The following is a 115,343-nucleotide window of genomic DNA, read 5'->3' as shown; positions in this document are numbered from 1 at the left end:
TTCCGAAGGCTTTGGCATAGCAGGATCACCTTTTATCCATTCGTTGATATTGTAATAATACCACTGTTTCGTCCAAAGCATTCCTGCATAGGCTTGTCTTTGGATTTTTAATAGTTCTGGATTTTCTACACCTTGCTGTACTTCTTCATAAAACTGATTCCCTTCACGAATACGTTTATCCATCGTATCCTCAAAACCACCAAATGGCTCAAGAATAGAATGGTCAACCAAACGTAATCTCACCGTATAACTATCACCAGCTTTTACAGTTTTAGTATAGCGTGCTGCAGCTTTGGTACCAATATTATTAGGGTTTACTGCCGTTTTTATATCATTGACGATATAGTCATTGATTCCATCTTTACAATATGGTGAAGCATTTCCTACTTTATAGAGCCTTTCAAAATTAGTTTCGTTTTCACAGAAGAGTAATTCCTGAGCATTTTCGCAGTACAATTTATAATGACCAATATTTTTATTGTCAATATCAATGGCTTTCTTCGCCACCCCAGTCATCATCGGTTTATACTTGTAGTTTTCGTAACCCCAACTCCAAGTATTTCTAAACCAAACTGTTGGTAAAATTGTAAGTGGTGCTGCTTTTTTACTTCTGTTGTGAGCCGTTATTTTGATGAGAATATCTTGTTCATCTGCTTTAGAATACTCTATAAAAATATCGAAGTACTCATTGTTATCAAAAACTCCTGTATCAAGTATTTCATATTCAGGCTCTAAACGAGAACGCTTTCTACTTTCTGAAACCAATTGATCATAAGGATATGAATTAATTGGATATTTATAGAGCATTTTCATGTAGGAGTGCGTCGGAGTAGAATCAAGGTAATAATATAATTCCTTTACATCTTCACCATGATTTGATTCACTACCTGTTAGCCCAAAAAGACGTTCTTTTAAAATATGGTCGTTATGATTCCAAAAAGCCAAGCCAAAACAAATATGAGATTTGTTGTCTGAAATACCAGCAATACCTTCTTCGCCCCAACGATAAGCAATAGAGCGAGCCATGTCATGTGTCACTGAATTCCAAGCATCCTGATTGGCTGAGTAATCTTCTCTAACTGTACCCCATTGCCGCTCAGAGAGATAAGGTCCCCACTTTTTCCATCCCTTATTATCTTTGCGAGTATTCAATCGCAACTTCTCCGCACTTATACTTTTACTCATACCTTTTTATATAAATGGTTATCAATAAATTTCTAAAATTTACACTGCTTTTATTTATAATTTTTATTTTTATAATACTAGTATTTGCAAACAAATGCAATCTTAATTTAATCTTGTGCACTTATGTGCAATAATATTGTCAAATTAAAAAAAAACACCCAAACCTTTATCATAGTAGCCTATCTAAATAGATTAAAATGCAAGTTTTAGCGTAATTATACTTAAAAATAGGGAATCAATCATCATCAAATAATTAAATTACTGAATATTCATACCAAAATTAGCATACTGTAATATCAAAAAACAGGCAAAAAAGTTACTATTTCAAATACTAAAAGTATTAACAATAGATTGCATTATTTACTCACCATTTTTCCGCATGATAGTACAGGACGGTTTAAGATACGGAGAATTCTAGTTTTGCTAAACATTAATTATTATATTTTTTATAAAAAAATGGCAACCAAGACATTCAAATACGTAAGCTATCTTTGGGACGAAGCCAAAGCTGCCGAACTAGCAGGCGACGAAGTAGCTTTATTCATTTATCGCTCAAACCTCTTAGGAGCGGATCTCCGTTTAACAAATTATGGCGGTGGAAACACTTCTGTTAAAATCGTAGATAAAGACCCATTAACGGGAAATCAAACTGATGTAATGTGGATTAAAGGTTCTGGTGGTGACATCGGTACTTTGAAAAAATCTGGTTGTGCAGCTTTGTATGTTGACAGACTTCGTGCTTTAGAAAATGTATATCGTGGAATTGAATTTGAAGATGAAATGGTTGAGTTATTCAACCACTGTATCTTCGATTTGGCTTCTAAAGCTCCTTCTATTGATACTCCTCTTCATGGATTTTTACCTTTCGCTCATATCGACCACTTGCACCCTGACGCAGCGATTGCCATCGCAGCGGCAAAAGACGGCAAGCAAATCACAGAAGAATTATTCAACGGTGAAATCGGTTGGGTAGGCTGGCAACGTCCGGGCTTCGACTTGGGTCTTCAATTACGTGAATGTTTAGAAGAAGCGGCTGCTCGTGGTATCAAATTAAAAGGTATCATGTTGGGTTCTCATGGTTTGTTTACTTGGGGCGATACTTCTTTCGATTCTTATATGAATACTTTAGAAGTAATCGAAAAATGTGCTGAATACTTAGAAGCAAATTATGGTAAAAAAGCTCCAGTTTTCGGCGGACAAAAAATTGAAAGTCTTCCAGAAGCTGACCGTAATAAACAAGCGGCTTCTATTGCTCCAATCTTGCGTGGTTTCTGTTCTTCATATCGTAATATGATTGGACATTTCACTGACGATGCTCGTGTGTTAGAATTTACCAATTCAAACGATTTAGCAAAATTAGCCCCACTTGGTACTTCTTGTCCAGATCACTTCTTGCGTACAAAAATCTCTCCTTTGGTTCTTGAATTAGCACCAAACGAAGATTTGACAGACGTTGCAGCTATCAAAGCAACATTAGCACCTGCTTTTGAAGCTTATCGTGCCATGTACACCGAGTACTACAATACTTGCAAAAGAGACAATTCGCCAGCCATGCGTGACCCTAACCCAGTGGTAATTCTTTACCCAGGTGTAGGTATGTTTACTTTCTCGAAAGATAAAACGACCGCACGTTTGGCATCTGAATATTATATCAATGCCGTAAATGTAATGAAAGGTGCAGAAGCAGTTTCAGAATATACTTCATTGCCACGTCAGGAAGCATTTGATATTGAATATTGGTTGTTGGAAGAAGCAAAATTGCAACGTATGCCAAAGCCAAAAGCACTTTCTGGTAGAATCGCTTTAATCACTGGTTCGGCTGGTGGAATTGGTAAGGCAATCGCTAAGAAATTTGCAGAAGAAGGTGCTTGCGTAGTAATCAACGACATCAACCAAGAACGTTTGGACGGAGCAAAAGCTGAATTTATCGGTAAATTCGGAAAAGATGCTGTTTCTTCTACTTTATTGAATGTGACAGACGCTGCTTCAATTGCTTTAGCTTTTGATGACGCTGCTTTAGCTTTCGGTGGTGTTGACATTGTAGTAAACAACGCTGGTATCAGTATTTCAAAATCTATCGCAGAACATTCTATCGAAGAATGGGATAGATTATATGATATTTTAGTAAAAGGTCAATTCTTGGTTTCACAAGTAGGAGTGGCGATGATGCGTAAACAAAATTTAGGTGGCGACATCGTAAATATTGTTTCTAAAAATGCCGTAGTGGCTGGCCCGAACAATCCAGGATATGGTTCTGCAAAAGCGGCTCAAGCACATTTAACTCGTTTGATGGCGGCTGAATTAGGCGGCGACAAAATCAGAGTAAACACTGTAAATCCAGATGCAGTAATTTCAGATTCAAATATCTGGGCAGGCGGATGGGCTGAAGGTCGTGCGAAAGCTTACGGAATCACGGTGGCTGAATTACCAGCTTATTATGCAAAACGTACTTTATTGAACGAAATCATTCTTCCAGACGATATTGCTAATGCTTGCTTTGCTTTTGTAGGTGGTTTATTGAATAAATCAACTGGAAATGCCTTGAACGTAGATGGCGGTGTAGCAATGGGCTTTTATCGTTAATTCAAATTATGAGTTAGTAATTTAAATATGAGTTATTAATTATGCGGATGAAAAAGGAAACTTGAAACATTTCATAATTAATAATTCATACTTCATCTTTTTCCTTTCTCTCCAATGCAACTCGAAAAATATAAAATCCAATCACATAACGAAGATGTACTTGCGGGGCATCAACGTAAATTAGCATACACACTTTCGGAAGTAGAAAATGCTGAAAGTATCATTCAAAAATTAGTTGATTTCCAAATCGCAATTCCTTCTTGGGCTTTAGGTACAGGCGGAACTCGTTTCGGTCGTTTTTCGGGCGGCGGAGAGCCAAGAAGTTTGGAAGAAAAAATTGAAGACGTAGGTTTACTTCATTCATTAAACCAAGCAAGTGGTGCTATTTCATTACATATTCCTTGGGACATTCCTCAGAATGCTCAGGCTATCAAAGTATTGGCGGCACAGCATGGTTTGAAATTCGATGCAGTAAACTCAAATACTTTCCAAGACCAACCCAACCAAACACATTCTTATAAATTTGGTTCACTTCAAAATGTAAATAAAGCCATTCGTAAACAAGCGATTGACCATAATATTGAAGTAATCAAACAAGGAATTGAATTAGGTTCTGAATCTTTAACGGTTTGGTTATCTGATGGTTCTTGTTTTCCGGGTCAATTAAATTTCCGTAAAGCTTACCAAAATACTTTGGAAAGTTTGGAGGAAATCTACGCAGCTTTGCCTGATAACTGGAAATTGTTCTTAGAATATAAATGTGCTGAACCTAATTTTTATTCAACTACAGTTGGTGATTGGGGACAGTCGTATTCTTACGTAAAAAAATTAGGTGACAAAGCCTTTACTTTGGTTGATTTAGGTCACCATTTGCCGAATGCTAACATCGAGCAAATCGTTTCATTATTATTAATGGAAGGTAAATTGGGTGGTTTCCACTTCAACGATTCTAAATATGGCGATGACGATTTAACGGCTGGTGCTTTAAAACCATATCAATTATTCTTAATCTTCAACGAATTGGTAGAAGGTATGGATGCCAGAGGAATGAATCACGCCACAGATTTAGGTTGGATGATTGATGCTTCGCACAACGTAAAAGACCCATTAGAAGATTTATTACAATCGGTTGAAGCCATCATGACGGCTTACGCTCAGGCATTGTTTGTGGATAAAAAAGCTTTAGAAATTGCTCAAGAAGAAAACGACGTAGTACGTTGTCAGGAAATTTTGCAAAATGCTTTCCGTACAGATGTTCGTGCTTTAGTTGCCGAAGCTCGCCTTCGTGCAGGTGGTGCATTAAATCCGATTGCCTTGTACCGCAACTTGAAAGTTAGAGAAAATTTGATTCAAGAAAGAGGCTTAAAAGCCGTTTCTACTGGGCTTTAATATTGTATGGCAAACCAAACTTCTGTTATTGCTATTTTTGATATTGGCAAAACCAATAAAAAACTGTTTCTCTTTGACGAACAGTATAAAATTGTTTTAGAAAAATCGACCCAATTCGACGAAACCCAAGACGAAGACGGTGATAACTGTGAAGATTTAGACCTCCTCAACACCTGGGTAACCAAGACTTTTGAGGAGGTACTAAGCCTTCCTGAATTTGCTGTAAAAGCATTAAATTTTTCAACTTATGGAGCAAGCTTTGTACATCTTAATACTGATGGCGAAGCCATTGCACCTTTGTATAATTATTTAAAAACGTATCCAGAAAATCTAAAAAAGCAGTTTTACGATACTTATGATGGCGAACAGAAATTCTCACAAATTTCGGCTTCCCCAGTATTAGGGAATTTGAATTCTGGAATGGTTTTGTATCGTTTGAAATACGAAAAACCTGAATTGTATGCTAAAATCAAATATTCACTTCACTTGCCACAGTATTTGAACTTCTTGTTTACAGGAAATTTTTATTCAGATATTACAAGTATTGGTTGTCATACAAATCTTTGGGATTTTACCAAAAATACTTACCACCGATGGGTGAAAGAAGAAGGAGTGGACGAAAAATTAGCTCCGATTTTTCCATCTAATCAAGTACAAACTAAAAATATTGCCGAGTGTCAATTACAAGTAGGCGTAGGCTTACACGATAGTTCGGCTGCTTTGATTCCTTACTTGGCAAGTTTTACAGAACCTTTTATTTTACTTTCAACAGGTACTTGGTGCATAAGTTTGAATCCTTTCAATCACATTCCACTAAGTGCCGAAGAATTGCAGTACGATTGTCTGTCGTACATGCACTACGAAGGTAAGCCCGTAAAAGCGTCAAGATTGTTTGCTGGCTATGAACATGAACAACAAACCAAGCGTTTGGCATCGTATTTCAATGTGGTAAATGATTATTACAAAACAGTAAAATGCGACGACGAACTTTTACACAGATTAAGAGAAAGTCAATTGCATGGCGACGACGACCATCTGCGAGAAGCCAAACGTCCGCCATTGCAAGAATCGCTTTTTGGAAGTAGAGATTTAACGGTTTTCAACAATTACGAAGAAGCCTATCATCAATTAATTATCGACATCGTTTCGCAACAATTAATTGCCACTGAATTGGTTTTGAATAATTCACCAGTTAAAAAACTATTTGTGGATGGAGGTTTTGGGAAGAATGAAATTTTTATGAAGCTGTTAGCCGCCGCTTTCCCTACTTTAGAAGTATATGCCGCTTCTGTGGCACAAGCCACTTCTTTGGGTGCAGCTTTGGCAATACATAAACATTGGAACAGTCAAGCTTTGGCAGAAAACTTAATAGAATTAAAAAGATACCAACTTTGAATCAGTTTTGAGAATAGTATAAAACAAGAAAGCGGACACCAAAGAATTGTTCGCTTTTTTGTTTAAAAAAGGTATAAAAAAAGTGATTAAACGTATTTGGGGCGTTTAATCACTCAATTCTGTTAAAAGCACAATTCAACCACGAATTGATTATTATATCGCAAATTTAGTATAAATACTCACGTTTCAATAAGCGTTTATACTTATTTTAGGAAAATATTTTTGAATGATGATTTTACCCTGAAATTGTAATAACACACAAGTACTTGTAAATTGCACTCGCTTTGAATTCATAACAGAAGCTAAATGATTATCAATTAATATGAGTGTTTTAAAAAAACTAGCAAGCGAAACAGCATCGTATGGCATAAGTACCATTTTGGGCAGATCACTAAATTTTCTTTTAGTAATTGTTCATACAGCAGCCTTTTTACCCAAAGAGCTTAATGTAAATGTAAAGCTTTATGCCTATGTTGCTATTGCCAATATAATCTATACTTATGGCATGGAAACGGCTTTTTTCCGTTTTGCTGCTGACGATAAAGCCAAGTATTACAACATCATTCAATCTGCCATTATTGTTAGTAGCTGTATTTTTTCTGGGATACTCATTGTTTTTTCAACACCAATTATTACCGCTTTAGGTTTTCCAGGTAAAGAAATTTTCTTGATTTGGATTTCACTTATCGTTGCGATTGATGCCATTACTGCCATTCCTTTTGCAAGACTTAGATTAGAAAAACAAACCAAAAAGTTTGTGAAAGCCAAAATCTTCAATATTCTGGTCAACGTATTTCTAAATGTCGTTTTCTTGTTAGGTTTCAAAAAAATAGCCGAAGGAGATTATTTGCTTTTCTTGCAACCTTTAGCACAAAAACTATATTTACCAAGTGTTGGGGCTGGTTATATTTTCTTAGCAAACCTACTTGCTAATGCTTGCTTCTTTTATTTTTTAAGAGCAGAATTCAAAGACTTCAAATTTCAATTTGATAAAGCAGTTTTTAAAAATTTATTGATTTACGCTTATCCAATTATGGTAATGGGTTTGGCAAGCACATTCAATTTAATGTTTGATAGAATTTTATTAGAAAGATTACTCCCCGAAGGTTTTTACCCTAATCGTACTTCTCAAGAAGCACTTGGTATTTATGGGAATGTCTATAAACTTTCCATTTTTATGGCTTTGGCTACTCAGGCTTTTCGTTATGCCGCCGAACCATTTTTCTTAGCAAAAGCTGAAGATAAAAATTCGCCAGAAACTTTAGCAGATGTTACAAAATGGTTTTTAATTACTTGTGTATTTATTTGGCTTGGAGTATGCTTGAATCTTGATATTCTGAAAGTTCTTTTTCTTAGAAAACCAATTTATTGGGAAGGAATGAAAGTAGTACCGATTTTACTTTTGGCAAATCTTTTCTTGGGTATTTATTACAATATTTCTGTTTGGTTCAAACTGAACAAAAAAACTTATTTTGGCACTAGAATTACTTTTGCTGGCTTAGGAATTACGATTCTTTTTAACTTTATTCTCATTCCAAAAATGGGATACATGGGTTGTGCCGTAGCCTTTTTGATTTCTTGTTTTTCAATGACCGCCCTTTGTTATTACTTCGGCCAGAAGTATTATCCTGTGCCATATAAAATTTTCTCAGGCTTTGGTTATATCATTTCTGCGGGCGTATTAATATATTGTACCATGCAAATTCACATAGAAAATCTATGGATTTCTGTGCCATATCATTTCATATTATTGGGTTTATACACAGCAGGTGTTATTTTGGTTGAGCGAAAGACAATTATTCCACTGAAAGTCAGAGATAAATATGCTTTTTTAAGATAAAAACATGAACTTTTCACGTAAATTACAGAACTTTGTGATTAGTAATATTGAAGTCATCCATAATTAATAAAGGTTTTCAATAATGTACTGCTTTTTCTTTAGATTTTTTAGTATCTAAATTGTTTCAGACAAAATCACAAACAGACGGCATGATAACTGACAATCAAATTCGGAATCAATTTGAGGCCTTAGAAGTAAAGCTAAGGAATGTTGTCTTGAGATATAAAGAACTAAAAAGCAAGCTAGAACTAGCGTACAAAGAAAATGAATTGCTAAAAAATAACTTAGCAGAAGCGTTAAAAGAGAACCAAGAATTAAATAAAAAATTAAACCAAAGGATAAAAAACTTTAAAAAATCAGATAAAATCACTAAGATTGCAGTAAACAATCTAAATAGTACAGGCAATAATGCCGAATTGAAAGAAAAACTTGACCAATATATCTTAGAAATAGACAAGTGTATTAGTCAACTTAGTAAATAACAAAGTTTCAAAAATCAATTGTTTCTTAGTTCATAGTCTCATTAACTAAACAACTTAAAACTTTTAATTTAAAACTTGAATATAATGGCCGATAAAGTCCCTTGTAATATAGTCGTTGCTCACGAACCTTTCAGCCTATCAGTAGGCAAGGAAGAAGAGGAATTCGTTCGCAAGGCTGCTAAGTTGATTAATGAAAAAATGGATTCTTATCGAGAAACTAAAAAGGTAGATTCTCATCAACGTCTGTTAGCAATTGTTGCTTTAGATTTTGTAATGAGTAACCTTAAATTTGGTGCCAAACATAGTGATCTTCAAAAATCAGTGATGGGGAAGGTTTCTGAATTGGACAAATTATTAAGTTCTGTTACAGAATGAATTAATATATTTCTTTATTATTTGTTTAAACGTTTTGTACAAAATTGAGCGAATAAAATCATCTTTGATAAAAACAATACAAGTAACTGAATTCCGTAAATTAAACCTTATACATTCTAAAGACATGATTTTGACTGGATTCGTTTCCACAAACAACGCCATACAAATTTCTAGTTTACTTGTTTGATTTATTTTTTGAAATAACATTCTCAATTTTAAATAAGATAATTCTAACGTTTATTTTTCTTTTCATATTCAAGGCATCTGTCTGTTTTAGTTCCTTTTTTTCACTCAAATAGTTGGTCGGATTGCATCACAAAATGCACGAAAACTATTAACTAAAACGATATAAATAATGCTAACTCCCATCATTGCCGCAGTTGCTTCGCTGATAGCGGGAATATTTGTCGGTAAACTTGCTTTTGCAAAGAATACCCAAAGAATTGAAGAAGAAGCAACTTCCAAAGCTGCAGATATTGTCAAAAATGCTGAATTACAAGCAGAAAACATCAAGAAAGATAGAATCTTAGAAGCCAAAGAGAAGTTTCTAAAACTTCGTTCAGAATTTGAAGATGATTCAAATAAGAAAAAACAGATTTTAGTCCAAAACGAGCAAAAGCTAAAGGAGCGTGAGCGTACCATTCAGATTTCTATGGAACAAACCAAGAAATTGGAATCTGACTTAAATTCACAAAAACAATCGTTGACTTCCAAAGAAGAAAACCTTAGAAAGAAGACAGAAGAGGCTGATAAAAAACGTATCCAAGCAGAAGAAATGTTGGCTTCGCAAGTAACGCAATTAGAAAAAATTGCAAGCTTAACAGCCGAAGAAGCTCGTAAACAATTGATTGACGCTTTACGTGCTGAAGCTGAAACGAAGGCTTCATCTATCATTAAAAATACGATTGAAGAAGCCAAATTAACGGCAACGAAAGAAGCTAAAAAAGTAGTCATTGAAACTATTCAAAGAACGGCTGCTGAAAATGCAATTGAAAACTGTGTATCTGTTTTCAACATTGAATCAGACGATGTGAAAGGTAAAATCATTGGTCGTGAAGGTAGAAATATCCGTGCTTTAGAAGCCGCAACAGGTGTAGAATTTATTGTTGATGATACGCCAGAAGCGATTATCATTTCTGGTTTCGACCCAGTTCGTCGTGAAATTGCTCGTTTGTCATTACACCGTTTAGTACAAGATGGACGTATTCACCCAGCTCGTATTGAAGAAGTAGTAGCAAAAACGAAGAAGAATATTGATGAAGAAATCATCGAAATTGGTGAACGTACCGTGATTGATTTAGGTATTCACGGTTTGCATCCAGAATTAATTAAAATGGTTGGAAGAATGCGTTTCCGTTCATCTTATGGACAAAACCTTTTACAACACTCACGTGAAGTAGCGAAGCTTTGTGCTACTATGGCGGCTGAATTAGGTTTGAATGCAAAGTTGGCTAAACGTGCTGGTTTATTACACGATATTGGTAAAGTTTGGCATGAAGAAGCTGAATTACCTCACGCTATTTTGGGAATGCAATTGGCTGAAAAGTACAAAGAAAATGTAGAAGTTTGTAATGCTATTGGTGCTCACCATGATGAAATTGAAATGACTTCTATGATTTCTCCAATCATTCAAGTTTGTGATGCTATCTCAGGTTCTCGTCCAGGTGCAAGACGTGAAATGATGGAATCTTACATGCGTCGTTTGAAAGAATTAGAAGAATTGGCTGTAAGTTTCAGTGGTGTTCAGAAATGCTATGCCATCCAAGCAGGTAGAGAATTAAGAGTATTGGTAGATGCTGAAAACGTTACTGACGAAAAAGCGAGTATGTTATCTTACGATATTTCTCAAAAAATAGAAAAAGAAATGCAGTATCCAGGGCAAATCAAAGTAACGGTAATTCGTGAAATGAGAGCTGTGAATTATGCAAAGTAATTTATCAATTTAATCAAAAGAGGGATTCAAAATTAGTTTTTGAATCCCTCTTTTGATTAAAACTGTTTTGGTATCTATTATTTTATCTACATTTTCACTATTTCATTGAAACGATGATAAGCTCCGCTTATTATTCCATAGAGAATTGGTCGAGGAATATTTGGGTTAATGGCAATATTAACCGTGTTGGCAACCAAATAGCCAATGCCAACAAGTAAAGTAAATTCTAAGGCTGTTTCAAAAGATTGTACGTTTAGGGCTTCAATCAAAATGGCACTTGCCAAGGTAATCACCAATTAATAAAGAGCTAGCCCGACGATAAAAACACTTTTGCTGGGTAATGTCTCGTTTTCACGCCCTAATGAAATTTTGTAGGGTTTATTGAAAAAAAGGTAAACCATAAAGCTCCCAATAAAAAATACACGATAAATGCGAGTAAAATACAAGTTCCAAATTACAGATTCCGTTCATACAAATCGAAGCATTCATTATTCTTAACAAAGCCCAGCAAAAAAATCTTGGTAGTTTACTCCTCGTCCTATATATTTAAAGAAATTAATTACAGAGATAAATCTTATTTTCCACTACAATAAACAATGCCTCAACAAAGTGCCCTCATTATTTTTATTAAAAATCCTGTATTAGGAAAAGTAAAAACTAGAATTGCTCAAGATTTAGGAGATGAAAAAGCGTTGAAAATTTATGAAATGCTTACTGAAATCACTCGTTCAATTACTGATCAGTTAACTGGCAAAAAGGTATTATTCTATTCAGATTTTATAGACTACAATGACGCTTGGGATAATACTTTGTACGACAAGCAATTGCAAATTGGCAATGATTTAGGGGAAAGAATGCTCAATGCTTTTATTTATACTTTAGGCAAAGACAATATAAAAAAGGCAAGTATCATTGGAAGCGATTGCCCCGACTTGAGCTTATGGCATCTTACCAAATCATTTTATGCACTTGATACACATGAAGTAGTAATTGGTCCAGCAAACGATGGCGGTTATTATTTACTAGGTATGCGAAAACCGTATCCGACAATTTTTCAAAACAAAACTTGGAGTAGCGTTAGCGTTTTAAGAGATACTTGTGATGAACTTCTGGCTTCTAAGATTTCCTATTATTTACTTCCCTATTTGACTGATACTGATACCATTCATGATTTTAGCCCAGCGTTTGAGCAATTACTTATTCAGAAAGGGATTCTGACAAAAAATGAATTGAATCAATAAATTACCATTTCAAATTTTCGATAATGTCACTGGCAATCATTGCCATTTGTCCACGAGTTTCAGCGGCTAAATCTCCTGCTTCTCCATGTTTAAATACACCTAAAATAGCGGCTTCTTTGGCAGAATAACCTTGAGCCAGCAAAGCCACAATTATGCCAGTTAATACATCTCCACTCCCACCCGTAGCCATTCCTGCATTACCTGTTGCGTTAAAGTAAATGTCGCCTTCTGGCGTAGCAATGGCAGACTGATAGCCTTTCAATACTACAAATACTTGATATTTTTGAGCAAAATTTTGAAGTAATCCTAACTTTTCATAATCATCTTTCCATATTTTTCCCAATAGTTTTTGAAACTCTTTTGGATGAGGAGTAAGAATCGTATTTCTGGGTAATTTATTCAATAATTTCTTTCCTTCTTCAGTTGCCAAAAGATTCAAAGCATCCGCATCAATCACCAGTTTTTTATCTTGAGCCGACAAAATTACACTTTCCAACATTTTAAAAACATCTGGATTTGTACTAATACCAGGTCCAATTCCAATAGATTGATAAATACTCAAATCATTTTCCGTAAAGTTGATTGAGATAAAGTCAAAATCATCGTCACTTGTCCAAGTCATCGCTTCAGGAACGGCAATTTGCATGATTTCAAATGCAATATTCGGAACGTGACAAGTAAGTTTCCCAACGCCTGAACGCAAACAAGCTTTGGCAGATAAAATGGCTGCACCCATCATTCCTTTTGAACCAGCAAGCAATAAAGTATGCCCAAAAGTACCTTTATGAGAAAACTTCGGGCGAGCTATTGGCTGAATATCTTGGGTATAGAAATAATAGGAAGGTAACTCTGAAATCATCTCTTGATTCAACCCAATGTCTAATACTTCCCAATCGCCAACATATTCATAGTTTTGAGGAAGCATAAAAGCTAATTTCGGCAACTGAAAAGTGATGGTAAAATTTGGTTTAAAGATAATATCTTCTTTCGTATTGGGTTCATCCATAAACAAACCAGAAGCAATATCTACAGATATTTTTTCCACTTTCAATCTGTTCAATTGAATAATCAAAGCTTTTAATAATCCATCGATTGCTCGATTTATTCCAGCACCAAGCATTGCATCTATGATAATATCATTTGATGAAATTTGCTGAAAAGCCTTAAAATCCACTTCGCTTTTAATAAAACTGACTTTTTTGAAATCTTGTAGCCGTTGAAGATTAATGGCAAAATCAGTACTTGTTTTTTCAGCGTATTGAACAACAAAAATATTAACGAAAAAGCCTTTTTGAAGCAATAAACGAGCAATTGCTAAACCATCTCCTCCATTATTTCCCAAACCACAAAAGATATTAATCGTTAATTTTGAACTGAGAAAGTACTTTTGAACAAACCAATTGACAAAAGCTGTAGAAGCTCTTTCCATTAAATCAGCAGAAGATATTCCTTCTTTTGGAATCGTAAAAGCATCCAATGCCTTTATCTGATTTGCTTTCAAAATTTTCAGCGTTTTCATCGGCTTTGGTTATTATTATTAATCATACTTTCCGTAACCTCATTCAATACTCTGATTTTTTCCTGAAAATCACCTTTAATTGATTTTCTTATTTCTCGTAAATTTTCTAATAAATTCTGAATATCGTCTGGAATAATATCATCCAAAAACTCTCGCATCCTTTTAGCCATCGTAGGCGATTTCCCATTGGTCGAAATCCCAATTTTCAAATCTCCTTTTTGTACGATTGACCCTAAATAAAAATCACAAAGAGCAGGAGTATCGGCAACATTGCAAAGTATATGTAACTCTGCGGTCATACGTTTAATACTTGCGTGCAAATCTGGATTATCGGTCGCTAAAATCACTAAATCTCTTTCGTTCAAATCACTATTTTCGAAATTCCTTTCTTGTAAAATTACTTGAGAAAAATCTTTGGCATACTCTCTTAATTCAGGTCTTATAAAAGACCCCACAACTGTTACTTTAGCATCTGGACTATTGTTGAGCATTGCCGATAGTTTTTCTAAACCAACATTTCCACCGCCAACAAGTAAAACATTTAGTTCTTCTAACTTAAGAAAAACAGGAAATAATCGGTTTTTTATGGATGTATTTTGCATCGTCTTTTGATTAATTGAGATTGACTAATAAAACAAGGCTGACTATTTTGAAAAGCGAAGATACAAACAAAAAACCTTGCTCGGAATCCGAGCAAGGTTTCAGTAATCAAGCATTTATATAAAAATCGTTATGAAAGACTTTTCTCTTCTAAGTTAAGCAACGAAGCTCTTAATTTATCCACTTATCAACCAAGTCAAAACAACAAATAACTATTCCGATGAGTAAATCAATATTTATTAAAAGCTTGTCATGCCAATGATAATTGGCTAATATCCATTGAAAACATCGAAAAAATCAATGTTTTATTATAAAAAATATAAAATTATTAATAATATAACAAAGGTAGGTGTTTTGATAAATTAAAGTAACTAAATCTTATTTTTTATTTGGAAAAACTAGTAGCATAACGAATAAAAGGCTCTTTTATGATTGTTTTCATTCTTTAATAAAAGAGAATGTCGTTAACTATCAGGCTAGTTAACCTCCGATAAACAAGATTTAAAAATATTTATACGAAATTAAAAATCTCAAAATTGAAAAGTTTAATGATTTTTTCATGGTTTTAAGCAAGTACTGTCTTATTTTTACTTCATACTTTACAGTGCATAGCATTTATTTAGAATATATTAGGTAAATTGCCATGTACAAAACCACTAACAATCTTTAAAATTTCTGAAATCTCAACCTAAAAATTTTACCAACAAAATATTTTAATTATGAACAACCTTACTCAAAGAACACTCTTAGTCATTTTGTTTGTGATAGCGTCTTTAGGTGTTGTCTGGGCAAATGGTTCAACTTCAGAGGGGAACACAAGCACCACAAACACTTCAGGAAAATCTGCAATCCCTGCAAGACCAGTCGTTGAATACGTTGGTGTGGAAAGGTGTGGCTATCAATCTATAGGTGATCCTGTTAGTGTAGCTATTGTACGAGCTACAGGATGTGGTTCTAGCCAAACACATTGGTATGATTCCAACAACAACGATTTAGGCTTAGATTCACCTGGACGTGATTTAAAGTTTTTAGAAATTACTGCTAACATTACGGTTTATGCTAAATGTTACGACGGACTTGGTTTTGGAGACCCTTCTAATAGCGTGAATGTTCAATATCAAGCAGCTCCATCAACCATTCCGACTATTACACTTGATAAAAGCATTGCATGTGATGGAGATAAGATTACGCTAAAATCGAGTGTAACTAATCCTAATTACGAATACAGATGGCAACGTGCAGCAGGTTATGAACCATCTTCGCCAAACATAATTGACCATAGTACCGAAGGTTTTGGAACTCCTACACTAAAAACTACTGTGTCAGGTTATTACTACCTTTCTGTCGTTTCTCCTGATTGTCCTCAAGCTCCTGCTTACGCAAGTGGAGTGGTTTTTGCTGAGTTTTTTTCTCTGCCAAAACCTGTAATTACTGCGACAGCAACTACTTTCTGTGAAGATAAAGGTGTAACGTTGAAAACTGATAGTATTCAATTTATCAAGAATTATCAATGGTATTTGAATGGCGTTAGACAAGCAGATATGGGAACCATCAGTCAGATTGAAAAATTCAAAAAAACTGGTTCAGTTCAAGTTGTTTCTGTTGAAGCTAGAATTGGCTGTTTATCTCCAATTTCTGATCCAGTTGCTTTACAAGCTATTACTGTACCAACTAAACCTGTCATTACAGCAAGTGCTTTAGATTTTTGTGTGGATAAAGGTATATCCCTAAAAGCTGACAGCGTTCAAGTGACGAAAAGTTATGATTGGTATTTAAATGGAGTTAAACAAGCTAGTTTAGGTACGATTAGTCATATTGATAAATTCTATCAAAGTGGTTCTGTGCAAGTAATTGCTATTGAGGGTATTTTAAGTTGTCCTTCACCAATTTCTGATGCAGTTTCACTTAAAGCTGTCCCAGTTCCAGCAAAACCTGTGATCACAGCAAGTGCTTTAGACTTCTGTGAAGACAAAGGTATTTCTCTCAAAACTGATAGCTCATCAATCATCAAAAATTATCAATGGTTTTTGAATGGTGTTAAAAATGATAACTTAGGCTCAATTAGTCATATCGACAAATTCTATCAAACTGGTTTAGTTCAAGTAATTGCTGTAGAAGGTGTTCTAAACTGCCTCTCTCCTATTTCTGAAGCTGTTTCACTTAAAGCAGTTACAGTACCAACTAAGCCTGTAATCTCAGCAAGTGCTTTAGAATTCTGTGAAGATAAAGCGATTTCTTTAAACGCTTCAAGTAGTGCTATTGCTACCTCATTCCAATGGTATATCAATGGTACAAAACAAGATTCTTTAGGTACCACAAATACAGTAAAGTCATTCAATAAAACTGCATCAATCCAAATTATTGGTGTTGAAAGCGTTTTAGGCTGTTTATCTCCTATTTCTGATGCTGTTAATCTAACTGCTCTTGCATTACCTGCCAAACCAGTTATTACTTCTTCAAGAGCGAATTCAACAATTTGTGCAGATGACATTGTGATGCTTACTTCAACTTCTGGTTTTAGTTATACTTGGAATACAGGAGCTACCACTAGAAGCATTGATAATATCAAAACTTCTGGCAAGTATGCTTTAAAAGTTACTGATGAAAAAGGTTGTATCTCAAAAGCATCTGATACTACAACTGTAATCGTTAATCCACTCCCTGCCAAACCAGCAATTACAGCAAGTGGTGTATTAGCGTTTTGTGATGGGGGTACAGTTACTTTGACATCAACACCAAATGTTAAATATGTTTGGAGTAATAATGAAACTACTCAAGCTATCACGATTAAGACTTCACAGGATTTAACAGTAGCAGTAATTGATGCGAATAATTGTAAGTCTTCATCTTCAGATTTAGTGAAAGTGACCGTTTATGCTTTACCAGCAAAACCAACAGTTACTTCAAGTAGTAGTCTTTCGTTTTGTGCAGATAAAAGCGTAATCATTACTTCTTCAGATTTACCAAATGGTGAAGTAACTAAATACCTTTGGAGTAGTAACGATATTACTAAATCAATCACAGTAAAAACAACGGGGACATTCTCAGTAAAAGTAATTGACCCTCGTGGATGTGTATCTCCATCTTCTGATTTAGTTTCAACTGTTGCTTTACCTGTACCTGATGCACCAACTATCGCAGCTGATGGACTTACTACTTTCTGTTCAAGAGACAATGCTGATTACAGTAAAATCAATTCTGTAAATCTATTAGCTACCAGTACTTTCGAAGTAACTTGGAGTACAGGTTTAGTAGGAAAAACACTTAATCTAACTTCTATCAATAGCCAAGGTACTTTCGTTGATATTTCAAGAGAATATACAGCAACTGCTAAAAACACTACAACAGGTTGCATTTCAGCGAAATCAGCACCAATTAACATCATTGTTAGAAATAACCCTGATGCTTCGGCAGCAAGTATTGAAAAAGATGGTACATATACATTAAAAGCCGTTAATTTCCCTAGCGGAAATGAATATGAATGGAAATATGGTTCAGAAGTATTAGCATTCAAAGAAGGGGTAATTAAAGCAAATAGATATGGTGATTACAGTGCTAGAGTTAAAACGGTATTTGTTATTGCTTCAGCACCGGGTGGTCAATTAGGTTGCTTCTCAAATTTCTCTAAAGCATTTGCATTTAGCGAAGAAGCAATTTTCAAAGGTTTATCTATCTATCCAAACCCAAGCAATGGTCTATTAACTATCGAAACTTTAGCAGACTACGATAATCCTCAGATTTTGATTTACGACCTTCTTGGAAGACAAATCTACGCTAGTACTTTACCAACTATCAAAGGAAAAGTAATCATTGATTTAAGAAATAATAATGAAGGTGAATACATGCTTCGCTTTAAAGCTGGAGATTTTGATTTAACTAAACGTATTATCGTAAATAGATAATCATAAAAAATAAAGAAAAGCCTTCTCAAATTATTTGGGAAGGCTTTTTTTATGCTACTTTTTGTACATTAGTATTTCATTCATAAATCATTTCTTCAATGACAAGCCTAAAATACATTACTTACTTATTCGTCTTATTATTGCATCAAAATAGTTATGCTCAATGGCTAAAACAAACCGTTGCTACTGATGCTAGTTTTAGAGCAGTACATGCCATTTCTGAAAAAACAGTTTGGATTGGAGGTTCAAAAGGAACATTCATTAAAACAACTGATAGCGGAAAAACTTGGCAAGTAAAACAAGTACCTGAAGCAGAAAAATTAGATTTTAGAGACGTTCATGCCTTCGATGAAAAAACAGCTATTTTGATGAGTGCAGGAGAAGCTGAACAAGGTCAAGCCAAAATCTACAGAACCGAAGACGGTGGCAATACTTGGAAAATAGTTTATCAAACTTCTGAAAAAGGTATATTTTTCGACGGAATAGATTTCTGGGATAAACAAAATGGTATTGCTTTCAGCGACCCAATTAATGGACATTTTTATATTATTAAAACAAAAGACGGCGGAAAAACTTGGTCGAAAGTAAATCCCGATAATATTCCTGCTACACAAGAAAATGAAGCTGCTTTTGCAGCCAGTGGCACAAGTTTGATTGTTTCAGGTAAAAATGATGCCTATATCTGTACTGGCGGTGCTTCAAATGCACGAATATTCAAAAGTACCAACCAAGGTGAAAATTGGGAAGTAATCAGTACCTCAATGGCAGCTGGAAAAACCAATGGTCTATTTGGTTTAAGATTTTGGGACGAACTTCATGGCATTGCCGTGGGTGGCGATTATTTAGAAGTCAATAAAGCCATTCCGAATGTTTTATTAACAAATGATGCCGGTAAAACTTGGACTGATGCTCCACAGACAAATCCAGCTGGATTAAAAGAGGGAGTAGCAATTTACAAGAAAAAAATCCTGATAGCAGTTGGCCCATCTGGAAGTAGTTATTCTAAAGATTTTGGGAAATCGTGGCAAGTTATAGACTCCACTCCTTTTCATGCCATTAGTATTTTTGGGAACGGTATTTGGGCAGTTGGTGGCAAAGGAAATATTGCTAAATTAGACACTACATTTTTCGGAAAAGAATGATAAAATTTTCAGGGTATAGACTAAAATTTATACCCTTAAAAAAGTCAACACTTCAATAAAATGTAAAATATCAACACCTTACAATAAAAACTCATAATTCAAAATTCATAACTTCTATTACTTTTTCCCTTTCCAAGAAATCATCAATACTCCACACAAAACCACAAAAGTTCCTACCAATTGCCAAGCTGAAATTTGTTCTCCCAAAAAAACATTCGCCATAATAATGGTAGCGACTGGGCCAATACTTCCAATAATAGAAGCATTACCCGAACCAATTCTTCTAATCCCTTCCGAAATCATAAAAGAAGGAATTACCGTAGAAAAAACTGCCATTGAAAGACTCAACCAATATGCTCCAACTTCGTAGGAAAGTAATCCTTTCCCTACTGAAAATAAATAATGAATAATTACCATGCCAGTAGAAATCAGCATTGAGTAACAAGTAAAACGTAAAGCTCCAACTTTTTGAATCATTTCGCCACTTCCTACCAAAAAAAGTGCGTAAGTAAAGGCACTCAAAAAAATCAAGAAACAACCAATTAATAAATCTTTCTGTAAGCCCAATTTTAAATCTGGAATAAAAGCTAAAGCCACTCCCAAATAGGTAATTACCAAAGCAACATATTGAATTTTATGAATTGTCTTTTTTAAGAAAATCGCTGAAACCACTACCACAATAGTTGGATAAATAAAAAGTATCAACCTTTCTACACTGGCAGTGATATAATTTAAGCCCCAGAAATCAAAAAGCGAAGCTAAATAATAACCGACCAAACCAATAGCAAACATCCAGAACCATTGTCGAGTAGTTAGCTTTACTTGTTCCTCTTTTTTATTTTGAAAAAATAAAATTATCAGGTAAAAAGGTGCTGAAAACAGCATCCTTAAAGCTAACAATGAAACGGTATCCACATGGTAATGTATATAATTATACTTTACCAAAACGGCTTTTCCAGCAAATAAAACTGCTCCAGTCAACACTAAAATCACTCCAACAAAATACTTCGATTTACTTATCTCTTTCATGGTTTATTAAAATTGAGGTAAAAAACAAAAGACCTTCCACATTGCTGAGAAAGGTCTTTTTAATAATATATTTTATCAAATAGCTACTTATCTCATGCCTTGTGGGCTGATTGCGAGAAGTAACCAATATGCTGAAATCATATTCATTTGATAATTATTTTTTTCTAAAGAAAATCTGAATTGGTACGCCTGTGAAGTCAAAATGATCACGCATCTGATTTTCTAAATAACGTTCATAAGACTCACGAATATACTGCGGTAAGTTACAGAACATTACAAAAGATGGTGCTTTTGTTGGTAATTGAGTCATGTATTTGATTTTGATATACTTTCCTTTCCAAGCTGGAGGAGGATAGTTTTCAATCACTTTTAACATTACATCATTCAATTTAGAAGTAGGAATTTTACGAGTTTTGTTTTCATAAACTTCTAATACTTTCTCTACCGCTTGGAAAATACGCTGTTTATCCTTTACCGAAGTAAAAATAATTGGCATATAATTAATTGGTGCCATTCTCTGACGAATAGCATCTTCAATGCGTTTGGCTGTCATTGAATCTTTTTCTACCAAATCCCATTTATTAATCATCAGTATAATACCTTTTTTTGCTTTATCTGCCATTGATACTATGTTCATATCTTGTGCTTGCAAACCAGTTTGTACGTCGATTGTGGTGGCATCAATGATGATTACAGCAACATCACATTCCTCCATTGCTTTAATTGAACGTAATATCGAATAATATTCAATGTTATCATCAATTCTAGCTTTTCTACGAATTCCTGCGGTATCGGTAATGATAAAATCTTTTCCAAATAAAGTATAGTGATTATCAATCGCATCACGAGTCGTTCCTGCAATATCAGTAACAATACTTCTTTCTTTTCCTAAAAGTGCATTTAAGAAAGATGATTTACCAACGTTTGGTTTTCCTAAAATAGCAATTTTTGGAATACCAGCGTTAGGATTTTCAATACCTTCTTCTGGAAAATGACTAACAACTGCATCTAATAAATCTCCAGTTCCCGAACCACTTTCAGCAGCAATTGGGAAAGGTTCGCCCATGCCTAATTCGTAAAATTCAACCGCTTCCATACCTTTTTCATAAGTATCAGCTTTGTTGGCTACGATATAAACAGGTTTTTTCGAGCGACGAAGTACTTTAGCAAAATCTTTATCTAAATCAGTTACTCCTGTAGAACAATCCACGACAAACAAACAAACGGCAGCTTCTTCAATGGCCATTTCTACTTGTTCACGAATCGCTCCTTCAAAAGTATCATCTGAACCATGTACATATCCACCCGTATCAATAACGGTAAAATATTTACCAATCCATTCACCATAACCATAGTGACGGTCACGAGTAACGCCTGAAACGTTATCCATAATTGCCTTTTTCTGTTCGATAAGGCGATTAAAAAGCGTAGATTTACCCACGTTTGGGCGACCTACAATTGCAACAATGTTTGACATTTTTTGATTTTTGAGCTGTTCCCTGCGTACCTTTTTTGATGAGTTTCCTGAAAATCAGTTGCTCAATCTTTGGCATAACAAGCACCTCAACGTTAAAGATTATAATATACTGTTAAAAATTAGGGGTAGAAAAGCTGTCTGCTATAAGCATTGAGATTTCAGCTTTTAGTTATTATGTATTAATTTTCAAATTAGCACACTTTCAAATTTTCAAATTCATTAGTCTTGACTATAACCAAATGATTTTACTTTTTGTGCTTTTGAACGCCAATCTGGTTCAACTTTGATAAATTGTTCTAAGAATACTTTTTTTCCAAAGAATTTCTCCATTGCTTCACGGGCTTGCGTACCTACTTTTTTAATAGATTCTCCTTTATGACCAATCAAAATAGCTCTTTGCGTTACTCTTTCCACATAAATTTCTGCGGCAATTCTGATAAGATTATCCTCTTCTTTGAAAGAAGTAATCACTACTTCACAAGAGTAAGGAATTTCTTTTTTATAATTCAAGAAGATTTTTTCTCTTAAAATCTCTGATGCAAAAAAGCGTTCAGGTTTGTCGGTCAATTCTTCTTTATCAAAATACGGTGGATGAATTGGTAATTGATTGACAATGGAATCAAAAATTTGCCCAATGTTTTCTTCTTTCAAAGCAGAAATTGGAATAATGGCTTGTGTTGGGAAACGTTCACGCCAATGAGCAATTTTTTCTTGTACTTGTTCTTCTGTAGCCAAGTCAATTTTATTAATCAATAACAAAACTGGCACGTGGTCGATTCTTGCTAATTTATTGATAACATCGTCTTCGTCGTACTTTTCAAAAATATCGGTTACAAACAAAATAACATCGGCATCTTCCAAAGAACTATGCACGAAAGTCATCATTGATTTATGTAACTCGTATTTTGGAAGAATAATTCCGGGCGTATCAGAGTAAACCAATTGAAAATCAGTTCCGTTATGCGTTCCGTTCAAAATTCCCATGATACGGTGACGGGTAGTCTGAGCTTTTGAAGTAATAATTGAAAGGCGTTCGCCCACCAAAACGTTCATCAAAGTAGATTTCCCAACGTTTGGTTTTCCGACAATACTGACAAAGCCTGCTTTATGATTAAGTTGTTCCATGCTATTAGAAGTCGATATCTGCTCTTCGTTATTGATTTACCGAATCAGAATTCAATAAATGCCATGCTTCACGATAATCAGCAGATTTAGGTTTTCTTTGTCTCTTCTCTGATTCAACTAAATGAATTTCAGAGCTATAACTAATAAATACTCCGACAGGAATAATATAAAAAATTTGTATTTCTTCGAGATAAATAATGGCAAAATCAAAATCTGATTCACTATATTTTTCCCTCAACATTTCTCTTCTGTTCGTCTTAGTTCTTCGAGTATCAACAACAAAGTTTTGTCGTTTTGTATCAAACCAAGCACTTTTTACTTGAATTTTGATAAAGCTGCCTTCGATTTCAAAAACTAAATCATAAGGGAGTCTATCTCCAATCGGCTTCAAAATATTCCAACCTTTTTTTAAAGCTTGAAGGATAACTGCCTGTTCAGCAATATCCCCTTTGAGTTTTGTGTCAGTGTTTAACATTTCTCTCATCTAAAATAAAAACAAAAAAGCCAATTACTTGAATATCAAATAATTGGCTTTACTCTGTGTAGCAGGAACAGGACTCGAACCTGTGACCTTTGGGTTATGCTTACCACTATAGCTTTCGCTACCCTACTGGTTTGTGGTCTGGACTGTCTCTTTACCTTCGACCTAAGTCGTTAAGGTATCTGCCATTCAGTCTCTACACCTTCCTTATTTCTAAGGCTTGGCTCGGGATTGCCATACTTAAAGGGTTCCCCGAATTTGACAAACTTTCACGTAAAAATTTCTTTCTACGCAGCCCTCATGCAAATTGATTGTACAAACTTTGATAAAGTAATTTTCAAAATTCTCAATTAACAATAACTTGAGCCCAACGAGCTACCTACTGCTCCATCCTGCGGTGTTGTTTCCATTTGATTGGACTGCAAAGGTACGACAGTTTTTTTTCAATGCAAGCGTTTACTGAAATAAAAATGAAAAATATTATAAATAAATTCCCAAAAAATACTTAACTAACTCACAATCAAACCGTTAACCAATAAAAATATTTTCAAATAAATTTACATTAATGTCCTTCAAGACCAGTCATTAAATCTTTTGCCTTCTTCACATTCAAATTTACCTTATCAGATTCTACCAAACCATCACGTAATCTTACAATTCTGTGGGCATACTGGGCAATATCATCTTCGTGTGTTACCATTACGATGGTGTTTCCTTTAGAATAAAGCTGGTCGAACAAATCCATAATTTCATAAGATGTCTTAGAATCTAAGTTACCAGTAGGTTCATCGGCTAAAAGTATCGAAGGGTCATTCACTAATGCTCTGGCAATTGCCACACGCTGACGCTGACCACCTGAAAGTTCATTGGGTTTATGTCCTGCACGGTTTTCTAAACCTACTCCTTTTAAAGCTAACATTGCTTTCTCTATTCGGTCGGCTTTGTTGTAACCTGCATAAATCAATGGTAAGGCTACGTTTTCTAAAGAAGATTGACGGGGCAATAAGTTGAAGGTTTGGAATACAAATCCGATTTCTTTGTTACGAACCGTTGCCAATTCATTTTCAGACATTTCACTTACATCTTGATTGTTCAGAATGTATTTCCCTGTAGATGGAGTATCCAAACAGCCAATGATGTTCATTAATGTTGATTTCCCAGAACCCGATGGCCCCATAAAAGCGACATATTCACCTTTGCTGACTGATATACTTACATCTTTTAAGGCTTGAATTACTTCTTCACCCATTACGTAACGTCTGGAGATGTGGCTGGTTTCGATGATTTTCATACTATTTTTTTTATCGGTTAAGAGCGTATCCGTTCTTTTTTTATATTGCTGGTTGAATTTCTGTTTGTAATAATATCGTTGAGTCTATTTCAATATTTGTGTTTAGTTCTTTCAAGCTTTGGACAAATCCAAATTTATCTTTGGGGCTTAGGCTTGTAGGATATTTACTTATAGAGGTCTCTATTATCAAATATTGTTTTCGCTCAAATATCTTTGTGATGTTATTAATTTCAAGTTTTTTAAGTGGGAAAAAATCACCAAATTTGATGATAACACGATTGTCACTAATAAGATAAGTGTCATATAATGAAATAGTATAGAACAAAAATTGAAGTATAAAAAAATATTTCGTTGGTTTATTCAAAAGAACATCAACAAATGCGTCAATAAAATCTATTTTATGGGCATACATTGAAAAAAAGCTAAATCCCAAAACTATAAGTGAAAGTACGCTTATACCTCCAATGATACTTTTCTTGATATTTGATTGAAACTTCTTCATGTAGATTCATTTGAATATTACATAAAACAAACTTAATAATTTACTGAAAACCAGCACTTGCCTTTTCGATAGAAGCTAATTTAGCTTGATAGGTTGGTAGAAAACGCTGATAGTCGGTTGGGGATAATTTTTGAAGTATCTTCAATCCATCTGTAGCATAATCTTTCATTCCAACTTTTAAAGCTTGAAGGATGTATAATTGATATAACACTGGAGAATCTTTTCGCCAAGCAACAGCATTTAAAATAGCTTCATAAGCTTTATTTTCTTGCTTTTGTTGGTTGAGTATTTCAATGGCTTTCGTCAGTACTTGTTCATTAACAGGATGTTGTTTCAAACCATCTGTAGCAATATTTTTGATGCTTGAAATATCTACTTTTTCGGTTGCTTCTTTCTTTAATAAAGTATTCAATAACAATTGATAATACTTCCCTTTTTTATCGGTAGAATCGCCGAGCGACCAAGCTTGTAGCGTTTGAAAAGTTATTATTTTATCTCCTTTGTAATATTCTTGTACAATATCTGCAAAAAGTAAATCTTCAATATCAGCTTGATTTTCATCTAGCTCCGACAATCTTCTCAATGGCAAATTTTCGCCTTTTGCTTTCTGATAAAGTGCTTGGTTATACACTCTTGCAAAATCAGCGATGTTACTGAGTACAGAATCTTTGGGTAAATCTAATTCTGTGATTTCTTCCGAAGCAATTACTTTTTTGTTTTTCAATACATTTTTCAAAGCAAGTACGTTGGCTTGATAAGAACTGTGTTCAATATTCTCTGGCTTTTCTAACAATTCCTGAATAGTTTGCTCCTTTCCATTCATTGCCCAAAATGCTAACAAATTACTAGCGGGCACTTCTGACTTTCGGGCATTTTTCACTGCCATTTCATAATACAAAACGGTTGAATCTACCACATTCGATTTGTTGAATAAGTAAGCCAAATTATTTTGCAATTCTCCACTTGTCGGGAATTTCGCTAATCCTTCTTTCAAGGTAAACATGGCATCAAAAAAATGTTCTCCATCATAAAACGAACGGCTCAGTCCTTCATAAGCAAAGACTGATGGATTTTTCGCCAAGGCTTTTTTGAAGTACAATGCTGCTCGTTCATTGTCGTTTTGCCATAATGCCAAAGAAGCCAAAGCATAATTACTTTTATGGTTGCGATATTCGTAAGCCAAAGCCATTTGGTACTCCGATTCCGCCACTCTATATTGTTTATCAAAAGCGTAATAATCGCCCAAAGCATTATAAAATGCGGCATTTGCTTGCTGAAAAGTAAAGAAGTTTTTCAACACTAATAAAGCGGCAATGATAATAATTGATAATACTCTGGCTGTCCAAATCGGCAGGTTTATGGGTTTAAAAACTACTTTGTGTACTTCAAATCCTTGCTTGAAAAGTGGCAAGAAATTCACCAAAACATAAATTAAAAACACTAATCCCATCGCCAAATGCGTGTAAGTAATTGCATCTTCTAATACTTCTATCATAGGGTCGTTGCCAGTGGCAAAGGCTTGCCCGCAAGTGGCAACAGTAATGATGGCTAAACCTAAATAGATAAACGAACCAGCATCTTCAAAATCGATGATTTGCCTATTGCCTTCCAATCGCTTTTTGAAACCCCAAATGCCTAAAAATGTAGAAGTAATTAATAAGACAAACGGGCTAATGTAAATCATTTCCCAATCTATTACTTTGTTGTTATGCAAAAAAACGAGTAAGACATTGGCTAAGTAAATCAAAGAAATCAATAAGAAATTCTTCAATGCTTGTGGACTTTTTGAAGAAGTTGTCAGCACTAAAAAACCTTGAACGATTTCATAAGCAATCATAAAAATGAAAGCGACACTCAATATCATCGCACCCGCTGTTCTGTAACTCGCTAATAACAAAAAAGGCGAATTCACTTTTGTACTGTAAAGAATCGCCAAAATGAGTAAAATACTTATCAAAAAGAAAGATACAAACCTTTTGAAAATATTAATATCAGGACGAAAAGCGTGGAAGAAATAACTGAGACCTGCATAGAGTACAATCAATGCCATCGTGAAATATCTGTTACTGGCATTATACAATAATTCAAAGTTGAAAGTGACCAAGAGTAAAATGACAAGCCCCATCGATAACAAATACCAGAAACGAGCCAGCGAAGAAAGTGCCGTTAAGATTAAAACAAAGGCAAAGACAAAGAGTGATAGAAAAATATAATTCCCGATAAGGTTTATTTCCATCGGTGAAGCCAAGAATTGTTCTGTTACTGTGAAAGTTTTACTTGGAAAAGAAAGCGTTTCCTGCCCAACATCAAAGTAATCCAACACAAAAGGGACTTCGCCTAATTCAGCTAAAATATTCCAATGCACCACATTTTCTAATCCTTTGAAATAAAAAAATGTAAATGCAAACACAGTAAACAACAAAATACTGATTGAGAAAAAATATAGCAGACGAGAAGCTTTTTGCCAGTTTTTCCAGAATTGTATTGAATTCATATTGATATGATAAATTAAGCCTTTGGGAGCGTAAAATAATGGTTATTAAAAAAGCAATTAGTATAAAGTACAAGCCTTTTGGAAAGATTGATAAAGCATTTAGCTTTTGTACAACAGACAAAATTCGCAATTATTATACTTGATTGGAAATCTATCAACTTATTTCTTAGCGAACAAAGTATAGATAGCCCAAGCTATCGCTTTCCCGAAACCAACTCTTTATTAATATTATGAAAAGAGGAATCTCAAGCTTCCTACAAAAAGGATAAAATTTTACCCTTTTTACATCAACTTTCCTACTAAAAGAGGGAAATTTGTCTCTTTTAGTAGAGAATTTGCTATTTCAAATACCAACATTTCTATATTTTTGCGGAAAATTGCGGTTTTGAGAGGAAGTCATTTTATCACTAATTGTATCATTGATAAATTTGACAATATTGTCTATCGTCTTCTACAAAGCATAGGAGTATTTATAAAAGTATCTTGAATCTTGTATAAAATATTTGATTCAATTTAAAGCCCTAAAAGCAATAGGATACTAAAATTTTATCGTGTTGAGGCAAAAAAATATTTTCTAATTTTGATTTTTGGGAAATTGCCCCAAAATCTCAAAAATCTAAGTATTTTTTTGGTTCTCTCTTAAAGCAATCCAACAAAACGATACTTTTTAAGCAAAAAATATGGTAAAAATCCAAAAACAGAATTGTTAATCTGAATTTTACCAAGTAGTTTTGCAGTCTGAAATACTACGTTAAGTACATAAAAAACGTAATCACTTGACAATCAGATAACAAAATCACAATACAAATGGCAAATGCAGTCAATACAGGGAAAGTTACGCAAGTAATCGGACCAGTTGTGGACGTGAGCTTCGAGGGCGCTAACTCTCATCTCCCCACAATTTTGAATGCCTTGGAGGTTACAAAAGCCAACGGCACCAAAGTTATTCTCGAAGTACAACAACATTTAGGTGAAGACCGTGTTCGTACCATTGCAATGGAAGGAACAGAAGGACTTCAAAGAGGTCAGGAAGTAAGAGACTTAGGACAACCTATGTCGATGCCTACTGGTGATAGTATCAAAGGACGTCTTTTCAACGTAGTTGGTGAGGCAATTGATGGTATTCCTCAACCTAAGTCTAACAAATCAATGCCAATCCACCGTCTTGCTCCAAAGTATGACGAATTGGCAACTTCAACTGAGGTGCTTTTTACAGGTATCAAAGTAATTGACTTGCTTGCTCCTTATGTAAAAGGTGGTAAAATTGGTTTATTTGGTGGTGCTGGTGTAGGTAAGACTGTATTAATTATGGAACTTATCAACAACATTGCTAAAGCTTACGAAGGTCTTTCTGTATTTGCTGGTGTTGGTGAGCGTACTCGTGAGGGTAACGACTTATTGCGTGAAATGATTGAATCAAACGTAATTCGTTACGGTGAAGATTTCAAACACGCAATGGAAAACGGAGAATGGGATTTATCTAAAGTAGATGAAGAAGCTCTTTTAGGTTCACAAGCTACTTTGGTGTTCGGTCAAATGAACGAGCCTCCAGGAGCACGTGCTAGAGTAGCCCTTTCTGGTTTAACAGTTGCTGAATATTTCCGTGATGCAGAAGGAGAAGACCAAGGTCGTGATATCCTTTTCTTCATTGACAATATCTTCCGTTTTACACAAGCAGGTTCTGAGGTATCGGCCCTTTTAGGTCGTATGCCTTCAGCGGTAGGTTACCAACCAACGCTTGCTACTGAAATGGGTGCGATGCAAGAACGTATTACTTCAACAAAAAGAGGTTCAATTACTTCAGTTCAAGCGGTTTATGTACCTGCCGATGACTTAACTGACCCTGCTCCTGCTACTACGTTTACTCACTTAGATGCGACAACGGTATTATCACGTAAAATTGCTGAATTAGGTATCTACCCAGCGGTGGATCCATTAGATTCTTCATCACGTATTTTATCTCCAAGCATTTTAGGTGATGTTCACTATAACACTGCTCAAAGAGTTAAAGAGATTCTTCAACGTTATAAAGAATTACAAGATATTATCGCCATCCTTGGTTTGGACGAATTATCTGAAGACGATAAATTGGTAGTATCTCGTGCTAGACGTGTACAACGTTTCTTGTCACAACCTTTCTTTGTGGCTGAACAATTTACAGGTTTAAAAGGAGTATTGGTTGATATTAACGATACTATCAAAGGATTCAACGCAATCATTGATGGAGAATACGATCACCTTCCTGAAGCAGCTTTCAACTTAGTAGGTAGCATCGAAGATGCAATTGCAAAAGGAGAAAGATTAGTAGCTGAAGCATCGAAATAAAGTTTAGGAGTAAATGAGTTTATGAGTAAAACCTTACTCATAAACTTTTAACTCATACACTCATAAACTGAAAAAAAATGAATTTACAAATCATTACTCCCGATAAAAAAGTGTTCTCTGGCGAAGTAGAAGTAGTTACTTTACCGGGTACAGATGGTTCTTTCCAAATTTTGAAAGACCACGCTCCTATCGTTTCGACTTTAGGAAAAGGAACATTAGCGGCTGACAAACAATTATTCACTATCGACGGTGGTGTTGTTGAAGTATTGAACAACAAAATCTTGGTATTGGCAGAAGCAGTATTGTAATTCGTAATTGATAGTTAACCTCCAATTACAAAAAATATTAAAAGCACAGGCTCTTTGGGGTTTGTGCTTTTTTTGTTCATGTCGAAATATTAAATCCGTGGCTGGTCTCCCGACCAGTCCACATTATCGGTGGACTGGTCGGGAGACCAGCCACGGGAAAGTAGCAGCTCTATAAATAAAATTCCTATCCTTTTTCAACTTTCAGAATATTGGATTTGTCCAAAAATCATTTATTCCCTATCTTTGTACCAGAAATGAAACAAATGATGATACAAGCAGTTTTTACGAGTAACTTTTGGGAAATGTCCAAAGATTTACCTTCAAAAAAAGGCTGTGTTATCGTTTCTAAAAAATATTTTTATTAGGAGGTCAAGTTAATTGACCTCCTTTTTTATAGTACAATCTTTTTTCAGTAACCAAGAAACAATCAAATGAAAGTAACACAAAGCCAAGCAGCTATTTTGTTGTTGGAAGACGGTACAGTTTTTAGAGGGAATGCTCTCGGAAAAATCGGGACGAGTGGCGGAGAAATTTGCTTCAATACAGGTATGACTGGCTATCAGGAAATTTATACTGACCCTTCATATTTTGGACAAGTAATTGTAAATACAACTTCTCATATCGGAAACTATGGAGTAGTAAACGAATTAGAAGAAGAATCTGACAATGTAACCATTTCTGGAATGGTTTGTAATGAATTCTCACCGATTCATTCACGCAAAACGGCTGATGGTTCTTTACAAAATTACTTCGAAAAAGCTGGTATCGTTGGCATTTCAGGCGTAGATACTCGTCAAATTGTACGTCATATTCGTGAGGTTGGTGTAATGAACTGCATCATTTCTTCTGAGATTTTGGATGTAGAAGAATTGAAAAAAGAATTAGCGAAAGTACCGCCAATGGAAGGACTTGAGTTGTCTTCTCAAATCTGTACACAAGAATCATATTTCTTGGGAAATCCAGAAGCAGAACACAAAGTCGCTGTTTTAGATTTAGGCGTAAAGAAAAGTATTTTAAGTAATCTTACAGATAGAGATTGTTACTTGAAGGTATTTCCTGCAAAAACAACTTATGCTGAAATGCAAGCTTGGAATCCAGATGGATACTTTATCTCAAATGGCCCTGGCGACCCAGCAGTGATGCCTTATGCCATTGAAACTGTTAAGGCAATTGTAGAAAACGATAGCCCTACTTTTGGCATCTGTTTAGGTCACCAAATTTTAGCACAAGCGTCTGGTCTTTCAACATATAAAATGAAAAACGGACACCGTGGATTAAACCATCCTGTGAAGAATTTGATTACTGGTTTATCAGAAATTACTTCTCAGAATCATGGTTTTGCCGTAAAAATGTCGGAATTGGAAGCTAACGAAAATGTAGAATTAACACATATCAACCTAAACGACAAAACTGTTGAAGGTTTGAGAAGAAAAGATAAACCTGCATTCTCGGTACAACATCACCCAGAAGCATCTCCTGGTCCACACGATTCACGTTATTTGTTTGATAATTTTGTGGGAATGTTGTAATCAAGACTTTAGGACTTTGGACTTTAGGACTTAAAGAGAAAAGTAATAACGACTTTGGGCTTTAGGATTTGAAGACTACATGAGAAAATAATGATAAAAGACTTGGAGATAAAAGGATTTAGCATCCTAATCTTCAAGTCTTTTTCTTATTCAGTCTCATCATAAAATCCTATAGTCCTCAAGTCCTAAATCCTAAAGTCCTCAATAAAAATGCAAAGAGTAAGAATTACTGACGATGGTTTTACTACTTTATTCAGCACAGAGTTTAACCAATATTATCATTCTGTCCGTGGTGCTTTAGACGAAACCCAAAGAGTATATATCGAATTGGGTTTATTAGCTAAAATGCAGGAAACACAAGAAATTAGCATATTAGAATTGGGTTTTGGTACTGGATTAAATACTTTGATAACCGCATTAGAAGCTGAAAAAAATCAGTTAAAAGTACATTATACCAGTCTTGAGCCATTTCCCATTTCCGAAGAAGATGTAAAATTATTGAATTATCAAACGGGTGCAGCAACTGATTTACTCCAAAAGCTACATTCTGTAAACTGGGAAGAAAGCGTTGAGATTTCAGCTAACTTTTCACTTAAAAAAGTAAAGAGTACGCTTCAAGATTTTAAAACGGACGAGCTATTTGACGTAGTTTATTATGATGCCTTCGCTCCTTCTTCACAACCAGAACTCTGGACGGTAGAAACATTTACTCATGTTGCTTCTTTTGTAAAAAAAGGAGGATTTCTAACAACTTATTGTTCAAAAACAGTAGTGAGAAAAGCAATGGAGCAGGCAGGTTTTAAAGTAGAAAAACACCAAGGAATATGGGGAAAAAGAGAAGTAGTGAGAGCTATTAGGCTATAAAAAAAGGGCTATGAATCATAAAATTCGTAGCCCTTTTTACTTTATATTATTTACTAAGCTGATGTTACTTCGCAAGGATAACCAAATAGGCAATTATCTTTTACTAATTTGGATACTATTGGTGGCACTAATTCTTCCCACCCAGATTCGCCAGATTGTATCAGTTTCAATACTGCATCGGTATTAATTTTGAGTAAATCTTTATCGTAATTTTTAATATCGGCAAACTTATCGTTGTCTTGCAAATACTGAAATAAACCTTTGAGGTGTGCTGGTGGCGTAAATTCTTTTGTCGTTACTGTTTCACCATCAGCATTGAGCATTGGATGTAAATACAACTTAATTTTAGGTGCAAACAAAGTTGAAAAAGCTGCAAGAATTCCTCCAGAAATATTAGTATAATGCTTTTCTTCAAAGATATAATCAAGATTTGGCATTCCTAAAATCAAGCCCATTCTTAGTTTGGTAAAACCTCCCAAATATTGAACCAAACGATAATATTCATGAAAATTTGAAATCAAAACGGTATGTCCCAATGAACATAAAATATCAACACGGTCGAGGAAATCTCGTTCATTGATTTGTTCGCCACCCGCTTGTAAATTTTTCAAAGTAAGTTCAGCTAATAAAACTACTTTATCGTCATCAACATCTGGTTCGGCTTCAAACTGTTTCAAACCCGTTTTAATCATGTCTAACGACACATTGGTAACTGGTCTGAAACGCCCACGTACTGCCACAATATGTTTTTTATAGAAAGCTTCTGAAGGCTGCATTACGTTTCCGTCTGGTCCAAAAAGTGCTGCATTGGTAAAGCCATTTTTCACCAAGTGAAGCGACATCAAACGGTCATCTACACCTTTAAAGTCGGGACCACGAAAACGAATCATATCAATCTCAATTCTATCAGAAGATAAATCATCCATTAAAGATTGAAGTAAAATTTCAGGCTGTGCATTATAATAAAAGCAACCATACATCAAATTTACACCAATTACGCCCAAAGCTTGTTGTTGTAAAACATTGTCATTGTCTTTCATTCTTACGTGAATGACAACATCGTTTGGTGCACCATTTGGTTCAAGTTGAAAACGTAAGCCAATCCAACCATGCGGGTCATTATTTTTTTGATAGTTTAGCGCAGCAACAGTATCAGCAAAAGCAAAAAATGTACGTTCAGAAGCCATTTCGGTCAGACGTACATTTAATAATTTATACTCACGAGTAAGCATTTTCATCAAACGGGCTTCCACAACATAACGCCCAGATTCTTCTTCCCCATAAATGGCATCCGAGAAAGCCATATCATAAGCTGAAATAGTTTTTGCAATCGTTCCTGATGCTCCGCCAGACTTAAAAAAATTAGCCGCTACATCTTGCCCAGCACCGATTTCAGCAAAAGAGCCATAAATTCGGCGGTCGAGATTGATGCGAAGAGCCTTCTGTTTTGTGCCTAAATTTCTATCGTAATTTACCATGACATTATTCTCTTTATATAATTGTACCCTATCACTCAAAGCATTTCCTAATTTACAATTCAATAGGCAAAGCTTGATAAAAATCTACCAAAAATATAATTCTTTATCCAAAAATTAATACAAAACACTAATTAGCAAGTTATCCTAATATGTTTAAGCAAGTAAAAGAATAAAACGTAATATAGCTCATTAAATTTAGGCTAATTGTGATTTGTGAAACAAAGTCAAGCCAGCAATTGGACTTTCCATAATCACTCCAACACTAAAACCTTTTTCTATCGCTACTCTTCTTAGAATATCAGAATAATAAAATGCTACTGAACCTGTAAAATGTATTTTGTACAGTTGAAAAGCTGGATACTTTAATAAGTATTTTTCAAAAAATAAATCAAATGCACCTTTAACTAAGCCAAACGTAAATGGATGATTGCGATTATCAAAAATAAATTTTGAAAAAGAAGCGAAGTAACGATTAGGAAAAGGCTTTTGATAAGCATTATCTAAAATTTCCAGACGGTCTTTCGCACCAAAACGCTTTTCAAATTTTTCACGAATATCTTCTGGCATTTCTTTATGCAAATAACTTAACACTAATTGTTTACCAAGGTAACCTCCGCTTCCTTCATCACCTAACCAAAAACCTAAAGGCGGTACTTGAAAAGTAATATCGTTACCATCATAAAAACACGAATTAGAGCCTGTCCCTAAAATGCAGGCAATTCCAGCCTCACGACCACACAAAGCACGAGCCGCCGCCAACATGTCACTCTGTACTTCTATTTTTTTTACTGCTGGAAAAATCGTTTTGAAAACCAAGCGAATAATTTCCGCTTTTTCTTCATTAGTAACACCCGTTCCATAGTAAAAAACTTCTGTAACAACTTGATTGTTAAGTGACGGCAATAAGTTTTTCTGTAGTTCTTCAATAATTGAATCAGTAGTTTGATAATATGGATTTAGCCCAATTGTTTTGACTTGGGAAACTTCTCCTCTTGGAGAAATCATCCGCCAATCTGTTTTACTTGAGCCACTTTCTGCGATTAAAATCATTATTTTATATTTTAAAAATATAGTTTTTGGATATGCAATGCAACCTTTTTTTAAGAGAGGCAGTCATTAAAAGTACTCATACTAACTCGCCCACAACCGAAAATTTTTCAAAAACTTTATCTGTATGCGGAGCGTCTTTTAGTTCACTCGTTAAATCCTGACCAGCCCAATGTTCATAATGTTTGCCATTACGCCAAAGTCTGGAATCGCTAACATCATAAATAAACCCTTTAAAGGCAACCCAGATTTCGTCACGATCTTGACCGTTCCTTAAAGACAATTGAGATTTAGTGTATTTTTTTAGCATAATTATTTTATATATATTGTATCAAATTTGCTGAAATCAATTTATTTTATCATTTTTATCCCTCAAAAATAAAATCTAACATAATAATGAAAAAACTAATTCTATTCCTTCCTCTTCTCTTTGCCTTTGTTTTAATACTAAGCAGTTGTGGGAAAGATGCACCAGAACCAACTTTGACCGAAAAGTTGACAAAAACTTTTACCGTTAGCATTGCCAAAGAAGGTGGTGTTGAAGTTTATAACAAAACTAAAGCCACAAACATTGCTGCTGGTTATGCTAATTACAAGTTAAGTTTAAGTAGTACCAAGTCGGCAACGTTAACAGCAAAAGATAATACGACATTCACAGGTACTTGGGCTTTGACAAATACGGACAAAACTTTAAGTTTAACTGGACTAAAAACTTCTGCGGGAGCGAATCCAACTGGAACGACTGGAACAATTGAATTCAAAATCGTTACAATTGATGGAACAGGTGCAACAGTAACACTTGAGTCTTTACAACCAGACATTAAAGCAAGTAATTCTATTGTTAATTTACAATTAGTAAATCCTTAAACCAAATATAAATTATTACCACAAAGCCATCTCTAACAGGATGGCTTTTTTCTTTTCCATAAAATATCAATCCTTCGATTCTCTCAATCACAAAATCAAACGTAACTTTGTATTATGGAAACAAGAACAGAATTAAGTACAATCGGAGAATTTGGCTTGATAAAGTTAATCGATTCAAAATTTCAAAGCATTAATCCAGAAACTATTAAAGGAATTGGTGATGATGCAGCCATCATCGATACTGCTGGTAGAGAATTGGTAGTTTCTACCGACCTTTTGATGGAAGGAATCCATTTCGATTTAGCTTATACTCCTCTCAAACATTTAGGTTATAAGGCTGTTGCCGTAAATGTTTCTGATATTGCTGCGATGAATGCCATTCCAAAGCAGATTACGGTAAGTTTAGGTTTGAGTAATCGTTTTTCGGTAGAAGCCATTGAAGAATTATACGAAGGCATCAAGATTGCTTGTGATGAATATAAAGTAGATTTAGTAGGCGGTGATACTTCGGCTTCTCGCTCGGGTTTGGTGATTTCAATTACTGCATTAGGTACTGCTGAAAAGAAAAATATCGTTCTAAGAAATACAGCGAATACCAACGACATTATTTGTGTTTCGGGAGATTTGGGTGCGGCTTACATTGGTTTACAAATACTTGAAAGAGAAAAACAAGTATTCTTGGCAAATCCTGATATGCAACCTCAATTGGATAAAGACAAAGATTATGTGATAGAACGCCAATTAAAACCGAATGCCAGAATGGATGTAATTTATGAATTGCGTGATTTAGGCGTAATTCCTACTGCTATGATTGATATTTCGGATGGATTGGCTGCTGAAATATTACACCTTTGTAAAAATTCTGGAACTGGTGCAGTGATTTTTGAAGATAAAATTCCAATCGATGATCAAACTTATTTGATGGCTACTGATTTAAACTTTAGTCCGATGACGGCAGCACTGAATGGCGGTGAAGACTATGAATTACTTTTTACAGTAAAACAAGAAGACTTTGAAACCATCAAAAACATGTCTGATATAAGTTTCTTGGGTTACATGACTAACGATGTGGATGGTGTAAAACTAATGATGAAATCTGGTACGTTAATTAATGTTACTTCACCCGGATTTGAACATTTTTGATACTTCTAAAATAACTTTTCAATAAAAATGGCTTCGCAAAAACGAAGCCATTTTTATTGAAGTATATATCGTTAAAATTAAACGGCTATCATCGTTAAAACTCCTATTAACATAATAATTTTACAAGCATTACTCAGAAAAGCAAAATCATTGGGCTTGTCGGCATAAACTAATTTATACGTCAGAAAACCCACTGGAAACATCATTAATAGAAAGATATATGCAATTCTTTCATTCGGTAATTGACTTGCCAGAATGAATAAGATACTGATAAAAATGGCAATTAATCCATAAACAAGATTTTTGGTTCTGGCAATTCCCCAGATAATTGGAAGTGTTCTACAACCGTGGCGTTCATCGCCTTTTACATCTTCCATATCTTTAATAATCTCACGAATTAAAGTAATGAAAAATGAAAAAGTAGCATAAACCCATACTTCTCGCTGATGACCGGGATAATAAACGGCTAAAACCAACAAAGAAAAACCCGTTAAAATAGCGACCATCAAATTGCCCCAAAAAGCCAATCTTTTTAATTTATTGGCATAAAGCCACAAACAAAAAACGGCACATAAATTTACAAATGCTGTTTTTCTATCTACTAATAAACCCAATAAAATACCTGAAGCATTAAAAATTTGATGAATCAATAAAGCCCATCGTCTTTTGATGTATCGCCCAATAACTACTCGTTCGGGTTTATTCACTAAATCAATTTTTATGTCATAATAATCATTAATAATATAGCCAGAAGCAGCCACTAAAACTGTCGCTATAACAATTAAGAGTAAGTTTTTTTCTACTAAAATATCAAGAAAGTGACTGAAAGAAAGTGGTTTATCTCTAACCAAAAAGAATCTAGTAAAATATTGCGTAAATACGATAATGGCTAAATTTTGCCAACGAATTAGTCGACTAAAACCTGTAAGTACTTGTAGATATGTAACTTTCCGAGGGGTTCTCAACATCATATTAGTGGATTGCTATGCACTATAACAACCAAATTTATTCCATTTTCATCCCTTAAAAAATTTTTTTAGTCATTAGAAGAGATTTTTTTTTGTTTTTGTGTGTTAGACCTTTGATAAGTCTATTCGCTAAGACTTAACTTTATATATCCACAACGTGCGGCGAACCGCTTCAATATTAGATTAATGAAAATCGGAATTGTTTGTTATCCTACTTACGGAGGTAGTGGTGTAGTAGCCACAGAATTGGGTAAGGCACTTGCAAAAGCAGGTCATGAAGTACATTTTATCACCTATTCACAACCTTCAAGGTTAGACTTTTTTAACGAAAATATCTATTATCATGAAGTAAGCGTATCAAGCTATCCTCTTTTTCAATACTTACCTTACGAATCGGCTTTGGCAAGCAAAATTGTTGATGTAGTTATCAACGAAAGGCTTGATTTATTACATGTTCATTATGCTATTCCACATGCTTCGGCGGCTTATTTAGCGAAGCAAATCCTGAAATCTAAAGGTATTCATATTCCATTTATCACTACGCTGCACGGAACAGACATTACTTTAGTTGGCAAAGACCCATCTTTTGAACCAGTTGTTACTTTCTCGATTAACGAATCTGACGGCGTTACAGCAGTTTCTGAAAGTTTAAAAAATGATACTTATGATGAATTTGAAATTGTAAGTAAAATAGAAGTAATTCCCAATTTTATTGATTTAGAACGTTTCAAAAAACTTCGTAAAGATCATTTCAAAATAGCAATTTGCCCCAATGGCGAAAAATTATTGATGCATACTTCTAACTTTAGAAAAGTAAAAAGAATCGAGGACGTTGTTCATGTTTTTCATAAAGTAAATCAAAAAATCCCCTCAAAATTACTCTTGGTTGGCGATGGTCCAGAACGTACTTCTATAGAAATGCTTTGTAGAGAATTGGGCGTTCAGCAAGATGTAAGATTTTTAGGTAAACTTGATGTGATTGAAGAAGTACTTTCTTTAGCAGATTTATTTTTACTGACTTCCGAAAAAGAAAGTTTTGGTTTGGCAGCTTTAGAAGCAATGGCTTGTGAAGTACCTATTATTTCCTCAGACGCTGGCGGATTGCCAGAAGTAAATGTGCATGGCGTTACAGGTTATGTTTCGAAAATTGGCGATACCGACGACATGGCAAAAAATGCGATTTCAATTTTAGAAGATGATGAAGTATTAGCCAGATTCAAACACAATGCCCACGAAAGAGCAAAAGAGTTTGACATCGCCAACATTTTACCCCTTTACGAACGTTATTACGAAGAAGTAACTGCTAAAAGTTGGAAATTTCCACCACAACCTTGTAAAGTCGAAAGTTTAAACTAACAATAAGATGCCCCTAAATATACGAGTAAGTAATCGTAAAAGAATTGTCATTATTGGTGCTGGTTTTGGAGGATTAAAACTTGCACAAGAACTAGCTGGAAGTGCTGATTTTGAAGTTGTTTTGATTGACAAAAACAATTATCATCAATTTCAGCCACTATTTTACCAAGTAGCCACCGCAGGACTTGAACCTTCGGCGATTTCTTTTCCGCTTCGATTGGCTTTTCATCACTATGAAAATGTGTATGTAAGGGTAGCGACTGTTACAAAAATTATTCCTGAACAAAATCTTATTGAAACCAATATTGGAGAACTCTCTTTTGATTATCTAGTAATTGCAATTGGAGCTGATACCAACTTTTTTGGCAATAAAAATATTGAAGACAATGCCCTTCCGATGAAATCTGTCGGTGAAGCACTTGGACTCAGAAATAGATTACTTGAGAATTTTGAAAAAGCCTTGCTTGCCGACCAAGAAGAAGACAAAATTGGTTTGATGAATGTAGTGGTAGTAGGTGGTGGACCAACTGGTGTAGAAGTATCGGGTACTTTAGCTGAAATGAAAAGAATGGTGTTGCCTAAAGATTATCCAGAACTAGATTTTGATTTAATGCAAGTACACATCATTGAATCTGGCGGAGAATTATTAGGACCAATGTCATTAAATGCACAAATTAAATCTAAAGAATACTTAGAGCAATTAGGTGTAATAGTTCACCTAAATACAAGAGTAACAGATTTTGATGGAAAACATGTTTATTTTAATAATGGCACTACCATCAGAACCAATAATTTAGTCTGGGCTGCTGGTGTTAAAGCAAATGTGATTGAAGGTATAAAACCAGAAATCATGATGCGTGGCGGGCGTTTAAAAGTAAACAGACAAAATCTTGTAGAAGGATACGAAAATATTTTTGCGGTAGGTGATGTTGCTTACATGACAGAAGATAAATTTCCAAATGGTCACCCACAAGTAGCACAACCTGCTATTCAGCAAGGGAATTTATTGGCTAGTAATTTTAAAAAAATGCTAAAAGGAAACCCACTTGAAGATTTCTATTATAAAGATTTGGGGTCTATGGCAACTATTGGTAGAAACAAAGCCGTTGTAGATTTACCATTTTGGCATTTCCAAGGATTCTTCGCTTGGCTTACTTGGATGTTTGTTCACCTCATTGCAATTGTAGGTGTAAAAAACAAAGTATTAATATTCATTAACTGGTTATGGAATTACATTACTTACGACCAGTCATTGCGGTTAATCATCAAAGCTAAATCCCCTAAAAACAATCAAACTTAGCGAACTAACTATTAATCACATAAACAAATTATCATCAAATAACATGACAAACGGTATTTTATTGTAAAAAAAAGTTCAGTATCTTTGTCGATATAATTCAACAAATTGATAGGTATTAAGCTCTTTATATAAAATTAGTACAATTTATACGCTAACTCTCCTACTTATCTGAAATAGTATTATGGAAGCGAAAAACACAAAAATAAGACCTAAAAATAGTGGCTCTAAACAATTATTTGATAATCCAATTTTAGAGAAACTATCACACACACACATTGCCATCCCTGTTAGTATGTTTTTCATTGCAGGTTTTGTGCTTGGTTATTATGCCTTCACTCATACCGAATTAGCAAATTGGGCAATTGGTATGCTATTTATTACTGGTGCAATTATCTTTACATTCATTGAGTATTGGGTGCACAGAAGTGTATATCACATCGAACCAACTACTGATGCAAGAGCAAAATTCCAATATATCGCTCACGGTGTGCATCACGAATATCCAAAAGATAAAACTCGTTTAGCAATGCCGCCGATTGTAGCAGTCATTGTAGCGGTTACTTTGTTTTCAATCTTTTTTGTATTAATGGGCGAAGCCGCTTATGCTTTTTTCCCTGGTTTTATTTGGGGTTACGCAGCCTACTTATTGGTACATTATTCTGTTCATGCTTATGCACCACCAAAGAATTTCATGAAGCAATTGTGGATTAACCACGCAGTGCATCATTATAAAGATGGAAATGCAGTTTTTGGTGTTTCTTCACCAATCTGGGATTATGTTTTTGGAACAATGGCAACGATGGACAAATCGAAAGTTTCTGAGAATTTATAAGAAATATTTATTTAGCAATAGCTCCGCAAGAATAACAGTATCTTGCGGAGTTTTTTATTTTATCTTTGAACCTAAATTTATTCGCCAAATTCCATGAAAATATTACTGATAGAAGACGAACCTAAAACACTTCAATCGCTTCGACAAGGATTGGAGGAAAATGGTTTTGAAGTTGATATAGCTTATGACGGACATATCGGCAAACATCTTGCTCGAAAAAATCAATACCAAATCATTGTTACCGACATCATCATGCCGGGTATCAATGGGCTTGAACTCTGTAAACAATTGCGTGAAGAAGGTATCACTACCCCAATTTTGATGCTTACTGCCATGGGAAGTATCCAAGAAAAACTGATGGGTTTTGATGCTGGTGCGGATGATTACTTGGTAAAGCCTTTTGACTTCTTGGAATTGTTGGCTCGTATAAAAGTATTAAGTAAAAGAAACTTAATTCCTCTTCCAAACAATAGTAATATTCTGAGCTATAGTACACTTGAGATGAATCTGGATGCACACTTAGTAACCAGAGAAGGCAATAAGATTGATTTAACTGCCCGTGAATTCGCTCTCTTAGAATACCTTTTGCGTAATCAAGGAAAAGTAATTTCAAAAGCTGATATTGCTGAAAAAGTATGGGATAGCCGTTTTGAAATGGGAACAAACGTTATCGAAGTATTTATGACGATGCTTCGCAAAAAAGTCGATAAAAACTATGATACTAAATTGATTCATACTCAATATGGTGTTGGTTATGTATTAAAGGTTGAAGAGTAATTTAAGGTAACATCAAAAAACGCTAGATAAATCATGCAAATTCGGGCAAAACTTACTTTACAATTTACACTTTTGGTGTCTGTAATTGTCTTGGCAATTTTTATCGTTATTTATGGTTTGCGTTATAATTACGTCAAAGAAGAATTTTATAATCGTCTTACTCAAAAAGCTTCTACTTCAGCTAAATTATTGGTTACCATCAACGAAGTAAATTATAAATTACTCAAGAAAATCAACCAAACTAATAACGATGTACTTTATCGTGAAAACCTCATTATTTACGATTACGAAAACCTAAAAGTATATTCAAGTAATGATACAAGTGGTTTTAAGATTTCTTCGGAAATGCTTAACCAAGTCAGAAAAGAGCGAGTTTCAAGGTTTACACAAGGAGATTTTAAAATTGTTGGAATCCTCTATCGTGACCGTTTCAATCGTGTTGTAACCATTGCTGGTGCAGTAGATTTATCAGGGGAACGAGATTTAAAAAACCTTCAAAACACCATGTTTGGTTTGTTTTTTATTGTGATTGCTGTCGTGGCAGTAACGGGTTGGTATTTTTCTGTTCGTGCTTTGTCGCCTATTTCTGAAGTAATCAAACAAGTAAAAACTATTTATCCACAAAACGTTAATCAAAGGCTTACGATTCAAAATCCTAAAGATGAAATTGGACAACTTACTGCTACTTTCAACGAACTTTTAGAAAGAATCAGTGAAGTATTTCGTTTGCAAAATCTATTTGTGTCGAATGTTTCTCATGAAATGAAAAACCCTTTGATGAAAATCGGTTCGCAAATAGATGTTACTTTATTGAAAAGCAGAAGTGAAGAACAATATTTGGCAACGTTGCAGTCTGTCAGACAAGATATTCGTGAACTTGGTCAGCTTTCAAATACTTTGTTAGAATTAGCCAAAGTAAGTGATTTGAACCATAGTTTGATGTACGATGAGGTTCGCCTCGATGAAATTATCTGGGAAGCTGGCGATTTACTATTACAAGCCGAAAAGGATTATCAAGTACAAGTAAACTTTACCAGTGAAATCGACGAAGATTCAGAATTAGTAATTCAAGGCAATGCACAATTATTGAAAACAGCTTTTGTCAATTTAATGGAAAATGGCTGTAAATTCTCTGAAAACCATACGGTGAGAGTAAGTATTCGTTTCTTGGAAAAACAAATTGAAGTACAATTTGAAAACAAAGGTGCGATGGCACAAAAAGAAATCGCCTTAGTTTTCGAGCCTTTCTACAGAAGCCAAAATACGGCAAGTATCAAAGGTTATGGAGTAGGTTTATCTTTAGTCAACCGAATTGTGAAACTTCATGGAGGAAATATCAACGCACATTGTTCTGATAATTCTACTTTTTTTACTTTACTGCTTCCTTATTCTGTGGGGATTAAATAAGGTTTTACTTCGCCAATATCTGGACAAACATTGTATAATACTTGAATACTTTTCTGAAATACTGGATGAATAAAATCTGCTGCAATTTCTTCTAATGGCACTAATACAAAGTTTCTATCTTGCATCAAAGGATGTGGAAGTGTCAGCGAAGGTTCATCAATAATTTGATTTCCATGAAAAATAATATCAATATCAATGAGCCTTGCACCCCATTTTTCGATTCGCACTCTCCCCAACATTTCTTCAATCATTTGTGCTTGTAGCAACAATTCTTTTGAACTGAGCGTTGTTTCAACAGCAAGAGCTAAGTTTAAATAATTAGGTTGGTTTTCCACACCCCAAGGAGCTGTTTCGTAAAATTTTGAACGTTTGGCAATCAATCCAATCTTATTCGCTATTAATTGAATGGCATTTTCCAGCATTTCAACTCTGTTTCCTAAATTTGACCCTAAAAGTAAGTAAGTCGTTTGGAGATTTAGCTTTTGCATTGTATTTTTAATTAAACTTCTTTTTAAGCTCCATAGCATATAATCTATATTATTACAGACCGATTCGCTTTTCGTTGTGTATATTCTTGCAAAGATTTATAAATATCGCTTAATTCACCAATAATCCTTTAAATACCTACCATGAAAAACATCACAAAGGGCTCTATACTCATTTCCGAACCTTTTCTCAAGGATCCGAATTTCAACCGAAGTGTTGTATTAATTTGTGAACATGAGACGAACCAAGGCTCTTTCGGATTGATTCTGAACCAAACTTCCAATCTCAATCTGGATGATGTATTGGAAGAAAATATTTATCCTGACGTACCACTTTATGTCGGTGGTCCCGTTCAGCATAATACTCTGCACTATGTGCATCGCCGTCCTGATATTATCGACGGGGGAATTACCTTGATGGAGGGTGTTACTTGGGGTGGAAATTTCCAACAAGTAAAGAGCCTCCTCAATAATGGAGTATTATCGCCTAAAGATATTCGTTGTTTTATTGGCTATTCAGGTTGGGAAGATGACCAACTTGATAATGAACTCAAAAAAGATTCTTGGATAGTTTCAAGTACTACTTCGGATGTTATTTTTGATACGCCTCCAGAAAATTTCTGGAGAACAATTCTTAAAGAAATGGGTGGCTCGTTCAAAGTACTAGCGAATTATCCAAGCGATCCAAGCTTGAATTAAAATGTCTGACAACAATAATATTCCTCATATTTCAATCATTAATACTCGTCCCTCCGACCAACATTTATTACTCTTGGGCGGCTTAGGGACGTTTTTATATGTTATTTATTTCTTGATTAGAACAGAATACTTATCAAGTGCTGTTTGTTTATTCACTAGTGTATTTTTGATTTATCAGTATTTAGAAAAAATCAAGGTGAAGGCTAAACTCATTATAAGTCAAGATGGTATACAAGTAGTTGGACAACCTTTTGTTTCTTGGGCATTTGTTCATGGATTACAGATTCGTCCAGAAGTGAAGGGAAATCATTATTCCGAAACGTTGGTTTTTACCAATAATGGGAGAATTCAAGAAATTCCTATTCAACAATTGGATATTACTGCATGGCAATTAGAACAGTTGCTTGAAATGTATCAGGAACGATTTAGGGAAAGTATTATCGAGAATAATGAACCTTTGCCATAATCAAATCTCATTCATCAAGTATGCTTTCTTTCAGGACTTTTTCAAGCTTTTCCCTTATCTTTGTGTTCTTTAAATCCCAAAAACGAATCAGAGAAGTGTATCGGGAGTGTTTTTTCCCGAAAATAAATCCGAAATCACACATTGAAAAAGCTATTCCTTCCCAAAGTACAAAAATCTTTCCAAACGGAAATTCCATTACCTTCTTCTAAATCAGAATCTAATCGTGCTTTGATTATCAATGCCTTGGCAAAGGGAAAAGATAATTTATCGAACCTTGCCGAAGCTCGTGATACTCAAACGATGATGCGTTTGTTGGCTTCTGATGATGCCATCGCTGATGTGATTGATGCTGGAACTACCATGCGTTTCTTGACTGCTTTTTTCTCGGTAACGGGTCAACAAAAAACAATGACGGGTACGCCAAGAATGTGCGAGCGTCCGATTGGTATTCTGGTAGATGCACTTCGTTCTTTGGGTGCTGATATTGAATATTTGAATAAAGAAGGTTATCCGCCTCTGCAATTGAATGGTTTTAATTTCTCTGGAAATAAAAATTTATCCATTAGAGGTGATGTTTCTTCGCAATACATTTCTGCCATCTTGATGATTGCCCCTTTATTGCCAGAAGGACTAATTTTAACCATTACTGGTGATTTAGGCTCTAAGCCATATATCGAAATGACGATTCAACAAATGAAAAGTTTCGGTATTACGGTTACTCCTGATTGGGAAAACATGACGATTACCGTGCCTGCACAACAATATGAAGTAATTCCTTATGCTATTGAATCAGATTGGTCGGGAGCAAGCTATTGGTTTTCGATGGTTGCACTTTCTGAATTTGAAGATGCTGAATTAGAATTATTAGGCTTAAAAGAAAATTCATTACAAGGTGATTCTGTGATTACTGACATCATGAGTCATTTAGGCGTGAAATCTGAATATACTGGTCGTGGCTTCAAATTGACTAAAATTCCTGCGGAAGCTTCTTTGGCTTGGGATTTCACCAATTGTCCAGACTTAGCTCAGACAGTTTGTGTTGTGGCGGCGGCTAAAAACATTCCACTTACATTAACAGGCGTGGAATCTTTAAAAGTAAAAGAAACCGACCGTATCTATGCTTTGCAAACTGAACTAGCCAAAATTGGCGGAAGTTTAGTAGAAATAGAAAAAAATCATAAATACTTATTAACGGCAAGTGGAGAAGCCATTAAAGCAGATACGGCTATTCATACTTACGATGACCATAGAATGGCAATGGCTTTTGCTCCTTTAGCGTTGGTTTCAGACATTACGATTGAAGAACCAGATGTAGTCGTGAAATCATATCCTTCGTTTTGGAAACATATTGCCAAGATTGTTGATATTGAAGCATAATCAATCATTCTGTTGATAAATCAACAATTACTTGTGAATAATACTTTAACAGATGACATGAATTTGATTCAAGTCATCTGTTATTTTTTTATGCCTATACCACTTTTTAAAATGCCTATCCCCTATTTGTAATGAGTGATTGAGGAATCGCTTCTGACGAATGAAGAAGTTTTTCAAGGGTGAAAATGTTTTTTTCTACCTTACAAAATAGTTTTTCAAGGGTGAAAATATTTGTTTCTACCCTACTAAATAATTTTTCAAGGGTGAAAATATTTGTTTCTATCCTACAAAATAGTTTTTCAGGGGTGAAAATATTTATTTCTACCATACAAAATAGTTTTTCAGGGGTGAAAATATTTATTTCTACCATACAAAATAGTTTTTCAGGGGTGAAAATGTTTGTTTCTACCTTATTAAATAATTTTTCAAGGGTGAAAAATAGGATTTCTAACCATAAAAGAAGAGTGTTTTGTCAATGATAAATCAATATTTACAAAATTGAAAATTAGGTAATTAGGATAAATCCCAGCAATAGGCACAAAAAAAATAGTGCAGGGATTACCTACACTATTGCTGATATGATTGATTTTCTAAGGTTCTTATTGCAATTGTAAAACTTTAGAAGTTGATTTTGCATATTCAAAAGCACCAAACATGATTGCTGAGAAAATTAAATTACTCGTCAAAGTATTTTTCAAGAAAGGTAAAGCCATTGTATAACATGACATTAAACCTTCAAAAGTTTGTGGATACATTTTACCACCAGTCCAAACTAAAAAGTTAGACACTACAAAGAATACAACTGTGCCTAATAAATTAGCGGTAAGTAAGCTTGTAACTGTTACTTTCTTTAGCGTAAGGATGCCTATCGCTACTACCAAAGCAAAACAAAAGAAAGTGCCTAAATCAAAACCAAATGAAAAAGTAGGATACCACTGCTTATAAAAAACATTGTTTAACACCAAATTAGATAACCACAAGGCAGCCATTGGTATAATAAAAGCCCATTGCTTTTTTGCAAAATAAGCCCCTCCGAACAATGCGATTGTTCCTACAGGTGAAAAGTTGGATAATGTTGGTGCAATCACCGCTAAAAAACGAAAGGCAATAGCAACCAAAATGATAGCAACTAATACACCAAAACGAAGGTTTATTGAATTTTTCATGAATATTTTCTCCTAAATTTCCATTCTAATTTATATTAGAATATACAAATTTACTAAGGTTTACAGATTTCAACGTAATTTTGATGAAAATTTAAAAATAGATGAAAAATCTGTGGGATAAAGAACATTGACAAATTATTCTTAAAGTCCTAAGTCTTAAAGTCTCAAAATCTTAAAGCTCCAATCATTTTATCTCAATAAAAAATGTTTTCTAAAAATTTCAAATTAGGTTTATTAGGTGGCGGACAGTTAGGAAGAATGTTACTCCAAGCTGCTATCGATTTAGATATTCATGTAAAAGCACTTGATCCAGACCCTGATGCACCATGTGCCAAGATTGCACCAGAATTTGTAGTGGGTTCTTTTCTTGATTATGATACTGTTTATCAATTCGGACAAGATTGTGAAGTAATTACCATCGAAATTGAAAACGTTAATTTAGAAGCTTTAAAGAAACTACGTTCAGAAGGCAAAAAGGTATTTCCACAACCAGAAGTACTAGAAATCATTCAAGATAAACGTGTCCAAAAGCAGTTTTACTTGGATAATAACCTTCCTACTTCTGATTTTATCTTGACAGATTCTGTAGAAGACATCAGCAAAAACCTTAATTTCTTACCTGCTTTCAACAAATTAGGAAAAGGCGGTTATGATGGTAGAGGCGTACAAAAGCTGAGTTCAGAAATTGATTTACCATTGGCTTTTACCGAACCAAGTTTATTAGAAAAAGCGATTGATTTCGATAAAGAAATTGCTGTAATCGTTGCTAGAAATGAGCATGGAGAAATAAAAACCTTCCCAACGGTAGAATGTGTATTTCATCCAGTATATAATTTGGTTGAATATTTATTTGCTCCAGCAGCCGTTACGGAAAGTATTCATGAAGAAGCAAAACAAATTGCGATTGAAACAGCAGAGAAACTTGGTATCGTTGGGCTTTTAGCAGTAGAAATGTTCTTGACAAAAGATGGCAAAATATTGATTAATGAAGTTGCTCCACGAACACACAACAGTGGACATCATACTATCAGAGCTAATCATACTTCACAATTTGAACAACACCTTAGAGCCGTTTTAGGCTTGCCATTGGGTGATACTTCGGCACATTCAAAAGCAGCAATGGTAAACTTATTGGGCGAAGATGGTTACACTGGCGAAGCAAAATATGTTGGAATGAACGAAGCCTTGGCAATAGCAGGCGTTTATCCATTTTTATATGGCAAGAAAATCACGAAACCATTCCGAAAAATGGGACACGTTACGGTAGTTGATGAAAACTTAGATTCATTAAAAGAAAAAGTAAACATCGTGAAAGAAAAACTAAAAGTGATTGCTTAAATCTCATGATTTTAAGTAACGAATACAATATACTCAATGTTTTGCTTATCATAAATAGTTGATAATTAAAAGATTAAAAATACTAATCACCAATTACTATTTACCAATCACTACATTTTTCAGTAAGAATAAGCAAAATAAAAGAATACCCGAAAAAGCCTCTACTCCATTTGAAATAGAGGCTTTTTCGATTTTTAGCCCTAAATTTGTATTCATTTAACGCAATTTAATTAGTTAGTATATAATGGTAGGAATCATCATGGGCAGTATTTCAGACATCAAAGTCATGCAAGAAGCTGCCGACGTTTGTAAACAATTTGGCGTAGCGTATGAAATAGACATCGTATCGGCACATAGAACACCTTTGAAAATGGTTGATTATGCCAATACAGCCAGAGAAAGAGGAATCAAAGTAATCATTGCTGGTGCGGGCGGTGCAGCACATTTACCAGGTATGGTTGCTTCTATCACAACACTTCCAGTAATTGGAGTACCTGTAAAATCTTCTAACTCAATTGATGGTTGGGATTCAGTACTTTCAATTTTACAAATGCCTTCTGGTGTTCCTGTTGCTACTGTTGCATTGAATGGTGCTAAAAATGCGGGAATATTAGCAATTCAAATGTTGGGTATTGAAAATCAGGAAATTGCTACTAAATTGCAAAACTATAAAGCAGAACTTAGCGAAAAAGTGGCAGAAATGGTTACCGAATTAAAAGGAAATAAATAATAGTTTTAGAGATTTTTATACTTTTAGTAGTTGAAAATTGTTTTCTTGCTAAACAAACCTCACCAATCCTTACGAAATATGGAAGACTATCGTAATCCTCGCCCAGCAGAAGAAAATTCAAACATTCCCATGATTACCCTTTTGGTATTAGTGGCATTGGTAATTGCTTTGCTTTATGTTGGTTGGCAGTCGATGAGTGATGATACCACCAAAACAGAAGTTGTGCTAAGTACTCCGCCAAAATCGGATGCGATGAAAGGACAAGAAGATGCTGACCTTGTAAGTGCACCTGTTACAGAAATGCCAGAAGAAGGTGCAGAGAAAGAAGATAAAAAAGCTTCAACAACCGTTGATGAATCAGCAAAGCAAGATAATAAAGCTAAAGACGAAAAAGTAGCTGAGAAGAAAAAAGAAGAAGCCAAAAAGGCAGAAGAACTAGCTAAAACTGAAAAGAAAACCACGGAAGCACCTTTAAAAGGAACAACTTTTGTGCATACTGTACAATCTGGGGAAACTTTTTATGGTATTGCCAATCGTTATCATATCAGTAAAGCTGCTTTACAAACGCTTAATCCTGATATAAAACCAGAAGGAATCAAAGTGGGTATTACAAAATTGAATGTTAAAGTAAAGGCGATTCATACAGTTGGGCCTGGTGATATTTTAAGAGTAGTTGCTCAGAAATATGGCGTTAGCAAACAATTAATCATGGATGCTAATAAAAAGACCAAGGATTTAACAGAAAGAGGCGAAAAATTGATTATTCCATTACCTTAAAAGATGTAATGTTTAATGTAAAATATTTTAAAAAGAGCATATAAAAAGGTCAGGTGTTTTAAAACCTGACCTTTTTTATGTTCATTCATCATTAACAGCTCCTAAACTAAACTTACTCCCGTCATAATAGCAGGCTTTTCAACACCCATCAAATCTAAAATAGTTGGAGCAATATCACCTAATTTACCATTTTTGATGGCTTTTTTATCTTTGTCAATCAAAATACAAGGCACAAGGTTTAAGCTGTGTTGTGTATTTGGTGAACCATCATCATTAATCATATAATCAGCATTTCCGTGGTCAGCTAATACAATGACAGAATAACCATGTTCAATACCTGTTGTTACAACGGCTTCTAAAGATTTATCAACTGCTTCGCAAGCATCTACTACCGCTTGGAAATCGCCAGTATGTCCAACCATATCAGGATTAGCGAAGTTCAAACAAACGAAATCAGCTTTTTCATCTGCTAAAGCAGGCACTAAGCTGTCACGTACTTCATAAACAGACATTTCTGGTTGTAAATCATAAGTAGCCACTTTCGGTGAATTACAAAGAATACGACTTTCACCTGCAAACTCTTCGTTACGTCCGCCAGAGAAGAAGAAAGTAACGTGTGGATACTTCTCAGTTTCTGCAATTCTGATTTGTTTTTTACCAGCTTCAGACAATACTTCACCCAAAGTAGCAGGTAAGTTACTATCATCAAAAATTACATTAATTCCTGTGAAAGATTTATTATAATTCGTTAAAGTATAATACTGAATATCCAATTTCTTCATACCATTTTCAGGGAAATCTTGTTGCGTTAAAGCCTTTGTGATTTCCTGCGGACGGTCTGTACGATAATTGAAACATAACACTACGTCACCTTCTTCGATAGTAGCAACAGGTTTTCCATTTTCAGTTACTAAAAGTGGTTCGATGAATTCATCCGTTACTCCAGCTTCGTAAGAAGCAGCAATTGAAGCCAAAACATCTTCAGTTTGAGTTCCAATTCCTTTAACCATTACGTCATAAGCTTTTTGAATACGTTCCCAACGATTGTCTCTGTCCATGGCAAAATAGCGACCCGTTACGCTGGCAATTTTACCCACTGAAGTAGTTAAGAAAGAAGACAAATCGGCGATATAACCTTTTCCAGATTTAGGGTCAGTATCACGCCCATCTGTAAAAGCATGAATATATACTTTATCTAAACCATTATCTTTCAAAACATTACATAATGCTTTTACGTGATTGATGTGTGCGTGTACACCACCGTCTGACACTAAACCCATCAAATGGAAAGGCTTGTTATTATCTTTTGCATACTTAATCGCTTTCACTAAAACAGGTTCATGGCGAAGTGTATCTTGTTCAATCGCATCATTTAAGCGTACTAAACTTTGTTTGATAGTACGACCAGCCCCTAAATTCATGTGACCAACCTCTGAGTTACCAAACTGACCTTCTGGTAAACCTACTTCAGGACCAAAAGTCACCAAAGTACTGTTTGGATTATTCGCCAAAATAGAATCATAAAATGGCGTTTTGGCTGCAATGATTGCCGAACGGTCTTCATAACCCTTCTGAGCTATTCCCCAACCGTCAAGGATGATTAAAATTACTTTTTTGTCCACGTGTATTGCTTGATTTGTTTTATTAACGTTAGAAATTAGCTGTAAGCTTTGAGTAATGAGCTTTGAGTTTATTATAATTTTTAAAATTCGATAAATCAAATAACATATTGAAAATCAGTATCTTGAAAACTATCTCCAAACTATTCACAACTCATCACCGCTGCGGCGGACCGCTCACAATTCACCATAATCACTTAATGTTCTTTGCCGAAAGTCTTCTCTCCTGCTTCAATCGACACCGTTAAGTGGTTTTCTTTAGGAGGAATCGGGCAAGAATATCCATCACTGAAAGCACAATAAGGATTATATGCTTTATTAAAGTCTAAAATTACGCTATCATTTTGAATATCGGTAGTTTCAAGTTCTAAATAACGTCCACCACCATAAGTATCTTTGCCATTTGTTGCATCTTTGAATGGAATAAATAAGTAATTTTTGTACTTCGGAACACGCATCAAATCTATACTTCTATAAACATTCAATTCAACATTTTGCCCTTGCAACTGAAAAGAAAGTACTCCATATTTATAATACTCTTTCTTTTTTCCAGAAGAAGTCATCATCTTAAATGGACTAACATTATCAGATTTTTTGAAAGTACAATTTACTTTGAAGTTTTCATCAGGCTCATAAAAACGAAGAAAAGCTAAATCCACCTTTTTCAATGGACTATTACTACTTTCCAAAAACTCATTTTTATAATGCTCTCGGTGTTTTGCAATACTTTCTTGATAAGATTGTGCTAAAATCTCAGTTGAAATTAATGTTAGTAATATTAAGACTAATCCTTTCATCTACAAATGATGTTTATCAATTAAAAAATCTATAAAAGTTTCTGCACAACGATTCACAATCTGATAAACCTCTTCAAAATTATTAGAATTTCCATAATATGGATCTGGTACTTCCATTACTTTATTTTGAAGTACATTGTCAAATTTTCTGTACAAAAAGCAATTTTCTTCCGATTGTTTAATGCCGATAGAACGTGCGCTGATGGTTTGAATATTTTCCATATTGTAATAATCCATCGCTACGATATAATCAAATACTGAAAAATCTTCGCCAGAAAGTTTTCTACAATGATGAGTAAGTTGTAAGCCATGCGATTCCGCATTTTTACGAGTTCGTGGGTCGGGTAAATCTCCGATATGATAAGCATGAGTAGCGGCAGAATCACACTGAATGACACGCTGTAAACCACGGGCTTTTACAGCTCTTCTAAAAGTTTCCTCCGCAATAGGCGAACGACAAATATTACCAGTACAAACAAATAAAATTTTTAACATCATTTTTAAAACGCTAAACAATTCAAATCTTGACAGAAGCTAGGAATTGTATAAAATAAAGCTGGTTACAAATTTCACAAAAAAACCTGTAAAACGGCTTAGTATTACAGGCTCATTTACATTTATTTTGAAAAGATTTACTTCTCTAATGGCAGATTGTCTTCATCGACAATCACAAAAATCTCTTCATTGGGCTTTTTCATAAGGTATTTTTCACGAGCAAACTTTTCAATCAAACTCGGACTTCCCATTACTTCTACTTTATCCCTTTCAACTTCCTTCAATTTCTCAGCATAATAAGCTATTTCATCTTCCAATCGACTTAACTCTCGATACATTTTTATCTGTGCAAACACATTGTTATCATCAAAACAAAGCATCCATACGACCAATACTGATAGTGTTAGTGTATAAAATCTATATTTTACTAAGAGTAATCTTTTCATGTTGATGTCAAGAAAATCTGCCATAATTCGTGTTTTCATGAACTACATTGCTTATAGAGACACAAACAATGGCAAGTGTTGCTTTTTAGATATACAAATATAAAGTATTTCAGCCCTAAAAAATGAAAGAGCCTTGCAAAAAACGTTGCAAGGCTCTTTCAAATATATTGTTTCCAATTAGAAATTCAATCCAGGGAAATAAGCGTTTGCGCCTAATTCTTCTTCGATACGAAGTAATTGGTTGTATTTTGCCATACGGTCTGAACGAGAAGCCGAACCAGTTTTGATTTGACCTGTGTTCAATGCTACTGCTAAGTCAGCAATTGTAGCATCTTCAGTTTCACCTGAACGGTGAGACATGATGTTTTTGTATGAATTACGTTTTGCTAAGTTGATAGTATCAATCGTTTCAGTTAAAGAACCAATTTGGTTTACTTTTACTAATACAGCGTTAGCAACACCTTGTTCGATACCCATTTGTAAACGTTTTACGTTAGTTACAAATAAATCGTCACCTACTAATTGAACTTTGCTACCAATTAATCTAGTTTGCTCTTTCCAACCAGCCCAGTCATCTTCAGCCATACCATCTTCGATAGAGATGATTGGATATTTATCAGCCCAAGTTTTCCAGTAAGCAGCCATTTCCATGTTGTTCAATTGCTTGCCATCAGATTTCTTGAATGTATAAAGACCAGTTTCTTCGTTATAAAATTCAGAAGCAGCAGCATCCATAGCGATGAAAATTTCTTCACCTGGTTTGTAACCTGCTTTTTCAATTGATTGTAAAACGATTTCGATTGCCTCTTCGTTAGATTTGATGTTTGGTGCAAAACCACCTTCATCACCTACGTTAGTTGAATATCCTTTAGATTTCAATACACCTTTCAAAGCATGGAATACTTCAGTACCCATACGCAAAGCGTGCGAGAATGACTCAGCTTTAGCTGGCATTACCATGAACTCTTGGAAGTCGATTGAGTTATCAGCATGAGAACCACCGTTCAAGATATTCATCATTGGTACTGGTAAAGTGTTAGCATTAACACCACCAATATAACGATATAAAGACAAACCAGACTCTTGAGCTGCCGCTTTAGCTACTGCTAAAGAAACACCCAAAATAGCGTTTGCTCCTAAATTACCTTTGTTTGGAGTTCCGTCTAATTCAATCATCAAACGGTCAATCATATTTTGCTCAGAAACTTCTAAGCCCCACAATTCTTGAGCAATAGCAGTATTTACGTTTTCAACGGCTTTTAAAACACCTTTACCCACGTAAACGCTTTTGTCCTCATCACGTAATTCAACGGCCTCGTGAATACCTGTTGAAGCTCCAGAAGGCACAGCGGCACGTCCAAAAGCACCATCTTCGGTACGGATATCTACTTCGATTGTTGGATTTCCACGAGAATCCAAAATTTGTCTTGCGTGTACATGTTGAATTGCACTCATTTTGCGTAAATTTTGTTTTTGGTTATAAACGGAGGGAATTTTTGTAAATTAGATAATACTCTCTGTTGTTCAAATAAAATATTTCTTCAATCGCTGAAAATAAAATCTATTTCAACATGATTTGAATACTTTAATTAAATATTGAGAACAAATTTAAGCCTTTTTTCAAGATTGCTTGTACTTTTCTAATACTTTCACAGTTAGTTAATCTTAATACTAAAAATAATGAAAAATATTATTCGCACATTTATATTTTTAACCATACTTTATACTGCAAATATAAGCATAAGCCTCTCACAAGTTCTGTCAACTGATGAATTTCAGAAAAAATATTCTGAAACTAGCAATGCACAGCTTTTAGATGTTCGTACTGCTGGCGAATATGGAGGTGGACATCTAACAAAAGCACAGAATATTGATTATCGTAGCCCAGATTTTATTCAAAAGTTAAATGCTTTAGATAAAACTAAACCTGTTTTCGTGTATTGTCTGTCTGGTGGAAGAAGCAAAGCAGCGGCTGAAGTATTGAAGCAAAATGGTTTTACGACTGTTTACGACCTTCAAGGTGGTTATTTGAAATGGACTGCTAGTAATTTACCCGTAGAAGGTTCAAAGGAAAATACTAATGCAAAGGGTTATAGCAAAACAGATATTGAAGCTATTTTGAAAGAAAACGAAGTAGTAGTGCTAGACTTTTTTGCTTCATGGTGCGGCCCATGTATCAAAATGATGCCAACAGTAGATAAGCTTTCACAGGAATTAACTGGAAAAGTAAAATTTGTAAAAGTAGATGCTAATGCCAGCAAAGCAGTTATAGAAAATTATAAAGTAGATGAAATTCCGACTTTTATCATTTTCAAAAATGGGAAACAAGTAAAACGAACTACAGGATATTTAGAAGAAAAGGTTTTGCAGAAAATGATCACGAATCAACTTTAAAATAACAGAGGCGAATGAAATTAATTCATTCGCCTCTGTTATTTTATCGCTTTCTTACAAAAAGCATCTCATCATTTGGAATCTTGATTCTTAATAAGAGATTCATCCCATCTTCAATTTTAACTTGTTCGCTTACCAGTAAACTATTAAAATACTTTAATTCAAAAGCCATTTCAGTTGGTGAACCTGCCATTTTGGTCTGTCCTAAACTTCCACTTGTCAAACCAGTCCAATCCCTCCAACTAGTACTTGTAGCTAGTGTCATGCTCCCATTGTAGATATTAACAGCTGATTTTCCATTGATTGTTAAATCGTTGATATTTTGGGCAGTATTATTACGAGCTATCTCCAAATCAACAGGAAACTTTGCTGTACTTGCCTTGACTAACTCTTTTTCAATCACCAAACTATCTTCTTTGACATAACCGACAAAATTCCATTTCCCAACCATGATGTCACTCAGACTAAGAACTGGCGAACATCCGCATAATGGTGTTGGGTCAAGCGTTATACCACATGCCCAAACAAAAGTTGTTAATAGAGCAACTGCTACAGTACGATAAATATTCTTTTTCATGATTTAGATATTTAAGTTTTAACAAAGACGTAGAAAAGTTAAGTTCGGTTGTAAATCTATGCTTAAATTTGTTTGTAATTTGTTAAAACCAATCTATTTTGTCTAAAAATATTGCCATTTTCGCTTCTGGTTCAGGCTCAAATGCCGAACGCATCGTTGAATACTTTTCAGCTTCAAAAGAAATCAACGTAAAACTTTTTCTTTGTAATAACCCTGAAGCAGGAGTAATTCAAAGAGCTGAACGACTAAATATTCCTTTGGTGATGTTCAATCGCCAACAATTCAAATCAGGAGAAGTAGTTGATATTCTGAAAGAAAACCAAATCGACTGGGTAATTCTAGCGGGCTTTTTATGGCTTGTTCCTAAAAATGTAGTAGAAGCTTTCCCAAACAAAATTATCAATATTCATCCAGCACTTTTACCAAAATTTGGGGGAAAAGGTATGTACGGGCATTTTGTGCATGAAGCTGTGGTAGAAAATAAAGAAACAGAATCGGGTATTACAATTCACTTGGTGAATGAACATTACGACGAAGGAGCTATCATTTTCCAAGCTTCTTATCCAGTTTTACCAACTGATACGCCCGAAGATGTTGCAAAAAAAGGACAAGTATTAGAACATAAACATTTTCCAGAAGTAATCGAAAAAGCGATTCTTAGTTAAGAATTACTTTAATGCTCCTTCACGATTGGCAATTTCCCAAGCGGTATAAAACACCAATTGGGTTCTTTTTTTAAGTAATTCAAAATCAATTTTATCGACATCATCCGTTGGTTGATGATAATCTGGATGTTCGCCATCGAAGTAAAAGATGATTGGGATCTTATTTTTGGCGAAATTATAATGGTCTGAGCGATAGTACAATTGTTGTGGGTGTGATTCTGAATTATAGCTATAGTCCAATGTTAGCTTTGTGAAAAGTTCATTATTACGTTCGCTTAGTTCATGAAGTTCTTGAGAAATTTTATCTGAACCAATCAAATAAATATAGTCTTTTTGATTGGTGTGGAAGTCATCAATTCTTCCAACCATGTCGATATTCAAATCACAAATCGTGTTTTTCAAGGGAATTACTGGCTTTTCGGTATAATATTCTGAACCTAAAAGTCCATATTCTTCCCCTGCAAAAGCGATAAATAAAATACTTCTTCTTGGGCTTTTACCTTGTTTTTTAGCTTCTGAAAAAACTCTTGCCATTTCCATCATGGCTACTGTTCCCGAACCATCGTCGTCTGCACCATTGAATACTGTTCCATTTTTTGTGCCGATATGGTCGTAATGTGCTGAAATAACCAATACTTCATCTTTTTTATCGGTTCCTTCCAAAAAGCCAATTACATTTTCGGTAGCAATTACATTCTTGGCTCGACGCATTTTATTGGTTGGATTCAACATAATACTGTGTTGTCCGCCAAAATACTTTTTGATGTAAAACGACTGAAAAAATGAAGAATCAGAAGTATTCTGTGTGACAATCGCTTTCAATCCATTTTCTTGAAAATACTTTGCCAGATACTCCGCTGCAATTTTCTGTTCTTTTGAACCTGTTAAGCGACCTCTTAAACTATCACTTGCCAAAAAGCTTAAATGCTTTTGTAAGTTTTCGATAGAAATTGTATTAGCAAAATAAGTAACAGTCAATTCATCAGAAACAGCACTGAATAGAATTAGCAGAAAAAAGAAATATTTTTTCATAAATAAACGAATAAATCTAGGCTTCAATCTGGAATATTTATTCACAAATTGAAGCCTAGATTTATTAAATTAACGTAAAATGGATGGAAGAGAAACCTATTTTTTATCTGAATCTACAACAAGTCTCTTATCACGATTAGCAACATCCCAAGTTAAATAGAAAATCAATTTAGCTCTTTTTTCCATTTGCTCGAATTCTATTTTCTCAATATCATCAGTAGGTTGGTGATAATCGTCATGCACACCATTGAAGAAAAACGCTACTGGGATTTTATTTTTAGCAAAATTGTAATGATCTGAACGATAATAAAAACGGTTTGGATCATTCGGGTCGTTATAACGGAAATCTAAATTGATAGGATTATGTTTATCATTTTGTTCAATCAAAGAAGCATGTAATTCTGAAGAAAGTTTATCAGAACCAATTACATAAATATAATCTCCTTTGCCTTCGTGTTCCTTGTCAGACCTACCAACCATATCAATATGAATGTCGCTGACAGTACTTGCTAATGGAAAAACTGGATGAGTCACATAAAATTCAGAACCCAATAAACCTTTTTCCTCGCCAGTTACTGTTAAAAAAAGCATACTTCTACGAGGTTTATTTCCCGCTTTTGCGGCTTGACCAAATGCCTGAGCTACTTCTAATACAGAAACCGTTCCAGAACCATCATCATCAGCACCATTATAGATTTTCCCGTCGGTTACTCCTACGTGGTCATAATGTGCAGAAACAATCACTAATTCGTCTTTTTTATCAGTTCCTTCTAAGTAACCCAATACATTGTAAGTCTCAACTGGTTGAGCCGTTCTTTCAATTTTTATTCCAACAGATTGCTTTTCTAATTGATTAGCAACACTTTTTGTAATGGCTTTTTCTTTTAGAACTTCCAATTGAGCAACCGTTGTATTAAATAAATCAGCAGCCATTGTTGGTCCAACTGTTAAAACAGCAAAGTCAGAACCTTGTGGGTCTTTTTGGTCAGCAAAGCCAAGTCTTGCATTACCAAAGCGTTTTAGCATCGTTTGACGTTGCTTGATTACTTTATCAAACTCTTCAACACTTTGTTTTGAAATCAACAATAGAGCCTTTGCTCCTTTACTTTTAGCTGTAGCCATTTTCTCTTTCCAAGCTTCTCCTTTACTCCATTTAGACATTTCTGTATTGCCTGAAATCAAGTAACTTCCATCTGCTAAACGTGGCTCACCTTCAAAAGCGACAACGATTTTACCATTTACATTTGTACTTTCGTAATCGTTTAAAGCTTTATCTTCAATGCCATATCCTACAAAAACTACTTCAAAGTTTTCTTCTTGTGGCATTGGTGAAATCGTATTGGCAATAAAATCAAACAAGTATTTGAATTCTTTCGTCTTTGTTTTCAAGTAAAAATCTCCCCAACCACGTTTTATTAAATCTACTGGTTGAAGATAAGACTTTCCATTAACTGGACCTTTTAAACCATAACTATCAAATTGTTTGGCGATATATTCTGCGGCTACTTTTTGTTCTGGCGAACCAGTGTCTCGTCCTTTTAGACTATCAGAAGCGATAAAAGTAAGGTGTTTTCTTAGGTCTTTTACCGTAATGGTTTTAGCATATTTTTCAGCGATTTTCTGAGCATTTGTCTGGAAAAAAGTAGCTGATAAACACAAGATGCTGATTAGAAGTGCATTTTTTTTCATGAAAGGTAATTTTAATTTATTGATGATACGAATTTAAGGAAATTATTTGGAAACCTTTCTTTCGCCATTTTCTCAAAACACCTTACATTAATATTTTTCGATGTTGTAAATGGGATTCTTCTTTTAAGAAAAATATTCATCAAAGAAGAATCCCCTAATAATTTATCTCCAGCCTCCGCCTAATGCTTTGTAAATATTCACAACAGCATCGTATTGTTGTTTCTTCACATTTATCAATTCAATTCTAGCTTGTAAAGCATTGGTTTGTGTGATTAAAACCTCTAAGTAAGTGGCTCTACCAGTTTTGAATAAATCGGTAGAAGTAACGATAGATTCCGTTAAAATACTTACTTCTTGACTCTTTAAATCTTGAATTAAATTAAGGTTTTTAATGTTCGACATTTCGTTATAAACCTCTGTATAAGCCCCTATGATACTTTTTTGGTAATTATACAAAGCTTCTGTTTGAATGGCATTCGCCATGCCGAAATCTGCATTTAATCCTTTTCTGTTGATTACTGGAGCAGACAAACCGCCTAAAAGGTTATAGGCGATTGACTGTGGCGAAACAACATAAGCAGGATTAAAGGTTTGGAATCCAAGATTCGCATTGATGTTCAATGAAGGATAAAAAGCCAAACGTGCCGCTTCAACATCTGCTTTGGCTGCCATTACTTCATACTCTGCTTTTTTCACATCTGGGCGATTTCTCAATAATTGTGTCGGAATTCCCATTCGGATTTGCGTTGGCAAAGGTTTGGTAAATTGCAATTTATCACGATAAATAGGCTGCGGATACCTTGCCAACAAAAAGTTAATTTTATTTTCAATTTCAACAATCGACTGCAAAATTTCTACTTCCAAACTTCTTGTATTGAGGATTCTAGATTCAAATTGCTTTACCGCTAATTCATTGGCATAACCAGCTTCTTTTTGAGCTTTAATAATTTGCAACTGATTCAATTGAAGATTTCTGGTTTCTTTGATAATATCCAATTCATTATCCAAAGCAATCAAACTATAATAACTTGCTGAAATCTCAGAAATCAAATTAGTAATAATCCAGTTTTTACCTTCAACACTTGCTAAATAACGAGCAATGGCTGCCATTTTTTTATTGCGTAATTTTCCCCAAATATCTACTTCCCAAGAACTTTGCAAACCGATATTAAAATCAGGAAGATGTTCTGGTATTTTTTGGTCGTCGGTAATATTATTTGAAAAATTGGTATCGTAGTTACCCACTCCATCCATCGTATATTTCCCAAATCTTTTTTGTCCGACTGAAACACCAGCACTTACAAATGGCTTTCCTAACACTTTTGCAAAATTGAGTTGCTGTTGTGCCATTTCAATTTTTTGCAAAGTCATTAACAAATCAATATTGTTGGTCAGTGCCGTGTCAATCAATCCGATTAATGTTTCATCTGTAAAATAGCTCTTCCAGTTCACAACGGCATCGTTGGTTGAATCTTTTTTACTCTGAAAACTCTCTGGCAAAGCTTTTAAGGAAGGTTGCTGAAAACTTTGGAGCGGTTTACAATGAGTAAACAGTCCAAAAATCAACATTCCTAAAGCAAGTATTTGATATTTTGTTTTAAGCATCATATTATTATAAATATTTTTTAAGAAAAATTCTTCGACAAAAGTCTATCAATGTACAGGCGACACCGAAGCCTTTTTCTCTTTTTTCTGTGCTAAAGAAGCAAAAACGAAGTATAAGCCGGGAATCAGTACAACGCCAAAGACCGTTCCGAAGAGCATCCCTCCTGCGGCGGCTGTACCGATGGTTCTGTTTCCGATTGCCCCTGCTCCTGTGGCTATCATCAAAGGAATAAGTCCTGCAATGAAGGCAAAGGAAGTCATCAAAATCGGACGAAGTCTTGAAACGGCACCTTCTATGGCGGCTTCAAATGGCGTAACGCCTTCTTTTTCTTTCATGATGGCAAACTCTACAATCAAAATCGCATTTTTTCCCAAAAGCCCAATCAACATGACTAAGGCAACTTGTGCATAAATGTTGTTTTGTAAACCCAATGCCCAGAGTAAGAAGAATGCTCCGAAAATACCTGTCGGTAAAGACAGAATTACAGGTATTGGCAAAATGAAGCTTTCGTACTGTGCCGATAATAAAAGGTAAACGAAAGTAAGACAGATGATAAAAATATAAATCGCTTGATTTCCCGATAAAATTTCATCTCTTGTCATCCCCGACCAGTCGTAAGTATAGCCTTTAGGCAATTTTGTAGCCGCTACTTCTTTAATGGCTTCAATGGCTTTTCCACTACTAAAACCTTCGGCTGGCTCGCCATTTACCATTGCTGAGGTGTACATATTGTAGCGTGTCAATTGTTCTGGGCCGTAAACACGTTCTACTTTGATAAATGCCGAGTAAGGTACCATTTCACCTTTATCATTTTTCACGTACATTCTTAGAATATCATCTGGCTGGGCTCTGTACTTAGGTAAAGCCTGAACCATTACTTTGTACATTTGTCCAAAACGAATAAAGTTGGTGGCGTAATAACTACCTATTAAAGACTGGAGGTTATCCATGGCATTATCAATGGTTACGCCTTTTTGTGCTGCTTTTTCGTTATCCACATTGATTAAATATTGTGGAAAATTCGCATCAAAACTGGTAAAGGCATTCGCTATTTCAGGGCGTTTATTGAGTTCATTGACAAATTCTTTGGTTACTTTTTGTAATTTTTGTAAATCTCCACTTCCTGATTTGTCTTGTACTCTTAATTCAAAACCACTGGCATTTCCATAACCGGGAACTGCTGGCGGTGGAAAAAACTGAATACTTGCATCCTTGATTTTCTTAGTTTTTTCTGTCAGAATATCTACTACTTCATCTACCGATTCTTTACGGTGTTCCCATGGCTTTAGGTTAATCATACCCATACCGAACGAAGCACCCGAACCATCCGTAAGAAGACTAAAACCTGCCAAAGTAGAAATCGACTCAACGGCATCGGTTGCATTGGCGGCTTTCTGGATTTCGTCCATTACGGCTTCGGTTCTTTCAATCGTCGAACCCGTTGGCGTAGTTACGTTGGCATACACTGTTCCTTGGTCTTCTGTTGGAATAAAACCTGATGGCAAGAAGATGTTCACGCCATAAGTAGCCACAATAAAGAAAATCAACATTGCGAAGGTTACTACTTTCCTATTCACAATTACTCGAAGTACTTTTCTGTATCTTTCAGAAAGGGCATCATACTTTTGGTTGAATTGGTCGAAAAAGCGGTCTAATAAATTCTTATTTTTGGCTTTTCCATGATTATCTTTTAAAATAATCGCACATAAAGCTGGCGTAAGTGTAAGGGCATTGACGGCGGAAATCACAATGGCGATTGCCATCGTAATTGAAAACTGTCTATAAAAAACCCCCACTGGCCCCGACAAAAAGGCAACTGGAATAAATACGGAAGTCATTACCAAAGTAATTGCCAAAATAGCACCACTAATTTCGTTAATAGAGGCAATGGTTGCTTCTTTAGGTCCTAAGTGTTCGGATTCCATTTTTGCGTGAACGGCTTCCACTACTACAATCGCATCATCCACCACAATACCAATAGCCAACACCAAAGCAAAAAGCGTAAGGATATTGATGGAGAAACCAAAAAGCTGCATAAAAAAGAAAGTACCAATCAATGAAACTGGAACCGCTATGGCTGGAATAAGCGTTGAGCGGAAATCTTGTAAAAAAAGAAACACCACCAAAGCCACTAAAATAAAAGCTTCAATCAAGGTTTTGATTACTTCATGAATAGAAGCATCCAAGAATCTTGATACGTCGTAACTAATGGTATAATCCATTCCGGGCGGGAACGAAGTAGCTTTTAGTTCAGCCATTCTTTTTTTCACATTACTGATAACCGTACTTGCGTTTGAACCCGGTCTTTGTTTCATAATGATTGCTGCTGATGGTCGTCCGTTTTCTTTAGAAAGTACATCGTAATCTAAAGAACCAAATTCAATATCAGCAATATCTTTCAAACGAAGTATTTCGCCCGTAGCGTTTGCCTTAATGATGATATTTTCATACTGCGAAATCTGTGTGAATTTTCCTGTGTATCTCAATACATATTGTAAAGACTGAGCTTTTCTACCCGAACTTTCACCTATTTTTCCGGGAGCAGCTTCTACGTTTTGGCTTTTTAGGGCTTTTATTACATCCTCCGCAGAAACATTATAGGAAATCATTCTATCTGGTTTTAACCATACACGCATAGAGTACTCTCTCTGCCCCATAATATCCGCAAAACCTACCCCATCAATTCTTTTTAATTCTGCCAAAATATTGATGTCGGTAAAGTTGTAAAGAAATTTTTCATCCGCTGTGGTATCGTTCGTCATGATGTTTAAGTACATCAACATACTGTTTACCTCTTTTTCGGTTGAAACCCCTGCTTTGATTACCTCTTCGGGTAATTCATCTAATACTGTCGAAACTCTGTTTTGAACGTTTACTGCCGCAATGTCTGGGTCTGTTCCTACTTGAAAATAAATTTGGATGATACTCGTTCCGTCATTTCCTGAAACCGAGGTCATATAAGTCATGCCTGATACTCCGTTGATGGCACGTTCTAAGGGTGTTACTACGGCTTTGGCACATACTTCGGCATTTGCTCCTGTATATTTTGTAGTTACAGTAACGGCTGGAGGAACAATATCAGGGAATTGTGTCACGGGCAATTGTGTCACCGCCAATACGCCTAAAAAGACGATAATCAACGAAATCACAATCGACAACACGGGTCTATTGATGAATTTTGAAAACATATTTCTTATTTTTTAAAAATCTTTGAAAGACAAATTACTTACTTCTCAACTCTGTGATGATTTTATCCATCGCTATCATCTCTGGAATAATCGTCATGCCGTCTTTTAGATTTTGAATACCTTCATAAATAATTCTATCACTTGTGGAAACACCTGATTGTATGATAAATAAGTGTGGGATTCGTAGCTTCGGAACAATATTTCTGGTTTGAATTTTATTGTTTTTATCCACTACAAAAACATAGACTTTATCTTGAATTTCAAAAGTTGATTTCTGTGGAATTACCAAAGCATTTTTTACATGATTTTTAATTCTTACTTTACCGCTTGAGCCATGTTTTAAGATTCTCTCTGGATTTGAAAACCTTGCTCTGAAAGCGATACTTCCTGTATTTTTATCAAATTCTCCTTCGATTGTTTCAATATTTCCTTTATAATCATGCGTTTCGTTGTTTGCCAAAATCAAAGACACTTCACTTTTGGCTGATTCACGAATGGTTTTTGCAAAATCTAAATACTCTTTTTCCGATACGTTGAAATAGGCAAATACCTCTTTATTATCTGAAATGGTTGTTAACAAAGTCCCTTCGTCGATTAAACTTCCTATTTTGTTCGGAATTCTATCAACAATACCATCAAATGGTGCTTTGATTTCAGTAAATGATAATTTCAATTTCGCACTGGTTTCATGCGATTGAGCTTCTTCAATTTTGGCATTCAAAGCATCTAATTTTGCTTTTGCCATTTCGTATTCTGTTTTAGAAACTACATTTTTGTCAACCAACAGTTTTACGTTTTGTAGATTCAACTCAGCAGCTTTTGCTTCAGCAATAGTACTTTTTAGCATCGCTTTTGCCTTCAAGATTTCTTCTTTATATTCTTGACTACTGATGCTAAATAATATTTGTCCTTGCTTTACAAATTTTCCTTCATCCACATGGATTTTCTCGATGTAGCCTTTTACTCTCGCACGAATTTCAACATTCTTGATAGCGTTAATATCTGATACATAGTCATTATTGTACTCAGTATCAATGACGATTGGGCTAGTCGTCGGAAATTCTTCTTGTTTTTCTTTACTGTCTTTGTTTGTTGAACAAGCCGCTAACTGTAAACAAATAATAATTGTGCTGAGAAATACAAATACTCTTTTCATTATATGAATGATTAAGTGAAATTGATTGGTTTGGCTTCAACTTTAGGACAAATAAGCAAAGTAGAAGCAATAGATAGATTATGGTTTTCAACATATCGAATGGAAAAGCCAAAACAATACATGGAAACCCATTTTTGATGAGATTCATTACAACAACAAGTCCGTTTGAACAATACTCAAAACTATTTTTACTCTATCGAAATAACAGAATAGAAATTAGCGATATTTCTTGTATGAAGAAATTAGTGCTTTATTGAGAATGTTTTGGATTGTATTAAGCCGATAAGTAAAATAATTCTGGAGGTGGTGAATGTAATTGAATTATTACATCAAGATAAAATGGATTAAGAAAATGATTAAAAGTAGTTTTTTGCAGTATTTTTTCTTCGTCAAATTGTGAAGACTCAGGAGTATTCAGAAAGCCAACTAAGTATGCAGAACGGTTACGTTTTGCGGTTTTACTTTTTTTCTGAACACTGTCTTCTTCCTCCTCCTCTTCTAATTCGGAGTCATCAAAACCAAAAAATAAATTACTTAATGGGAAAAAGCGAGTATGTTTTTGAAAGTCTTTTAGCGTTTTGTATCGTCTTGATACATTATCTGCGTTTTGACATGACAGAGCGATTACTTTGCTGATTTTTTTGGTAGAAAGTATTAAAACAACAGGTTTATGAACACTATTTCCAACAATAAAAAAACTTGGATTAGTACAATTTTTCTGTGCAAATATTGAGTTTGTTTTGATAAGTAGAAAAATCAAAAATGTGCATTGAATGCAAAAAAAGATATGTTTTAAAGCTATTTTCAAGAAAAATGCAATTTTTTATTCAACAAAAATACAATTTTAAACCTTAAATCAAAATTTATTCGATAATTATTAGATAAACGTATAAAAATCAGACTAGATTACAGAATCTTTCACAAATGCACTATCATTAAATAAGTACAAAATAAAAAGAGGTCTTTTACTTGACCTCCTCATAATCTATATACTCTCCTCCATTAAAATTCTCAGAACTTTTACCATTTTTAGGAGGAATAAAATCTACGTCTATTTCTCCTTCTCGTTTACGGCTCGTATTGCTGTAAGTTTGTTGTTTTTGTTGAAAATCTTGTTGTGTTTTATTTAACTGAGACACTACAAAACCTCTTAAAGCCCATTTCAATAAACGTGGAAAAATAAATAGAATAAGAAATAATATAAGCAGGAATTTTAACATTTTTATTCGATGGATTAATGTATCAAGTAAAAAAATAGCTTTCAAAATTAGAAAAATATCGCTTATCTTCTGCAAAAACTAACAAGTATCAGTTGGTTAATGTATTTTTCTAAAGCTAAATCAATTATAGATTTCATGAATTGATAACGTCAAATTTACAAATTAGTTTTTGGGAGCAATGCAAATTTTATGAAGTTTTTATGAATGGTAACATTTGGGGATAAAAAAACTCCTTTGATGGTTCAAAGGAGTTTCCATAAAAGTATTTTCTGTTTATCTTAATTTCAATGTTACCAAAGAAACTACTACTAAAAGAATACAAATAATCCAGAAACGAGTTACCAATTTAGCTTCATGGTAGCCTTTTTTCTGAAAATGGTGATGCAATGGCGACATCAGAAAAATCCTTCGCCCTTCGCCAAATTTTTTCTTGGTATATTTGAAATAACTTACTTGAATAATTACGGAAACTAATTCTATCAAGAAAATACCACACAAAACAGGAATCAATAATTCTTTTCTGATTACGATAGCCAAAGTAGCAATTACTCCGCCCAGCATCAAACTTCCTGTATCACCCATAAATACTTGTGCAGGGAATGAATTATACCATAAAAAGCCAATACAAGCACCCACAAAAGCGGCACAAAACACCGCTAATTCTCCTGAATTAGGAATAAACATTACATTCAAATACTGAGAGAATACTTTGTTACCAGAAACATAAGCTAAAATGGCTAAACCAATTCCGATAATCATTGAAGTTCCTGCGGCTAATCCATCAATACCATCGGTAATATTAGCTCCGTTTGAAACCGCAGTAATGATGAAAATCACTGCAATTACATAAACTACCCAAGTATATTCATCTAATCCTAAGAAATCAGGAATCAAGTAGCTATAATCAAATTGGTTGTTTTTCAAGAAAGGTACAGTTGAAATCAAGGCTTTTGAATCTGTAAATTTATGTACTTCGCCTATGTTAGATGCAATTTTAGCTTTTTCGTAAAAACGTACTTTGATGTCATCGTTGAACCACATTGTAAGCCCAACGATTAAACCTAAACCAATCTGACCAACGATTTTGAATTTGCCAGAAAGTCCTTCTTTATTCTTTTTAAATACTTTAATATAATCATCAATAAAACCTACAGCACCTAACCAAACTGCTGTCACTAATAATAAGATGATGTAAATATTATCAAGTTTGGCAAACAAAAGTGTAGGCACAATTAATGAAAGCAAAATGATGAAACCTCCCATTGTTGGAGTACCCTTTTTTTGCATTTGTCCTTCTAATCCTAAATCTCTGATGGCTTCGCCAATTTGTAATTTTCTGAGTAAATTAATAACTGTTTTTCCCCAAATTGCAGCAATTCCTAAAGAAGTAATTACCGCTGCAAAAGCACGGAAAGTGATGTATTGAAATAATCCTGCCCCAGGAAAATTGAAGTGTTTATCTAAATAATCAAATAGATAATAAAGCATAATAATTTGGTTAGAATGATGGCGAAAAATTAAGTGGATTTACTCAAATAGCTCCTTAAAAATAAAACAAGTAGCAAATTTACTAATGTTATTGAGTTTTAAAGCAATATTTACTTCCGAATCCTACATCTCTTTTGTTGAAAACTATCGCTAGTTCCCGAAAGCTTCTTTCAACACTAATCTATCATCAAAATCATGTTTCACTCCTTGAATGTCTTGATAAGTTTCATGTCCTTTTCCTGCTACTAAAATAATATCTCCTGCTTGTGCTAACGTATTTACTGCATAAAAAATGGCTTCTTTTCTATCTTCAATCGTTTTAGTTTTCTTGAAATCAATCGGTGGAACACCTTTTTGCATTTGTGCTAAGATTTCGAGCGGGTCTTCCTTTCTTGGATTATCGGATGTCAAGATTACTTTGTTTGATAAACTACAAGCAATTTTTGCCATGATTGGTCGCTTGGTAGCATCTCTGTTTCCTCCGCAACCTACTACCGTAATTACTTGTTGATCGTCTCCTTTAATTTGCTTGATAGTTTTCAACACATTTTCAAGAGCATCTGGCGTATGGGCATAATCTACGATGCCTACTTTTTTATCTTTAATAGAAACGATTTGTTCAAATCTTCCCGGTGCTGTTTTTAAGCCAGACATTTCAACTAATACTTCGTCTGGGTCTTCGCCTAATAGCGTAGCTGCACCATAAATAGCCATTAAATTATAAGCATTGAAAGTACCAATAAGCTGGAAATGTATTTCTCGTCCATCTATTTCCATTTGTAATCCATAAATACTATCTGAAACGATTCTGCCTTTTACGGTTGCAAGTGTTTCTAAAGAATACGTTTTGATACTTGCTTTGGTATTTTGCACCATTACCGAACCACGACGGTCATCTACATTGATTAAGGCAAAAGCTGTTTTGGGTAAAGCATCAAAAAAACCTTTTTTTGCTTTGATATAATTATCGAACGTTCCATGGAAATCAAGATGGTCGTGTGTAATGTTTGAGAAAATTGCTCCTGCAAAAGTTACTCCTGTAATACGATGTTGCACCACTGAATGAGAACTTACTTCCATAAAAGCATGAGTACAGCCAGCTTGTACCATCTCTGCCAAAAGTTTGTTTAAACTTACGGCATCGGGCGTGGTATGTGTTGAAGCAATTACTTCTTCATCAATCTGATTCTGAACAGTTGAAATTAATCCACAGCGATAACCTAATTGACGAAACAAACGAAATAATAACATCACGGTTGTCGTCTTTCCATTAGTTCCTGTAATGCCAACTAATTTTAATTTCGCTGAAGGATTACCATAAAATGCAGCAGCAACATAACCCAACGTTTCTGACGCATCTTTTACTTGGATATAAGTAATGTTTTCTGCTTGTACTGCTGGTAAATCTTCACAAAGAATTGATTTTGCTCCCAATCCAATTGCTTTTTCGATAAAAGTATGTCCATCTACTTGTGTTCCTTTCAATGCCACAAACATTGAGCCTTCTGTTACTACACGAGAATCAATGATTATAGAGGATACTTCAACCGATGAATCACCAATGATGGTAATTGTTTTAATATTTTTTAAAAGATTGGACAGGATTTGCATGATAAATTTTTAAAAGAAATTTTATTTTTAATCTTTACTTCTAATTCAATACTAAACCAATGGTTCTATTCTTCGCAGCAAATACTCCTGGAGGAATGGATTGACTTTTCACTTTTCCAAAACCTGAGTAACTTACTTTAAAACCTTTGTTTTCTAACACATAAAGTGCATCTCTCAGAGACATTCCTCTTAAATCAGGTACTTTATTTTTAGGATTACTGTGTTCTTCATAATGTACTTTACCGTTTTCAGCTTGCATCACTGACCAACCTTCGTTGCTTGGTTTTCTTTCAATACCAAATTCTTCATTGATTGCTTTAATGTCCGAAGTATGTGCTATCTGTTTCTGACTCGTAAGCTTTACTCCTCCGTTTGCATCTTTTGCTAATAATTTGTGCATTTGAATATCACAAGCGTAAATCTTATCCGCAATTTCTTTGAATACTGGTGCAGAGGCATCACTCGCAAAAAGTGCTTCTTTTTTTACTCCTCTCGGATTATCAATCGCTACTACGCAACTGTATTTGGGTGCATCAGCAGGAAAATAACCAATGAATGAAGTGTAATACATTCCTTTGCGATACTTACCATTGATTAGTTTTTGAGAAGTACCTGTTTTTCCTGCAATTTTATATAAATCATTTTTGATGTTCGATGCTGTTCCTCTTTCTACCACACCTTCAAGCATTTTTCTTACTTTTTTAAGTGTTTCTTCTGAACAAATCGGATTTTCATCTACTTCTTGTTTCAACTTGAAATCATCTTCTACTTTATCGGCTACTCTGGTTTCTTTTACGATAATAGGCTGAATCCATTTGCCATCATTTGCAATGGCATTATAAAAGGTTAACATTTGAAGTGGCGTTAATAACATCCCATATCCGATAGAATTCCAAGGCAAACCTGTAATGTCTCCTTTTTTCGGCGGACTAATTCTAGGAATGGCGTCAGGCCGTAATTGAAAATTCAGTCGTTGATCTAAATGAAAATCATGCAATTTTTTATAATACTTCTTTTCATTTCCTTTTCCAAAATACTTTAACATCAATTTAGCAGTACCAACATTTGAAGAGTGTTCAAAAACAGATTGGGCTGTTATTGTTCCATAACCTGTTGTTTTAGAATCTTCCAGAATTTTGTCTCCAATCTTCATTTTGCCATCTCCTGTTTCTACTAATTCTTCATTAGATAGATTCCATTCTTCCATTAAAGCAACCATCGAAGCTAATTTGAATACAGAACCGGGGTCGGTCAAACCTAATACAGCATGATTATAAGTCTCTGCATAATTAGAAGTATCACGCATTCTAGTAAGGTTAGTCATCGCTTTGATTTCTCCTGTGGCTACTTCCATCACAACAACGCAACCTTTATCTGCACCCGACCTTTTCAAGGCTCTCAGTAAAGAACTTTCTGCAACGTCTTGAATATTGACATTAATAGTGGTATGAATATCTAAACCCGGAATAGGTATCGCTTCTTCTCCGCCATCAATCGGACGGAAACTTCCTTGTCCTATCTTTTCAAAAATACCTTTACCGGGAACTCCCGCTAATTGACTATCAAAACTATTTTCAATGCCTACTTTCTCTTTGTCTTTTTTATACCCAATGGTTCGGAAACCCATTTTACCAAAAGGGTTATAACGAACATTTACTTTTTCAAAAACTACTCCGCCTTTATATTTTCCTTCTTTAAAAATTGGCCATTTCTTCATCATTTTTACATCTTGAAAATCAATCAAAGAATTGTTTAAAAGAATGTAGCGGTCTTTTTCATGACGAGCCAGATTAATCATTGAATAATAATCTTTCCAGTCTTTATCACCATAAAAGTTGGAGAGTTTTTTACAAAGTTCTTCAATTCCATCATCAAAAATCCTTCTGTTTTTATCTGACAAAGAAACAAGCGGATCAAAGCCTAAACGATATTTCGGTAAAGAAGTAGCTAATAAACTACCATCATCAGCATAAATATTCCCACGAACAGCTTCAATCGTTCTTTCACTAACGTATCTGAGACTAGATGCTTTACGCCATTTTTCCCCTTCGATATTTTGCAATTGAACAATACGCCAAATAATACCTCCTGCAAAGAGAAGGATTAGCAAAAACACGAAGCGAAGCCTCATGACTATGTCTTTTTTGATGTTCATTGATATAAGAAATCTAACAATAAAATGGCTGGAAGTACTTGTTGCAAACTACCATATCCACAAAGATACTAAAAGCTTGAAGAAAGCGAGAAAAGGATGAAATGAAAAAACTATGGTAAATATGCTGATAGAAAGTTTCTAAGATAAAGGCAACTTGAGCTGAATGATATAGGTTTCTGCTTGATTGTGTATTTCAAGTTCATGCTTATTTGGATAAAGTGTTGATAAACGTTTTTTTACATTATTTAAACCTATCCCTCCGAAAGTTTTCTTTCTGTTTGTTGCTGAAGTATCGGATTTACTATTTACTACCTCAAACACCAAATTATTATTGTCAACTTTTAAAAGTATTTTAATGTAGCATTTTGAGTTTAAATCTCCGATACTGTGTTTAAAAGCATTTTCAACAAAAGTAATGAGTATCATCGGAGGAATATTCCCCTTAATTTCCCCTTCTATATCAAAACTTACTTCCAGTCTTTTGGTATTTCTGATTTTCTCTAATGCTATAAAATTTGCCAAGAAATTAACTTCTCTTTCTAAGCTTATGGTATGTTGATTAGATTCATAAAGTACATAATCTAACAAACTTGATAACGATAATATTGCATCACCATTACGTTTGTCTTCTGTAATAGTAAGGCTGTAGATATTGTTAAGTGTATTGGTTAAGAAATGAGGATTAATTTGTGTTCTTAGATAATCGATTTCTATTTGCTTCTTTTCAGAAACGCTTTTAGCCAATGAACGAGTAAGTTTAATAAAAAAGGCTGGTAAGGCAGTAAGAAAGATTTCAAGAGTATAACCAATCATATCTCTAGTTTTAAAGAAATACCATACTCCTTCATTATAATAATGCTTCCAATATTTATCACTGGACAACTGATAAATTAACCACTTATTTTCAACAACTATCTTAACCCTTAAATATGAAAGTACAGCCATTATTAAAAGAATAGTAACTGTACCCAAAAATGTTATGACATATTTTTTAATTCCATTAGATCCCCAACTTGGTAATATTAAGTAGATGATTGAATAAAACAAAATCATATTAAGAGTAGAAATATAAGTTACTGATATGAACTTGTAACCTAAACTCGCTGTAGGTAAAACTAAAATTACCCAAAAAGACAAATAGAGCAATACCCAAAATACAATATGCAACAATACTCTCCTTTGACTAGAAACTCCTTCAATTGGATATACTCTCAGAAATAAATCGGTAATTTTTTCCATTACAAAAAATAGGTTTACGCTTAAATTGTGTTTGTTTATTGATAAATTCCATTTTCACTGACATCCCTGCTGAAAACATGTATTCTATAGCTTTCAGCAGGGATTCTCTTTTTATTTTAATACTTCTATTGCTTCAAGTTCTGGGCCACCGCCTCTGTTTCCTGAACCTGCTATGGTATATACTTTTCCTTTTACCACAACTGCTCCTGTTCCATGACGACCTTGATTTAGACTTGGATATTTTAACCATGCTTTTTTATCAACATCATAAGCTTCTACTTCGCTATGGGCAGGAACTTGTGCAGGACTTTCACCCCCAATAATCAACACTTTATTCCCCAATGCTACTGCTGAATATCCCGCTCTTTGTGTTGGAATGTTTAAATTTTCAGGCAATGTTTCCCAAGTATTTTGTTTAAAATCATAAACATCTACAGCAGGTTCTGTTAAGTTTAATACTTGATTAATCTTTGCCGTTGAACGTCTTCCTCCTGCCAAGTATAATTTATCTTTAATCACGGCTACACTCACGTGGTCACGAACATGCGGAGCGTCGGCAAGCTTACGCCAAGTGTTTTTCTGTGGATCATATTCATCCAACCATGCAACATGACCGTCCCAATGTCCATCTTGAATACCACAAACCATGTAAATTTTATTTTTATATACCACACAACCCGCAGACCCTCTTAATCTATCGCTAGGAATTTCTGGACCTTTTCGCCATTCATTCTTTTGAAGATTAAAAATGTAAATATTAGGAATGGGCGTTTCATGCGGATATTGTCCCGTCAAAGCACCCATTACATAAACTTCATTTTGAAAAGTAACAGCCTGTAAATGATGAATTTCTAAAGGAGCATCGGCTAGTTTTGTCCATGTTTTTGTTTTAATGTCATAAACTTCTGTTGATTTTACGGTTCTTCCACCTAATAAAACTAATTTATCCCCAACAGCGGCGAGTGTATTTTCTAATCGCTTAGTACAATTGTTTTCAGGACTAATAGTTTCCCAAGTTTGTGCATGTAAGTAATTGTTTATCAAAGTAATAAACAATAAAGAAAGCGTTAAAATGTGTCGATAAATTTTCATGATAAATTAAATTGTTTAAAAGTATTATTTGCCTCAATTTAACGAGGTTCTTTAATATTTCAAGCCTTTTCTGTCGCTTAGATTGGTTAATTATTCATCTGCAATTATGGTGTTTAAAAGCGATTGCTAGAAAATAAACAAACCCAAACACAGTCTTTTAACGCCTTTTTTAGCTATTTTTCTTGTCAGCAATAGTTTTTTGTAAACTAGAAATGCTTTATTTCTTACAAGAAAAACTTCTCCGTAAACTAGAAATACTCTTTTTCCTACAAGAAAAAAATCTCCGTAAACCAGAAATGCTCTATTTCCTACAAGAAAAATATTTTCGTAAACCAGAAATACTCTATTTCCTACAAGGAACAATTCTCCGTAAACTAGAAATGCTCTATTTCCTACAAGAAAAAATTCTCCGTAAACTAGAAATGCTCTATCATCTATAGGAAAAATAGTTTCGCTTATAGGAAATGCTTATATCCTACAAGAAAAACTTTATCGTCTATAAGAAATGCTTTGTCATCTATAGGAAAAATAATTTTTCGTATAAGAGATGCTCTGTTTCTCATACGAAAAATCTCTCAGCTTATAGGAAAAATTTCATCATAATGAAAAAATACATATTTTCATCTTTTAAAAAATTCAACCATTGTTAAAAAATAGATTTCTCAATCTTCTTAAACAACAGCCTAAAGTATTAGCAAAAATTTCTCTTTATGCAACATCATTAAATTTAATTTCTTGAAAATTGCTAGTACTATGAAAGTGTCAATCTGTTCAATTTACAAATTACCTTATATTTGATTGATGCACAAAACGATAAACAATGAATCATCAAAAGCTTTTACTCCAACAAACAGTCAATCATATTCATCCGCTATCAGAAGAAGACTTTGAGGATTTTTATACTTTGTTTAAACCTTATACAGCAAAAAGAAAGGAAGTATTAACACAAGCTGGGAGTGTGGAAAAGTATTTGTATTTCGTACTGGAGGGCTTACAAAGATTGTATTATTTGGATGAGCATCATCGTGAAGCAACGTTGGTATTCTCTTATCAAGCTAATTTCGGTGGAGTGTTGGATTCAATGATGAATCAAAAACCTTCCCGATATTATTATGAAACGCTAAGTCCATCAGTTTTTTTGCGGGCTTCATACGCTCAAATAGAGGAATTGTTGATTAATAAACCAGCAATAGAAGTTTTATTACGAAAAGGATTAACGGGAGTGTTTTCGGGTATATTAGAGAGATTGGTAGAACTACAATGCTTTTCGTCGGAAGAAAAGTTTCAACAATTATTACGAAGAAGTCCACACATTTTACAAATTGTGCCGCATAAATACTTAGCAAATTATATTGGCATTGACCCGAGCAATTTCAGTAAGTTAATCAACAGTATTAAGATGTAAGCATTAGCGAATTTTCTTATTCTTCTACCACAATTTTAGTTGGTGGTACTTTGTTTTCCTCCAAACCCATTGGTTCTACCTTTTTAATGATTTCAGATTGCTTTCCAGCTTTCATAAAATCAGCTTTTTGGGTAGTATAATCTGCTCTTTTCTCTTCCAAAGCAAATTTCGCTTTGTCTATTTTATGAATTAAACTTTCAGCATTTAGTGATGAAACGATGTAAATCACAATCAATGCTGAAACCCACAATACATAGCGTAATTGGCTGGCAGGAAATTCGCCACCCAATATTCTATCCATGTTAAAAATCTTATCAAAAAAAGCAAAAATACCTTTGCTAGGTCTGTTAGTTGACTGACTAGCTTTGGGTGCACGTGATACATTTTTTGCCATTGTTATTTCCTTTTATTTTTCAGCTAAAGCTGCAATTCTAAGTTTAGCACTTCTACTTCTTCCGTTGATAGATAATTCTTCAGGAGAAGCTTCTATCGGTTTTTTATTGATTGCCATCAAAGGCTTTGTAACAGTTCCGTAAATAATATCCTTATCGGGTTCGCCTTTGAAGTTTCCAGCTTTGATATAATTCTTCACCAATCTATCTTCCAAAGAATGGAAAGTCATGATACATAATCTACTTTCTTCGTCTTTCAACAAATCAGGAATCTGTTCCAAAAACTCTTCAATCACTTCCAATTCTTGATTTACTTCAATTCTAATGGCTTGAAAAACCTGTGCAAAATACTTGAACTCTTTGAATTTAGGGGCATACTTTTCTAAAATAGCCTTCAATTCACCCGTTGTCTTAATAGGAGAATTCAATCTTGCACTATGAATAGCGTTTGCCAAAGTTCGGGCATTCTTGATTTCGCCATACATACCCAGAATTTTATGTAATTGTGCTTCAGAATATTCATTGACAATAGTATATGCCGAAACATCTGCCTTTTGATTCATCCGCATATCTAAATCTCCTTCAAAGCGTGTCGAAAACCCACGAGTTGGTTCATCAATTTGATGCGATGAAATACCAAAATCGGCTAAGATACCATCAACTTTCTTTACGCCATATAAACGCAAATACTTTTTGATGTTTCTGAAATTAGCTTCAATAAAAGTAAAACGTGGGTCATCAAAAGCCTGAGCATTTACTTTAGCGTCTGGATCTTGGTCAAAACCATATAACTTACCTTTCTCTCCCAATTGTGCTAATATAGCTCTTGAATGCCCACCGCCACCAAAAGTAACATCTACATAAACGCCATCAGGACGAATATTAAGTCCATCAAGACATTCTTGAAGCATAATTGGGCGATGGTAATCAGTATTGATAGTCATTATTTTTTGAATCTTAGAATACAAATTTATGGATAAACTTATTGGAAATTGATAAAGGATTTCAATTGAGTATGATGTTTTGTATAAACATAGCATCAAAGAAAACGTAGGCAGTTTTTTATTAAAGATGAAATAAACGCTTTACATCTAGTGCTAATTTCTGAGAGAAAATCTCAGCACCACGTTTATTCAAATGTTGAGAATTGTAGAAATACTTTCGTTGATAGCAAAGTGAATCGATTGAATAATCTAAAAAGTAACAATGATAACGTTTTGTAGCATTTTTACACATTTCAATCATTGTTGCTTTGTTCTTATACAAAGGCTGAACTTCGTAATATTCTGGTGCATACAAAAGCACTACTTTGATATGTTGCTGTTCACAAAAAGCGAGATATTCTTCAAACTGTTTTTTTATTTCTTTATTAAAAGAGTACTTCACTCCTTTTGGATAACGCTTTTTGAAACGTTCAAAATCTTGGTTCCAGTCATACACATTACCTCTGTAGCCTTTGTATTTTGTGGTAGTATCATACAAAGCAGTCAGATTTACAAAATTACAAATTCCTTCCCAAACCAAGGATTGTCGATTTTTATACTTTAACAAGGGAATGTTTTGTTGATAAATATCAAACTCACCTTTATGTCCTTTAGTAGTTTCTAAGATAATCGGCTCATTGATAAAAGGTAAAAATTGTTCAGGATTCACTACATCTGCTCTTTTAGCAAAGCCATACACATCAACATTATGGATAATAAATTTGGGCTTTTTGTTATGTTTTAAGTATAACTTAAAACGAGCCAATTGCATATCAAAATGCCAAGCAGACATACCCAAATTATAGGAATTAAGATGAAGAGTACTATCAATAATTTTAGGAGAAATATGAAACTCAGCTCTTGATGAACCTAAAATGAGTAAATCAGCATTGATTTTAGCATCGAATAAATCATTCCAAGCAGCATAATATTCATTTCTAGATTTCCTTAAACCATTATCAACCACAAAAGCCAAAGCATATAAACTAATGATAATTAGAAAAGACAACAAAACTATTTTCTTGAAAAATCTTTCTATCATTTCTTTACTTTTGCTTCAACCTTAAATGCCTTTTTATCTCCAAAAACTAATTTCTGAGTACCTTCTATTAAATAATAATTCACAACATTATCCACCAAAGTCATTTTAACATGCTTATCAGTTTCATAAAGATAATTTTGATTAGCAATTGTAGCGTCTAATGCAGTTAACCGATTATTTTTCAGCAGAATTTTGATGTTCTTTACAGGTAAATTTTCAGATTTCTTTAGCTGATAAACAATTGAAGAGTCAGATTTACTTACTTCATAGCTATTCAAATAAGCAGGTTTGTTCAAATCTGTTTGTAAGAATAATTCAAACTCTTTAGACCAGTCTTCAATCTTTACTTCCTTCGTTTCAGGAACATTTTCACTCCAAACAGTTTTAGAAAAAGTAGGTTTGGTTTTATCAAGCACACTGATTTGATGGGTAATAGCAGTTTTCAAATCAAAGTATTTATGAACAGTCGTTGTAGATTCCTCTTTACAAGAAACACACAACATAAGCACAACAAGTATTGTAATGGATGATTTCATATTACAAAATTACGGATGTCTATTGATATAAGTAGTGTAAATTTACAATCGACCAAAAATAACAAAAGGACTTCGACCAAAGTCAAAGTCCTTTTGAAAAATAGAAAAATCTAAATTAGATTATTCTTCAGTTTTTTCTTCTGAAGTTTCAGCAGCAGGAGTTTCATCTTCTACTACTTCAGCCGAAGGAACCTCAGCTACTGGTGCAGCTTCGATAGTATCTTCTGTTTTCTTAGCTCCAGAACGACGACCACGACGAGTTTTCACTGCTTTCTCAGCTGTAGCTGCTAATAAAGTTTCGTTGAAGTCAACTAATTCCATTAAGCACATTTCAGCATTATCACCAAGACGATTCGCCAATTTGATAATTCTAGTGTAACCACCTGGACGGTTAGCAACTTTCTCAGAAACAATACCAAAAAGTTCTTTAACAGAATCTTTGTTTTGTAAATAAGAGAATACAATTCTACGATTGTGAGTGCTATCGTCTTTTGATTTAGTAATCAAAGGTTCGATATACTTTCTCAATTCTTTAGCTTTAGCAGCTGTAGTTTCGATTCTTTTGTGAAGAATCAAAGAAGATGCCATGTTCGATAACATAGCGGCTCTGTGAGGAGCAGTTCTACCTAAATGGTTGAATTTTTTACCGTGTCTCATTGTGTTGTTCGTAAGTTTAAAATGAATCACTCAGTTCCCAGCGGAAAGAAGGTATCATTGCGGTTAAGTTGATTCACATCAACTCACCTATTACTACTATTAAAAATTAAAATTTTAGTGCTTACTAAAGATAGCAAACACTAAAATTTTCTATTACTAAGTAAGTATTGGATATTAATCCTCGTCTAAACGATAACGAGCAACATCCATACCGAAGTGAAGTCCTTTTTCTTCGATTAGTTGTTCTAATTCAGTTAATGATTTCTTACCGAAGTTACGGAATTTCATCATGTCAGAAATTTCTAATCTAGCTAAGTCTCCTAAAGTTCTAACATCAGCTGATTTTAGACAGTTGTAAGCACGAACTGACAAGTCTAAATCTGCCAAAGCAGTCTTCAATAATTTTCTCATGTGAAGCATTTCTTCATCTACCACGTTATCTTCTTCTGCCTTCATAGACTCGAAAGTCATAGTTTGGTCAGAGAACAACATAAAGTGTTGAATCAAGATGTATGCTGCACCTTTTAATGCGTCTTCAGGGTGAATAGATCCGTCAGTTTCAATATCCAAAACTAATTTCTCATAATCCGTCTTTTGTTCAACACGAGTATTTTCGATGCTGAATTTCACATTTTTGATTGGCGTAAAGATTGCATCAATCGGAATGTGACCAAAAGGAGGTTCTGTGTTTCTAGTTTCGTCTGAAGGAACATATCCACGACCTTTTTCAACGATAATCTCCATCTCAAATTCTTTCGATTCATCTAAATTACAGATAACTAAATCTGGATTTAAGATGTCAAAATAATTTGTAAACTTAGCAATATCGCCTGCTTTAAGAGTGCTTTGACCTTTCACTCTTACATTGATTTTATTCTCAAGGATTTCCTGATTTTTTTTGAATCGAACTTTCTTCAGATTCAAAATAATTTCAGTCATGTCCTCAATTACTCCTTCAATGGCTGAAAATTCGTGCAAAACTCCACCAACCTTTACGCTTGTGATAGCGTAGCCTTCTAAAGAAGACAACAAGATTCTACGAAGTGCATTACCGATTGTAACGCCATAGCCTTTTTCGAGTGGCTTAAACTCAAATAACCCGTGAAAGTCGTCAGCCTTTTCCATGACAACTTTATCGGGCATTTGGAATGCTAATATTGACATATTTCGTAGCGTAATTTACCTTGGAATGTGTAAGAATAGAGTAATCAATTCGCAATTTACGAATTAACTCTGTAATTTTAGCATTTAGGGTCACTATTTTTTCGATAAAACCTTGACATTTCAGAAGAAATCATCTATATTACAAGATTACAGAAAATTTAAGCACCCTTAGAATAGACAATATTAATTATTGTACATCTAATATTGAATAAACACAAAATCAAACAAACTTAGATTTTACACACAAATATGTAAAATCTAAGTCACAAAGTTTTCAATTAAATTGTCAGAATATTTTTGACTATTTACTCTGTCAAAATATATGATTACTTAGAATAAAGTTCAACGATTGCTTGCTCATTGAAGTTCTCTGGAATATCAGAACGTTCTGGATAAGAAACGAATTTACCAGTCATTGTAGGAGCATCCCATTCTAACCAGTTGAAACGTTTTCCAGCTTTTCCAGCAAGTGAGTTAGAAACAACCTCTAAAGATTTAGATTTCTCACGTACACTTACTAATTGTCCTGGCTTAAGAGAATACGATGGAATATTTACAATTTCACCGTCAATAAGAATATGCTTATGAATAACCAACTGACGAGCTGCACGACGAGTAGGAGCAATTCCTAAACGATAAACAGTGTTATCAAGACGAGCTTCACAAAGTTTCAAAAGGTTTTCACCTTTGATACCTTCTCTTACAGCCGCTTTGTGGTATAAGTTTTCAAATTGCTTTTCAAGGATACCGTAAGTATATTTCACTTTTTGCTTTTCTTTTAATTGCAAAGCATATTCTGAAACTTTACCACGTTTACCTTTACCGTGCTGACCTGGACCATAGTTTTTGCGAGCTAACGCTTTACTTGGACCTAAGATTGGCTCACCAAAACGACGAGCAATTTTTGATTTTGGACCTGTATATCTTGCCATTTCTAAAATTAATAAGTCATCAAACCTCTTTTGTTCGATGAAGTAATTAGGATAAATAAAAGAAAACGTTAATAATTACTAATTAACGTTTCCAGTAAATTTTTAAGAAGATTAAACTCTACGACGTTTTGGAGGACGACATCCGTTGTGAGGAAGTGGAGTAATATCTTTGATAGAAATTACTTCGATACCAGCGTTAGAAATAGTTCTAATTGCTGATTCACGACCTGAACCTGGTCCTTTTACAAAAACATCAGCTTTTTTCATTCCAGCTTCTACAGCTACAGCAGCGCAGTTTGTTGCGGCTGTTTGTGCAGCATAAGGAGTGTTTTTCTTAGAACCTTTGAAGCCCATTTTACCAGCAGAAGCCCAAGAAATTACTTGTCCTTGACTGTTAGTAATAGAAATAATGATGTTATTAAAAGAAGCCTTGATGTGTACTTGACCATGCTGCTCAACTACAACAACTCTCTTCTTTGCTTTGTCTTTTCTTTTAGCCTGTGCCATTTGTTTTTTTGTTTTTCAATTCCAGTTTTGAGTTCGTACATTCTCCGAAGAGCAACCTTCTCATCTTAGAACTCGACGAATTAAGAATATTTATTCTTAAACTCAGCCTAATTTTTACTTAGTAGCTTTTTTCTTGTTCGCAATAGTCTTACGCTTACCTTTACGAGTACGAGAGTTGTTTTTAGTTCTCTGACCACGTAATGGAAGACCTTTACGGTGACGAAGACCACGGTAACAACCGATGTCCATCAAACGCTTGATGTTCAACTGAATTTCAGAACGAAGTTGACCTTCAGTCTTGAATTCTCCAGCGATAATCGCACGAATTGCACTTGCCTCTTCATCGTTCCATTCGCCAGCTTTTTTGTCGAAAGAAATATTAGCTTGTGTTAAAATTTTCTGAGCAGTGCTACGACCTATTCCGAAGATGTAAGTCAGAGCAATTTCGCCTCTTTTTTTGTCGGGAATATCAACCCCTGCAATACGAGCCATACTTTTTTAGCTTTTTAGATTTTAAATGAAGGAAGTTTCTCAACTACCCCATGTTAATAATCATCCTTGTCTTTGTTTGAACTTTGGATTTTTCTTGTTTATAACATAAAGTTTTCCGTGACGACGGATTACTTTACATTCAGCACTACGCTTCTTGATAGACGCTTTAACTTTCATTGTTGTATTTATTAATGTTTCTATTAATTACAGTTTTACAAAAAAGTATCCGTATAAATTACTGAAACTATCAATTGCCAACTGCCTGTTTTACTTGTAACGATACACAATTCTTGCTTTACTTAAGTCATAAGGTGACATTTCTAACTTCACCTTATCACCAGGTAAGATTTTGATGTAATTCATTCGCATCTTACCAGAAATATGGGCAATCACTTGATGGGTATTTTCTAACTCTACTCTAAACATAGCATTTGAAAGAGCCTCAATGATAATTCCATCTACTTCTATTGATGATTGTTTTGCCATAAATTCAATTTGAAATTTCAAATATTAACGATGTACTCTGACTTAGCGATAACTTCTTCAATAAATTTGAAAGTAGTTAATATATCTGCTTTGTCTTTTTTAATTGCTACTGTGTGTTCAAAATGGGCAGAAGGCTTTCTATCTTGAGTTCTGATAGTCCAGCCATCATTTTCTTGATGAATAGCTTTCTTTCCTTGATTTACCATTGGTTCAATGGCAATTACCATGTTCTCCTTTAGCTTAGCACCATCGCCTCTTCTACCGTAATTTGCTACTTCTGGTTTTTCATGAAGAGATTTCCCTACCCCATGCCCAACTAATTCTCTTACAATGGTAAAACCTAATTTTTCACTGTAAGTTTGAATAGCAAAACCAATATCACCAATTCTTTTTCCTAGTACAGCTTGTTCAATACCTTCATATAATGATTCCTTAGTAGTTTTCAATAAACGAAGGGTTTCTTCATTTACATTTCCAATAGCATAAGTATAAGCACTATCAGCGTGAAAACCATTTTTAAAAACACCACAATCAATTGAAACAATATCTCCGTCTTTTAATTGATAATTATTGGGAATTCCATGAACAACTACATCGTTTACAGAAATACATAAAGATGCAGGGTACTTGTTTCCACTTACATTATAATTAAGAAATGAAGGTGTACTATTATTATCTTTAATAAACTCGTAAGCTACTTTATCTAACTCTTTAGTCGTTACCCCTGGCTTTATCAATTTAGCTACCTCTGCATGAGTTTGCCCAAGAATAATACCGTTGGCTCTGATTATGTCTAAATCGCTATTTGTTTTTAAATAAATCATACTTATTGAGCTTAGGAAATAACATCCTAAAATTATTACTGAGCAACCGCCTCTGTTCTACCCTTTACTCTACCTGATTGCATCAATCCTTCATATTTACGCATCAATAAGTAACTTTCTATTTGTTGTAAAGTATCTAGCACTACACCAACTAAGATAAGTAAAGAAGTACCTCCAAAGAAAGATGCAAAACCACGAGTGATACCGAATAAACTTGCTAAAGCTGGAAGGATAGCGATAATTGCTAACATGAAAGCTCCTGGCAAAGTAATTCTATCTAAAATATCAGCGATAAAAGTTGAAGTTGCTTCACCTGGCTTAACACCTGGAACAAAACCACCGCCTCTTTTCATATCATCAGAAATTTGTGTTGGATTAATTGAAATAGCCGTATAAAAAAATGTAAATACGATAATCAAGAAAGCAAATAACAAGTTGTATTCTAATGAAGTAAAATCACTAAATTTCTGAGCTATTGATTGAGCAAACTCACTTTTCTCTGCAAAAGAACCCGCTAACAATCCTGGAACAAACATCAATGCTTGTGCAAAGATGATAGGCATTACACCAGCAGAGTTAAGTTTCAAAGGAATATACTGACGCTCTCCTCCAACTGAAGAAGTTCTGTTACCGACTACTTGTTTAGCATATTGAACAGGGATTCTTCTTACCGCTTGAGTAACCATTACAGCACCCATAACTACGAAGAAAAGCGCTACAATTTCTATTACAAATAACAAAGCACCTGACATACCACGAGATTGAGCCTCACCGATAATTGACCCTGGAAAACGAGATACAATACCAATCATAATTAGCATTGAAATACCGTTACCAACTCCTTTATCAGTAATTTTTTCTCCTAACCACATACAGAACATTGTTCCAGCAATCAAGATAATCACAGCAAATAAACGGAATGACCATGCACTTACGATAATCGCATCAGCAGGAATTGTTGTTTGTAAGTAAGCAGTTGCTTGAGCAGCAGTAACGAAAATAGTTAAAACCCTAGTAATTTGATTCAACTTTTTTCTTCCTGATTCTCCATCCTTTTGCATCTTCTGAAAGTATGGCAATGCAATTGTTAACAATTGAATAGCGATAGAAGCAGAGATGTAAGGCATTATACCTAACGCAAATATAGAAGCATTATTAAATGCTCCACCCGAAAACATGTTCAATAATCCTAATAAACCGCCTTCTCCTTTTTGTTCTAATTTTGCAGCATCAATACCTGGTAAAACAATGTAAGAACCTAAACGGAAAAAAGTGATAAACAACAGAGTGTTAAGGATTCTACCTCTTAGCTCCTCAATTGAGAAAATGTTTTTGATAGTGTTAATAAACTTGTTCATGCTATCTGTTTAAATAATCGTCAAATAATGAATGAAAACTGAAATTGTTCAACTTTTTCTTTAATCACAAATCTGTTGCCAGTTTTTACACGATTACTCAAATATTTCTGTTGTCTATCTAATTAATTTGAAAATCGGGATTTTGAAAACCTGAATACTTACAAAAATATAAAAAAGATTATCAGTATCAAATTTTCATAATTTCAAACTACCCCACAATTGCTTTTCCTCCAGCAGCTTCAATAGCAGCTTTCGCAGATTCAGAGAAACCTTTTACTGTAACTTCTAATGCTGATGTGATAGCACCACGTGACAAAATTTTCACTAAATCATTTTTAGAAACTAAACCATTGTTGTAAAGTACATCATGATTGATTACTGATACTCCAATAGATTCAGCTAAAGCTTGTAAAGTATCAAGGTTAATAGCCTTGTATTCTACACGATTAATATTTTTAAATCCGAACTTAGGAACTCTACGTTGTAAAGGCATTTGACCACCTTCAAAACCAGCTTTACGAGAATAACCTGAACGAGATTTTGCACCTTTGTGACCACGAGCAGAAGTTCCACCTAAACCAGAACCAGCACCACGACCAACTCTTTTTCTAACTTTTGTTGAGCCTTGAGCAGGCTTTAATGAAGAAAGATTCATTGTATTTTTTGTTAAATGTTTGCTAAACGCTACTCCCCTGTGGAGTAACTCGCTGTATTAATGAGCTAACTCAATAATACTAGATGTTCTCAACTACAATCATGTGTTGAACTGAACGAATCATACCTTGAATTGCAGGATTCACTTCTACCTCAACGCTCCTATTCATTTTACCCAAGCCCAAAGCTTGCATAGTACGTTTTTGAACTTGTGGACGTCTGATTGTACTCTTAACTTGTGTAATTTTTACCTTTGACATGGCTTATTTGAATTGTGAATTCTGAATTATGATTTGTGAATTAATATTGATTTCATGTCTCATAATTCAGATTTCATATCTCTTATCTTATCCGTTGAATACTTTTGCTAAGGAAACGCTTCTTTGGAAAGCAACTGTATGTGGATTTCTCATTTTCACAAGAGCATCAACTGTTGCTTTAACCACGTTGTGTGGGTTTGAAGAACCTTTAGATTTTGCTAATACATCATGTACACCAGCAGATTCTAATACAGCACGCATTGCACCACCAGCGATTACTCCAGTACCCGGAGCTGCAGGCTTCAACAATACGACCCCCCCTGAGAATTTACCAATTTGTTCGTGAGGAACAGAGTTTTTCAATAAAGCTACTTGGAATACGTTTTTCTTAGCATCCTCAATACCTTTAGCGATAGCATCAGTTACTTCGTTAGCTTTTCCTAATCCGAAACCTACGATACCTTTTCCGTCACCAACTACAACGATTGCAGAGAAGCTGAAACGACGTCCACCTTTTACTACTTTCGCTACACGATTGATAGCAACAACTTTTTCCTTTAATTCGCCTTCGTTAACCTTTATTGGCTTTGATATTAATTGCGACATTTTTTCTGAATTTGAAAATTTGTGAATTTGAAAATATATAAAATACTATCAAATTAACTAATTAGAATTTAAGACCACCTTCTCTTGCACCATCAGCAATTGCTTTTACACGACCATGATACAAGTATCCGTTACGATCGAAAACAACCGCTAAAATACCAGCCGCTAATGCCTTCTCTGCGATTTTTACTCCTACTTGTTTAGCATTATCGACGTTACCATTAGCTAAACCAAGTTCCTTTGTAGAAACTGCTGCTAATGTATGTCCTTGAACGTCATCAATAATTTGTGCATACACACCTGTGTTTGAACGAAACACAGATAATCTTGGCTTGGTAGCTGTACCAGAAACCTTTGCTCTTATTGATCGTTTTATGCGTAATCTTCTTGAATCTTTTTGCGTAGCCATTGTAATATTTGTATGTTTTGTGGATTACCGACCCACGATTTTAATTTGAAAACTTAATAATTTGAATATTTGAAAATCAAACAAAACTCTCAAATATTCAAATATCTTCAAATTATGATTATTTTTTACCACCAGTTTTACCAGCTTTTCTACGAATTTGCTCACCAACAAAACGAATACCTTTACCTTTGTAAGGTTCGATTTTACGTAATGAACGAATTTTCGCTGAAACTTGGCCAATTAATTCTTTATCAATTCCTTCTAAAGTTACTTTAGGGTTTTGACCTTTCTCCATTGCAGTAGTAACTTTCAATTCGCTAGGAATTTGAACAAATACAGCGTGAGAATATCCTAAACTTAACTCAAGAATGTTTCCTTGATTAGATGCTTTGTAACCAACCCCAACAATTTCCATTTGAGATTTGTAACCTTCGCTCACACCAATAACCATGTTATTGATTAAAGAACGATACAAACCATGAAGTGCTTTGTGACGTTTTTGTTCAGTAGGACGTTTCACTGCAAGTTCAACACCTTCTACTTCTACGATAATATCTGGATCAATCGTACGCTCTAAAGTTCCTTTAGGTCCTTTAACAGATACATGATTTTTATCAATCGTTACAGCAACACCTGCTGGCAACGTAATGATTTTATTACCAATTCTTGACATAATTGTTAATTGTTTTGCTTAGATGGAAGCTCATATAATCAAAAGATTAAATAGAAGCTTCTTTCAGCGTTAAGAAATATTAATAAACGTGGCAAAGTACTTCACCACCTACGTTTAACACACGAGCTTCTTTGTCGGTGATAACCCCTTTTGATGTCGAAAGAATTGCGATACCTAATCCGTTTAATACCCGTGGCAACTCAGTTGCACCTTTGTATTTACGTAAACCTGGCTTAGAAATTCTTTCTAATTTAACGATTGCCGACTGCTTAGTAACTGGGTTATACTTCAAAGCAACTTTGATGGTACCCTGAACAGTTGTATCGTCAAATTTATAGTTTTGAATATATCCTTTATCAAAAAGCACCTTAGTGATTTCCTTTTTGATGTTAGAAGCAGGGATTTCAACGATTCTATGGCGTGCCTTGATGGCATTTCTCAATCGTGTTAAGTAATCTGCTATTGGATCTGTCATTGTTTTCGATATTTGAAACGAACCCTTCCTGAAAAGGCTCGCAAAATTACGGAATAAAAATTAAGAAGACAAGTTAATTGATAATTAAAATAAATCTAATTACTTAATTATCAATTATCTGAAGTCGTTTGATATTACCAGCTTGATTTAGTTACCCCTGGAATCAACCCATCAGAAGCCATTTGGCGGAAAGTAACACGGTTGATACCGAACTTACGCATATAACCTCTTGGGCGTCCTGTAAGCTTACAACGGTTGTGTAAACGAACTGGCGAAGCATTTTTAGGTAACTTATCAAGTCCTAAATAATCTCCAGCTGCTTTTAAGGCTGCACGTTTAGCGGCATACTTAGCAACTGTTGCTTCTTTTTTTCTTTCTCTTGCTTTTACTGATTCTTTTGCCATTGTGTTGAGAATCTTTATTTGTTATCGGTTATCTGTATCCGTTATCGGTAAATGTTATTTAGAAAATAATATCAATAATAACAGTTCACAGATAACTTAAATCAATTACTTCTTCTGATTTGAGAAAGGCATTCCCATTGCTGTTAACAATGCGTTCGCTTCTTCGTCAGTTTTTGCGGTAGTTACAAAAGTGATATCCATACCCGAAATTTTACTTACTTTATCAATAGAAATTTCTGGGAAGATAATTTGTTCTTTAACACCTAATGTATAGTTACCACGACCATCGAAACCTTTGTCTGATACTCCTTTGAAGTCACGTACACGTGGTAACGAAACAGTCATCAAACGATCAAGGAATTCGTACATTTTTTGTCCTCTCAACGTTACTTTAACACCAATTGGCATGTTTTCACGTAATTTGAAGTTCGAAATTGCTTTCTTAGAAATTGTTGCAACAGCTTTCTGTCCAGCGATAAGAGTGATTTCTTCAACACCCGTATCAATCAATTTCTTGTCAGCCACAGCAGCACCAATACCTTTGTTGATTACAACTTTAGTAACTTTTGGAACTTGCATTACTGATTTGTATTGAAATTTTTCCTTTAAAGCAGGAACGATTTCATTTACATACTTATCTTTCAGTCTTGTAGTTGTCATTTTATGAAAATTTATGTGGATTTCCGACCCACTTTTTCAATTTGAATAGTTATTGATTATACATCAAAACTATTTATTTGAGATTTAATTAAATGAATTTTCCTGTTGCTTTCGAAAATCTTTGCAACTTTCCTTCTTCGTTCAATTTACGACCAGTACGAACTGGCTTACCATTTTCAGCGATTGCCAAATTTGAAATGTGAATAGAACCTTCACGTTTCTCAATACCACCTTGCGGAGTATTAGCATTTGGTTTTACGTGTTTTGTTTGAAGATTCACACCCTCAACAATTGCACGGTTCTTATCAACCAATACTCTTTTGATTACGCCTGTCTTACCTTTTGAGTTTCCAGCGATAACGATAACTGTATCACCAGATTTGATGTGCAGTTTTGGCTGCTTATTAAACTTTCTTTCCATGATACGAATTATGATTAAAGCACCTCTGGGGCTAATGAAACGATTTTCATGAAACCTGCATCACGCAATTCACGTGCTACTGGCCCGAAAATACGAGTACCACGTGGCTCGTCGTTGGCATTCAACAATACGGCTGCGTTATCCTCGAAACGAATATATGAACCGTCTTTACGACGAATCTCTTTTTTAGTTCTTACTACTACGGCTTTAGAAACCGTACCTTTCTTCATGCTTGATGATGAAAGTGCTGATTTAACAGTCACTACAATTTTATCACCAATTGAAGCGTATCTTTTTCCTGTACCGCCCAACACACGGATAACTAGAACTTCTTTAGCTCCTGAGTTATCTGCTACGCCGAGTCTTGATTCTTGCTGTACCATTTTATGATTGGAATACTGATTTTAACGAAAAATTTAACTTCTTAATAATATTGATTGTTGGGAAGGAAATTATTTCGCTTTCTCGATAACTTCAACTAATCTCCAACGTTTATTTTTTGAAAGTGGACGAGTTTCCATCACTTTCACTGTATCACCAATACCACATTCATTGTTCTCATCATGAGCCATCAACTTTGAAGTTTTTTTCATAAACTTACCATAAAGTGGATGTTTTACTTTTCTTTCTACGGCTACAGTGATTGATTTATCCATCTTGTCGCTCACTACACGCCCTACTCTGATTTTTCTCAGATTTCTTTTTAATTCTTCCATCGTTGGATTTTTTAATTGTTGTTACACGATTGACCTCAAGCGTTATGTTGATGAGGTCTGTTATAATTACTTTTCAGTAATTCGATTTATTTCGCTGCTGAGATAGCAGTTTCCAATCGAGCGATAACTTTACGAGCCTCACGGATACGTAATGGGTTCTCAATTGGAGAAATAGCGTGAGCAAACTTTAGGCGAGCTAAAGCCTCTTTTTCAGAGGCTAAAGTACTTACTAATTCTTCTGCGCTTAATTTTTGGATTTCTGCGTTTTTCATGACTTTGATTATGAAATATTATAATCTGAATACTAATTAATTGATTTGATAAACTTTGGAAAGCCATCAAATCGTAACTAACCAAATTTTCAAATTATTGTGCTTCTTGATAATCTCTACGCACTACGAATGAAGTACGAAGTGGCAATTTTTGAGCGGCTAAACGAAGCGCTTCTTGTGCCAATTCTAAAGGTACACCAGCCGATTCAAACAAAATTGTTCCTGGCTTGATACGTGCCACCCAGTATTCTGGAGCACCCTTACCTTTACCCATACGTACCTCTGCTGGTTTCTTCGTAATAGGTTTGTCAGGGAATACACGAATCCAAACTTGACCTTCACGTTTCATGGCACGAGTTACTGAAATACGAGCCGCTTCAATCTGACGAGCAGTGATGCGTCCTGGTTCCAAAGCTTTGATAGCGAACGTACCGAAATCAAGTTCATGACCACGAGTAGCGTTTCCTTTAATCCTACCTTTTTGTTGCTTACGGAACTTGGTTCTTTTTGGTTGTAACATTTTCTTATTAAGTCTATGGGTCGGTGGTTTCAAGAATTAAGAAAATGAGTTGTTAAAAACACTCTTCTCTTTTATTTACTACTGACCACTGACGAGAATTTACGAATTATCTCTTACCACCCGCTGGTTTGTTGCCACCGCCAGGACGATTACCGCCACCAGGTTTGTTAGCTCCGCCACCACGGTTGTTATTGTTGTTATTACGACGTTGTGCATCGTCACGACCACCAGCACCGCCACGGTTGTCACGTCCACCACGACCTTTACGATCGCCATCTTCGCCACGTCCACCACGGTTGTTACCTCCACGAGCATCAGCTCCACCAGCAGCTTGTTGAGCAGCCATTCCAGCATTTGGAGATAAATCACGCTTACCATAAACTTCACCACGGAAAATCCATACTTTGATACCGATTTTTCCGTAAACAGTTAATGCTTCAGAAATTGCATAATCGATATCTGCACGAAGTGTGTGCAAAGGAATACGACCTTCTTTGTATCCTTCAGAACGTGCCATTTCAGCACCTCCTAAACGACCTGAAAGTTTCAATTTGATACCTTGAGCACCTACACGCATTGCTGATGCGATAGCTTGCTTCATAGCACGACGGAATGAAATACGAGCTTCTAATTGTTGTGCGATAGCCTCACCAATTAATTTCGCATCAATCTCAGGACGTTTGATTTCAAAAATGTTGATTTGAACATCTTTGCCTGTGATTTTCTTTAATTCTTCCTTGATTTTATCAACTTCTTGACCACCTTTACCAATTACAACGCCCGGACGAGCAGTATTGATAGTCAAAGTAATTCGCTTTAAAGTACGCTCAATAATTACCTTAGAGATTGCACCCTTTGGAATACGTGCGGCAACATATTTACGAATCTTATCGTCTTCAACTAATTTATCGGCAAAACTCTTACCACCATACCAGTTAGAATCCCAACCTCTGACGATACCAAGTCTAAAACCAACGGGGTTTATTTTCTGTCCCATTTTTTGATATTTAGATTTTTTCTCTAATTATTCTGTGATTATTGTTGGTGCGGTTGCTGAAGCAACTACAAGTGTAATGTGGTTAGAACGTTTTAAGATTCTATGACCACGACCTTGTGGAGCTGGACGCAAACGCTTTAATGAGCTACCGCCATCTACTGTAACGGTTTTAACGTATAAGTCAGCATCTTCTAACTTTACATCCTCATTTTTATTTTGCCAGTTAGCGATAGCCGAGAGTAATAATTTCTCTACGTGTCTTGCGCCAACCTTAGGCTCGTATTTCAAAATACCGAGAGCCTTATTTACTTTCTGACCTCTAATCATGTCTACCACGATTCTCATTTTCTGAGGTGAAGTCGGAACATTATTTAACTTAGCTACTGCTTCCATTTTTTTGAATTATGAATTTTGAATTTTGAATTATGAATTGATATTAAGTAATCCATAACTCATAATTCATAATTTTAACGTTTGCCTTTATCTTTTTTTGCCGTGTGACCTCGGAAGTTGCGTGTTGGAGCAAATTCACCCAATTTATGACCTACCATATTCTCTGTCACAAATACTGGAATAAATTTGTTTCCATTATGCACTGCGAAAGTGTGCCCAACGAAATCAGGTGAAATCATCGAACGACGTGACCAAGTCTTAATAACTGACTTTTTTCCTGATTCGGTCATGACTTGCACCTTGTTGTCAAGGCGGTAGTCAATATAAGGTCCTTTTTTTAATGAACGTGCCATCTACCTATTTTTTCTTTCTACTGATGATTAGACGATTTGATTGTTTCTTCGGCGTACGAGTTTTCTTACCTTTCGCTAATAAACCTTTACGTGAACGAGGGTGACCTCCTGATGAGCGACCCTCACCACCACCCATTGGGTGATCGACTGGGTTCATCACTACACCACGAACTCTTGGACGGCGACCTAACCAACGATGACGACCTGCTTTACCCATTACGGTATTCATGTGATCACTGTTAGATACCGAACCTACTGTTGCTAAACATCTTGACAATACCATACGCATTTCACCTGAAGGCAATTTTAACGTAGCATATTTGCTATCACGAGCTAACAATTGTGCATAAGTACCTGCAGAACGAGCCATTTCAGCACCACCACCTGGACGAAGTTCAATTGCGTGAACAATAGTACCTGTTGGGATGTTTGACAATGGAATAGTGTTACCTACTTCTGGTGCTGCTGTAGCACTTGAGATTACTTTCTGTCCAACAACGATTCCTGCTGGAGCGATGATGTATGCTTTTTCGCCATCGACATATTCGATAAGAGCGATACGAGCTGTACGGTTTGGATCGTATTCAACTGTTAAAACTGTTGCTTCAACATCGAATTTGTTACGGAAGAAATCAACTAAACGATAACGACGTTTGTGACCCCCACCGATATAACGCATGGCACGGTGTCCATCTGCATTACGACCACCTGTTCTTTTTACTGGGGCTAACAAAGGTTTGTACGGCTTTGAGGCTGTTATTTCCTCGAAGGTCGCAGCAATCCTGTGGCGTGAGCCCGGGCTTGTTGGTTTTAATTTTCTAGTAGCTGCCATTTCTGTGCTTTGTTCAATTTATCGGGATGAACTCCCATAGTTAAGTAATTTGAAGATTTGATAACTTGAAGATGAAATCGAATTCCAAATTTTCAAATTAACTTAATTCAAATTATAATTTAAATTCCGTCATAGAAATCGATTACTTCACCTTTAGCGATAGTAACGATTGCTTTTTTGAATGTCGAAGTAATACCAGAAGTAACTTTAGTTCTAGTACTTCTTGATTTCTTCTTACCGAATTGGCGAAGTGTGTTTACAGCCGTAACTTCAACACCGTACATTTTCTTGATTTCTTTAGCAATCTCGATTTTGTTAGTCTTGTTTGCTACTTCGAAAACGTACTGACCGCCTTTCTGTAAGCCCTGAGATTTCTCAGTAAGAATTGGTCTTTTGATAATGCTCATTTTCTTATTTTCGTTATTTATTATCCGTTATTGCTTTCGCAATTAACCAATAACTAATTACTAAAAGATGATTCGATTTTTGAAATTGCTCCTTCTACGATAAGCAATTTTGTTGCGTTAACTAAATCATAAGTGTTAACTTGTCCTGTTGAAGCAATTTTCGTTTTTGGAAGATTACGACCTGACAAATACACATTTTGATCTTCTTCTGGCAAGATTAACAATGTCTTAGTATCATTCAAAGACAATGCGTTCAACAATGCTAAGTAAGATTTAGTTTTTGGAGCATCGAAAGAGAATCCTTCTAATACTGTTACTGAACCTGCCTGTACTTTAGCAGCATAAGCTGATTGGCGAGCCAATGATTTCACTTTCTTGTTTACTTTGAAAGAGTAATCTCTTGGAACTGGACCGAAAATACGTCCACCACCTTTCATCAATGGAGATTTTGCTGAACCAGCACGAGCACCACCTGTACCTTTTTGTTTTTTAATCTTGCGAGTTGAGCGAGAAACTTCTGCTCTTGGTTTCGCTCTGTGAGTTCCTTGACGTTGGTTTGCCAAGAACTGCTTCACGTCTAACCAAACTACGTGTTCGTTTGGTTCGATGCCAAAGATTTCGTCAGAAAGGGTCACCTTTTTGCCTGTTTCTTTGCCTTGTATGTTTAAAACTGATAATTCCATTATTTCTTCTTAATTTGAAAATTTGATTATTTGAAAATTTGAAATAAAACTTATCTTAATTTCCTAACTTGTCATGAAATATCATTTTCAAATTAGCACATTTTCAAATCTTCAAATTGATACTATTTTTCAAGGATTACGTAAGAGTTTTTCGCTCCTGGGATTGAACCCGAGACTACGATTAGGTTTTTCTCTGCATAAACTTTCAATACTTGTAAGTTTTGAACTTTTACACGGTTACCACCTGTACGACCTGCCATGCGAATACCTTTGAATACACGAGATGGGAATGAACAAGCTCCAATTGAACCTGGGTGACGACCTCTGTTGTGCTGACCGTGAGTTTGACCTCCAACCCCTGCAAAACCGTGGCGTTTAACAACCCCTTGGAAACCTTTACCTTTTGAAGTACCGATTGCATCTACGAAGTCTCCTTCTACGAACAATTCAGCTGAGACAACTTCACCAAGTGAAAGCTCATTTTCAAAAGATCTAAACTCAACGAGTTTTTTCTTTGGAGTAGTTCCTGCTTTTTTGAAGTGACCTAAAAGAGGTTGCGTTGTATGCTTCTCTTTTTTCTCGCCATAGCCTAACTGAATAGCGCTATAACCTTCTTTTTCTACTGTTTTTACTTGCGTTACTACACAAGGACCGGCTTCAATCAGCGTACAAGCGACAGCAGAACCATCAGCGTTGTAGAGGCTGGTCATACCGATTTTCTTTCCGATAATTCCAGACATTTTATTAGAATAAAACGTTAAATAATTGATTGTAAATGAACGAGTTACGAATAAACCCCAACTGGGAACGTAAAACGGACTGCAAAGGTCGGGATTTAATTTGGTATAACAAAATCTATACTAATTAATTCACGAATAAAAATTTGCGACAGAATTGAAGTAAAGCTACAAGATGTGCACGTATGCAGACGAAGAGACGGAAAAGACCGTATTGCGTTGAAAAACGAAACGTTTCTTGTGTAGCTTAATATTTAAAATACAGACTGGGCATTCAGTTTTGTATTAAAATATCAGTTCTGACACTGTTGCAAGTAAACTTGCGGTAATTTGAATTAGGAGATTTAGCGTTTTGCCTATTTCCGTATTTTTTTATTGAGTTCTGCCAACCCATATAAAAACAAAGAAAACGCTCTCTCTTAATTGGACTGCAAAATTAGAGGATTCTTTTTGAATTACAATGAGTTAAAGAAAAAATATTAAAATTATTTTACATTTTTTTTACAATCAAAATACTTCTTTGTGATATGTTTCATTTTTGATTTTTTCACCTCATTCCTTTTACCCGATTTCTCCTGATAAAAGACGGAACGTTTCGTTGATTTTTTTGACCTATAAAATTATCCCTATCTTTGTAAACTTAGCAAAATAACCCTTTATGAAAATTTCTATCATTACTGTTTCCTTCAATAGCGCTGCCACGATTCGTCAAACCATTGAAAGTGTTTTAGCACAAGATTACCCAGCACTTGAGTACATTGTGGTTGATGGTGCCTCAAAAGATGGTACGGTAGAAATTTTAAAGTCATTTGGAGATAAAATAAAATTTATTTCAGAACCAGACAAAGGGATTTATGATGCTATGAATAAAGGTTTAAAACTGGCAACTGGCGATGCTATCGGCACGATTGGTGGCGATGATTTTTATCCTAACAATCAAATAATTAGTGAAGTGGCGAAAGCTTTTATTGTATCTCAAGCGGATGCTGTTTATGGTGACATACAATTTATCAACCCAGACGACATCCATACAATCGTTCGTTATTGGAAAGCAGGTGAGTATTCAAGAGAAAACTGGTTGAATGGCTGGATGCCTCCACACCTTTCTTTCTATTTAAAAAAATCAGCTTTTGAAAAATATGGCAATTATATCACAGACTTTACTTGTTCTGGTGATTATGAATTGATGTTAAGAATGCTTTATAAAAATAAGCTTTCGGCATATTACTTACCGCTAACACTTACTACTATGCGTAATGGAGGTACAAGTACTGCCTCTTTGAAACATCGATATAGGGCAAATATGGAAGATAGAAGAGCATGGAGAATCAATAATTTAAAGCCTCATTGGTACACGCTGTGGATGAAACCGCTTTCTAAAATCGCACAGTTATTTAAAAAAGGATAGGCTATTTCCTATCCTTCTCCTTCGTTCTACACATTGGCTACTCTAAAAGGACGTACTTCTACTTTCTGCCAAACACCCATGGTATTGTAAGGGTCATTGTTGAACCAATCTTGAAATGCACTTTCAGTTTCAAATTGAACTATCATTATTGAGCCTATCATTTGTCCTGATTCGTTGAGGATTGCTCCACCTAACAAAAAATTTCCGTTCTCTTTCAATTTTCTGACACAGACTAAATGATGTGGGCGAGCAAGCATTCTACGGTTTTGTGCCTCTCCATCTGTTCCGTCAAGGGCATTAATTACATACTGCAACATTTTATTATGATTTATGATGTGACTTTATGAAGGTATTTATGTCAAAACAAACGATTGAATAAAACTCAGGTATTTCAGACATCTATTTACATCTTAATCATCTGAATTTGTTACAATTAATATTAATCTATTACATTTATTTAAAATTTGTTGTTTGATTCTTATCCAAAACCAAACAAAATTTCACAACCGCATTAACATGAGAGACAATTTGATAGCCTTCGTGCGAAAGCTCGTTGATTTTTCTGATGAAGATATTGACATTGCTCAACCTTATTTCACAGATATCATCTTGAAAAAAGGGGAGCATTGGATTAAAGAAGGAGAGTATAATGCTGATGTTGCTTTTATCAATAAAGGAATGGTTCGTTCATATTTTATCAAAGAAAAAGTTGACATCACTTTCGACCTTACCATTGAAAATCAAATCTTTTCAAATACTACTTCTTACTCTTTAGGCTTGCCAAGTTCTGAATACATCCAAGCGATTGAAGATTGTGATTTATGCGTGATTACGAAAGTAAATTTGCATCTCCTCTATGCTCAATCTCCGAAGTGGGAACGTCTGGGTAGAATAATCTATGAAAATTATACTGTTTTACAGGAAATGAGGGTTCGCTCTTTTATTTCTGAAACAGCTAAGGAGCGTTATGAAATATTATCAAAAACAAAACCTGAGCTTATCAGGCGAACGCCACAAATTTACTTAGCAAATTATTTAGGCATTACACCGCAGTCATTAAGTAGATTAAGAAGAGAAATTACTCGATAAAACATGAGTCATCCCAAATTTTAAAATCACAAACATGAGTCATCCCGAATTTTAAAATCACAAAAAAGCGGTCAAAATTAGTTTTTGACCGCTTTTTTGTGATTGATGAGCAATGAATTCCTACTGTTTGAGCGAAGCGAGTTTAGGAATTCTTGAATTTCTTTTGCGGCCGCCGCTGCGGTTACTTTTCTTGTTTCAAGACAAGAAAAGTAAGGATTGTACAATAATAAATAAAAAAACCTCTCAAATCGTCCTAAACCTCACTATTCTAAGAAAAAATTCGGGATGACTCATGTTTATTACTCCCAATTCAACACTACTTTTTCAATAATATCACAGGCTTCATTCATTTGTGCTTCTGTGATAACCAAAGGTGGAGCAAAACGAATTTTGTTTCCGTGTGTTGGTTTGGCTAATAATCCGTTTTCCTTAAAAGCTACGCATAAGTTCCATGCGGTCTCGCTTTCTTCGTCTGTATTGATTTCGATGGCATTTAATAACCCTTTTCCTCTGACCAATCTAACTAAATCTGAACGCTGGGCAATTAACTTTGTCATTCTTTCACGGAACAATTCTCCCATTTTCATGGCATTGTCGGCTAGATTTTCATCTTTAACGACTGATAATGCTGCCATCGCAACGGCACAAGCTAGTGGGTTTCCTCCATAAGTAGAACCGTGTTCACCTGGTTTGATGGTAAGCATGATTTCATCTCTACAAAAAACGGCCGACACTGGATAAGTACCACCAGAAAGTGCTTTTCCTAAAATTAAAATGTCTGGCTGAAAATCTTCATAATCGCAAGCTAAACGTTTTCCTGTGCGGGCAATGCCTGTTTGTACTTCATCTGCAATGAATAATACATTTTTTTCACGACACATTTCGTAAGCTTTTTTCAAATAACCTTCGTCTGGCACTACTACTCCTGCTTCGCCTTGAATTGGCTCAACCATAAAACCCGCTATGTTTGGGTCTTTTAAAATTTCGGCTAAAGCATCTAAATCATTATAAGGAATGATTTCATATCCCGGCATAAGTGGTCCATAATCAGCATAGCTTGATGGGTCGGTTGAGGAAGAAATCGCTGCCAAGGTTCTTCCCCAGAAATTACCTGCGGCATAAACCGTTTTAGCTTGGTTTTGCGGAATACCTTTTACTTTGTAAGCCCATTTACGAGTAAGTTTCAGGGCAGTTTCCCCTCCTTCTACACCTGAGTTCATCATCAATACTTTGTCGTAACCGAAGTATTCACAAAGGAATTTTTCACAAATACCTAGCTGGTCGCTGTAAAAAGCACGAGAAGTAAGTGTAAGTTTGTGTGCTTGTTCAACTAAGGCTTGAACAATTTTGGGATGACAATGTCCTTGATTTACGGCACTGTAAGCTGAAAGGAAATCGAAATATCTTTTATTTTCTACATCCCATACGAATACGCCTTCTCCTTTTTGAAGGACTACTGGCATTGGATGATAATTGTGTGCTCCGAAACGGTTTTCTAATTGCATGGCTTTTTCTGATGCCGATGCGTTTGATAATGCTGCTGTCATTTTTGGAATTGTGATTGAGTGAATTGTGAATGAGTGATTTTAAAATCTCTATTCAGAATTAGTATTACTAGCATTTAAAATGCTTGTTTAACCAATAATTTGTTGTAGCGGCAACCCTTGCGGTTGCCTCGCCTGAAACGGCAACTGCAAGAGTTGCCACTACAAATTAACCTTTAAAAACTAATAGCAACTTTTCAATCATTCAATCCAGACAAACCAATTACGTACAGAATTAGTACAAATACAGAAAGAATACGATGAATTTTACAGAAGTGACCATACAATGAGCTTGTCGTAAACACACGGTTGCTGATATGCTTGTTGAAGCCTATCGCTGATCGTTGGTATTTAGGATAAAAATCATTCATGTTTGAAGATACGTTATTCTTTTTTTGAATACGCATAGTTCAAATTTACAAAGTATTGAACATTTTACAAAATTGAGTGTTGATTTACTATTATGAAAAAAACAAACACAAAGAACAGTAGTATTCGACATGGATTAACAACTGAAGACTTTTACTTAAATGAAAATGGCTTTATGGTTTTTACAGCAGCCTATCATTTAAAAAGAGGTTATTGTTGTAAAAATGGCTGTAAGCATTGTCCTTATGGCTTTAAGAAAAATGACGACTAGCTTTTTACTTCAAAAGACCTTTCTAATTTCCTAAGCTTCATTTCATTCATTTCTCTACAATTTCTCATAAAGTGTGTGAAGGATATTGTTTATCAATTACTTTTGAACTTGAATCAATATCCTATCAACATGAATAAAATACTAACAACCGAAAGACTCATCCTGCGTGAATACAATCTTGACGATACTCAATTTATCATTCAATTATTAAACAGCGAAGGTTGGTTAGCCTTTATTGGCGACAAAAACGTGCATACCGAAGAAGATGCAAAAACCTACTTACTAAACGGCCCCATGAAAAGCTATGCTGAAAATGGCTATGGTTTAAGTTTGGTAACGACCAAAGACGATTTGACCCCGATTGGTATGTGTGGATTAATTAAGAGAGATAATCTTGATTTTCCCGATATTGGTTTTGCTTTTTTACCAGAATACATGGGCAAAGGTTACGGCTTTGAAATTGCCAGTGCCACGATTACTCATGCCAAAGAAACACTAAAACTACCCGTAGTTTATGGCATTACGAAACCCGAAAATACAAGCTCAAAAAAGCTTTTAGAAAAAATTGGGCTTAGTTTAGATGGTTTGTATTCTTTCTCTAATCAGGAAAATGAATTACTGCTATTGAAGGTGGTTTTTTAGAAATGCACGATTAACAAAACTTGGTGATGTTTCATCATTTTTATATCAACGTTCAATAAAAATGGTGACGCATCATGATTTTTAGTTCAATGATGACCGAAAAATCGTGGTGTGAAATACTTAGTATATCAATTCTTCAAAAAAATGAAAATTCATATTTTAGGAGCATCCTCTAGTGGAGTAACTACATTAGGAAATGCTCTGTCTCAACAATTAAATATTCCTTATTTTGATAGCGATGAGTATTATTGGGAGAAATCAGACCCTCCGTTTACAATCAGAAGAAATCCATCCGACAGGACTTTGATGATAAAAAAAGATATTGAAAAGGCAAAAGATTGGATTCTGGGTGGTTCGATAATCAGTTGGGGAGATATTTTTCCAAGGTTTGATTTAATCGTTTTCTTGTGGTTACCTCCGCATATTAGGATGGAAAGACTTAAAGAAAGAGAGTTTAGTCGCTATGGAAATATTATTTATACCGACCTTACTAGAATAAAACAGTACAATGATTTTATAGCTTGGTCAGCCGACTACGACAACCATACGGGTATTGCTACCAGAACATTGAATGCACATGAAAATTGGTTAAAACAGATGAATATACCCATTTTAGAAATTCGTGGAGATTATAGTACTCAAGAGAGAATTCAACTTATCTTAAAGAAGCTATCTGAGCTTTAATATATTCGGGGAGCTTCTTTACTTCCGTGGCTGGTTAATTTGGTACCAATAGAGGGCGACTGACGCTACGTGTTAGGGCTGAGGTCTTTTAGCAAAGTTGGCTATCATTTTTTTTAGACAGCCTCTGTATAAAAAAAACTCAGTGCCTCCCTATCGGAAACACTGAGTAAATAAAACTTTTTAACCTAAATATATCTACAAAACACGCTACTGTACAAACCTAAATAATACATCCGAATATACTTTTTTAGGATTAGACCCTACGCCCGCTACCTTGATGGCATATTGTGTACCTGCTACCAAATCTTCAATTAAAATTGTTTTAGTAGTTTACAACTCCGTTTTCCAAATACTATCCTCCGTTACTGGCGTTTTTGTAATCTCAAAAAGATAAGATTTCGCCCCATCTATTTTATCCAAACTTGCCTGCAAGCTTCCTGCTAATGGGCCATTCTCAACCTTAAAATTATTGGGCTTTGCCAAAATACCAATCGGTGCTCTGTTTTTTTGAATGTCAAAACCAGAACTCAAGGCAATCAATTCACTCTCCTTACTATTGGCTTGAACATACAAACCCAATAAACCCAATTGTTTTTCCAAGTCTTTACGAGCAAGGTTTTTTCTGAGGGTTTCCTGCTTACCGCCTGTTTCATTTGCCGTTAAAGCATCTACATAAGCTTCTCTGCTTGCTGCAATCTCCGCTAACGTTGGAACAGGATTTGGGAAATCTGCATTCCCTGTGAGGCTGTTGATAATTACTTGGCTTTTGGTGTCGAGGTCATCATCTCTTAGCCGTGAAAAACTAACAATTACTTTTACTAATGACATAGTAGTAGGAGTTAATAGTTGGAACATTATTTAACAATAGGAAAACAAGAGACACAACTACCTAAAAAAGCTGAGTTTCTCTTGTTGATTTAAAGATAATTAATTTTGTATTTCAAAAAGAAAAACAAGCAAGCATTTTTTTTGAAAACTTATTAAACGGTAAAATTGGGATTAACTTAAGTTCTTTTATCGTTAACAAAAGTAATGTCAATGTAAGTTTACATCAAGTTAGATAATGTCAACACATTGACAGATAAAGCCTTAAAATATATTTTGTTGTATTACAATGCTTTATTGTAACATTACAATGGTTCATTGAATGTCTGCAAAGCTTTTCTGTAACCTTGCAAAATAATTTTGTAAGGTTGCAGAGAAATTTTGTAAGTCAGCAAAATAGTTTTGTAAGTTTACATTAAAAATATTGAGTCAACAAAATGTCTATGTAAGCTTACAGAGAAGCATTGTAAGTCAACAAAATTGTTTTGTATGCTTACAAAAAACCTATGTAAGTCAACAAAATAGCTATGTAAACTTACAAAATTGCCTTGTAGATTGCTATGGTGGTTTTGTAGGGTTGAAAAGAGGTTTTGTTGGCTGTTTTCATGGTTGTGTTTATCTACAAAGAAATAATAAAAGTTTAAGTAGATGAAATGCTTATTATTTTATGATAAACTGCAATTAAATAAGTAATGGCTTTACAGTTAGATAATTTTGTAATGACCCATTCCATCCAGTGTAAGTGAAAATACAGTTTTAACTAAGCCATTATGAAGAATATCTGTTAAAGTTCTAAATAAAGTTATTTATCTTGCTTCCCCAATTAAAATTAATAGATTCAAACCAAATGATAGCTGATAATCCAATTTTAAATAGCCCATATCACGAGCCTAAACTACACTATAATACAAACAGCGAAGGAAGTTTAGATTATACAGACATTTGTAAAGGTAGAAGAGTGTTTAAACAAGACTCTGCTGTTATTCCCTCAAGACAAAAAGGACAAAAAGAAGTGTTTGAGTGGAATGATGATGCCCTTCAATATGGTACTCATATTATTAATCATTGTAGAAAAGAAATTGGACTCTGGAGAAATGCTAAATATCCAAATACTACCCGTGTTTCTAAAGAATTATTATCCTTTTGGTTTGATAATCCTGAAAGGTTAGTGACCAAAAAATTATTCTTTGCTCAACAAGAGGCAGTTGAAACAGCTATTTGGCTGAATGAAGTAGCTGAAAAATCAAATGCTGGACAACATATTTTAAATTTACTTCGTGATGGACAACAAACAGTAAGTGAAGATATAGCTGACCAATTACCTCGAATTGCTTTTAAGATGGCAACTGGTTCCGGTAAGACTGTTGTAATGGCTTGTTTAATCTGTTATCACTATTTTAACCGACAAGAGTATAGAAATGACACACGTTTTGCTGATTACTTTTTGATTATTGCTCCGGGGGTTACTATCAAAAGCAGATTAGGTGTATTGTTTGTTGACACTGAAAACAAAAATCCTAGAGATATAAGTGATTACTATCGTATGCGTGGGTTGATTCCTGCCAACATGGAACATCGCTTAGAAAACTTAAATGCAAGGTTGGTCATCACCAATTATCATTCATTTGAACCTAAAATATTACAAGGTAACAAACGTAGTCCTTTTGATGGTAAAACAAATTTACAAGGTGAAAAAATTGATACTGATAACAAGGAAGATTTTTCACAAGTAGTAAAAAGAACTTTGGGTAAATTTAAAGCTGGTAGTAGAGTTCTCATTCTCAATGATGAAGCTCATCACTGCTATTTGCCCAAGTCCAGAAGTAAAACTACTGACAACGAAGAAGCAGACGAAAATGCTCGTGCGGCTGTTTGGTTTAATGGTCTCAAAGAAATCACTAAAAAATTTAAACTTCAATCTGTTTACGACCTTTCTGCAACACCTTATTATTTAACAGGTTCTGGACATACTCCTTACAGTCTGTTTCCTTGGGTTGTTTCAGATTTTGGACTTATTGAAGCCATAGAGTCTGGATTAGTGAAAATCCCTTTTTTACCCGAAAGTGATAATACCCAAGAATTAACTGTTCCAATCTTACGTAATTTATACGACCATATTCGTGATGATTTACCCAAGAAAGGTCAACGTACCAAAAAGAAAGAAGCCTTAGCGGAAGGTTCAACCATTTCAGAACAACCTCCCAAACTTCCTTCATTGGTAAAAGGAGCTTTAGACCAATTCTACAATCATTATGTTGATTATGATTTAGGTATCCGAAAAAATCGTGAAGCCAAAGCCAATTTGTTTTCAGCTCCTCCTGTATTCATTGCCGTTTGTAATAATACTTCTGTTTCAAAAGAAGTCTATAAATATATCGCTGGTTATGAATACACCAATGTCGATGGCGATAACGTCATTGTTCATGGTGCTAAAGATTTGTTTTCTAATTATGACCCATCAACGAATAAACCTCTTAAACGTCCTCCAACGCTTTTGATTGATAGTGATGCTCTTGAAAATAGCGAACAAGTAAACGATGATTTTAAGAAAATCTTCTCATCCGAAATTGAAGAGTTTAAAAAGGATTATGTGAGAATGTATGGGCAAGGAAGTGTAGATAAAATAACGGATGCAGAAATCTTGCGTGAAGTTGTAAACACCGTTGGGCAACAAGGAAGATTGGGTTCTCATATCCGTTGTGTAGTTTCTGTTTCTATGCTTACCGAAGGCTGGGATGCCAACACCGTTACCCATATTATGGGTTTACGTGCTTTTGGTTCGCAACTACTTTGTGAACAAGTAGCTGGTCGTGCATTGAGAAGAATGAGCTATATCCTGCAAGGCTATGATAAAGAAGGGAATCCGACGAACGATAAACGCAAAATTGTTATTGAAAAATTCCCTCCCGAATACGCTCACATTATTGGTGTACCTTTCAAAATGTTTAAAGGAGGTAAATCTGAGCCACCACCTCCACCTGTTGATTTAACACATATTGCTGCGATACCAGAAAGACAAGCAACAATGGAAATTGTTTTTCCTAATGTGGTGGGTTATCGTGTTGAAAATTACGATGGAGAAATAAAGTTTGATTTCACTAAGGTTGAAAACTATGAAATAGATGGTTCTAAATTCCCTACTGAAACCATCATGGCAAGTCCAATTTCTGCTAATGAAGAAAAATTACAAGTAAAATCAGTCTTGGAAAAAAGAGACCACGAATTAATTTTTACCATTACGAAAGAATTGATTAAATATCATTTCAGTGATGAAAATCAAGAAAACTTACAGTTTCATAAGTTTAATAAACTAAAACAAATTGTAGAATTCTGGTACAATGAAAAAGTAATATTGCTCAATATTCCTGACCAAAGATATAAACGTTTGCTATTCTTTGAAGACCCAAAGAAAATCGTTGACCATATCATTAGAGGAATAAATCCAGAAATTAATACTTCTGAATTTATCAGACCTATATTTAATTATTATAATAAATTCAATAGTACAAAGTATGTCAACGGAAACACGGTGAAAGATGTATTTCCAACCCAGAAAAGTCATGTGAATTATGTAGTAATGGACAGTGATTGGGAAGGTATTTGTGCTAAAAGCTTGGAAGGGATTGAAACAGTAGAATGCTATGTCAAAAATCAATTCCTTGGTGTTACAGTTCCGTATGTAAAAAATGGGAAAGACCATTTGTATTATCCTGATTTTGTGGCTCGTGTAAAAACTCAGGATGGAGTCGTTAAGAACTTGATGATTGAAATTAGTGGCATGAGTAATGACAAAGCAGAAAAAAAATGGTTCGTAGAAAACCGTTGGATTCCTGCAGTGAATGCCTTGAAAGATAAATACGAATATCCAGAATGGCATTTTATCGAAATCGCAAACGACATCAGAAATATTAAAAATCAATTAATCGAAAAAATACAGTCTCTATAACCATGGCAAAGCAAGTCGAATCTATCAAACATACAACCACTACTCGCCCACATATTCCTTCTAAAGAAGAAGCTGGCTATGAAGATGCTAATAGCACTGTACAAAATGGGAAAAAAGTGTTAGAACTATCTAAAAATCCTGTGAACGCAAGTTCGTACGGGTTCGATTCCCGTCCCCGGTACAGTTTAAAGAGGGTTTTTACAGTAAAATGTAAGAACCCTCTTTCATTTGGTACAACATAGGTACAACATTTTTTTCGCATAAATTAGGGCAAAAAAACTGTAAATTCCCTGAAAAAAATTCAAAAAATTTATCATTCCTACGCAAATAGATTTGCAGCTAATAGCTGCTGCTATCATCAACTCTTCAATAACACAAAGATAAAATCATTTATATCAAGTTTTTAGCTTAAATTAAACCTCAATCTCCCCAAAGGTTTTTTTTGTAAACAAGTTAAGCAGCACATGAATATAGATATGGTTGTATTAACTCGTCATCTATAAATACCATAAAATGAGAAAAACCCTCATTTTATAACACTTATTGAATATTTTTCTTATTTTTGAAAAAATATCTCATTAACGCCCTTGTATCATGTTACTTGAATTCTCTGTCGGAAACTATCTTTCAATTAAGAATAAAACAACGCTTAGCCTATTCGCTACGCCTATCAAGGAGCATAAAGAAACAAACATATTTTCTACTGAGCGATATGAGTTACTAAAAGGTGCAGTTATTTATGGAGCTAATGCCAGTGGAAAAAGTAATTTTATTAAGGCAATGTCTACGATGAGAAGATTAGTGCTTCAATCGTTTGAGCAATCCTCTGCTGATGAGTTGGATATTGTCCCATTCCTTTTGAGTACAGAAACTGAAAAAAAACCTTCATTTTTTGAAGCTGTTTTTATGGTTGATAATACTCGCTATCGCTATGGTTTCGAAGTAGATAACCATACCATCAATGCAGAATGGCTCTTTGAAGCTCAAAAGCACACGGAAAAACCATTATTTATCAGAGAGCATGACGGGATAGAAGTCATGAGCAGGTCTTTTCCCGAAGGTAAAGATTTAGAAGAACGTACAAGAGATAACGCTTTATTCCTTGCTGTTGTAGACCAGTTTAACGGAAAAATTGCCAAAAAAATCATGAAATGGTTTAATAACTTTATTACTATCTCAGGATTAAAACATGAAGGGTATAAAGGCGTAACTTTTGGAATGTTAGAAAATAAGCAAACTCAAAACACTCTATTGGATTTCTATAAAAAGCTGGATTTAGGATTTGATGATTTAGCCATTTCTAAAAAACCTTTCGACCACAAAGAGCTACCCAACGATTTGCCTGAAGGACTGGTAAAACAGTTACTCACAGATTTCGAGGGTGCATTTAAAATCGACATCAAAACTATTCACACAAAATATGATGCAAAAAATAAAGCCATTGGACAAATAGAGTTTGATATGCGTAGTCAGGAATCTTCTGGTACAAATAAATTATTCAATATTTCAGGACCTGTATTTGATGTACTTAATGATGGAGGTTTACTCGTAGTTGATGAATTGGATGCCAGTTTACATCCTCTATTAACATTAGCCATTACAAAACTTTTTAACTCCAAAGAGTTTAATCGTAATAATGCACAGCTAATTTTCGCTACTCATGATACAAACTTATTGAATTACGGCAATTATCGGAGAGACCAAATTTATTTTGTCGAAAAGAATAAGTATGGTGAATCTGAAATGTATTCACTTGTTGAGTATAAAGAAGAAGGTAAAGCTATTCGAAAAGACCGTTCATTTGAAAAGGATTATATTGAAGGTCGTTATGGTGCTATTCCATTTATTGGTAATCTTTCAAACGTAATGACGGAATGGCAAGAAAAATAAAAATTCCCAATGAACAATTAAAGCGTTTTGCAAGGGAAGAAAAAAAGAGAGAAAGTAATTTTAGAAACAAGCGTAAATATTACCTCATCGTGTGCGAGGGTGAAAAAACTGAGCCTAATTATTTTCAAGGATTAAAAGAAGATTTGCCAAAAGGTGTCCTAACTTTTTGCCAGATAGATATTGAAGGAACTGGAAGAAATACACAATCTCTGATAGATGAAGCATTACGATTGAAAAAAATCTATAAACAAGAAAGTCATATCTCCATAGACAAATTGTGGGTGGTTTTTGACCGTGACAGTTTCTCTCCAAATGATTTTAATAATGCTGTGTTACGTTGCCAAAACTCTAACCCAATAATCGGCTGTGCTTGGAGTAATGAGGCATTTGAACTCTGGTATTTACTCCATTTCCATTATTATAATCATGGAATGAGTAGAAAATATTATCAAGATTTAATCGAAGAAAACCTAAAACCAATTTTAGGAAATGATTACAAATACCAAAAAAATAGTACTGAAATGTACTCAATATTAAAAGAACATTGAAACGTAAGCAATGCGATTAGAAATGCTGAAAAGTTGGTGGGAAATTTTGAAGGCAGATACGATTATTCTAATCATAATCCATGCACCATGATACATACATTAATCCAAGAATTGTATGGGTTAATTAAGGAGTTATAAATGCCAGAAGATAATATGTATAAATATGATGGAGCTTATCAAATAATTTTTTAAATTTAATTGACTGTTTCATCCACCCTCTTCTCTTCAAAATTCATGCAAGTCATCTGCTTAGAAGAATCTGCCTTTTATGCTTTAGTCGAACAGGTTGTTGCTCGGCTAAAAGAAACCAACAAAGTGGAAAAGGAAAAATGGATTTCTGACGGGCAAGCCATGCAACTCCTGAACATCAAATCAAAGACTACATTACAGAAGTTGAGGGATGAAGGGAAAATTAGATTTTCTCAACCGCAAAAGAAAATCATCCTCTACGACAGAGATTCCATCGACAAGTATCTTGAGGGCAATGTTCATAAAATATTTTAGCTATCGCAAGATTTGACACCTTATAAACAACAATCAAACAATGAACGAGCAAGAAAATACGGATTTATATATCAAAGGCTTTAATCAAGGCTATATGATAGCTGCATACGAACCAGAGCTTTCAGAAAAACTTTCAAAGACGACTGGAGAAAGTTCTTTCATCTCTGGCATTCAGGATGGAAGGCAACAATACTTGGACGAAAGATTTAAAGAGAAAATGCCGTCTTGGTTGAAAAATAATCCTTTTGAAGAAAAGGATAACAAACCCATGACAAATGATAAAGATAAAGACTTTGATATTGAACATGAGCGATAGCTAGTCTCTATCTCTATCTTTATCCATACCAATATCCTTTGAGTTTTCAGAAAAATCATTCATCTGCGGATAATCATATTGAGTCACAAAATTCTCAGGCGTATTTTTAGATTGGGTTTCAGATTTTGCCATTTCGCTTTTATCAGGCTGGTTAGCATTTTGCTTATCAGTCATATCCTTTGTTTTTTCTGAAATTTCATTTGATTTTGGCTGTGCATATTGAGCCATGTATCTCTCAGGGGTATTTTTGGATTCTGGTTCTTCTTTTTTAGTTTCGCTTTTACTTGGTTCGCTGTCTTTTGCATTTACAGTCATTTCGTTTGCATTGTCAGCAAAGTCTTTGTCCTTCGGCAAATCATCTTGACTCACATGCTCCTTGTCTGAACTTTTAGTTTGTCCATCTGATTTTGTCGCTTGGTTTTTATCAGGTTCAGTTACAACTACATCTTTCTTTTTACCAAATGAATATCTTTCGTAATAAATGCTTTCAATACGGTCAAATGGTTCTCCATTTTGCTTTTGTCCCTCCTTTTCCATTCCAGTTTTATATTTGTTATCACTCAATTGATAATCGACAACTTCTTTAATTTTTTTTGCTTTATCGGGTTCTACATTCTCAAGCCCTTCATCTAACCTTTTGTAGAAATCGTCTTTTATCTGTGCTTTTTCTTTATTCCATCCAGCAATCCTACTGTCATTACTTTGTGAAATATCTGATACTCTACCGTATTGAGGACTTCCATATTGAGGAGGTCGATAGGCAAATTGTGGACCTCTGTCAGGTCTGGTATTATTAATTTGAGTGTCGATGGCATCTATTTTTGCCCTTGCCTCTTTGAGTGGTTCTTCTAAATGGCTTAACTCTTCAGGCAAGATTGTCTTTTCTTCATCTTTGGTTTTCATACTCCAAAATTTTATTGATTAATAATAGAACACACTAAATATAAGAAAAATATCTTTCTGCAAATCAGACACTTAGTATTTTTTTATCTTCAAAAGGCTAATTCCCAGGAATGTTCATTTCAATTATCAGCTAAAGAGCATTAGGATTAAAAGTGTTGAATCCAATGAAAAATATGCTAAAATAACAGGATTGTTTCTTGTAATGGAGGTGCATTAAATGTTCTCTGAATCGGCACAAAAAATCATTGATGAACGTTTTGGTGGTGATGCCAAAGCCTTTGTACAAGCCCATATCCATTCAAGGAGAGGTGCTCTCAATTGGAATGATATTATCACCAGCGAAAAAGTATTTCCTGAATACGCTTCAACGGTCGATGATATTATAGAAAGATTATTGGGCTATAGTCCCCCAACTTATCTTACACTTCCCTACGAGTCCTTTTTAAGAGCGGTAGTGTATGGCTATCATAATGGTAGTATTTCACAAGATGAGATGCTTGAGCAGTCAGAAGAATATATCAAACTTATTCGCAATAAGGATATGGAAGATTATAGCTATTTGTATCATTCACGAGAAGAGTATCAGCAATATTTTGAATACTTGCCTGAATACAAAGAAGTCGTCAAAAATAGATTTACCAAATTTCTGGGCTATGAACCCAAACTTGAACATTCTGTGATTGCCGAAATCTTGACAAGAGAATGCTTTGTTCAAGATAGATTTATTCTCCAAGAAGGCATTCTTTCTCAAGCTGATATTCGAGCCATTACCATCATTAAATACCGAGAGGTGTTAATTGAGCTTGGTAGAGAAGAGGCAGATAAGTCTCCATTGATTGCGATGGAATTACGCTACCGTGTACTGAACACCGAAAATTAGAACAAAAAGATAACCGACTAATAGACAGCTTGTTATATTTATAAAAAATATCTACAAAAAGTTTTGTAAATTAACATGCATTCATATAACTTTATTATAAGTACCTAAGTATAAACCTTATAACTCTACGTCTATGGACATTCACGACCTAGACTTTCCAATTTTACAATTCCCCTCTTCTGCCCATGAACAATCCACATGGACAATTCGACATGCCGTTGAAGGTGTGCAGATATTTGGAGGCATTGGCTCTGGTAAAACTTCTGGCTCTGGTAGAATGCTTGCCCTTAAATATTTAAAGACTGGATTTGGTGGATTGGTTTTAACAGCCAAACCAGACGAAAAAGAGTTGTGGCAACAATACTGTGCAGAGACCAACCGAACAAAAGATTTAGTTATCATCGAACCGAACGGAAAATACAGTTTTAATTTTCTGGAGTATGAATCTACACATACGGATTCCAATGAAGCTATCACTGAAAACATCGTACAGGTATTAAAAACAGTAATTCGTGCTGGCTCAGAAAAAGACAGTGCTAAGGGAGATGACCCTTTTTGGGAATCCGCATTGGATATGCTTATTTTCAATGTCATTGACCTTTGCAAGATTGCTTATGGCTCTGTTTCTGTGCAAATGATGTATGATATTGTTCAGACCCTACCAAAAGCCACTGACCCGCTTCCTCCAAGTAAAGAGAATGAAGATGATGAAAATGAAGATGGTGAAAAATCTGAAGTTACTGCCTTTTTAAAAGCCTATGATTTGGCTTATGACAGAACTTATGAAAAGATAGATATTTGGGATAATACACTTACATCTCATGAAAAGGAGGAGCTAGAAAAAAATGACTTATACTTTCATGAAGCAATGAATAATGTAGCTGAAGCCAGGTTATTAAAATTTTTAGGAGAGTTCTTTTTTGACAGCTTTAAAAACCTAAGTCCTAAAACACGCTCAATTATAGAATTCACATTCACAGGCTTTCTATTTAGATTGCTTCGAGAACCGATATACTCAATGTTCTGTCGGAACAAATCTAATATTACTCCTGACGATTGCTTAAATGGCAAAATCATTGTCGTCAATCTACCCGTAAAAGTTTATCACAAGGTGGGGCGTGACTGTCAGATACTCTTCAAATATATCTGGCAGAGGGCAATGGAAAAGCGGAATATAAACAATAACAGACGACCTTTATTTCTATGGGCAGATGAGGCTCAAAATTTCTTGCATGAGCATGACGCAGAATATCAGGCAACGGCAAGAAGTAGTCGCATTTCCACCGTGTATATCAGCCAAAACCTACCCAATTACTATGCCTCTATGGGTGGACAGAAAGGTGAATACCGTGTCAAAAGTTTTCTTGGAACTTTAGGGACAAAGATATTTCATGCCAATGCGGATATAGAAACGAATAAATACGCCTCGGAATTAATTGGGGATACAACCTTTTTTGACCCTTCGAGAACCATCACCACTTCTACAGAATTTTCACAAAGTGATAGTTTATCGCTTAAAATTGACAGGCATGTAAGACCAGAGAAATTCATTAGTCTCAAAACAGGTGGCGCAAAAAACAAATTTAGAGTGGAAGGCTATTTTCATCGACAAGGTGATAGTTTATCTGGAAAAAAGAATTTTATTAAAATGGATTTCGACCAATTATTCAGACCATAACAAACAATTTTCTTAACTAAAACTATCACACACAATGAAAAAGAACCTGTATTACCACACCGTATTCGGCAGAAAAAATGTGATTAAAGAATTTATTTTTAACTCATTTTTAGACATGGCTTCTGGACCCCGATTATTATTAGAAGTATTTACGAGAACCAAATTTGGAGAACGCTACTTTTCATTTTCAACAGCTATCATTTTTACAGTGGTATTGGCACTCTATCCCATCATTGCTTCTAACATACCAAGCTTTGACAATTATGCTTATGGTAGAGAAGCAGAAGAGACTGGCATTGGGACAATTCTTAGTAAGTATTTCACTTGGTATGCTTACTTAGGAGCATTCATGTACCAGTGTATTAAGCGTCGAGAAGAAATAAAGAGAGAACCTTCTGTTTTTGATTTCGCCCGTTTCAGTCTTTCAACTGGGGTCGTCAATCCAGCTTTTTATGATTTCAAAATCAATGGTCAAACCCCTACTCCACGTCAAGTTTGTATCCTGTTAGAACCAGCTATTTTCTTAGGCTTTGGTATCTTATTGGCTATTTTCCAACAAAGCCTCGGTTATTTACTGATATTTTGCAGTATTGTTTACTCCTTGAGTTGGAAGGGGGCTTATTATAAAGGCGACCAATTTGTCATGGATAAGATTGACAAACTGATTGCCAATGAGGAGATGGTTGATTCTTTTGTTAATGGACGAAAGCCAGAAGAAACCCGTGGTTTTGAAACTTACGGTAAAAGACCAGAGAATACTGATTTTAGGCGAAAAGTCGCTGAAAGCTTTTTTGAAAATGACGATGACGAGCCTGTACAGGTATTTTAAAGCTCCTAAGCTGTGCTTAGGGAAGATGTCTGATGAAATTTATTTACTTAATACTGTCTATTCCTCGGCACAGC

Annotated in this window: 118 protein-coding genes and 1 tRNA gene (1 of these 119 cut by a window edge); 45 read left to right on the top strand and 74 right to left on the bottom strand. The window is 34.8% G+C overall.

What is annotated here, in order from left to right:
* Positions 1 to 1,185: the 5' portion of an MGH1-like glycoside hydrolase domain-containing protein gene (locus tag HNP25_RS01060; RefSeq protein WP_184128854.1), read on the bottom strand. The gene continues 1,488 nt to the left of window position 1, outside the view; only the first 1,185 of its 2,673 coding nucleotides appear in the window; its start codon is at positions 1,183 to 1,185; its stop codon lies beyond the left edge, outside the window.
* 456 nt (positions 1,186 to 1,641) lie between these two features.
* Between HNP25_RS01060 and HNP25_RS01055 the strand changes: the two genes are divergently transcribed.
* The 7 genes from HNP25_RS01055 (at position 1,642) to rny (ending at position 11,182) form a co-directional block, all read left to right on the top strand.
* Positions 1,642 to 3,768, top strand: coding sequence for a bifunctional aldolase/short-chain dehydrogenase (locus tag HNP25_RS01055; RefSeq protein ID WP_184128851.1), 2,127 nt, complete (start codon positions 1,642 to 1,644; stop codon positions 3,766 to 3,768).
* Positions 3,769 to 3,882: 114 nt separating this feature from the next.
* A complete protein-coding gene (locus HNP25_RS01050; protein WP_184128848.1) occupies positions 3,883 to 5,157 on the top strand; it encodes a sugar isomerase in 1,275 nt (424 codons plus the stop codon).
* A gap of 6 nt (positions 5,158 to 5,163) precedes the next feature.
* Positions 5,164 to 6,552 carry an FGGY-family carbohydrate kinase gene (locus HNP25_RS01045; RefSeq protein WP_184128845.1) on the top strand — a complete coding sequence of 463 codons (1,389 nt, stop codon included), beginning with the start codon at positions 5,164 to 5,166 and terminating at the stop codon, positions 6,550 to 6,552.
* Positions 6,553 to 6,874: 322 nt separating this feature from the next.
* Complete coding sequence (locus HNP25_RS01040) at positions 6,875 to 8,392, top strand: lipopolysaccharide biosynthesis protein (RefSeq protein WP_184128842.1); 1,518 nt, start codon at positions 6,875 to 6,877, stop codon at positions 8,390 to 8,392.
* A gap of 149 nt (positions 8,393 to 8,541) precedes the next feature.
* Positions 8,542 to 8,874 carry a hypothetical protein gene (locus tag HNP25_RS01035; RefSeq protein WP_184128839.1) on the top strand — a complete coding sequence of 111 codons (333 nt, stop codon included), beginning with the start codon at positions 8,542 to 8,544 and terminating at the stop codon, positions 8,872 to 8,874.
* An 84-nt stretch (positions 8,875 to 8,958) separates the two neighbouring features.
* Entirely contained in the window at positions 8,959 to 9,249 is a 291-nt protein-coding gene (locus HNP25_RS01030) for a cell division protein ZapA (RefSeq protein ID WP_184128836.1), read from the top strand.
* 355 nt (positions 9,250 to 9,604) lie between these two features.
* Positions 9,605 to 11,182, top strand: coding sequence for a ribonuclease Y (rny, locus tag HNP25_RS01025; RefSeq protein WP_184128833.1), 1,578 nt, complete (start codon positions 9,605 to 9,607; stop codon positions 11,180 to 11,182).
* An 86-nt stretch (positions 11,183 to 11,268) separates the two neighbouring features.
* Here the strand turns inward: rny and HNP25_RS21645 are convergent, their stop codons facing one another.
* Positions 11,269 to 11,466, bottom strand: a complete 198-nt coding sequence (locus HNP25_RS21645) for a hypothetical protein (protein WP_221432357.1) — start codon at positions 11,464 to 11,466, stop codon at positions 11,269 to 11,271.
* A gap of 312 nt (positions 11,467 to 11,778) precedes the next feature.
* Here HNP25_RS21645 and HNP25_RS01015 point away from each other — a divergent pair, with 312 nt between their 5' ends.
* Positions 11,779 to 12,423 (top strand): TIGR04282 family arsenosugar biosynthesis glycosyltransferase, encoded by a 645-nt coding sequence (locus HNP25_RS01015; protein ID WP_184128830.1) that lies wholly within the window; start codon positions 11,779 to 11,781, stop codon positions 12,421 to 12,423.
* A gap of 1 nt (position 12,424) precedes the next feature.
* On the opposite strand, the gene HNP25_RS01010 is transcribed toward HNP25_RS01015, so the two are convergent.
* Positions 12,425 to 13,942 (bottom strand): NAD(P)H-hydrate dehydratase, encoded by a 1,518-nt coding sequence (locus HNP25_RS01010; RefSeq protein WP_229202748.1) that lies wholly within the window; start codon positions 13,940 to 13,942, stop codon positions 12,425 to 12,427.
* Positions 13,939 to 14,544, bottom strand: coding sequence for a precorrin-2 dehydrogenase/sirohydrochlorin ferrochelatase family protein (locus HNP25_RS01005; RefSeq protein WP_184128827.1), 606 nt, complete (start codon positions 14,542 to 14,544; stop codon positions 13,939 to 13,941). Before HNP25_RS01005 ends, HNP25_RS01010 begins: the two co-directional genes overlap by 4 nt.
* A 717-nt stretch (positions 14,545 to 15,261) precedes the next feature.
* Between HNP25_RS01005 and HNP25_RS01000 the strand changes: the two genes are divergently transcribed.
* Entirely contained in the window at positions 15,262 to 18,444 is a 3,183-nt protein-coding gene (locus HNP25_RS01000; RefSeq protein ID WP_184128824.1) for a T9SS type A sorting domain-containing protein, read from the top strand.
* Between the two features lie 98 nt (positions 18,445 to 18,542).
* Positions 18,543 to 19,586 carry a WD40/YVTN/BNR-like repeat-containing protein gene (locus tag HNP25_RS00995; protein WP_184128821.1) on the top strand — a complete coding sequence of 348 codons (1,044 nt, stop codon included), beginning with the start codon at positions 18,543 to 18,545 and terminating at the stop codon, positions 19,584 to 19,586.
* A gap of 117 nt (positions 19,587 to 19,703) precedes the next feature.
* On the opposite strand, the gene HNP25_RS00990 is transcribed toward HNP25_RS00995, so the two are convergent.
* The 8 genes from HNP25_RS00990 to HNP25_RS00955 all read right to left on the bottom strand — a co-directional run bounded on the left by HNP25_RS00990 (position 19,704) and on the right by HNP25_RS00955 (position 27,985).
* Positions 19,704 to 20,615, bottom strand: coding sequence for a DMT family transporter (locus tag HNP25_RS00990; protein WP_184128818.1), 912 nt, complete (start codon positions 20,613 to 20,615; stop codon positions 19,704 to 19,706).
* A 154-nt stretch (positions 20,616 to 20,769) separates the two neighbouring features.
* Entirely contained in the window at positions 20,770 to 22,092 is a 1,323-nt protein-coding gene (der, locus tag HNP25_RS00985; RefSeq protein WP_184128815.1) for a ribosome biogenesis GTPase Der, read from the bottom strand.
* 219 nt (positions 22,093 to 22,311) lie between these two features.
* Positions 22,312 to 23,217: a GTPase Era gene (era, locus tag HNP25_RS00980; protein WP_184128811.1), complete on the bottom strand. Its 906-nt coding sequence runs from the start codon at positions 23,215 to 23,217 to the stop codon at positions 22,312 to 22,314.
* A 28-nt stretch (positions 23,218 to 23,245) separates the two neighbouring features.
* Positions 23,246 to 23,692, bottom strand: coding sequence for a group I intron-associated PD-(D/E)XK endonuclease (locus HNP25_RS00975; RefSeq protein WP_184128809.1), 447 nt, complete (start codon positions 23,690 to 23,692; stop codon positions 23,246 to 23,248).
* Positions 23,693 to 23,760: 68 nt separating this feature from the next.
* Positions 23,761 to 23,829 (bottom strand) — tRNA-OTHER (locus HNP25_RS00970).
* Between the two features lie 431 nt (positions 23,830 to 24,260).
* Positions 24,261 to 24,989: an ABC transporter ATP-binding protein gene (locus tag HNP25_RS00965; protein ID WP_184128806.1), complete on the bottom strand. Its 729-nt coding sequence runs from the start codon at positions 24,987 to 24,989 to the stop codon at positions 24,261 to 24,263.
* Between the two features lie 40 nt (positions 24,990 to 25,029).
* Positions 25,030 to 25,491: a PH domain-containing protein gene (locus HNP25_RS00960; RefSeq protein ID WP_184128803.1), complete on the bottom strand. Its 462-nt coding sequence runs from the start codon at positions 25,489 to 25,491 to the stop codon at positions 25,030 to 25,032.
* A 40-nt stretch (positions 25,492 to 25,531) separates the two neighbouring features.
* Entirely contained in the window at positions 25,532 to 27,985 is a 2,454-nt protein-coding gene (locus HNP25_RS00955) for a tetratricopeptide repeat protein (RefSeq protein ID WP_184128790.1), read from the bottom strand.
* An 807-nt stretch (positions 27,986 to 28,792) separates the two neighbouring features.
* Between HNP25_RS00955 and atpD the strand changes: the two genes are divergently transcribed.
* From atpD to mnmC2, 4 genes are all read left to right on the top strand, one after another.
* Positions 28,793 to 30,310 carry a F0F1 ATP synthase subunit beta gene (atpD, locus tag HNP25_RS00950; protein WP_184128787.1) on the top strand — a complete coding sequence of 506 codons (1,518 nt, stop codon included), beginning with the start codon at positions 28,793 to 28,795 and terminating at the stop codon, positions 30,308 to 30,310.
* 77 nt (positions 30,311 to 30,387) lie between these two features.
* Positions 30,388 to 30,618 carry an ATP synthase F1 subunit epsilon gene (atpC, locus tag HNP25_RS00945; protein WP_184128784.1) on the top strand — a complete coding sequence of 77 codons (231 nt, stop codon included), beginning with the start codon at positions 30,388 to 30,390 and terminating at the stop codon, positions 30,616 to 30,618.
* A gap of 431 nt (positions 30,619 to 31,049) precedes the next feature.
* Positions 31,050 to 32,147 carry a glutamine-hydrolyzing carbamoyl-phosphate synthase small subunit gene (gene carA, locus HNP25_RS00940; RefSeq protein ID WP_184128781.1) on the top strand — a complete coding sequence of 366 codons (1,098 nt, stop codon included), beginning with the start codon at positions 31,050 to 31,052 and terminating at the stop codon, positions 32,145 to 32,147.
* A gap of 210 nt (positions 32,148 to 32,357) precedes the next feature.
* The gene (gene mnmC2, locus HNP25_RS00935; protein WP_221432356.1) at positions 32,358 to 33,011 is read left to right on the top strand and encodes a tRNA (5-methylaminomethyl-2-thiouridine)(34)-methyltransferase MnmC2; all 654 of its coding nucleotides are present in this window, start codon (positions 32,358 to 32,360) and stop codon (positions 33,009 to 33,011) included.
* Positions 33,012 to 33,064: 53 nt separating this feature from the next.
* Here mnmC2 and HNP25_RS00930 read toward each other — a convergent pair whose 3' ends face one another.
* The 3 genes from HNP25_RS00930 to HNP25_RS00920 all read right to left on the bottom strand — a co-directional run bounded on the left by HNP25_RS00930 (position 33,065) and on the right by HNP25_RS00920 (position 35,846).
* Positions 33,065 to 34,489, bottom strand: coding sequence for a TonB-dependent receptor (locus HNP25_RS00930; protein WP_184129115.1), 1,425 nt, complete (start codon positions 34,487 to 34,489; stop codon positions 33,065 to 33,067).
* A gap of 195 nt (positions 34,490 to 34,684) precedes the next feature.
* Positions 34,685 to 35,539 (bottom strand): N-acetylglucosamine kinase, encoded by an 855-nt coding sequence (locus HNP25_RS00925; RefSeq protein ID WP_184128764.1) that lies wholly within the window; start codon positions 35,537 to 35,539, stop codon positions 34,685 to 34,687.
* Between the two features lie 76 nt (positions 35,540 to 35,615).
* Positions 35,616 to 35,846 carry a cytochrome b5 domain-containing protein gene (locus HNP25_RS00920; RefSeq protein ID WP_184128761.1) on the bottom strand — a complete coding sequence of 77 codons (231 nt, stop codon included), beginning with the start codon at positions 35,844 to 35,846 and terminating at the stop codon, positions 35,616 to 35,618.
* Between the two features lie 86 nt (positions 35,847 to 35,932).
* Here HNP25_RS00920 and HNP25_RS00915 point away from each other — a divergent pair, with 86 nt between their 5' ends.
* Both HNP25_RS00915 and thiL read left to right on the top strand, forming a co-directional pair.
* A complete protein-coding gene (locus HNP25_RS00915; protein WP_184128758.1) occupies positions 35,933 to 36,403 on the top strand; it encodes a hypothetical protein in 471 nt (156 codons plus the stop codon).
* 114 nt (positions 36,404 to 36,517) lie between these two features.
* The gene (thiL, locus tag HNP25_RS00910; RefSeq protein ID WP_184128755.1) at positions 36,518 to 37,546 is read left to right on the top strand and encodes a thiamine-phosphate kinase; all 1,029 of its coding nucleotides are present in this window, start codon (positions 36,518 to 36,520) and stop codon (positions 37,544 to 37,546) included.
* Positions 37,547 to 37,623: 77 nt separating this feature from the next.
* Here the strand turns inward: thiL and HNP25_RS00905 are convergent, their stop codons facing one another.
* The gene (locus tag HNP25_RS00905; protein WP_229202747.1) at positions 37,624 to 38,517 is read right to left on the bottom strand and encodes a geranylgeranylglycerol-phosphate geranylgeranyltransferase; all 894 of its coding nucleotides are present in this window, start codon (positions 38,515 to 38,517) and stop codon (positions 37,624 to 37,626) included.
* A gap of 183 nt (positions 38,518 to 38,700) precedes the next feature.
* Between HNP25_RS00905 and bshA the strand changes: the two genes are divergently transcribed.
* The 5 genes from bshA to HNP25_RS00880 all read left to right on the top strand — a co-directional run bounded on the left by bshA (position 38,701) and on the right by HNP25_RS00880 (position 44,186).
* Entirely contained in the window at positions 38,701 to 39,870 is a 1,170-nt protein-coding gene (gene bshA / locus HNP25_RS00900; protein ID WP_184128752.1) for an N-acetyl-alpha-D-glucosaminyl L-malate synthase BshA, read from the top strand.
* 7 nt (positions 39,871 to 39,877) lie between these two features.
* Positions 39,878 to 41,170 carry an NAD(P)/FAD-dependent oxidoreductase gene (locus tag HNP25_RS00895; protein ID WP_184128749.1) on the top strand — a complete coding sequence of 431 codons (1,293 nt, stop codon included), beginning with the start codon at positions 39,878 to 39,880 and terminating at the stop codon, positions 41,168 to 41,170.
* Between the two features lie 181 nt (positions 41,171 to 41,351).
* Positions 41,352 to 42,002: a sterol desaturase family protein gene (locus tag HNP25_RS00890; protein ID WP_184128747.1), complete on the top strand. Its 651-nt coding sequence runs from the start codon at positions 41,352 to 41,354 to the stop codon at positions 42,000 to 42,002.
* Positions 42,003 to 42,095: 93 nt separating this feature from the next.
* The gene (locus HNP25_RS00885; protein ID WP_184128733.1) at positions 42,096 to 42,779 is read left to right on the top strand and encodes a response regulator transcription factor; all 684 of its coding nucleotides are present in this window, start codon (positions 42,096 to 42,098) and stop codon (positions 42,777 to 42,779) included.
* Between the two features lie 33 nt (positions 42,780 to 42,812).
* A complete protein-coding gene (locus HNP25_RS00880; RefSeq protein WP_184128730.1) occupies positions 42,813 to 44,186 on the top strand; it encodes a HAMP domain-containing sensor histidine kinase in 1,374 nt (457 codons plus the stop codon).
* Here HNP25_RS00880 and folK read toward each other — a convergent pair.
* Positions 44,165 to 44,674: a 2-amino-4-hydroxy-6-hydroxymethyldihydropteridine diphosphokinase gene (gene folK, locus HNP25_RS00875; protein WP_184128727.1), complete on the bottom strand. Its 510-nt coding sequence runs from the start codon at positions 44,672 to 44,674 to the stop codon at positions 44,165 to 44,167. The two genes, HNP25_RS00880 and folK, sit on opposite strands and share 22 nt — an antisense overlap.
* Before the next feature lie 141 nt (positions 44,675 to 44,815).
* On the opposite strand from folK, the gene HNP25_RS00870 reads away from it, so the two are divergent.
* From HNP25_RS00870 to HNP25_RS00860, 3 genes are all read left to right on the top strand, one after another.
* A complete protein-coding gene (locus HNP25_RS00870) occupies positions 44,816 to 45,370 on the top strand; it encodes a YqgE/AlgH family protein (RefSeq protein ID WP_184128724.1) in 555 nt (184 codons plus the stop codon).
* Position 45,371: 1 nt separating this feature from the next.
* Positions 45,372 to 45,836 carry a hypothetical protein gene (locus HNP25_RS00865; protein WP_184128722.1) on the top strand — a complete coding sequence of 155 codons (465 nt, stop codon included), beginning with the start codon at positions 45,372 to 45,374 and terminating at the stop codon, positions 45,834 to 45,836.
* Positions 45,837 to 45,977: 141 nt separating this feature from the next.
* Entirely contained in the window at positions 45,978 to 47,213 is a 1,236-nt protein-coding gene (locus HNP25_RS00860; RefSeq protein ID WP_184128719.1) for a 3-phosphoshikimate 1-carboxyvinyltransferase, read from the top strand.
* A gap of 115 nt (positions 47,214 to 47,328) precedes the next feature.
* Here HNP25_RS00860 and HNP25_RS00855 read toward each other — a convergent pair whose 3' ends face one another.
* Both HNP25_RS00855 and HNP25_RS00850 read right to left on the bottom strand, forming a co-directional pair.
* Complete coding sequence (locus tag HNP25_RS00855) at positions 47,329 to 47,583, bottom strand: hypothetical protein (RefSeq protein WP_184128717.1); 255 nt, start codon at positions 47,581 to 47,583, stop codon at positions 47,329 to 47,331.
* Positions 47,584 to 47,812: 229 nt separating this feature from the next.
* On the bottom strand, positions 47,813 to 48,379 hold the full coding sequence (locus HNP25_RS00850) for a DUF6580 family putative transport protein (RefSeq protein WP_184128714.1): 567 nt from the start codon (positions 48,377 to 48,379) through the stop codon (positions 47,813 to 47,815).
* Between the two features lie 204 nt (positions 48,380 to 48,583).
* Between HNP25_RS00850 and HNP25_RS00845 the strand changes: the two genes are divergently transcribed.
* The 3 genes from HNP25_RS00845 (at position 48,584) to HNP25_RS00835 (ending at position 51,224) form a co-directional block, all read left to right on the top strand.
* Positions 48,584 to 49,717, top strand: a complete 1,134-nt coding sequence (locus HNP25_RS00845; RefSeq protein ID WP_184128711.1) for a 5-(carboxyamino)imidazole ribonucleotide synthase — start codon at positions 48,584 to 48,586, stop codon at positions 49,715 to 49,717.
* Between the two features lie 244 nt (positions 49,718 to 49,961).
* Positions 49,962 to 50,447: a 5-(carboxyamino)imidazole ribonucleotide mutase gene (purE, locus tag HNP25_RS00840; RefSeq protein ID WP_184128708.1), complete on the top strand. Its 486-nt coding sequence runs from the start codon at positions 49,962 to 49,964 to the stop codon at positions 50,445 to 50,447.
* Positions 50,448 to 50,525: 78 nt separating this feature from the next.
* On the top strand, positions 50,526 to 51,224 hold the full coding sequence (locus tag HNP25_RS00835) for a LysM peptidoglycan-binding domain-containing protein (RefSeq protein ID WP_184128705.1): 699 nt from the start codon (positions 50,526 to 50,528) through the stop codon (positions 51,222 to 51,224).
* Positions 51,225 to 51,325: 101 nt separating this feature from the next.
* On the opposite strand, the gene gpmI is transcribed toward HNP25_RS00835, so the two are convergent.
* The 5 genes from gpmI to eno form a co-directional block, all read right to left on the bottom strand.
* Positions 51,326 to 52,846 carry a 2,3-bisphosphoglycerate-independent phosphoglycerate mutase gene (gpmI, locus tag HNP25_RS00830; RefSeq protein ID WP_184128702.1) on the bottom strand — a complete coding sequence of 507 codons (1,521 nt, stop codon included), beginning with the start codon at positions 52,844 to 52,846 and terminating at the stop codon, positions 51,326 to 51,328.
* Between the two features lie 194 nt (positions 52,847 to 53,040).
* Positions 53,041 to 53,640 (bottom strand): DUF1684 domain-containing protein, encoded by a 600-nt coding sequence (locus HNP25_RS00825; RefSeq protein ID WP_184128698.1) that lies wholly within the window; start codon positions 53,638 to 53,640, stop codon positions 53,041 to 53,043.
* Positions 53,641 to 54,138, bottom strand: a complete 498-nt coding sequence (locus HNP25_RS00820) for a low molecular weight protein-tyrosine-phosphatase (RefSeq protein ID WP_310587146.1) — start codon at positions 54,136 to 54,138, stop codon at positions 53,641 to 53,643.
* A 134-nt stretch (positions 54,139 to 54,272) separates the two neighbouring features.
* Positions 54,273 to 54,620: an FtsB family cell division protein gene (locus HNP25_RS00815; RefSeq protein WP_229202746.1), complete on the bottom strand. Its 348-nt coding sequence runs from the start codon at positions 54,618 to 54,620 to the stop codon at positions 54,273 to 54,275.
* Between the two features lie 138 nt (positions 54,621 to 54,758).
* Positions 54,759 to 56,036, bottom strand: coding sequence for a phosphopyruvate hydratase (gene eno / locus HNP25_RS00810; RefSeq protein ID WP_184128695.1), 1,278 nt, complete (start codon positions 56,034 to 56,036; stop codon positions 54,759 to 54,761).
* A 225-nt stretch (positions 56,037 to 56,261) separates the two neighbouring features.
* Here eno and HNP25_RS00805 point away from each other — a divergent pair, with 225 nt between their 5' ends.
* Positions 56,262 to 56,975 (top strand): thioredoxin domain-containing protein, encoded by a 714-nt coding sequence (locus tag HNP25_RS00805; protein WP_184128692.1) that lies wholly within the window; start codon positions 56,262 to 56,264, stop codon positions 56,973 to 56,975.
* Between the two features lie 43 nt (positions 56,976 to 57,018).
* Here HNP25_RS00805 and HNP25_RS00800 read toward each other — a convergent pair whose 3' ends face one another.
* Entirely contained in the window at positions 57,019 to 57,552 is a 534-nt protein-coding gene (locus HNP25_RS00800; protein ID WP_184128690.1) for an META domain-containing protein, read from the bottom strand.
* 98 nt (positions 57,553 to 57,650) lie between these two features.
* On the opposite strand from HNP25_RS00800, the gene purN reads away from it, so the two are divergent.
* Positions 57,651 to 58,217 carry a phosphoribosylglycinamide formyltransferase gene (purN, locus tag HNP25_RS00795; RefSeq protein ID WP_221432354.1) on the top strand — a complete coding sequence of 189 codons (567 nt, stop codon included), beginning with the start codon at positions 57,651 to 57,653 and terminating at the stop codon, positions 58,215 to 58,217.
* A 3-nt stretch (positions 58,218 to 58,220) separates the two neighbouring features.
* Here the strand turns inward: purN and HNP25_RS00790 are convergent, their stop codons facing one another.
* The 12 genes from HNP25_RS00790 to HNP25_RS00735 form a co-directional block, all read right to left on the bottom strand.
* Positions 58,221 to 59,249, bottom strand: a complete 1,029-nt coding sequence (locus HNP25_RS00790) for a M28 family peptidase (protein WP_184128686.1) — start codon at positions 59,247 to 59,249, stop codon at positions 58,221 to 58,223.
* Between the two features lie 96 nt (positions 59,250 to 59,345).
* Positions 59,346 to 60,938 carry a M28 family peptidase gene (locus HNP25_RS00785; protein WP_184128683.1) on the bottom strand — a complete coding sequence of 531 codons (1,593 nt, stop codon included), beginning with the start codon at positions 60,936 to 60,938 and terminating at the stop codon, positions 59,346 to 59,348.
* A gap of 162 nt (positions 60,939 to 61,100) precedes the next feature.
* Complete coding sequence (locus HNP25_RS00780) at positions 61,101 to 62,546, bottom strand: TolC family protein (RefSeq protein WP_229202745.1); 1,446 nt, start codon at positions 62,544 to 62,546, stop codon at positions 61,101 to 61,103.
* A 45-nt stretch (positions 62,547 to 62,591) separates the two neighbouring features.
* Positions 62,592 to 65,732 (bottom strand): efflux RND transporter permease subunit, encoded by a 3,141-nt coding sequence (locus HNP25_RS00775; RefSeq protein WP_184128680.1) that lies wholly within the window; start codon positions 65,730 to 65,732, stop codon positions 62,592 to 62,594.
* Between the two features lie 34 nt (positions 65,733 to 65,766).
* A complete protein-coding gene (locus HNP25_RS00770; protein WP_184128677.1) occupies positions 65,767 to 66,888 on the bottom strand; it encodes an efflux RND transporter periplasmic adaptor subunit in 1,122 nt (373 codons plus the stop codon).
* A gap of 274 nt (positions 66,889 to 67,162) precedes the next feature.
* Positions 67,163 to 67,648, bottom strand: coding sequence for a hypothetical protein (locus HNP25_RS00765; RefSeq protein WP_184128675.1), 486 nt, complete (start codon positions 67,646 to 67,648; stop codon positions 67,163 to 67,165).
* Between the two features lie 205 nt (positions 67,649 to 67,853).
* Positions 67,854 to 68,108: a DUF4834 family protein gene (locus tag HNP25_RS00760; protein ID WP_184128672.1), complete on the bottom strand. Its 255-nt coding sequence runs from the start codon at positions 68,106 to 68,108 to the stop codon at positions 67,854 to 67,856.
* A 273-nt stretch (positions 68,109 to 68,381) separates the two neighbouring features.
* Positions 68,382 to 69,596, bottom strand: coding sequence for a phospho-N-acetylmuramoyl-pentapeptide-transferase (gene mraY, locus HNP25_RS00755; protein ID WP_184128669.1), 1,215 nt, complete (start codon positions 69,594 to 69,596; stop codon positions 68,382 to 68,384).
* A 150-nt stretch (positions 69,597 to 69,746) separates the two neighbouring features.
* A complete protein-coding gene (locus tag HNP25_RS00750; protein ID WP_184128666.1) occupies positions 69,747 to 71,207 on the bottom strand; it encodes a UDP-N-acetylmuramoyl-L-alanyl-D-glutamate--2,6-diaminopimelate ligase in 1,461 nt (486 codons plus the stop codon).
* A 40-nt stretch (positions 71,208 to 71,247) separates the two neighbouring features.
* Positions 71,248 to 73,338: a penicillin-binding protein gene (locus tag HNP25_RS00745; protein WP_184128663.1), complete on the bottom strand. Its 2,091-nt coding sequence runs from the start codon at positions 73,336 to 73,338 to the stop codon at positions 71,248 to 71,250.
* A gap of 162 nt (positions 73,339 to 73,500) precedes the next feature.
* Positions 73,501 to 74,601 (bottom strand): sensor histidine kinase, encoded by a 1,101-nt coding sequence (locus HNP25_RS00740; RefSeq protein WP_184128660.1) that lies wholly within the window; start codon positions 74,599 to 74,601, stop codon positions 73,501 to 73,503.
* Positions 74,602 to 74,712: 111 nt separating this feature from the next.
* Positions 74,713 to 75,693, bottom strand: coding sequence for a Kelch repeat-containing protein (locus HNP25_RS00735; RefSeq protein ID WP_184128658.1), 981 nt, complete (start codon positions 75,691 to 75,693; stop codon positions 74,713 to 74,715).
* Between the two features lie 212 nt (positions 75,694 to 75,905).
* Between HNP25_RS00735 and HNP25_RS00730 the strand changes: the two genes are divergently transcribed.
* Complete coding sequence (locus HNP25_RS00730) at positions 75,906 to 76,133, top strand: hypothetical protein (protein ID WP_184128655.1); 228 nt, start codon at positions 75,906 to 75,908, stop codon at positions 76,131 to 76,133.
* Positions 76,134 to 76,513: 380 nt separating this feature from the next.
* Entirely contained in the window at positions 76,514 to 77,098 is a 585-nt protein-coding gene (locus tag HNP25_RS00725) for a Crp/Fnr family transcriptional regulator (RefSeq protein WP_184128652.1), read from the top strand.
* 16 nt (positions 77,099 to 77,114) lie between these two features.
* Here the strand turns inward: HNP25_RS00725 and HNP25_RS00720 are convergent, their stop codons facing one another.
* The 33 genes from HNP25_RS00720 to rplC all read right to left on the bottom strand — a co-directional run bounded on the left by HNP25_RS00720 (position 77,115) and on the right by rplC (position 96,946).
* On the bottom strand, positions 77,115 to 77,492 hold the full coding sequence (locus HNP25_RS00720; protein ID WP_184128649.1) for an FtsL-like putative cell division protein: 378 nt from the start codon (positions 77,490 to 77,492) through the stop codon (positions 77,115 to 77,117).
* Between the two features lie 12 nt (positions 77,493 to 77,504).
* The gene (gene rsmH, locus HNP25_RS00715; protein ID WP_184128646.1) at positions 77,505 to 78,434 is read right to left on the bottom strand and encodes a 16S rRNA (cytosine(1402)-N(4))-methyltransferase RsmH; all 930 of its coding nucleotides are present in this window, start codon (positions 78,432 to 78,434) and stop codon (positions 77,505 to 77,507) included.
* A gap of 121 nt (positions 78,435 to 78,555) precedes the next feature.
* A complete protein-coding gene (locus HNP25_RS00710; protein WP_184128643.1) occupies positions 78,556 to 79,515 on the bottom strand; it encodes a hypothetical protein in 960 nt (319 codons plus the stop codon).
* The gene (locus HNP25_RS00705) at positions 79,512 to 80,051 is read right to left on the bottom strand and encodes a hypothetical protein (RefSeq protein ID WP_184128640.1); all 540 of its coding nucleotides are present in this window, start codon (positions 80,049 to 80,051) and stop codon (positions 79,512 to 79,514) included. Before HNP25_RS00705 ends, HNP25_RS00710 begins: the two co-directional genes overlap by 4 nt.
* A gap of 120 nt (positions 80,052 to 80,171) precedes the next feature.
* Complete coding sequence (rplQ, locus tag HNP25_RS00700; protein WP_184128637.1) at positions 80,172 to 80,708, bottom strand: 50S ribosomal protein L17; 537 nt, start codon at positions 80,706 to 80,708, stop codon at positions 80,172 to 80,174.
* Positions 80,709 to 80,882: 174 nt separating this feature from the next.
* Positions 80,883 to 81,872, bottom strand: coding sequence for a DNA-directed RNA polymerase subunit alpha (locus HNP25_RS00695; protein WP_184128633.1), 990 nt, complete (start codon positions 81,870 to 81,872; stop codon positions 80,883 to 80,885).
* Between the two features lie 326 nt (positions 81,873 to 82,198).
* The gene (gene rpsD / locus HNP25_RS00690) at positions 82,199 to 82,804 is read right to left on the bottom strand and encodes a 30S ribosomal protein S4 (protein ID WP_184128630.1); all 606 of its coding nucleotides are present in this window, start codon (positions 82,802 to 82,804) and stop codon (positions 82,199 to 82,201) included.
* A 111-nt stretch (positions 82,805 to 82,915) separates the two neighbouring features.
* The gene (gene rpsK, locus HNP25_RS00685) at positions 82,916 to 83,311 is read right to left on the bottom strand and encodes a 30S ribosomal protein S11 (protein ID WP_184128614.1); all 396 of its coding nucleotides are present in this window, start codon (positions 83,309 to 83,311) and stop codon (positions 82,916 to 82,918) included.
* Between the two features lie 114 nt (positions 83,312 to 83,425).
* Positions 83,426 to 83,803: a 30S ribosomal protein S13 gene (gene rpsM / locus HNP25_RS00680; RefSeq protein ID WP_109741970.1), complete on the bottom strand. Its 378-nt coding sequence runs from the start codon at positions 83,801 to 83,803 to the stop codon at positions 83,426 to 83,428.
* 60 nt (positions 83,804 to 83,863) lie between these two features.
* The gene (rpmJ, locus tag HNP25_RS00675; protein WP_109324399.1) at positions 83,864 to 83,980 is read right to left on the bottom strand and encodes a 50S ribosomal protein L36; all 117 of its coding nucleotides are present in this window, start codon (positions 83,978 to 83,980) and stop codon (positions 83,864 to 83,866) included.
* A gap of 90 nt (positions 83,981 to 84,070) precedes the next feature.
* Entirely contained in the window at positions 84,071 to 84,289 is a 219-nt protein-coding gene (infA, locus tag HNP25_RS00670) for a translation initiation factor IF-1 (protein ID WP_095160735.1), read from the bottom strand.
* A 17-nt stretch (positions 84,290 to 84,306) separates the two neighbouring features.
* Positions 84,307 to 85,113, bottom strand: coding sequence for a type I methionyl aminopeptidase (map, locus tag HNP25_RS00665; protein WP_184128599.1), 807 nt, complete (start codon positions 85,111 to 85,113; stop codon positions 84,307 to 84,309).
* Between the two features lie 35 nt (positions 85,114 to 85,148).
* Positions 85,149 to 86,471 (bottom strand): preprotein translocase subunit SecY, encoded by a 1,323-nt coding sequence (secY, locus tag HNP25_RS00660; RefSeq protein ID WP_184128596.1) that lies wholly within the window; start codon positions 86,469 to 86,471, stop codon positions 85,149 to 85,151.
* Between the two features lie 208 nt (positions 86,472 to 86,679).
* Positions 86,680 to 87,126, bottom strand: coding sequence for a 50S ribosomal protein L15 (gene rplO, locus HNP25_RS00655; RefSeq protein WP_184128592.1), 447 nt, complete (start codon positions 87,124 to 87,126; stop codon positions 86,680 to 86,682).
* Between the two features lie 79 nt (positions 87,127 to 87,205).
* Complete coding sequence (rpmD, locus tag HNP25_RS00650) at positions 87,206 to 87,385, bottom strand: 50S ribosomal protein L30 (RefSeq protein WP_184128591.1); 180 nt, start codon at positions 87,383 to 87,385, stop codon at positions 87,206 to 87,208.
* A gap of 87 nt (positions 87,386 to 87,472) precedes the next feature.
* On the bottom strand, positions 87,473 to 87,991 hold the full coding sequence (gene rpsE / locus HNP25_RS00645) for a 30S ribosomal protein S5 (RefSeq protein WP_184128588.1): 519 nt from the start codon (positions 87,989 to 87,991) through the stop codon (positions 87,473 to 87,475).
* Positions 87,992 to 88,052: 61 nt separating this feature from the next.
* Positions 88,053 to 88,400 (bottom strand): 50S ribosomal protein L18, encoded by a 348-nt coding sequence (rplR, locus tag HNP25_RS00640; RefSeq protein WP_184128585.1) that lies wholly within the window; start codon positions 88,398 to 88,400, stop codon positions 88,053 to 88,055.
* Positions 88,401 to 88,518: 118 nt separating this feature from the next.
* Complete coding sequence (gene rplF, locus HNP25_RS00635; protein ID WP_184128582.1) at positions 88,519 to 89,073, bottom strand: 50S ribosomal protein L6; 555 nt, start codon at positions 89,071 to 89,073, stop codon at positions 88,519 to 88,521.
* Positions 89,074 to 89,152: 79 nt separating this feature from the next.
* Positions 89,153 to 89,548, bottom strand: a complete 396-nt coding sequence (rpsH, locus tag HNP25_RS00630; protein ID WP_184128579.1) for a 30S ribosomal protein S8 — start codon at positions 89,546 to 89,548, stop codon at positions 89,153 to 89,155.
* A gap of 134 nt (positions 89,549 to 89,682) precedes the next feature.
* A complete protein-coding gene (gene rpsN / locus HNP25_RS00625) occupies positions 89,683 to 89,952 on the bottom strand; it encodes a 30S ribosomal protein S14 (protein ID WP_109741979.1) in 270 nt (89 codons plus the stop codon).
* A 105-nt stretch (positions 89,953 to 90,057) separates the two neighbouring features.
* Positions 90,058 to 90,612 (bottom strand): 50S ribosomal protein L5, encoded by a 555-nt coding sequence (gene rplE, locus HNP25_RS00620; RefSeq protein WP_184128576.1) that lies wholly within the window; start codon positions 90,610 to 90,612, stop codon positions 90,058 to 90,060.
* Between the two features lie 88 nt (positions 90,613 to 90,700).
* Positions 90,701 to 91,033: a 50S ribosomal protein L24 gene (gene rplX, locus HNP25_RS00615; RefSeq protein ID WP_184128573.1), complete on the bottom strand. Its 333-nt coding sequence runs from the start codon at positions 91,031 to 91,033 to the stop codon at positions 90,701 to 90,703.
* Between the two features lie 14 nt (positions 91,034 to 91,047).
* Positions 91,048 to 91,416, bottom strand: a complete 369-nt coding sequence (gene rplN, locus HNP25_RS00610; protein ID WP_184128569.1) for a 50S ribosomal protein L14 — start codon at positions 91,414 to 91,416, stop codon at positions 91,048 to 91,050.
* Between the two features lie 69 nt (positions 91,417 to 91,485).
* A complete protein-coding gene (rpsQ, locus tag HNP25_RS00605) occupies positions 91,486 to 91,749 on the bottom strand; it encodes a 30S ribosomal protein S17 (RefSeq protein ID WP_184128565.1) in 264 nt (87 codons plus the stop codon).
* A gap of 86 nt (positions 91,750 to 91,835) precedes the next feature.
* Positions 91,836 to 92,021 (bottom strand): 50S ribosomal protein L29, encoded by a 186-nt coding sequence (rpmC, locus tag HNP25_RS00600; protein ID WP_184128562.1) that lies wholly within the window; start codon positions 92,019 to 92,021, stop codon positions 91,836 to 91,838.
* A 94-nt stretch (positions 92,022 to 92,115) separates the two neighbouring features.
* Entirely contained in the window at positions 92,116 to 92,541 is a 426-nt protein-coding gene (rplP, locus tag HNP25_RS00595) for a 50S ribosomal protein L16 (RefSeq protein WP_184128559.1), read from the bottom strand.
* A gap of 106 nt (positions 92,542 to 92,647) precedes the next feature.
* Complete coding sequence (gene rpsC, locus HNP25_RS00590; protein WP_184128556.1) at positions 92,648 to 93,538, bottom strand: 30S ribosomal protein S3; 891 nt, start codon at positions 93,536 to 93,538, stop codon at positions 92,648 to 92,650.
* Positions 93,539 to 93,565: 27 nt separating this feature from the next.
* Complete coding sequence (gene rplV / locus HNP25_RS00585; RefSeq protein ID WP_184128552.1) at positions 93,566 to 93,931, bottom strand: 50S ribosomal protein L22; 366 nt, start codon at positions 93,929 to 93,931, stop codon at positions 93,566 to 93,568.
* 74 nt (positions 93,932 to 94,005) lie between these two features.
* Positions 94,006 to 94,284: a 30S ribosomal protein S19 gene (gene rpsS, locus HNP25_RS00580; protein WP_184128536.1), complete on the bottom strand. Its 279-nt coding sequence runs from the start codon at positions 94,282 to 94,284 to the stop codon at positions 94,006 to 94,008.
* A gap of 4 nt (positions 94,285 to 94,288) precedes the next feature.
* Entirely contained in the window at positions 94,289 to 95,116 is an 828-nt protein-coding gene (rplB, locus tag HNP25_RS00575) for a 50S ribosomal protein L2 (protein WP_184128533.1), read from the bottom strand.
* Positions 95,117 to 95,235: 119 nt separating this feature from the next.
* Positions 95,236 to 95,523, bottom strand: a complete 288-nt coding sequence (rplW, locus tag HNP25_RS00570) for a 50S ribosomal protein L23 (protein WP_184128530.1) — start codon at positions 95,521 to 95,523, stop codon at positions 95,236 to 95,238.
* Positions 95,524 to 95,576: 53 nt separating this feature from the next.
* Positions 95,577 to 96,206, bottom strand: coding sequence for a 50S ribosomal protein L4 (gene rplD / locus HNP25_RS00565; RefSeq protein WP_184128527.1), 630 nt, complete (start codon positions 96,204 to 96,206; stop codon positions 95,577 to 95,579).
* Between the two features lie 122 nt (positions 96,207 to 96,328).
* A complete protein-coding gene (rplC, locus tag HNP25_RS00560) occupies positions 96,329 to 96,946 on the bottom strand; it encodes a 50S ribosomal protein L3 (RefSeq protein WP_184128524.1) in 618 nt (205 codons plus the stop codon).
* 655 nt (positions 96,947 to 97,601) lie between these two features.
* On the opposite strand from rplC, the gene HNP25_RS00555 reads away from it, so the two are divergent.
* A complete protein-coding gene (locus HNP25_RS00555; RefSeq protein WP_184128521.1) occupies positions 97,602 to 98,351 on the top strand; it encodes a glycosyltransferase family 2 protein in 750 nt (249 codons plus the stop codon).
* A 26-nt stretch (positions 98,352 to 98,377) separates the two neighbouring features.
* On the opposite strand, the gene HNP25_RS00550 is transcribed toward HNP25_RS00555, so the two are convergent.
* A complete protein-coding gene (locus HNP25_RS00550; protein ID WP_229202744.1) occupies positions 98,378 to 98,668 on the bottom strand; it encodes a YciI family protein in 291 nt (96 codons plus the stop codon).
* A 199-nt stretch (positions 98,669 to 98,867) separates the two neighbouring features.
* Between HNP25_RS00550 and HNP25_RS00545 the strand changes: the two genes are divergently transcribed.
* Entirely contained in the window at positions 98,868 to 99,440 is a 573-nt protein-coding gene (locus HNP25_RS00545; RefSeq protein WP_184128518.1) for a Crp/Fnr family transcriptional regulator, read from the top strand.
* A 299-nt stretch (positions 99,441 to 99,739) separates the two neighbouring features.
* Here the strand turns inward: HNP25_RS00545 and rocD are convergent, their stop codons facing one another.
* Positions 99,740 to 100,987, bottom strand: coding sequence for an ornithine--oxo-acid transaminase (gene rocD, locus HNP25_RS00540; RefSeq protein WP_184128515.1), 1,248 nt, complete (start codon positions 100,985 to 100,987; stop codon positions 99,740 to 99,742).
* Between the two features lie 460 nt (positions 100,988 to 101,447).
* Here rocD and HNP25_RS00535 point away from each other — a divergent pair, with 460 nt between their 5' ends.
* The 3 genes from HNP25_RS00535 (at position 101,448) to HNP25_RS00525 (ending at position 102,950) form a co-directional block, all read left to right on the top strand.
* Positions 101,448 to 101,624: a C1orf53 family protein gene (locus HNP25_RS00535; RefSeq protein WP_184128512.1), complete on the top strand. Its 177-nt coding sequence runs from the start codon at positions 101,448 to 101,450 to the stop codon at positions 101,622 to 101,624.
* Between the two features lie 129 nt (positions 101,625 to 101,753).
* The gene (locus tag HNP25_RS00530; RefSeq protein ID WP_184128509.1) at positions 101,754 to 102,266 is read left to right on the top strand and encodes a GNAT family N-acetyltransferase; all 513 of its coding nucleotides are present in this window, start codon (positions 101,754 to 101,756) and stop codon (positions 102,264 to 102,266) included.
* 144 nt (positions 102,267 to 102,410) lie between these two features.
* The gene (locus tag HNP25_RS00525) at positions 102,411 to 102,950 is read left to right on the top strand and encodes a P-loop NTPase family protein (RefSeq protein WP_184128506.1); all 540 of its coding nucleotides are present in this window, start codon (positions 102,411 to 102,413) and stop codon (positions 102,948 to 102,950) included.
* A gap of 330 nt (positions 102,951 to 103,280) precedes the next feature.
* Here the strand turns inward: HNP25_RS00525 and HNP25_RS00520 are convergent, their stop codons facing one another.
* Entirely contained in the window at positions 103,281 to 103,778 is a 498-nt protein-coding gene (locus HNP25_RS00520) for a hypothetical protein (protein ID WP_221432353.1), read from the bottom strand.
* A gap of 844 nt (positions 103,779 to 104,622) precedes the next feature.
* Here HNP25_RS00520 and HNP25_RS00515 point away from each other — a divergent pair.
* From HNP25_RS00515 to HNP25_RS00490, 6 genes are all read left to right on the top strand, one after another.
* Positions 104,623 to 107,721, top strand: a complete 3,099-nt coding sequence (locus HNP25_RS00515) for a BPTD_3080 family restriction endonuclease (RefSeq protein WP_184128500.1) — start codon at positions 104,623 to 104,625, stop codon at positions 107,719 to 107,721.
* A 2-nt stretch (positions 107,722 to 107,723) separates the two neighbouring features.
* On the top strand, positions 107,724 to 107,963 hold the full coding sequence (locus HNP25_RS00510; RefSeq protein WP_184128497.1) for a hypothetical protein: 240 nt from the start codon (positions 107,724 to 107,726) through the stop codon (positions 107,961 to 107,963).
* A gap of 352 nt (positions 107,964 to 108,315) precedes the next feature.
* Entirely contained in the window at positions 108,316 to 109,611 is a 1,296-nt protein-coding gene (locus HNP25_RS00505) for an AAA family ATPase (protein WP_184128494.1), read from the top strand.
* Positions 109,596 to 110,159, top strand: a complete 564-nt coding sequence (locus HNP25_RS00500; RefSeq protein ID WP_184128491.1) for an RloB family protein — start codon at positions 109,596 to 109,598, stop codon at positions 110,157 to 110,159. Before HNP25_RS00505 ends, HNP25_RS00500 begins: the two co-directional genes overlap by 16 nt.
* Positions 110,160 to 110,393: 234 nt before the next feature.
* Positions 110,394 to 110,663: a helix-turn-helix domain-containing protein gene (locus tag HNP25_RS00495; RefSeq protein ID WP_184128489.1), complete on the top strand. Its 270-nt coding sequence runs from the start codon at positions 110,394 to 110,396 to the stop codon at positions 110,661 to 110,663.
* 40 nt (positions 110,664 to 110,703) lie between these two features.
* On the top strand, positions 110,704 to 110,979 hold the full coding sequence (locus HNP25_RS00490; protein WP_184128486.1) for a hypothetical protein: 276 nt from the start codon (positions 110,704 to 110,706) through the stop codon (positions 110,977 to 110,979).
* Here the strand turns inward: HNP25_RS00490 and HNP25_RS00485 are convergent, their stop codons facing one another.
* On the bottom strand, positions 110,980 to 111,882 hold the full coding sequence (locus tag HNP25_RS00485; protein ID WP_184128483.1) for a hypothetical protein: 903 nt from the start codon (positions 111,880 to 111,882) through the stop codon (positions 110,980 to 110,982).
* A gap of 217 nt (positions 111,883 to 112,099) precedes the next feature.
* Between HNP25_RS00485 and HNP25_RS00480 the strand changes: the two genes are divergently transcribed.
* The 3 genes from HNP25_RS00480 to HNP25_RS00470 all read left to right on the top strand — a co-directional run bounded on the left by HNP25_RS00480 (position 112,100) and on the right by HNP25_RS00470 (position 115,269).
* Positions 112,100 to 112,762, top strand: a complete 663-nt coding sequence (locus tag HNP25_RS00480; RefSeq protein ID WP_184128481.1) for a hypothetical protein — start codon at positions 112,100 to 112,102, stop codon at positions 112,760 to 112,762.
* 133 nt (positions 112,763 to 112,895) lie between these two features.
* Positions 112,896 to 114,440: a type IV secretory system conjugative DNA transfer family protein gene (locus HNP25_RS00475; RefSeq protein WP_184128478.1), complete on the top strand. Its 1,545-nt coding sequence runs from the start codon at positions 112,896 to 112,898 to the stop codon at positions 114,438 to 114,440.
* A gap of 34 nt (positions 114,441 to 114,474) precedes the next feature.
* On the top strand, positions 114,475 to 115,269 hold the full coding sequence (locus HNP25_RS00470; protein ID WP_184128475.1) for a hypothetical protein: 795 nt from the start codon (positions 114,475 to 114,477) through the stop codon (positions 115,267 to 115,269).
* The last annotated feature ends 74 nt before the right edge of the window (positions 115,270 to 115,343 follow it).

Source organism: Arcicella rosea (assembly GCF_014204325.1).
In the GTDB taxonomy this organism is placed as follows: domain Bacteria; phylum Bacteroidota; class Bacteroidia; order Cytophagales; family Spirosomataceae; genus Arcicella; species Arcicella rosea_A.
The sequence above is the reverse complement of the archived record's forward strand: the minus strand, read 5'-3'. Positions and strand labels throughout refer to the sequence as shown.

Coding starts and splice junctions, on each gene's coding strand:
- HNP25_RS01055 (WP_184128851.1), top strand. CDS start 1,642: ATGGCAACCAAGACATTCAAATACGTAAGCTATCTTTGGGACGAAGCC.
- HNP25_RS01050 (WP_184128848.1), top strand. CDS start 3,883: ATGCAACTCGAAAAATATAAAATCCAATCACATAACGAAGATGTACTT.
- HNP25_RS01045 (WP_184128845.1), top strand. CDS start 5,164: ATGGCAAACCAAACTTCTGTTATTGCTATTTTTGATATTGGCAAAACC.
- HNP25_RS01040 (WP_184128842.1), top strand. CDS start 6,875: ATGAGTGTTTTAAAAAAACTAGCAAGCGAAACAGCATCGTATGGCATA.
- HNP25_RS01035 (WP_184128839.1), top strand. CDS start 8,542: ATGATAACTGACAATCAAATTCGGAATCAATTTGAGGCCTTAGAAGTA.
- HNP25_RS01030 (WP_184128836.1), top strand. CDS start 8,959: ATGGCCGATAAAGTCCCTTGTAATATAGTCGTTGCTCACGAACCTTTC.
- rny (WP_184128833.1), top strand. CDS start 9,605: ATGCTAACTCCCATCATTGCCGCAGTTGCTTCGCTGATAGCGGGAATA.
- HNP25_RS01015 (WP_184128830.1), top strand. CDS start 11,779: ATGCCTCAACAAAGTGCCCTCATTATTTTTATTAAAAATCCTGTATTA.
- HNP25_RS01010 (WP_229202748.1), bottom strand. CDS start 13,942: ATGAAAACGCTGAAAATTTTGAAAGCAAATCAGATAAAGGCATTGGAT.
- HNP25_RS01005 (WP_184128827.1), bottom strand. CDS start 14,544: ATGCAAAATACATCCATAAAAAACCGATTATTTCCTGTTTTTCTTAAG.
- HNP25_RS01000 (WP_184128824.1), top strand. CDS start 15,262: ATGAACAACCTTACTCAAAGAACACTCTTAGTCATTTTGTTTGTGATA.
- HNP25_RS00995 (WP_184128821.1), top strand. CDS start 18,543: ATGACAAGCCTAAAATACATTACTTACTTATTCGTCTTATTATTGCAT.
- HNP25_RS00990 (WP_184128818.1), bottom strand. CDS start 20,615: ATGAAAGAGATAAGTAAATCGAAGTATTTTGTTGGAGTGATTTTAGTG.
- der (WP_184128815.1), bottom strand. CDS start 22,092: ATGTCAAACATTGTTGCAATTGTAGGTCGCCCAAACGTGGGTAAATCT.
- era (WP_184128811.1), bottom strand. CDS start 23,217: ATGGAACAACTTAATCATAAAGCAGGCTTTGTCAGTATTGTCGGAAAA.
- HNP25_RS00975 (WP_184128809.1), bottom strand. CDS start 23,692: ATGTTAAACACTGACACAAAACTCAAAGGGGATATTGCTGAACAGGCA.
- HNP25_RS00965 (WP_184128806.1), bottom strand. CDS start 24,989: ATGAAAATCATCGAAACCAGCCACATCTCCAGACGTTACGTAATGGGT.
- HNP25_RS00960 (WP_184128803.1), bottom strand. CDS start 25,491: ATGAAGAAGTTTCAATCAAATATCAAGAAAAGTATCATTGGAGGTATA.
- HNP25_RS00955 (WP_184128790.1), bottom strand. CDS start 27,985: ATGAATTCAATACAATTCTGGAAAAACTGGCAAAAAGCTTCTCGTCTG.
- atpD (WP_184128787.1), top strand. CDS start 28,793: ATGGCAAATGCAGTCAATACAGGGAAAGTTACGCAAGTAATCGGACCA.
- atpC (WP_184128784.1), top strand. CDS start 30,388: ATGAATTTACAAATCATTACTCCCGATAAAAAAGTGTTCTCTGGCGAA.
- carA (WP_184128781.1), top strand. CDS start 31,050: ATGAAAGTAACACAAAGCCAAGCAGCTATTTTGTTGTTGGAAGACGGT.
- mnmC2 (WP_221432356.1), top strand. CDS start 32,358: ATGCAAAGAGTAAGAATTACTGACGATGGTTTTACTACTTTATTCAGC.
- HNP25_RS00930 (WP_184129115.1), bottom strand. CDS start 34,489: ATGGTAAATTACGATAGAAATTTAGGCACAAAACAGAAGGCTCTTCGC.
- HNP25_RS00925 (WP_184128764.1), bottom strand. CDS start 35,539: ATGATTTTAATCGCAGAAAGTGGCTCAAGTAAAACAGATTGGCGGATG.
- HNP25_RS00920 (WP_184128761.1), bottom strand. CDS start 35,846: ATGCTAAAAAAATACACTAAATCTCAATTGTCTTTAAGGAACGGTCAA.
- HNP25_RS00915 (WP_184128758.1), top strand. CDS start 35,933: ATGAAAAAACTAATTCTATTCCTTCCTCTTCTCTTTGCCTTTGTTTTA.
- thiL (WP_184128755.1), top strand. CDS start 36,518: ATGGAAACAAGAACAGAATTAAGTACAATCGGAGAATTTGGCTTGATA.
- HNP25_RS00905 (WP_229202747.1), bottom strand. CDS start 38,517: ATGATGTTGAGAACCCCTCGGAAAGTTACATATCTACAAGTACTTACA.
- bshA (WP_184128752.1), top strand. CDS start 38,701: ATGAAAATCGGAATTGTTTGTTATCCTACTTACGGAGGTAGTGGTGTA.
- HNP25_RS00895 (WP_184128749.1), top strand. CDS start 39,878: ATGCCCCTAAATATACGAGTAAGTAATCGTAAAAGAATTGTCATTATT.
- HNP25_RS00890 (WP_184128747.1), top strand. CDS start 41,352: ATGGAAGCGAAAAACACAAAAATAAGACCTAAAAATAGTGGCTCTAAA.
- HNP25_RS00885 (WP_184128733.1), top strand. CDS start 42,096: ATGAAAATATTACTGATAGAAGACGAACCTAAAACACTTCAATCGCTT.
- HNP25_RS00880 (WP_184128730.1), top strand. CDS start 42,813: ATGCAAATTCGGGCAAAACTTACTTTACAATTTACACTTTTGGTGTCT.
- folK (WP_184128727.1), bottom strand. CDS start 44,674: ATGCAAAAGCTAAATCTCCAAACGACTTACTTACTTTTAGGGTCAAAT.
- HNP25_RS00870 (WP_184128724.1), top strand. CDS start 44,816: ATGAAAAACATCACAAAGGGCTCTATACTCATTTCCGAACCTTTTCTC.
- HNP25_RS00865 (WP_184128722.1), top strand. CDS start 45,372: ATGTCTGACAACAATAATATTCCTCATATTTCAATCATTAATACTCGT.
- HNP25_RS00855 (WP_184128717.1), bottom strand. CDS start 47,583: ATGGTAGAAATAAATATTTTCACCCCTGAAAAACTATTTTGTATGGTA.
- HNP25_RS00850 (WP_184128714.1), bottom strand. CDS start 48,379: ATGAAAAATTCAATAAACCTTCGTTTTGGTGTATTAGTTGCTATCATT.
- HNP25_RS00845 (WP_184128711.1), top strand. CDS start 48,584: ATGTTTTCTAAAAATTTCAAATTAGGTTTATTAGGTGGCGGACAGTTA.
- purE (WP_184128708.1), top strand. CDS start 49,962: ATGGTAGGAATCATCATGGGCAGTATTTCAGACATCAAAGTCATGCAA.
- HNP25_RS00835 (WP_184128705.1), top strand. CDS start 50,526: ATGGAAGACTATCGTAATCCTCGCCCAGCAGAAGAAAATTCAAACATT.
- HNP25_RS00825 (WP_184128698.1), bottom strand. CDS start 53,640: ATGAAAGGATTAGTCTTAATATTACTAACATTAATTTCAACTGAGATT.
- HNP25_RS00820 (WP_310587146.1), bottom strand. CDS start 54,138: ATGATGTTAAAAATTTTATTTGTTTGTACTGGTAATATTTGTCGTTCG.
- HNP25_RS00815 (WP_229202746.1), bottom strand. CDS start 54,620: ATGAAAACACGAATTATGGCAGATTTTCTTGACATCAACATGAAAAGA.
- eno (WP_184128695.1), bottom strand. CDS start 56,036: ATGAGTGCAATTCAACATGTACACGCAAGACAAATTTTGGATTCTCGT.
- HNP25_RS00805 (WP_184128692.1), top strand. CDS start 56,262: ATGAAAAATATTATTCGCACATTTATATTTTTAACCATACTTTATACT.
- HNP25_RS00800 (WP_184128690.1), bottom strand. CDS start 57,552: ATGAAAAAGAATATTTATCGTACTGTAGCAGTTGCTCTATTAACAACT.
- HNP25_RS00790 (WP_184128686.1), bottom strand. CDS start 59,249: ATGAAAAAATATTTCTTTTTTCTGCTAATTCTATTCAGTGCTGTTTCT.
- HNP25_RS00785 (WP_184128683.1), bottom strand. CDS start 60,938: ATGAAAAAAAATGCACTTCTAATCAGCATCTTGTGTTTATCAGCTACT.
- HNP25_RS00780 (WP_229202745.1), bottom strand. CDS start 62,546: ATGATGCTTAAAACAAAATATCAAATACTTGCTTTAGGAATGTTGATT.
- HNP25_RS00775 (WP_184128680.1), bottom strand. CDS start 65,732: ATGTTTTCAAAATTCATCAATAGACCCGTGTTGTCGATTGTGATTTCG.
- HNP25_RS00770 (WP_184128677.1), bottom strand. CDS start 66,888: ATGAAAAGAGTATTTGTATTTCTCAGCACAATTATTATTTGTTTACAG.
- HNP25_RS00760 (WP_184128672.1), bottom strand. CDS start 68,108: ATGTTAAAATTCCTGCTTATATTATTTCTTATTCTATTTATTTTTCCA.
- mraY (WP_184128669.1), bottom strand. CDS start 69,596: ATGCTTTATTATCTATTTGATTATTTAGATAAACACTTCAATTTTCCT.
- HNP25_RS00750 (WP_184128666.1), bottom strand. CDS start 71,207: ATGCAAATCCTGTCCAATCTTTTAAAAAATATTAAAACAATTACCATC.
- HNP25_RS00745 (WP_184128663.1), bottom strand. CDS start 73,338: ATGAGGCTTCGCTTCGTGTTTTTGCTAATCCTTCTCTTTGCAGGAGGT.
- HNP25_RS00740 (WP_184128660.1), bottom strand. CDS start 74,601: ATGGAAAAAATTACCGATTTATTTCTGAGAGTATATCCAATTGAAGGA.
- HNP25_RS00735 (WP_184128658.1), bottom strand. CDS start 75,693: ATGAAAATTTATCGACACATTTTAACGCTTTCTTTATTGTTTATTACT.
- HNP25_RS00730 (WP_184128655.1), top strand. CDS start 75,906: ATGCTTTATTTCTTACAAGAAAAACTTCTCCGTAAACTAGAAATACTC.
- HNP25_RS00725 (WP_184128652.1), top strand. CDS start 76,514: ATGAATCATCAAAAGCTTTTACTCCAACAAACAGTCAATCATATTCAT.
- HNP25_RS00720 (WP_184128649.1), bottom strand. CDS start 77,492: ATGGCAAAAAATGTATCACGTGCACCCAAAGCTAGTCAGTCAACTAAC.
- rsmH (WP_184128646.1), bottom strand. CDS start 78,434: ATGACTATCAATACTGATTACCATCGCCCAATTATGCTTCAAGAATGT.
- HNP25_RS00710 (WP_184128643.1), bottom strand. CDS start 79,515: ATGATAGAAAGATTTTTCAAGAAAATAGTTTTGTTGTCTTTTCTAATT.
- HNP25_RS00705 (WP_184128640.1), bottom strand. CDS start 80,051: ATGAAATCATCCATTACAATACTTGTTGTGCTTATGTTGTGTGTTTCT.
- rplQ (WP_184128637.1), bottom strand. CDS start 80,708: ATGAGACACGGTAAAAAATTCAACCATTTAGGTAGAACTGCTCCTCAC.
- HNP25_RS00695 (WP_184128633.1), bottom strand. CDS start 81,872: ATGTCAATATTAGCATTCCAAATGCCCGATAAAGTTGTCATGGAAAAG.
- rpsD (WP_184128630.1), bottom strand. CDS start 82,804: ATGGCAAGATATACAGGTCCAAAATCAAAAATTGCTCGTCGTTTTGGT.
- rpsK (WP_184128614.1), bottom strand. CDS start 83,311: ATGGCACAGGCTAAAAGAAAAGACAAAGCAAAGAAGAGAGTTGTTGTA.
- rpsM (WP_109741970.1), bottom strand. CDS start 83,803: ATGGCTCGTATTGCAGGGGTTGATATTCCCGACAAAAAAAGAGGCGAA.
- rpmJ (WP_109324399.1), bottom strand. CDS start 83,980: ATGAAAGTTAAAGCGTCTATCAAGAAGCGTAGTGCTGAATGTAAAGTA.
- infA (WP_095160735.1), bottom strand. CDS start 84,289: ATGGCAAAACAATCATCAATAGAAGTAGATGGAATTATCATTGAGGCT.
- map (WP_184128599.1), bottom strand. CDS start 85,113: ATGATTTATTTAAAAACAAATAGCGATTTAGACATAATCAGAGCCAAC.
- secY (WP_184128596.1), bottom strand. CDS start 86,471: ATGAACAAGTTTATTAACACTATCAAAAACATTTTCTCAATTGAGGAG.
- rplO (WP_184128592.1), bottom strand. CDS start 87,126: ATGAATCTTTCTTCATTAAAGCCTGCTCAAGGCTCAACAAAAGTTAGA.
- rpmD (WP_184128591.1), bottom strand. CDS start 87,385: ATGTCAAAGGTAAAAATTACACAAGTTAAGAGTACAATCAGACGTCCA.
- rpsE (WP_184128588.1), bottom strand. CDS start 87,991: ATGTCGCAATTAATATCAAAGCCAATAAAGGTTAACGAAGGCGAATTA.
- rplR (WP_184128585.1), bottom strand. CDS start 88,400: ATGGCTACGCAAAAAGATTCAAGAAGATTACGCATAAAACGATCAATA.
- rplF (WP_184128582.1), bottom strand. CDS start 89,073: ATGTCAAGAATTGGTAATAAAATCATTACGTTGCCAGCAGGTGTTGCT.
- rpsH (WP_184128579.1), bottom strand. CDS start 89,548: ATGACAGATCCAATAGCAGATTACTTAACACGATTGAGAAATGCCATC.
- rpsN (WP_109741979.1), bottom strand. CDS start 89,952: ATGGCAAAAGAATCAGTAAAAGCAAGAGAAAGAAAAAAAGAAGCAACA.
- rplE (WP_184128576.1), bottom strand. CDS start 90,612: ATGACAACTACAAGACTGAAAGATAAGTATGTAAATGAAATCGTTCCT.
- rplX (WP_184128573.1), bottom strand. CDS start 91,033: ATGGAAAGAAAGTTTAATAAGCAGCCAAAACTGCACATCAAATCTGGT.
- rplN (WP_184128569.1), bottom strand. CDS start 91,416: ATGGTACAGCAAGAATCAAGACTCGGCGTAGCAGATAACTCAGGAGCT.
- rpsQ (WP_184128565.1), bottom strand. CDS start 91,749: ATGGAAGAATTAAAAAGAAATCTGAGAAAAATCAGAGTAGGGCGTGTA.
- rpmC (WP_184128562.1), bottom strand. CDS start 92,021: ATGAAAAACGCAGAAATCCAAAAATTAAGCGCAGAAGAATTAGTAAGT.
- rplP (WP_184128559.1), bottom strand. CDS start 92,541: ATGTTACAACCAAAAAGAACCAAGTTCCGTAAGCAACAAAAAGGTAGG.
- rpsC (WP_184128556.1), bottom strand. CDS start 93,538: ATGGGACAGAAAATAAACCCCGTTGGTTTTAGACTTGGTATCGTCAGA.
- rplV (WP_184128552.1), bottom strand. CDS start 93,931: ATGGAAGCAGTAGCTAAGTTAAATAATGTTCCGACTTCACCTCAGAAA.
- rpsS (WP_184128536.1), bottom strand. CDS start 94,284: ATGGCACGTTCATTAAAAAAAGGACCTTATATTGACTACCGCCTTGAC.
- rplB (WP_184128533.1), bottom strand. CDS start 95,116: ATGGCAGCTACTAGAAAATTAAAACCAACAAGCCCGGGCTCACGCCAC.
- rplW (WP_184128530.1), bottom strand. CDS start 95,523: ATGAGCATTATCAAAAGACCAATTCTTACTGAGAAATCTCAGGGCTTA.
- rplD (WP_184128527.1), bottom strand. CDS start 96,206: ATGGAATTATCAGTTTTAAACATACAAGGCAAAGAAACAGGCAAAAAG.
- rplC (WP_184128524.1), bottom strand. CDS start 96,946: ATGTCTGGAATTATCGGAAAGAAAATCGGTATGACCAGCCTCTACAAC.
- HNP25_RS00555 (WP_184128521.1), top strand. CDS start 97,602: ATGAAAATTTCTATCATTACTGTTTCCTTCAATAGCGCTGCCACGATT.
- HNP25_RS00550 (WP_229202744.1), bottom strand. CDS start 98,668: ATGTTGCAGTATGTAATTAATGCCCTTGACGGAACAGATGGAGAGGCA.
- HNP25_RS00545 (WP_184128518.1), top strand. CDS start 98,868: ATGAGAGACAATTTGATAGCCTTCGTGCGAAAGCTCGTTGATTTTTCT.
- rocD (WP_184128515.1), bottom strand. CDS start 100,987: ATGACAGCAGCATTATCAAACGCATCGGCATCAGAAAAAGCCATGCAA.
- HNP25_RS00535 (WP_184128512.1), top strand. CDS start 101,448: ATGAAAAAAACAAACACAAAGAACAGTAGTATTCGACATGGATTAACA.
- HNP25_RS00530 (WP_184128509.1), top strand. CDS start 101,754: ATGAATAAAATACTAACAACCGAAAGACTCATCCTGCGTGAATACAAT.
- HNP25_RS00525 (WP_184128506.1), top strand. CDS start 102,411: ATGAAAATTCATATTTTAGGAGCATCCTCTAGTGGAGTAACTACATTA.
- HNP25_RS00520 (WP_221432353.1), bottom strand. CDS start 103,778: ATGTCATTAGTAAAAGTAATTGTTAGTTTTTCACGGCTAAGAGATGAT.
- HNP25_RS00515 (WP_184128500.1), top strand. CDS start 104,623: ATGATAGCTGATAATCCAATTTTAAATAGCCCATATCACGAGCCTAAA.
- HNP25_RS00510 (WP_184128497.1), top strand. CDS start 107,724: ATGGCAAAGCAAGTCGAATCTATCAAACATACAACCACTACTCGCCCA.
- HNP25_RS00505 (WP_184128494.1), top strand. CDS start 108,316: ATGTTACTTGAATTCTCTGTCGGAAACTATCTTTCAATTAAGAATAAA.
- HNP25_RS00500 (WP_184128491.1), top strand. CDS start 109,596: ATGGCAAGAAAAATAAAAATTCCCAATGAACAATTAAAGCGTTTTGCA.
- HNP25_RS00495 (WP_184128489.1), top strand. CDS start 110,394: ATGCAAGTCATCTGCTTAGAAGAATCTGCCTTTTATGCTTTAGTCGAA.
- HNP25_RS00490 (WP_184128486.1), top strand. CDS start 110,704: ATGAACGAGCAAGAAAATACGGATTTATATATCAAAGGCTTTAATCAA.
- HNP25_RS00485 (WP_184128483.1), bottom strand. CDS start 111,882: ATGAAAACCAAAGATGAAGAAAAGACAATCTTGCCTGAAGAGTTAAGC.
- HNP25_RS00480 (WP_184128481.1), top strand. CDS start 112,100: ATGTTCTCTGAATCGGCACAAAAAATCATTGATGAACGTTTTGGTGGT.
- HNP25_RS00475 (WP_184128478.1), top strand. CDS start 112,896: ATGGACATTCACGACCTAGACTTTCCAATTTTACAATTCCCCTCTTCT.
- HNP25_RS00470 (WP_184128475.1), top strand. CDS start 114,475: ATGAAAAAGAACCTGTATTACCACACCGTATTCGGCAGAAAAAATGTG.